This window comes from Streptomyces sp. NBC_01520 (genome assembly GCF_045040375.1).
Lineage (GTDB): Bacteria > Actinomycetota > Actinomycetes > Streptomycetales > Streptomycetaceae > Streptomyces.
Genome location: NZ_CP109404.1, coordinates 3,555,759 through 3,670,609, shown reverse-complemented (window position 1 = coordinate 3,670,609; position 114,851 = coordinate 3,555,759). Strand labels below are relative to the sequence as shown.

The following is a 114,851-nucleotide window of genomic DNA, read 5'->3' as shown; positions in this document are numbered from 1 at the left end:
TGCCCTTCGGCTTACCCGTGGTGCCCGAGGTGTAGAGGATGAAGAGCGGGTGCTCCGCCTCGAAGGCCTCGGGGGTGTGCTCGGCCGACTGCCGGGCCGTGATCTCATGCCACCAGACGTCCCGGCCCTCGGTCCACGCCGTGTCCTGGCCGGTGCGCCGGACCACGAGGACGTGCTCGATGCTGTCGATGCGCGAGACGGCGTCGTCCACGGCCGGCTTGAGCGCGGACGCCTTGCCCTTGCGGTAGCCGCCGTCGGCGGTGATGACGACCTTGGCTTCCGCGTCCCGGATACGGGCGGCGATGGCGTCCGCGGAGAAGCCCCCGAAGACCACCGAATGCGCGGCACCGATGCGGGCGCAGGCCAGCATCGCGATCGCGGCCTCCGGGATCATCGGAAGATAGACCGCGACCCGGTCACCCTTGACCACGCCGAGTTCGGTGAGGGCATTGGCGGCGCGGGAGACCTCGTCCTTCAGCTCCGCGTAGGTGATCGCACGGCTGTCGCCGGGCTCGCCCTCGAAGTGGATGGCGACCCGGTCGCCGTTGCCCGCCTCGACATGGCGGTCCACGCAGTTGTACGCGACGTTGAGCTCGCCGTCCGCGAACCACTTCGCGAAGGGCGGGTTGCTCCAGTCGAGCGTCTCGGTCGGCTCCGTGGCCCAGGTCAGGCGACGGGCCTGCTCGGCCCAGAAGCCCAGCCGGTCCGCATTGGCCTGCTCGTACGCCTCCACTGTCACGTTGGCGTTCGCGGCCAGATCGGCAGGCGGTGCGAACCGCCGCTCCTCCTTGAGCAGATTGGCCAGGCTTTCGTTGCTCACGACATCTCCCATTCCCAGGGTGTCCGTTGTGTCCCGGGGCATAGCTCATCAGTCCGCAGGCCGGGTGACAAGTGTCTGCCGGGAATTGGTTTAGACCTGTGTTTCGTGTATAGGGGCACACGCCCCGCTTCCGCAAGCATGTGGTGCGTTGCGGAAGCGGGACCACAAGGTCTCACGGACCGGGGGCTCGTACGGTTCAGGCGCCGACCACCGTGTCGGGGGCTGTGCGAAGGACTTCGGGACAGGGGTACGCGCCGGAGTGGACGCCGGAACCGATGCCGAACCCGCTGCCCGGCCGTGTGCTCCGTACCGTGCCGGGCTCCGTGCCGGGCTCCTCGCCGGGGGCGACGCGGGCGAAGACCTCGTCGGGGCCGGTACCCGAACTGGCGCCTTCAGTCAGCAGATAGGCCTGGGCCTCGCCCACATGGAAGTACATGCCGTGCAGCTGCAACGTGCCCGCCGCGAGCCGACGGGCCACCGAGTCGTGTGCCCGCAGGTGCTCCAACTGCTGGACCACGTTGGTCAGGCAGAGCTGCTCCACCGCATCGGTGGGCAGCCGACCGGAGATCCGCGCCCAGGAGTGATCGCGGGAACCCATACGCTCCAGGCTCGGCAGACCGTGCCGCAGCCAGCGCCACAGCGGGGTACGAGGGGCCTCCGTCTCGGGTGCGGCACCCAGCAGGGCCTGCATGGCCCCGCATCCCGAGTGTCCGCAGACGGTGATGGACTCGACCTCCAGCACATCCACCGCGTACTCGATCGCGGCGGCCACCGAGTCGTCATTGCTCACAGCGCCCCCGGTGTCCGGCGGCGGTACAAGGTTGCCGACATTCCGTACCGTGAAGAGGTCGCCGGGCCCGCTCGCGGTGATCATGCTGGTGACCAGGCGGGAGTCGGCACAGGTGATGAACAGCTGAGAGGGCTGCTGGCCCTCGGTCGCCAGCCGGGCAAGCTCCTCGCGCACCAGAGGAGCGGTGGTGCGCTGAAAGGAACTGAGGCCACTGAGCAGCCGATGAGCACCCTGCCGGCCCGCTCCTGCGCCCGACGAGACGGCGGGAGGGACGACGGCGACCGCTGAGCCGGTGGCTGCGGCCGTATCGGTACGTCCGGTCTTGTCGTGGCAGTGGTGGTTGCGCCACGGCGTCCACGGACGACAGCAGGAGTGCGCGGCCGACGAAGGCTCGCCGATCCGGCCGCCCGAGCGCCCGGTGAAGACGATCCGCCCACCCAGGGCGGTCTGTGCCGTACGCCACTCCTGAATCGCCTCGTACGCCGCGTGGTCCATGAAGAACCCGTCCAACTCGACGACGGCGTCGGCTCCTTGCGGGAGCCCTCCGAGCAGTCGGCTGAGCCGGGGGACTGCCAGGAAGGTCAACTGACCGCGGACGGTCACCAGATACCCGCCGTCCCGCTCCGACACCGTGATCCGGGTGCGGGCGAGCCGGTGCAGGGCCACGCCCACCGCGACGACGATGCCGATCGCCACACCCTCAAGAACACCAGCGGTGATCACGCCGGTGATCGTGGCTCCGTACACCAGGAATTCGCGATGCCTGTGGACATTGCGGATGTGCGCGAAGCTGACCATCTGGATGCCGACGACCATCACCAGGGCGGCGAGCGCCGCCAGCGGGATCCACTCCAGGACCGTGACCAGCATGACCGCGGCGAGCAGCACCCACACGCCGTGCAGCACCGTGGAGGCGCGGCTCGTCGCTCCGGCTCGTACGTTCGCCGAACTGCGTACCGCTCCACCGGAGACGGGGAGCCCGCCGAAGAGTCCGGCCAGCGCGTTGGCCGCCCCCTGGGCGCGCAACTCCCGGTCGAGATCGGAGCGCTTGACCGGCACGTGCGGTGTCGCACCACCGTCCCTGTGCTGGACCGCTGTCCGGTCGGCGGTCAGCTTGTCCACGGCGACGGAGGCGAGGAGGGATTCCAGGCTCGCCACAAGCATGACCGTGAACACGGCGGTGGCCAGGGCGGCCACCGGTCCCTGAGGCAGCTCGGGCAGGGCGTGCGAACGCCAGGACGGCAGGTCGACCCGGGCGATACCGGGTGCCGCCGCGGCGGCCACGGCGGTCGCGATGGCCACGGCCGCGAGCGCGGCCGGAATCCGGCGGAGGCCCGAGCCGATGCGTCCGGGCATCCGTGGCCACAGGACGAGAACCGCGATGGTCAGGACGCCGATGAGCGGGGCGGCCGGACTGAGCCGGTCCAACAGGGCGGGCAGGGCGCGGACGTTGTCGAGGACCGAGCTCTGCGGGAACCCGCCGAGCATGATGTGCAGCTGGGCCAGCGCGATGGCCACGCCGATGCCGGCGAGTGTGCCGTGCACGATGGCGGGGCTGACGGCGAGGGCACTGCGGGCCGCTCTCAACGAGCCGAGCAGGATCTGCAACAGGCCGGCGCCGATGGTGATCGCGCAGGTGGTGCGCCAGCCGTAGATCTGGATCAACTCGGCTGTGACCACGGTCAGCCCGGCGGAGGGGCCGCTGACCTGGAGGGGTGTGCCGCCGAGCAGACCGGCGACGATGCCGCCGATGACCGCGGAAACCAGCCCGGCTGCGAGCGGGGCGTCCATGGCGACGGCGAGACCGAGCGACATGGGGACGGCGATCAGGAAAACGGTGAGGGACGCGGACAGGTCGGCGCCCGCGATACGGAGGCGGCGGCCGCCCGGAGGCGGCGGACTGTGCGGACGCTTGATTCCCGAGGCGCGGGGAGGGCGCGAACTGCGGGATGAACGGTCGTTTCGGGCAGGGACGCAGGCAGACATGTTCCCGTCTCCTCCGGGGCAGCGCGGTCGCGGAATGTGAGTGACGCGGCCGTGGGTCACGGCGTGCAGCGGCGGGATTTCTCAACTCTCGGTAAATGAATCGTAATGGAGAGTAAAGAATGGTGTCCATGTTTTCGAGCAAATAGAGTATTGAATCACTCATTCAAGTGAATAAGCATCTTTTCATCTGTCTTGTCGTACTGATTCCTCGCAACTGCGTGCGACGTTGACCGCGCCTCGTCGGCACTTCAACGCACGACTCCTGCAAGGAAGAGGGTGGACGGATGATGGCCGCCACGAAGAGGATCGCCCTGGGCGCCGTGGCCACAGCACTGGTTGTCGGCCTGGCGGGCTGCTCCGGTGCAGGCTCCGGAACCACTGGGAAGGAGGCGGTGCCCGGTAAGGAGGAGCACTCCCCGGCGGCGGCGCCCAAGGGTGCGGTCAAGCTCATCGGTGACGGGTCCACCGCCTTCACCGGGGTCCAGCCGAAGCTCCCCGTGGCAAAGCGCCTGAAGCCCGGCCAGAAGCCGCCACAGTTCGTGGTGTTCTCCTGGGACGGTGCAGGGGAGGACAGTCAGAAGCTCTTCTCGCACTTCCGTGGAGTCGCGAAGAAGTACAACGCGAACATGACGTACTTCCTCAGCGGTGTGTACCTGCTCCCGGAAGACAAGAAGGCGCTCTACGCGCCGCCCCAGCATGCGGCGGGACGCTCCGACATCGGGTTTAACGACACCGAGGGCATCCGCGACACGCTGACGGAACTGCGTGCCGCCTGGCTGGACGGCAATGAGATCGGCACCCATTTCAACGGGCACTTCTGCGGGCCGGACGGAGGTGTCGGAACCTGGTCGGTCGAGGAGTGGAAGAGCGAGATCGCCCAGGCGAAGGCTTTCGTGAAGAACTGGAAGACCAACGCTCCTGCCCTCAAGGCCGAAGCGCCCCTGCCCTTCGACTACGACAACGAACTGGTCGGCGCCCGAACCCCCTGCCTGGAGGGGCAGAAGAACATGGTCGCGGCGGCGCGGACCATGGGCTTCCGCTACGACTCCAGCGGTATCGGCAACCAGGTGTGGCCTGCGAAGAAGGACGGTGTCTGGGACCTCCCGCTCCAACTCGTCCCGGTCCCGGGCCGAGCCTTCGAGACGCTCTCGATGGACTACAACTTCATGTTCAACCAGTCCGGCACGACGCAGGGGGACCCGGGCCGCCACACCTACTGGGGCAACCAGATGAGGGACGGTCTGCTCCAGGCGTTCGACCGCGCGTACAACGGGAACCGGGCTCCGCTGATCATCGGCAACCACTTCGAGTCCTGGAACGGTGGCACGTACATGCGTGCCATTGAGGAGACCATCAAGACGGTGTGTACCCAGAAGGACGTGCGCTGTGTCTCCTTCCGGCAGCTGGCCGACTGGCTCGACGCACAGGGCCCGGCGACGCTCGCCAGACTCGGAACGCTGAAGGTCGGGCAGAAGCCCGAGCAGGGCTGGTCGGCCTTCCTGGCCGGGACGGCTCCGGGCAAGCCCGCCGACAGCCCCGTGCCCGCCAGGCCGGCGGACCAGCCGGCGGCCAACGGCGCGGACGCGGACTAGCCACCACCGTCCGGCTTCGGGGGTGCGGCCCGGCGCCGGCCCCGGGGCGTACCGGCGCCGGCCCCGGGGCGTACCGGCTGGTCATGAACGAGCTGGCCGGTCAGGCCGGCTGGGCGGCGCCGGAGTCGGCGCAGTGCTCATTCAGTACGAAGGCCGGGTCGACCTGGGCAGCCAGGTCGGCGCCCGTCTTCTCGTTGCCCCAGCTCTCCGCGTTCTTCAGATGGAAATGCACCATCTGCTGCGTGTAGCGCTCCCAGTCGCGGTGCTCGTAGGAGTCCTCCGCGGCGTCCTGTAGGGCTTGCAGGGCCATTCGGTTGTCCGCCTCCAGCAGCTCGAACGGGGCCGGCCTGCCCTTTTCCATGGTGCGGACCCAGTCCGACTGGCCGACTCCGACCAGCAGGTCGTCGCCGACCTCCGCGCGCAGGAAGTCGAGATCGTCCTGACCCTGAACCTTGTTGCCCACCACCTTCAGGGCGACGCCGAAGTCCCGCGCGTACTCCTTGTACTGGCGGTAGACGGAGACGCCCTTCCGGGTCGGCTCGGCGACCAGGAACGTCATGTCGAACCGGGTGAACATCCCTGACGCGAACGAGTCCGATCCCGCTGTCATGTCCACCACTACGTAGTCGTCCGGGCCGTCCACGAGGTGGTTGAGGCAGAGCTCCACCGCTCCGACCTTGGAGTGGTAGCAGGCCACCCCCAGATCGGACTCGGTGAACGGGCCCGTGACCATCAGCCGGATGTCCCCGTCGTCCAGGTGCACCGTGCGCGCGCAGGCGTCGTAGACCGGGTTGTCCTCACGGACGCGCAGCAGTCGTGAGCCCTCGCCCGGCGGCGTCGTCTTGATCATCGTCTCGGTGGATGTGATGCGGGGGTTGGTGCCGCGCAGGTAGTCCTTGATGAGGTGCAGCCGGGCGCCCATGGCGGGCAGTGCGGCGGCTTCCTTCTCGTCGAGGCCGAGAGCGGCCCCGAGGTGCTGGTTGATGTCGGCGTCCACCGCGACGACATGGGCTTCATTGGCAGCGAGGTGGCGGATGAAGAGCGAGGACAGCGTTGTCTTGCCGCTGCCGCCCTTCCCCACGAAAGCGATCTTCATGTTCACCTAGGGTAGCGGTGTCATTGCTCAGTGCTGTCACGCTTCGTGAAGAAGACCACTCCCGGACGGCATCCGGGCGGGGTGCGCGTAGCCTCCCTACCTATGAGTACGACTTCCTCGGACCCGCTTTCCGCCCTGGGTGCACTGCCAGGGGTGACCGACGCGGTGGACTCCGTACGCAAGGCCGTGGACCGGGTCTACGGTCACCGGGTCATGCGGCGGCGAAGCAACGAGGTCACCGCGGAGGCGGCCCTGCGTGGCGCCCGCGGTTCGGCGGCGCTCTCGGGCGCGGACTGGAATCTCGAGGAGGTGCGCCGGCGCACCGACTTCAGTGGCGAGGACGAGGCGCGCATCGTCGGGGCGGCTTTGAGGCTGACGGCGGAGGCGGGGCAACTCCTCTCCATCTGGCGGCAGTCCCCGCTGCGGGTCCTGGCCCGGCTGCATCTGGTGGCGGCCGGCGGGGCGACCCCTGACGATGCCGTCGGCCGGCCCCGGCTGGCGGGTGAACCGGTCGACGAGCCGTTGGTCGAGGCGCCGCTTCCGGATGCCGGCGAGGTGGCCGGGAGGCTTGAAGGGCTGTCGCAGCTGATCATCGCCGGGAGTGCGGCGCCCGCGCTGGTGATGGCCGCGATCGTGCACGGTGAACTGCTGGCTCTGCGGCCCTTCGGCTCGCACAACGGTCTGGTCGCCCGGACCGCCGAGCGCATCGTGCTGATCGGCAGTGGGCTCGATCCGAAGTCGATCTGCCCTGCCGAGGTGGGACACGCGGAACAGGGGCGAGCGGCCTACGTCGAGGCTTTCGAGGGCTACCTCTCGGGGAAGCCTGAAGGTATGGCGGCCTGGATCGCACATTGCGGGCGCTCGGTGGAGCTGGGCGTCAGGGAGTCGACGGCGGTCTGCGAGGCGCTGCAGCGCGGCGCGGCCTAGGCGGGAAACGGTGCGGCGGCAGATCTGTCGCGGTGTCTGAGTCGCGGTGCCGGAAAGGGTTGCGGCGGTACCGGATCCGGTACCGCCGCTGGCATGTCCGCCCAGTTACCAAGCGTCCTCGATATATGCCCATCAGGTTGGGTTCTTTGCCCGTCACCTGGTGCGGCTGGCCCGTAATCGACGGGTCGACGTCGCGTGGGTGCTCGGCTTTCATGCGCGGTCCGTGGGGCCGTCTGTGCGTGTAAAGGTGATCCTCTCGGATGTCCTTGGTCTCGCGGGCCGTTGAGTCCTTTGTACTCCAGGACCGGTGGTAGTGGAAGCCCTGGCCGCACTTCTTTACTTTTAGGTTCAAATAGGTATGGATCGGATGCCGTCGGGCGGGTTCGGCTGCTCGGTCGTTCGGCTGGAGCCGTGACGGTCGGGGCCTTGGTGTGCAGGAGCTGCCGGACGTGTCAGGTGGTGAGTGCGGCGGCGCGGCGACGGTTGGCGTACCAGACGAGTCCGGCTGTCAGGGCCGCTGCACCCACTGCCGCGGCGGCCACGAGTGCCGGGCGCGGAGGCATGGAGAACGCGGGCAGGCGCTGCTTGAGGCGGACCGGGCGGTCGAAGACGAGAATCGGCCATTCCCGGAGGGTGGCCTCACGCCTGAGCGCCCGGTCCGGGTTGACCGCATACGGATGGCCGACGGACTCCAGCATCGGCACGTCGGTGGCGGAGTCGCTGTAGGCGTAGCAGCGCGAAAGGTCGTACCCCTCCGACGCGGCAAGAGCCTTCACGGCCTCGGCCTTCGTGGGCCCGTAGGCGTAGTACTCGATCTCGCCGGTGAAGCAGCCGTCGTCGCCGACCACCATCCGTGTCGCGACGACCCGGTCGGCGCCGAGCAGCTCGCCGATCGGCTCGACAACTTCCGCGCCCGAGGTCGACACGATGACGACATCACGCCCGGCGGTGTGATGTTCCTCGATGAGGGTCGCGGCCTCGTCGTAAATGATCGGGTCGATCAGATCGTGCAGAGTCTCGGCGACGAGCTCCTTGACCTGCTGGACGTTCCATCCCTTGCAGAGCGCAGAGAGATATTCACGCATCCGCTCCATCTGGTCGTGATCGGCGCCTCCGGCGAGGAACACGAACTGTGTGTACGCGGTGCGCAGTACGGCACGGCGGTTGATCAGCCCGCCTTGGTAGAAGGACTTGCTGAAGGTCAGTGTCGAAGACTTCGCAATGACCGTCTTGTCCAGGTCAAAGAAGGCTGCTGTACGCGGCGAGAAGCAGTTTTCCACAAAGGTGAGCATAGGGGCCCACCATTCGGCGTAAACCCCGGCGGGTGGGTTTGCCTGAGGAAGCGCTCGGGTACACCATGGAAGTCACGGATCGTTCGCGACCGTGCTAACCCGGTCCGACTCCTCCCCCCCCCCCCCCGAGTCGGCCGTGGGGACGACCCCCGCTCTCCCCCCCGGCGGGGGTCGTCGCATGTCCGGACGCGGTTCTTCCCTCCGGAATCAAGGGGCCTCCTTCCTCTCTCGGCCGTGCCGGCCGATTCTGCCGTGGACTCACCCGAGCATGACTCGTCACGGTGTGTAGCGGAAGGGCTGCGCTCCGAATGTCGCCTGTACGAGCTACCGAGATATTCACAATGCTGAAGTTGTCCACAGTTTCCGAGCAAGATCCACATGTTTTTCCGAGGCGCTGCATGTTGATTCCACCCGCGAAGTCCACGGGTTCCGGAATCGCGCATCTCGGTTAGGCCCGAGACCGCCGCGAACCGCACTGAAGAGGCAGTGGGAAGGAGCGGAGGCCATGGCTGGATCCATCGCACGGGAAGGTCTGTCGATCGGCGAGGGGCCGCGGGGCGGACCGCTGATCGTGACCGAGGACGTGCTTTTGCTGGACGATCTGCTGAGGCTGTGCGCGGCGGCAGGGGCCGTGCCCGAGGTGCATCACGGACCACCCGCGCAGAGAAGTGGCTGGGAACGGGCCCCGATGGTCCTGGTGGGTGACGACGCCGCACCGAGGTGCCGCGGTGCCGCACGCAGGCGCGGAGTGATGCTGGTCGGCCGGGACCAGGACGACCCTGACGTCTGGCGCCGGGCGGTGGAGATCGGGGCCGAGTACGTACTCCGGCTGCCTGAGTCCGAGGTCTGGCTCGTCGATCAGATCGCCAATGCCGCGGAAGGTGTCGGGCGTCCCGCGCTCACCGTCGGGGTGGTGGGAGGGCGCGGCGGCTCCGGTGCGTCCACGCTGGCCTGTGCGCTTGCCGTGACGGCAGCCAGGTCCGGTCGGCGGACCCTGCTGGTCGACGGCGACCCGATGGGCGGCGGGATCGACGTGCTGCTGGGTGGTGAGGAATCCGAAGGAATGCGATGGCCGGATTTCGCCCGTTCCAAAGGGAGGGTGGGCGGTAGCGCTCTGGAGGAGTCCCTGCCCGCACTGCACGGATTGCGCGTGCTCAGCTGGGGACGGGACAACGACGTGATCGTCCCGCCGCCGGCCATGCAGGCAGTTCTCGCGGCTGCTCGGAGGCTCGGCGGCGTGGTCGTCGTGGACCTGCCGCGCCGGGTCGACGAGAGCGTGGCCGAGGCCCTGGCACAACTGGACGTAGGGCTGCTGGTCGTGCCGGGTGAGCTGAGGGCGGTGGCGGCGGCCAAACGTGTGGCGGCGGCGGTCGGGACGGTCCTGGAGGATCTGAGGGTCGTCGCGCGCGGGCCCTACACGGCCGGACTGGACGACCAATGGGTCGCGCAGGCGCTGGAACTTCCCCTAGTCGGCGACCTGCCCCTGGAAACGGGACTTTCGGCGGCCCAGGACAGTGGCCTGCCGCCCGGTGGCAATTCCCGAAGCCCGCTGGCCCGCTTCTGTACGGCGTTCTGGGATCGGGCGGACTCCTCGGCCGGAGCAGCGGCTATGGCGGCAGGGCGTCCCGGAGGAGGCACGCCATGACCGAAGCCCTGCTCGACGCCGTGCGGCAGCGGCTGGCCCGCAGCGGTGCCGCGCCCACTCCGGCCGGCGTGGCGGCCGCTCTCAGGGCACAGGGCCGCCTGCTCGGAGACGCGGAAGTGCTCGGCGCAGCTGAGGAATTGCGTGGGGAGCTGGTCGGGACCGGGGTGCTGGAGCGCTTGCTGGCCGACCCTGCTGTGACCGACGTGCTGGTGTCCGCGCCCGACCGGGTCTGGGTGGACCGCGGAGCCGGACTCGAACTGACCCCGGTCACCTTCCGGGATGCGGCGGCGGTCCGCAGGCTGGCCCAGCGGCTCGCCGCGGTGGCAGGGCGGCGGCTGGACGATGCCCGGCCCTGGGTGGACGCACGACTGCCGGACGGGACACGGATGCACGCTGTCCTTCCTCCGGTGTCCGTCGGCACGACATGTCTGTCGCTGCGGGTGGTGCGCCTCCGGGCCTTCACGCTGGCGGAGCTCGTCGCGGCCGGGACGGTCCCGCCCGGAGGGGACCACTTCCTGAGAGCGCTGGTCGAGGCCCGGGTCTCCTATCTGATCAGCGGGGGGACCGGCGCAGGGAAGACGACTCTGCTGTCCAGCCTGCTGGGTGCCGTCGGCGAGCGGGAACGCATCGTGCTCGCCGAGGATTCTGCGGAACTGCGCCCGGACCACCCGCATGTGGTGCGCCTGGAGTCGCGTCCCGCCAACCAGGAGGGGGCGGGCAGGGTGACGCTCCGGGATTTGGTGCGCCAGGCATTGCGCATGCGGCCCGACCGGCTGGTGGTGGGGGAGGTGCGGGGTGCCGAGGTGACGGAGTTGCTGGCCGCGCTGAACACGGGACATGAAGGGGGTTGCGGCACGGTGCACGCCAACGCGGCTGAGCACGTTCCGGCCCGTCTGGAGGCACTGGGGACGGCAGCGGGTCTCGACCGGGCCGCACTGCACAGCCAGTTGGCGGCCGCCCTGTCCGTGGTGGTTCATCTCGTACGGGATCGGGGAGGGCGGCGCCGCCTCGCCGAAGTCCATGTGCTCGAACGGGACGCGGCGGGCCTGGTGGTGACGGTGCCCGCGCTGCGCTGGGGCGCGGAGGGGTTCGTCCCGGAGCGGGGCTGGGAGCGGTTGGGGTCGCTGATCGGAGAGGCGCGGTGACTGCGGCGGGGGCTGACGCCTTGATGTGGGCGCTGTCTCTGGTGATGGCGGTGTGCGCGGGGCTGGCGGGCGGGCTGGCTGTGCTTCGGAACCCTGGCGTGCGGCGAGCGAAGACGTTGTTCGCGGGAGCGAGGGTGGACCTGCGGGGGCAGGTGGCGGGATGGGCCACGGTGCGGATCTTCCTGGAACGGCGGCGCGAATGGCTGTGCGCCCCTGTGGCGGCACTTCTTGCCGTGTTGGGTCAATCGGTATTGCCCCTACTTGCGGGGGCCGTGGCGGTGCCCCTGGTGCGTCGCTGGATGCGACGGCGGGTACAGCGGAGCGAGCGTGAACGGGCGGCCGACGCGGTTACGGCACTCTGCGGGGCAGTCGTGGGCGAGCTGCGGGCGGGGCGTGAGCCCGGGCAGGCCCTTGCCGTCTCCTGGCGCCGTACGGGAGCCCCGGGCGTCTCTGAGTCCGCTGTGGCGGCGGCCGCGCGGTTCGGCGGCGACGTGCCCGACGCACTCCGGCAGGCGGCGACCGGCCCCGGCCTCGACGGGCTCGCGGGGGTGGCGGCCTGTTGGCGGGTGGCGGTGGACGGCGGAGCCGGGCTCGCGGCAGGTCTCACCCGTCTGGAGAGCGCACAGCGTGCCGAGCGGCGCCGACGGGATGAGCTGCGGGCGCAGTTGGCGGGTGCGTGGTCGACGGTCGTGGTGCTGGCGTTACTGCCGGTGGTGGGGCTGGGGCTGGGAGCGGCGCTCGGCGCGGACCCGCTGAGAGTGCTGCTGCACAGTCCGGGAGGGCTGGCCTGTCTGGTGACGGGCGGTCTGCTCGAGGCGGCTGGACTGTTCTGGGCGGCGCGGATCGTGCGGGCCGGGGAGGCGGAATGAACGCGCTCCCTGGCGAGGAGCACGGGATGGGTGCCGTGGGCGCGGTGCTGGGTGTGGCTGTGTACCTGGTCCTTGCCCTGGCCGGGCTGCGGCGAGAGCGTGCGACCCGCAGGCGCGGAGCGAGGTTGTCCAGGACCCGTTTCGGCGGCCCGGGGATCGGCTGGCGGCGCCTGCGGACAGGAGGCCTGGACCGCGCCCCGCGATGGGCGGCACCTCTTGGGGCCTGTGTGGCCGGCTGGATCCTCGTCGGAGGGGTGGCCGGGTGCGGGGTCGGCCTGGCGGCGGCCTACGGAGTTCGGCGATGGCAGAGATCCGGGCGGGGGAGTGCCGCACAGGGGGCGGAAGCCGCGTGGGTAGCCCGGCAGTTGCCGCTGGCCGCGGATCTGCTGGCGGCTTGCCTCTCGGCGGGCGCCGGCCCCTGGGAGGCGGCCGAGGCCGTCGGGGAATCCATGGGTGGTCCGGTCGGTGACCGCCTGGCCAGCACGGCGGCGGAGATCCGGCTCGGCGGCGAACCGGCCGACGCGTGGGGGCGGTTCGCGGAGATACCGGGCGCAGGACCGCTGGCCCGTTGCCTGGAGCGGGCCGGCTCGACGGGCGCTCCGGCGGCGGAACCGGTCTCCAGGCTGGCCGACGAGATACGTGCCGAGCGGGCGAGCACGGCTGTGGCGCGGGCCCAGCGAGCAGGCGTGTTGATCACAGCGCCGGTCGGACTCTGCTTCCTGCCCGCCTTTCTGGCGGTGGGGGTGGCACCGGTGGTCATCGGGCTGGCGTCCGGGCTGCTGCACGCCAAGTGACGGAGAACCACGGGTGCGTTCTTCCGGATGCCCGGCACACCCACCGCGATCCGCATTTCCGAACCGGGAATCCGAACCTCGAAATCCGAATCCGAAACCGAACCGAACGGGGCCGAGATGGGAAAGAACGTCATGGGACAGGTGATGTGTGCGATGCGCCGCACCTGGGAGGACAGGTACGACAGGCTTGTGAGGTCCGTCAGGGCGGACCGGGGCATGACGACGTCCGAGTACGCGGTGGGGACCATCGCCGCGTGCGCGTTCGCGGCGGTGCTCTACAAGGTGGTGACGAGCGGGGCGGTGCAGTCGGCACTGCAGTCGCTGATCAAGGACGCGCTCGATGCGAAGTTCTGAAGCGGGGGCGGGAACCGGTGCTCGGTCCCGAACTCCTGCTGCCGCGGGAGCCAGAGATGGGCCCAGGGCGCCTGTCCGGCCGTCGGCCGGGTCCCGTGACCGGGGTGCGGTGACGGCTGAGGCCGCCATGGCCGTTCCGGTGCTGGTGGCTTTCGCCTTGGCTCTTGTCTGGGCGCTGGTAGCGGCAGCCGACCAGATCCGTTGTGTGGACGCCGCCCGGGCCGGAGCACGGGCGGCTGCCCGATCGGAACCGGAGTCCGCGGTGCTGTCCGCGGCGCTGGAGGCGGCACCGGGCGGAGCCCGGGTCGACCTGGCGCGTACGGGGGAGTTGTGGCGGGTCAGGGTCGAGTCACCGACGCCCGGTCCGGGCCGGCTTGCTCTGACGCTCAGCGCGGAGGCGGTCGCATTGGCCGAGGACACGGTGGGAGCGGAGCCGTGAGAGCCGTGCGAGGAAGATCGCCGGCCGGGGACCGCGGTCTGGCGACGGTGTGGGTGGCCATGACGACGCTGACACTGTGCGCGGTGTTCGCCACGGTGCTCGCGCTGGGACAGGCCGTGGCGGCCCGGCACGATGCCGGTGGGGCCGCGGACCTGGCCGCTCTGGCCGCCGCCGATCGGGCACTGCGGGGGGAAGTGGCCGCCTGCGGGGCAGCGAAGGAGGTGGCCGGGGCACAGAGGGCAGAGGTGATCCGATGCGTGGTCCGGGGCGAGATCGCCGATGTGACGGTCCGCGTGCGCTTCGGTCCCTACCGGCCGGAGGTCAGGTCGAGGGCGGGTCCTCCGACCGCCGGGGCGTCCGGGACGGCAACGACATCGCCACCAGGCAGACGATCGGCGACAGCGCCAACGGGTATGCGGGCACCACCGGCTCCAGCGGCAGCGACATCACCACCGAGCGCGGTGACGCCGACGGTCGGGGAGCCAGTGGCAGAACCCCCGAGGGCGGAGGTGCCAAGGCACACGCATACGCACCGAGTCGGCTCACGTCAGGACAGGGCAGCCTTACTCGGTGAGGCGGTGAGGCGGTGAGGCGGTGAGGCGGTGAGGCGGTGAGGCGGTGAGGCGGTGAGGCGGTGAGGCGGTGAGGCGGTGAGGCGGTGAGGCGGTGAGGCGGTGAGGCGGTGAGGCGGTGAGGCGGGCCGGGGTGGTGGACGTGCCAAGGCCTGTGTCTAGGTTCCTGGGTCTTCCGGCAGCGGGTTCTCCTCGGGGTCCGGCGGTGCGGTTCTGAGGAGTTCGGTCAGGAGGCGTACAGCGCCCCGTTTGTGCAGTGGTTCGTTGCCGTTGCCGCATTTGGGGGACTGGATGCAGGACGGGCAGCCCGCCTCGCACTCGCAGGACGCGATGGCCTTGAGGGTCGCCGTCAGCCACGTACCGGCCGTGTGGAACGCCCGTTCGGCGAATCCGGCGCCGCCGGGGTGTCCGTCGTAGACGAAGACCGTGGGGAGCAACGTGTCCGGGTGCAGGGGCACGGACACCCCGCCGATGTCCCAGCGGTCGCAGGTGGCGAAGAGGGGCAGCATCCCGATCGACGCGTGTTCGGCGGCGTGCAGGGCGCCGCCGAGGATCTCGGGATTGATCCGGGCGGCATCCAACTGGTCCTCGGTGACCGTCCACCACACTGCGCGGGTGCGCAGGGTGCGGGGCGGCAGGTCCAGCTTGGTCTCGCCCAGGACCTCTCCGGTGATCAGCTTGCGACGCAGGAAGGAGACGACCTGGTTGGTGACCTCGACGGAACCGAAGCAGAGCCGCCCGTCACCCCACGGGATCTCTGTGTCGGTCTCCAGCACGGTGATGGTGGTGGTGTCGCGAGCGTTGGTCGAGTACGGCGGTACGGCTTCCTCCACCAGGGCGACCGAGTCCTCCAGATCCAGCTTCCGGACCAGGTACGTGCGGCCCTGGTGGAGGTGGACCGCGCCCTCGTGCACGGCGGTGTGCGCCGCCGACTCGTCGACCGTGCCCAGCAGCCGGCCGGTGCCCTCCTCGACGATCTGGACCGGACGGCCTCCCCCGCCACGGATGTCCGTCAGGTCGGCGGCCCGTTCGCGGCGGGTCCAGTGCCAGCCCGTCGCCCGCCTGCGCAGCAGCTTCGCGGCTTCGAGCTGCGGCAGCAGATCGGGCACGGCGGGGCCGAAGAGAGCGATGTCGCCTTCGGCGAGCGGGAGTTCCGCCGCCGCGGCGCACAGGTGCGGGGCGAGGACGTACGGGTTGTCCGGGTCCAGGACGGTCGACTCCACGGGCTGCTGGAAGAGCGCCTCGGGATGGTGGACGAGGAAGGTGTCCAGCGGGTCGTCGCGGGCCACCAGGATCGCCAGCGCACCCTGTCCGGCGCGTCCCGCGCGGCCCGCCTGCTGCCACAGCGACGCCCGGGTGCCCGGGTAGCCGCAGATGACGACGGCATCCAGGCCCGACACGTCGATGCCGAGTTCCAGGGCGGTGGTCGCGGCCAGCCCGAGCAGGTCGCCGGAGTGCAGCGCGCGTTCCAGGGCCCGGCGTTCCTCGGGCAGGTATCCGCCACGGTAGGCGGCGACCCGTGCGGGCAGGGAACGGTCCACCTCGGCGAGCCGCTCCTTGGCGATGACGGAGATGAGCTCCGCGCCGCGCCGGGAGCGCACGAAGGCGACCGAGCGGACACCCTGGAGGGTCAGGTCGGTCAGGAGGTCGGCTGTCTCGGCCGTGGCGGTACGGCGCACCGGAGCGCCCTTCTCGCCGTGCAGATCGGTCAGCGGAGGCTCCCAGAGGGCGAACACCATCTCGCCGCGGGGCGAGGCGTCGTCGGAGACCTCCTTGACGGGCAGGCCCGTGAGACGGCCCGCGGCGACCGACGGCTGCGCCGCGGTGGCCGAGGCGAGGAGGAACACCGGATCGGAGCCGTAACGCGCGCACAGGCGGCGCAGGCGGCGCAGCACCTGGGCGACGTGGGAGCCGAAGACCCCCCGGTAGGTGTGGCACTCGTCGATGACGACGAAGCGCAGGGCGCGCAGGTAGGAGGCCCAGCGGGGGTGGGACGGGAGTATCCCCCGGTGCAGCATGTCGGGGTTCGTCAGGACGTAGTTGGCGTACTGGCGTACCCATTCGCGCTCCTCGACCGGCGTGTCCCCGTCGTAGACCGCCGGCCGCACCGCGGTTCCCAGCGGGGCGGAGAGCTCCTTCACGGAGCGCCGCTGGTCGGCGGCGAGGGCCTTGGTCGGGGCGAGGTACAGGGCGGTCGCGCCGCGGCCGTTCGGTGCCTGCGAGCCGTCGAGGAGAGCGCTCAGGACCGGCGCCAGGTAGGCGAGCGACTTGCCGGACGCCGTGCCGGTGGCGATGACGACGGACTCACCGTCCAGGGCGTACTCGGCGGCCGCGGCCTGGTGTTCCCACGGATGGTCGATCCCGGCCCGGCCAATTGCCGAGATCACTTCCGGGCGGATGCGATCAGGCCAGATGGCATGGGTTCCCGCCCGCGGGGGCAAGTGCTCCGTATGAGTGATGCGCGCAGCCCGGCCCTCCCCTGCGGCGAGCCGGTCGAGGACCGTGGCGGGAGAGGGGCGCGAGCCCGGGTTCTCGGGCGGTCGACTGGGGCGGTGATTCTTGGCCATCGGCACCGAGTGTGTCACCGGCATGACGGACAATGGTCCCAAGGCGTCGTGCATGGCTGCTGGTAAGTGATTGAATGCCATCGCGGCTGGCGATCCGTCCCCTGGCCTCCGTCGGGGAGACCGAGGGGCGACCGCTCGATAGCAAGGTGCTGGAGGATCCGTGGACCTGTCCCTGTCGACTCGCAATGTGTCCGGCCCTGGTGGCGACCGTACGGTCGTCGAGGTCGGTGGCGAGATTGATGTTTATACCGCGCCCAAGCTGCGCGAGCAGTTGGTCGAGTTGGTGAATGACGGCAGCTACCACCTGGTTGTCGACATGGAAGGTGTCGACTTCCTCGACTCCACCGGCCTCGGCGTGCTCGTGGGTGGCTTGAAGCGTGTCCGGGCCCATGAGGGCTCGCTGCGCCTGGTGTGCAACCAGGAGCGCATTCTCAAGATCTTCCGGATCACAGGTCTGACCAAGGTGTTTCCCATTCACACCACGGTCGACGAGGCTGTCGCGGCCACCGACTGAGTCGTCGGACCAGGCCTGCCGTCCTCGGGCGGCAGGCAGCGACAGGCCGACAGGCGGCAGCAGGCGGGCCGCCGCGGGCAGGCGGTCGACCCATGGGTCGGCTGCCGGCTTCGTCGGTTCCGGAGGAGTATGGAGAGCAGGGGTACCGGGCACCACGCCCGGGCCCCTGAGATGCACGCCCGTACGTTCGAGGGGGATGGCATGCCAACCGTTGAACTCCGCTTCAGCGCTCAGCCCGAACACGTCAGGACGGCCCGCCTCGTGGCAGCCGCCGTGGCACGCCGGGCCGGCGTCGACGAGGCGGTGCTCGACGAGGTCAGACTCGCTGTCGGTGAGGCGTGCAGCCGTGCCGTAGGTCTGCATCGAAGCCATGACATCACCGCTCCGGTCACGGTCGTGCTCACGGAGGAGGAGAAGGCATTCTCCATCGAGGTCGGCGACGGAGTCCCCGGCCCGGGAAGCGATCCTTCGCTGTCGGGAGCCCCCGGCGGCGCGAGTGCGAGGCCGGATGAGCCGGACACCGACGCGGACAGCGAGGACGAGATGGGTCTCGCGGTCATCAGCGGCCTGGTCGACGACGTGGAGGTCCGGTCGGGCGTGGACGGCGGAGTCATCCGAATGACGTGGCCGACTGCCCCGGCGGTGGTCCTTCCCTGAGACGTGCTGCTCCCGTGGGCGGCGGCAGGTCCGTGGCGGACAGGTCCGCCACGGACGCGCCCGTGCGTCCGATCAGTTTTCGGCCCTGCTGAGCAGGGCCTTTTTCATGTGCGCGTGATCAATTTCCTGGGGATTTCCGTACGCCGCCATGCCTCTGCCCCATTACTGTATTCGGGTGCATTGCCGGGTGAGATCATTTGTCATTGGGCGGACGAAAGTCGATTTAATTGACCACCCACTGTTTTGATCGGTATCCGCTCCCTACAATCCGTCCACGTCTTGAGCGCTGAGCGTCAAGGAGGACGTATGGCGGAGTTCTTCAACACCCCACTGGCAGAACTGACGCACGTTTCCGTACCTTCCGGCCGGCCCACCTCACTCGCAGCCGCGGTTCTCACCGACGGGAACCGGCTGATCGTCGTTGTCATCGCAGTCGTCGCCCTTGCCGCGCTGGCCGTCGCCCAGCTGCTGGCACGCCAGGTCCTGGCGGCCGGAGAGGGCACCGCCCGTATGAAGGAGATCGCGGCAGCCGTCCAGGAGGGCGCGAATGCCTATCTGGCCCGGCAGTTGCGCACGGTCGGCATCTTCGCGGTGATCGTGTTCTTCCTGCTTCTGCTGCTTCCGGCCGACAACTGGTCGCAGCGTGCGGGACGTTCGGTGTTCTTCCTGGTGGGTGCGCTCTTTTCGGCAGCCACCGGATACATCGGTATGCGACTGGCCGTGCGCAGCAATGTGCGTGTGGCTGCTGCTGCCCGTGAGGCGACTCCGGCAGAAGGCGAGCCGGAAAAGGATCTCACCGTCGTCTCGCACAAAGCGATGAAGATCGCTTTTCGTACGGGTGGCGCGGTCGGCATGATCACCGTCGGTCTCGGTCTGCTCGGTGCCTCCTGCGTCGTCCTCGTCTACGCCTCCGACGCGCCCAAGGTGTTGGAGGGATTCGGACTCGGCGCCGCGCTGATCGCCATGTTCATGAGGGTCGGGGGCGGCATCTTCACCAAGGCCGCCGACGTGGGAGCGGACCTCGTGGGCAAGGTGGAGCAGGGCATCCCGGAGGACGACCCGCGCAATGCCGCCACCATCGCCGACAACGTGGGGGACAACGTCGGCGACTGTGCGGGGATGGCGGCCGATCTCTTCGAGTCGTACGCGGTGACCCTCGTCGCCGCGCTCATCCTGGGCAAGGTCGCCTTCGGGGACTCGGGGCTGGCCTTCCCGCTCATCGTTCCGGCGATCGGCGTGGTCACCGCGATGATCGGGATCTTCGCCGTCGCTCCGCGCCGGGCGGACCGAAGCGGGATGACGGCCATCAACCGCGGATTCTTCGTGTCGGCCGTGATCTCGCTCGTCCTGACGGCCGTGGCGGTCTTCGTCTACCTGCCCTCCTCGTACGCCGAGCTGGACGGGGTCACCGACAGCGCCATCAGCTCCCACGGTGGTGACCCGCGTGTCTTCGCCCTCGTCGCCGTGGCCATCGGCATCGTGCTCGCCGCCCTGATCCAGCAGCTCACCGGCTACTTCACCGAGACCAACCGGCGCCCTGTCCGGGACATCGGGAAGTCCTCGCTGACGGGCCCGGCGACGGTGGTCCTCGCCGGCATCTCCATCGGTCTGGAGTCGGCCGTCTACACCGCGCTCCTGATCGGTCTGGGCGTCTACGGAGCGTTCCTGCTCGGCGGGACGTCGATCATGCTGGCCCTCTTCGCGGTTGCCCTGGCGGGGACCGGCCTTCTCACCACCGTGGGGGTCATCGTCGCGATGGACACCTTCGGTCCCGTCTCGGACAACGCCCAGGGCATCGCCGAGATGTCGGGCGACGTCACGGGTGCCGGGGCGCAGGTCCTCACCGACCTGGACGCCGTCGGCAACACCACCAAGGCCATCACCAAGGGCATCGCGATCGCCACCGCCGTCCTGGCGGCCGCGGCACTCTTCGGCTCGTACCGCGACGCCATTGCCACGGCGGTCGACGACGTGGGGGCCGGGGCGGGGGAACTGGGACTGAGCCTGGACATCTCCCAGCCGAACAACCTCGTCGGTCTGATCCTCGGCGCCGCCGTCGTGTTCCTCTTCTCCGGCCTGGCCATCAACGCGGTCTCCCGCTCCGCGGGGGCCGTGGTGTACGAGGTGCGGCGGCAGTTCCGCGAGCATCCCGGGATCATGGACTACACGGAGAAGCCGGAGTACGGACGAGTCGTCGACATCTGCACCAAGGACGCCCTGCGTGAACTGGCCACGCCCGGACTGCTCGCGGTGCTGGCGCCGATCGCGGTCGGGTTCAGCCTGGGGGTCGGGGCGCTCGGCTCGTATCTCGCGGGTGCGATCGCCACAGGCACCCTCATGGCCGTCTTCCTCGCCAACTCCGGTGGCGCGTGGGACAACGCCAAGAAGCTCGTCGAGGACGGCCATCACGGCGGCAAGGGCAGCGATGCCCACGCCGCGACCGTCATCGGGGACACGGTCGGCGATCCGTTCAAGGACACCGCGGGCCCGGCCATCAACCCGCTCCTCAAGGTGATGAATCTCGTGGCGCTGCTCATCGCTCCCGCGGTCGTGCAGTTCAGCTACGGGGACGACGCGAACGCGGGGGTGCGGGCCGCCGTGGCCGTGTTCGCCCTCGTCGTCATCATCGGTGCGGTGTACGTGTCCAAGCGGCGCGGGATCGCCATGGGCGACGAGGACGGTCCGGGAGGCGGCGGCGACAGGTCGGCCGACCCGGCCGCCGTTTCGTGAGACGGCCGGGAGCAGGTGGCCCGCGAGGCGGGTGACATCTGATCAGAGGGCGGGCGGAAGGCGTGTGCTGACGCGTCGTCCGCCCGCTCGTCCCGGCTTGTCGGTGCCATGCGTGCGGGGGAGTTGTCCGTACGTCTGCCCGAGTCCGTAGGTGAGTTGTATCTCCCTCATTCCCCTTGGTGCAAATGGCTGCAAAAGCACGCACATCGGAAACCTGGCGCCTGAATGTCGCCCACTTGGCGTGTAAGTTCCGGGGCCGAGAGCCTTGGAAGGGACCCAATCCGGTGAACAAGAAGCTTGCAGCCGCACTGTCCGGCGGTGCGGTACTCGTACTGACGCTGTCGGGCTGCAGCGACGACAGCGACGACAAGGTGAACGACTGGGCGAAGAAGGTCTGCGACCAGGTCCAGCCGCAACTGCAGAAGATCGCGAACGCCAACGCCGCGATCCAGCAGCAGACGGCCGACAACAGCAAGCCCGCCGACGTCCAGGAGACCGACTCGGCTGCCTTCCAGCAGATCTCGCAGGCCTACAAGGCGCTGGGCACGGCCGTGGACTCGGCGGGCCCGCCGCCCGTGGACGACGGCGAGACCACGCAGAAGGAAGCGGTGAAGGAGCTCAACGCCTCCTCCGTGGCGTACGCGAACCTGAAGACGAAGGTCGACGCGCTCGACACGGAGGACCAGGCGAAATTCGCAGACGGGCTCAAGGGAATCGCCGACGAGCTGAACAAGATCAGCACCAATGGCGACCAGGCGCTGAAGAAGCTGCAGTCCGGTGAGGTCGGTTCGGCGATGGCGAAGCAGAAGGGCTGCCAGAGGCCCACGGCCTCCGCCCCGCCCGCCTCCGCCCCGGACGCGACGCCGTCGAAGTCCGCGTCGAAGTCCCCGTCACCGTCGGCCTCGGCGAGCGAGAAGTCGTAACCACAGCACGTTCACAGCGGCCCGGCAGCCCCCTCGTGGGTGCCGGGCCGCTGCCGTTGTCGGCGGGAGCGGACACAATGGGCGGGTGAGTACGACCAGCCTTCCCGCATCCGCCCGCACGTCCCTGCTCCGCGAAGCCCTGCTCGCGGCCGCCTTCACCGCCGACGGGCTCCTCGACCGGCTCGGCGCGCCGGCCTACGCCGCGCTCGCCCGCAGCGAGACCGTCCCGGCGCTCCGGGCCACGCGCGGGGACTCGCCGCTCGACACGCTGGTGCGGCTGTTCCTCCTGCAGCGCTCCGTCCCGGCCGCCACCGCCGCCCTCGCACTCCCGCTGGAGGAGTGCGTGGAGGACGGCTGGCTGGTCCGCGAGGGCGATCTGGTCGGAGCGACCGTCGACGTCCGGCCGTACGGCGGGCCGGAGGGCCAGGACTGGTTCATCGTCTCCGACCTGGGATGCGCGGTCGGCGGGGCCGGTGGGATCGGGTCGCACGAGGAAGGCGTCGTCCTCGGCGTCGGCGGGGCGTCCACCACGCTCGCCGGGATCACCGTCCGCAGGCCCGTGGCCTCCGCCCTGGATCTCGGTACGGGCTCCGGCATCCAGGCCCTGCACGCCGCCCAGCACGCGATCCGGGTCACGGCCACGGACGTCAACCCACGCGCCCTCGAATTCACCCGGCTCACCCTCGCCCTGTCCGGCGCGGCCCCGGCCGATCTGCGGGAAGGCTCCCTGTTCGAGCCGGTGGGCACGGAGACGTACGACCTGATCGTCTCCAACCCTCCCTTCGTCATCTCCCCCGGAGCCCGGCTGACGTACCGCGACGGCGGCATGGGCGGCGACGACCTGTGCCGGACCTTGGTGCGGCAGGCGGGCGACCGGCTGAACGAGGGGGGTTACGCGCAGTTCCTCGCCAACTGGCAGCACGTGGACGGCGAGGAGTGGCAGGACCGGGTGCGTTCCTGGGTGCCGCGGGGCTGTGACGCCTGGATCGTGCAGCGTGAGGTGCAGGACATCACGCAGTACGCCGAGTTGTGGCTGCGCGACAGCGGTGACCACCGTGCGGACCCCGCCGTGTACGCCTCCCTGTACGAGGCCTGGCTGGACGAGTTCGAGGCCCGCGGCACCAAGGCCGTCGGCTTCGGCTGGATCGCGCTCAGGAAGTCCGCGGCAGCCGCCGCCGGGAATGCCTCGGTCGTGGCGGAGGAGTGGCCGCACCCGGTGGAGCAGCCCCTCGGACCGGCTGTCGAGGCCCATTTCGTACGGCAGGACTATCTGCGCCGGCACGACGACGCGGCGCTGCTGGCCGCGCACTTCACCCTCGCCGAGGAGGTCGTGCAGGAGCAGGTCGGCCTGCCGGGCGCCGAGGACCCCGAGCATGTGGTGCTGCGTCAGAACCGGGGGATGCGGCGGGCGACCAAGGTCGACGCGGTCGGCGCGGGGTTCGCGGGTGTGTGCGACGGATCACTGCCCGCGGGCCGGATCCTGGACGCCATCGCCCAGCTCATGGCCGAGGATCCCGTCCTGCTGCGCGACCGCACCCCGCAGGCGATCCGGCTGCTGCTGGAGGAAGGCTTCCTGGAGCCGGTATGGGACACCGCGCAGGAACGCTGACCGCGCGACGCGACACCGCTGACCGCGCGACGCGACACCGCTGACCGCGCGACGCGACGCCACACCGCCGACCGCGCGGCGGGAGGCGCGAGGTGCGGGACGCCTTCACAGCCCGTACCCCGTAGTGGTCGTGCGCGCACGACCACTACCTCATCGCGGTCGTGCCACGCGCTCATCGCGGTCGTGCCACGCGCTCATCGCGGTCGTGCCACGCGCTCATCGCGGTCGTGCCATGCGCTCCGTTCCTGTGTCGGTAAACCGCCCCGTTCGCCATCGGCAACGCTCTGACCAGGTATGTTCCGCTCGCCGAGCCCCTGGCCCCGCGCGGTCCGCGGATTCCGCTCGGGGTCGTTCCCGGGACGGCTGCGCCACGTTCACCCGGGGTTCGTGCAGGCGTCGCCCCGGCGTGGCAGCCTCCCCTCTGCCGAGCGGTACGGACGGCATGGGCAGCACGGGCACACGGCTGCCCGCACGGACGGGCGGCGTGGGCGACAGCCGGCGCGCAGAGGTTGAGGGGTACGGACATGGAGAGCGTCACCGCGGTCTTCGCCGGTACGGCATTCGCACTGTTCGGTGCCGCCCTCCTCATCTGGACGGGGGCGCGCACCATCCAGCGTGCGCCGGTCGCCCACGGTGTGAGCCCCGTCGCCTCCACCGCTCTCGCCACGCTCTTCGGCGTACTCTTCCTCGTTCTCGGCGTGTGGTGTTTCACCCGCGGCTGATCCACCTCGCGGGGAGGGCCGGCGTCCGTCCCGCACACGCCCCGGCGGCGGCCCGAAACCCCGAGGCGACAGCCGTGTGAAGCGCGGACCGGGCAGTCCGGGCGGCAGGAATGGCGGAAGTCGGGTTACCGTTCGAGTGGCCGTTGCGGGCTTTTGCCGTTTGACACGGGGGCGGGTTGTACCGTCACACTCCGCAGCGACAGCACCGCGGGCAGCGTCACTGCGCTGCCCGGATGCCCACGAGTGCCGACCGGAGAGAAGAGCGAAGTTGTCCCCGACCAGCGAGACCGCAGGCCGCCGACTCGTCATTGTCGAGTCGCCTGCCAAGGCGAAGACGATCAAGGGCTATCTCGGCCCCGGATACGTCGTCGAGGCGAGCGTCGGGCACATCCGCGACCTGCCGAACGGCGCCGCCGAGGTGCCGGACGAGTACACCGGAGAGGTACGCCGTCTCGGCGTGGACGTCGAGAACGACTTCCAGCCGATCTACGTCGTCAACGCCGACAAGAAAGCCCAGGTCAGGAAGCTCAAGCAGCTCCTTGCCGAATCCGACGAACTCTTCCTCGCCACCGATGAGGACCGCGAGGGCGAAGCCATCGCGTGGCACCTGCAGGAAGTCCTCAGGCCCAAGGTCCCGGTCCACCGGATGGTCTTCCACGAGATCACCAAGGACGCGATCCGGGCCGCCGTCGCCAACCCGCGCGAGCTGAACCAGCGCATGGTCGACGCCCAGGAGACCCGTCGCATCCTCGACCGTCTGTACGGCTACGAGGTCTCGCCGGTCCTGTGGAAGAAGGTCATGCCGCGGCTCTCCGCAGGCCGTGTCCAGTCCGTCGCCACCCGGCTCGTCGTCGAGCGGGAACGCGAGCGCATCGCCTTCCGTTCCGCCGAGTACTGGGACCTGACCGGTACGTTCGCCACCGGCCGCACCGGTGACGTCTCCGACCCCTCGACGCTCACCGCCCGCCTCAGCGCGGTCGACGGGCGCCGTATCGCCCAGGGCCGCGACTTCGGCCCGGACGGCCTGCTGAAGGCCGCTTCCGGCCAGACGCTGCACCTGGACGAGGCGAACGCCCGCGCCCTGGCCGCCGCGCTCGCCGACTCCACCTTCGCGGTCCGGTCGGTCGAGTCGAAGCCGTACCGGCGCTCCCCGTACGCCCCCTTCCGTACGACGACCCTCCAGCAGGAGGCGAGCCGCAAGCTCGGCTTCGGGGCCAAGGCCACGATGCAGGTGGCGCAGAAGCTGTACGAGAACGGCTTCATCACCTACATGCGTACGGACTCCACGACGCTCTCGGACACCGCGATCTCCGCGGCCCGGGCGCAGGTCACGCAGCTGTACGGGGCGAACTACCTCCCGGACAAGCCCCGTACCTACGCCGGGAAGGTCAAGAACGCGCAGGAGGCGCACGAGGCGATCCGCCCCTCCGGCGACCGCTTCCGCACCCCGGCCGAGACAGGCCTCACCGGTGACCAGTTCCGGCTGTACGAGCTGATCTGGAAGCGGACCGTCGCCTCCCAGATGAAGGACGCCGTCGGTAACTCCGTCACCGTGAAGATCGGCGGCCGGGCGAGCGACGGCCGGGACGCCGAATTCTCCGCGTCCGGCAAGACGATCACCTTCCACGGCTTCATGAAGGCGTACGTGGAAGGCGCCGACGACCCGAACGCCGAGCTGGACGACCGCGAGCGCCGGCTGCCGCAGGTCGCCGAGGGTGACGCGCTGACCGCGGACGAGGTCACGGTCGACGGCCACGCCACCAAGCCGCCGGCCCGCTACACCGAGGCCTCGCTGGTCAAGGAGCTCGAAGAGCGCGAGATCGGCCGCCCGTCCACCTACGCCTCGATCATCGGGACCATCCTCGACCGCGGCTACGTGTTCAAGAAGGGCACGGCCCTGGTGCCGTCGTTCCTCTCGTTCGCCGTGGTCAACCTGCTGGAGAAGCACTTCGGCCGGCTCGTCGACTACGACTTCACCGCACGCATGGAGGACGACCTCGACCGCATCGCGCGGGGCGAGGCCAAGTCCGTACCGTGGCTGCGGCGCTTCTACTTCGGCGCGGGCGCCGAGGGCGCGGCCGGTGCGGGGGCGGCCTCCGACGCGGGTAACGGCGACGGCGACCACCTCGGCGGCCTGAAGGAGCTCGTCACCGACCTCGGGGCGATCGACGCCCGGGAGATCTCCTCCTTCCCGGTCGGCAACGACATCAAGCTCCGGGTCGGCCGGTACGGCCCGTACATCGAGCGCGGCGAGAAGGACTCCGAGGGCCACCAGCGCGCGGACGTGCCGGAGGAACTGGCGCCCGACGAGCTGTCCGTGGAGTACGCGGAGGAACTGCTCGCCAAGCCGAGCGGTGACTTCGAGCTCGGCGCCGACCCGGTCACCGGGCACCAGATCATCGCGAAGGACGGGCGCTACGGCCCGTACGTCACCGAGGTGCTGCCCGAGGGCACGCCGAAGACGGGCAAGAACGCGGTGAAGCCGCGGACCGCGTCCCTCTTCAAGTCGATGTCGCCGGACATGGTGACCCTGGCCGACGCGCTCAAGCTGATGTCGCTGCCGCGGGTCGTCGGCGAGGACGCCGACGGTGTCGAGATCACCGCGCAGAACGGCCGCTACGGTCCGTACCTCAAGAAGGGGACGGACTCGCGCTCCCTCACGTCCGAGGACCAGCTCTTCGACATCACGCTCGACGAGGCCCTCGCGATCTACGCCCAGCCGAAGCAGCGCGGGCGGGCCGCCGCCAAGCCGCCGCTGAAGGAACTGGGCACGGACCCGGTGAGCGGTGCCCCGGTCGTGGTGAAGGACGGCCGCTTCGGCGCGTACGTCACCGACGGCGAGACGAACGCGACGCTGCGCACCGACGACAGCGTCGAGGACATCACGCCGGAGCGCGGCTACGAGCTGCTCGCCGAGAAGCGGGCCAAGGGGCCCGCGAAGAAGAAGACGGCGAAGAAGGCCCCGGCCAAGAAGGCACCCGCGAAGAAGGCGACGGCGGCGAAGAAGACAGCGGCCAACACCACGGCCGCCAAGAAGACGACCGCGGCCAGGAAGACGACGGCGACCGCGAAGAAGACCGCGGCGAAGAAGGCACCGGCCAAGAAGGCGGCGCCGGCTTCGTCGACGGAGGACTGACCTCTCCGGAGCCACTGACGGAGGAGGGGGCCGGACGTCACGTCCGGCCCCCTCCTCCGTTCATGTGCGCACGGACTGGAGCGACGGACGGGTGGGAATGTCCTTCGAGGGCGCTCCGCCCCGTGCCCCGGGCGGCCGTATGTTCGGACGCGGCCCCCGGGCACCGCACCGCTCCCGATAGGCTGGGCGAATGACGCGAGCCGAGCAGCCACCGGTCGTGAGCCCCACCTCCGACACACTTGCCGCAGACTCACGCGAGCGCGCCGTACGAGCCCTGTTGCGTATTCCTCCGCTGAAGCGGTTGTGGAGCGCCCAGCTCGTCGGAAGTATCGGCGATTCACTCGCCCTTCTCGTGCTCGTGCTGTTGTCGCTGCAGGCGGCGGTCCTGGAGGGCTCCTTCGGGGCCGGATACCGCGGGGCGGCCTTTGCCGTCGCCGCCGTCTTCGGCGCCCGGATCATTTCCACCGTGCTCTTCGGAGCCGTACTCCTGGGGCCCCTGACGGCGCTCACGGCGCCCGGCGGTCCTGTGGACCGGCGCTGGCTGATGATCGGGGTGGACGGGCTGCGGCTCGCGCTGCTGGTCATCGCCCCGCTGTGGATCGACTGGATGCCGGACAAGGCACTCATGATGATCCTCGTCACGGTCTTCGTGACCGGTGCCGCCGAACGCCTGTGGACGGTGGCCAAGGAGAGCGCGGCCCCTGCGCTGCTGCCCGCCCCGCCCATCGAGGGCGCCGCCGTACGCCCGCTTCCCGACCACCTCGATCCGCTGCGCAGGCTCTCCCTGCGGACGGACTTCCTGGCGATCCCCGCCGCCGCGGCCGTGCTCCTGGTCGCCGCGCTGATCGGCGATCTGCTCGGCACCGGGCTCGACTGGTTCTCCTTCCACCAGGCGGCCCTCGGCTCGTACGTCGCGGCAGGTTTCTTCTCGGCCTCGATTTCCGTCCTGTACTTCCTCGAACTGCCCGGCATCCCGACGCCCCGTCCGCGCTCGCCCCTGGAGGGTCTGCGCCGGCCGGGCACCGGCAAGGGCCGCACCGGCAGCATCCCGCTGGTCGTCGGTGTGTGCGCCGCGGTCGCCGGGGCCATCGCCGCCGCCGCCGCGGTCTCCGTGCTGCACGCGGCCGACCTGGGTGGCGGACCGGCCACCTTCGCCCTGCTGATCCTCGCCCTGACCGGTGGCACCGCACTCGGTATCCGTACCGCGCAGAAGGTGCTGCCCACCCTGTCGCGACGTCGGCTGCTTGCCCTGGCCACCGCCGTCACCGGAGTGGCGCTCCTCGCGCTCGGCCTGGTCCCGGACACGGCGACCGGGCTGCTGATCGCGCTGCTCGCCGGTTACGCGGCAGGTGTCACGGCCCACATCGGGCACGCCGTGATCGAGCAGGAGACCGAGGAGGTCCGGCGGGCCAGGACCACCGAGCACCTCCAAGCCGTCGTCCGGGTGCTCGTCGCGCTCGGCGCGGTGGGCGGTCCGCTGCTCGCCGCCGCCATCGGGCGGCACCGGCTGGGTTCCGGCGACTTCGTCTTCGCGCACGGCGGAGCCGCCTTCGCGCTGATGCTCATCGGCGCGCTGTTGCTGCCCGCCGCCGTGCTCGTCCTCGCCAAGACGGACGACCGCGCCGGTGTGCCGCTCCGCCGCGACCTGCGTGAGGCGCTGCGCGGCGGCGGAGACCCGGACGTCGCGCCCGCCGCGACCGGATTCTTCCTCGCCCTGGAGGGCGGCGACGGAGCCGGCAAGTCCACCCAGGTCGAGGCGCTCGCCGACTGGATCAGGGCCAAGGGCCACGAGGTCGTCGTCACGCGCGAGCCGGGGGCCACCCCGGTCGGCAAGAGGCTGCGCTCGATCCTGCTCGACGTGTCGTCGGCCGGGCTGTCGAACCGCGCGGAGGCCCTGCTGTACGCCGCCGACCGCGCCGAGCATGTCGACTCGGTCGTCCGTCCGGCGCTGGAGCGCGGTGCGATCGTCATCTCGGACCGCTACATCGACTCGTCCGTCGCCTACCAGGGTGCGGGCCGTGACCTCTCCCCGACCGAGATCGCCCGGATCTCGCGGTGGGCGACGAGCGGTCTCGTACCGCACCTGACGGTGCTCCTGGACGTCGACCCGGAGACGGCGCGGGAACGCTTCACCGAGGCGCCCGACCGGCTGGAGTCCGAGCCGGCCGAATTCCACACCCGGGTGCGGTCCGGCTTCCTCACCCTGGCGGCGGCGGACCCGGCCCGCTACCTGGTGGTGGACGCCGGCCAGGAGCCGGAGACGATCACCACCGTCGTACGCCACCGGCTCGACCAGCTCCTCCCGCTCTCCGAGGCCGAGATCAAGGCCCAGGAGGACGCGCGCAGGGCGGCCGAGGAGGAGGCCCGGCGCAAGGCCGAGGAAGAGGCGGCCCGCAGGGCCGAGGAGGAGCGGCTGGAGCGTGAGCGGCAGGCTCAGCTCGCCAAGCTCCGTGCCGAGGAGGAGGAGCGCAAGCGCCGCGAGGAGGAGGAGGCGCGGCAGCGCGAGGCCGAGCGGCAGGCCGAGGAAGCGCGGCAGCGTGCCGAGGACGCCCGCCGCCGTGCCGAGGAGGAGCGGGCCCGGCTGGAGGCCGAGGACCGGGTGCGCGAGGCCGAGCAGGCGCGGCTGCGTCAGCAGGCCCAGGAAGAGGCCAGGCTCCGCCAGGAGGCGGAGGAACTGCGCCTGGAGAAGCAGCGCAAGGCGGAAGAGGCACTCGTACGGGCCGAGGATGCCCGGCGTAGGGCCGAGGCCGAGGCGGCCGCCCGTGCCGAGGCGGACGCGGCTGCGAGGAAGCGGGCCGAGCAGTCGGCGCGGTCCGCTCCGTCCGTACCGGACAACGAGCTCACGATTCCGACCCCGGTCGTGAACCCGAACGAGATCACCCAGCCGGTGCCGCTCACCCCGCCTGCGGACCGCCCGGTCCGTGACGCGGACGAGACGACCGTCCTGCCGCCCGTCCGTGACGCGGACGAGACGACCGTCCTGCCGCTCGTCCGGGACGAGGACCCGGCGGACCGCGTGCCGCCGGGTGTCTTCCGTGACGAGCGCCGTGCGGAGCCCGCCGGGAACGAGAACGAGCGCACGCGTGAACTGCCGCAGGTCGGCGAGGACCCGCAGGCGGGACGGTCGGCCCAGGACCGTTCCGGCCGCCCGAAGCGTCCTCGTCCCGACTGGGCGGAGGAGACGCCGCTCGACGATCTGCCGACGCTGGCCGACGAACTGCTCGGTGGCCAGGACGACGACCGTGACCAGGGCCGGGGCGGTCGCCGGCCGCGCGGCTGAGGACGCTTCCGGAAGCCCCCGGCCGCCATGGCCGGGGGCTTTCCCGTCCGCTCTCGGCCATGGCGGCCGAGCCATGCGGCCGGGGAGCCCGGAAGGCGGAGGGCGGGAATGTCAGAGCCTTCCCGCACAATGGGATCCGGCTTTCTCCGCACCACACCACCGGAAGGGCGGTGACCCATGACCGTATGGGACGACCTGGTCGGCCAGGACCGAGTGCAGGAGCAGCTCGGTGCCGCCGCACGGGACGCCGATGCGCTGGTCACCGCCAACTCCACGGGGCAGCCGGTCCCCCCGGGGTCGAAGATGACCCATGCCTGGCTCTTCACCGGCCCTCCCGGTTCCGGCCGGGCCACCGCCGCCCGTGCCTTCGCCGCCGCCCTCCAGTGCACCAGCCCGGACCGGGCCCTGGGCGGGGCACCGGGCTGCGGCTTCTGCGACGGCTGTCACACGGCGCTGATCGGCACCCACGCGGACGTCGAGGTCATCCGCACGGACCTGCTCTCGATCGGCGTGAAGGAGACCCGTGAGCTGGTCCGCCGTGCCCAGCTCTCCCCGGCCGTCGGCCGCTGGCAGGTCATCGTCCTGGAAGACGCCGACCGCCTCACCGAAGGCGCGGGAAACGTCCTGCTGAAGGCCGTGGAGGAGCCCGCCCCCCGCACGGTGTGGCTGCTCTGCGCGCCCTCCTTGGAGGACGTGCTGCCCACGATCCGCTCCCGGTGCCGTCACCTCACGCTGCGTACGCCGCCGGTCGACGCCGTCGCCGACGTGCTGATCCGGCGTGACGGCATCGACCCCGAGCGGGCCGTGTCCGCCGCCCGCGCCACCCAGGGGCACATCGGCCGTGCGCGCCGCCTCGCCACGGACGAGCGGGCCCGCGCCCGCCGTGCCGCCGTACTCAAGCTCCCGTTGCGCGTCCATGACGTCGGCGGCTGCCTCAAGGCCGCCCAGGAACTGGTCGATACGGCCGGCGAGGACGCCAAGGAGCTCGCGGAGGGGGTCGACGTCAAGGAGACCGAGGACATGAAGGCGGCGCTCGGCGCCGTCGCCGGGGGCCGGATGCCGCGCGGCACGGCGGGGGTGATGAAGGAGCTGGAGGACAGGCAGAAGCGCCGCAAGACGCGTACCCAGCGCGACAGCCTCGATCTCGCCCTCACCGAGCTCACCGGCTTCTACCGCGATGTCCTGGCGATCCAGCTCGGCTCGCGGATCGCCATCGCCAACACCGATGTGCAGGACGCCCTCGACCGGATCGCCGAGTCGTCGACCGCCGAGCGCACCCTGCGGCGGATCGAGGCCGTGATCGCCTGCCGCCGGGCGCTCGACCGCAATGTGGCGCCGCTGCTCGCGGTGGAGGCGATGACGATGTCGCTCCGGGCGGGCTGATCTGGGGGGCGATACGCTGACGCCTGCGGATTCGTACAGTTGACGTGCGAATTCACCCGTATGAGCAGGGAATCGGTTGAGTCGTCACCCGGCGGCTACGCTCCGGGGATGGACACCAGGCGCCTGCTCCGTATCTTCGCCACCGCGCTCGGCACTGCCGGCCTCCTCGTCTCCGGCTGCAGCAGCGGCAGTTCGGCGCCCAGCGCGTCGGCGACGGGTTCGACCGCCGCCGAGGACCTGGAGCCGTACTACGGGCAGAAGCTGCGCTGGCGGGACTGCGGCGTGGAGGGCTTCCAGTGCACGACGATGAAGGCCCCGCTGGACTACAACAAGCCGGACGGCGGCGACATCGACCTGGCCGTCTCCCGCAAGAAGGCCACCGGCCCGGGCAAGCGGATCGGCTCGCTCCTGGTGAACCCGGGCGGCCCCGGCGGCTCGGCCATCGGCTACCTCCAGGGGTACGCGGCCATCGGCTACCCCGCCCCGGTCCGCGCCCGGTACGACATGGTGGCGATCGACCCGCGCGGAGTGGCCCGAAGTGAGCCCGTCACCTGCCTGACCGGTAAGCAGATGGACGCCTACACCCAGGTGGACCAGACCCCCGACGACGACGCCGAGATCACGAAGCTGAACAAGGCCTTCGACACGTTCGCGAACGGCTGCGAGAAGCGTTCCGGCGAGATCCTCCCGCACGTCTCCACGGTCGAGACGGCCCGGGACATGGACATCCTGCGCTCCGTGCTCGGCGACGAGAAGCTGCACTACGTGGGCGCCTCGTACGGCACGTTCCTCGGCGCGACGTACGCCGACCTGTACCCCGACCGGGTGGGCCGCCTCGTCCTCGACGGGGCCATGGACCCCTCCCTCCCGGCGATCGACATCAACAGGGACCAGACCGCCGGCTTCGAAGCGGCGTTCCAGTCCTTCGCTGCGGACTGCGTGGAGCAGCCGGACTGTCCGCTCGGCACCACGTCCACCGCCGCCGCCGCGACCGCCCTCAAGAAGCTGTTCGCCGACCTGGACGCCGAGCCCGTCCCGACCGGCGAGACCCGGGAGCTGGGCGAGTCCCTGGCGACCACCGGTGTGATCGCCGCGATGTACGACGAGTCCGCCTGGCCCCAGCTCCGCGAGGCGCTCGCCGGGGCGCAGCGCGGCGACGGCTCCGGTCTCCTCGCCCTGGCCGACAGCTACTACGAGCGCGAGCCGAGCGGGAAGTACGCGAACCTGATGTTCGCCAACGCCGCGGTGAACTGCCTCGACCTGGCCCCTGCCTTCACCGGCCCCGCCGAGGTCGAGGAAGCGCTCCCCGCCTTCGAGGAGGCCTCCCCGGTCTTCGGCAGGGGCTTCGCCTGGGCGGCCCTGAACTGCGGCTCCTGGCCCGTCGAGCCCACCGGCACCCCGCACCGCACCGAGGCGGAGGGCGCCGACCCGATCGTCGTGGTCGGCACCACCCGCGACCCTGCCACCCCGTACAAGTGGGCCGAGTCCCTCGCGGAGCAGCTCTCCTCCGGCACCCTGCTCACCTACGTGGGCGACGGACACACGGCGTACGGCCGGGGCAGCGACTGCGTCGACACGGCGATCAACACCTACCTGCTGGAGGGCACCCCGCCCAAGGACGGGAAGAAGTGCTCCTGACCTGCGGATACGGCTGCGGGAGCGGGCGGTACGGAGCACCCCTCGAAACTGTGTAGACTTGGCGTCGCTGCTGCCGCACCATGGTGCGACAGAGAGCGTGCCGCCTTAGCTCAGCTGGCCAGAGCAACGCACTCGTAATGCGTAGGTCTCGGGTTCGAATCCCGAAGGCGGCCCTGCAGAAGCCCCAGGACTCACTCGCCGTGACCTGGGGCTTTTGTTTGTTCTCAGACGGATCGACGCCCCTTCCAGGAGAGATTTCCGGCTCGCTCCGGATCCTCGCCGCCAGGAGTGCGCCGGCCCGCCGGTGCCGTGCTCAGCCGGCGGACGCCTCCCGGACGACCGCGTAGGGCGGGGCGGCGGCCAGATAGAAGTGGTTGCCGGGCAGCGACACCCTGCGGAACGGGCCCCGGGTCGACTCGCCCCAGGCGTCGGCCTGTGCCGCGGTGACCCTGGGGTCCGACGCCCCGACCAGTGCGGTGACGGGGCATCCCAGCGGTGCCCGGTCCCCGGCCGTGTAGGCGGAGAGCATCCGGAAGTCCGCCCTGATGTAGGGCATCACCAGTTCCATGAAATCCGGGTTGCGCAGCAGTTCCGCGTCCGTGCCGCCCAGTTCGACGAGATTGCGGGCGATGGATGCGTCGTCCCAACGGGCTGCCGCGGCGGCATCACCTCGCATCAGGTGCGGGGCCCGGGCGCCTGACGCGAACAGATGCGTCGCACCGAACCCGTCCTCCTCCAGTGCACAGGCGGTCTCGTACGCAACGATCGCGCCCATGCTGTGGCCGAAGAACGCCGTGGGCCGGCTCTCCACCAAGGGGCGGAGAGCCGCGGCGATCTGTCGTGCCATCGCTTTCAGATCGGTGGCCGGCGATTCGGATATGCGCTCGGCCCGCCCCGGGTAGCAGACCGCGTGGGGCTCGAACTCGTCGAGTTCCTCGCCCCATCCGCGGTAGAAGGAGGGTGAGCCCCCGGCGTGAGGGAAGTACACCAGCCGTTGCCCGGCGGAGGGCCGCGACTCCATGCACTGTGTCCAAACCATTCCGCCTCCAGGGCCGGTACCGGGCGCCCGCGCGTGCGCACTCCTGAGTGATCAACCCTACGCGGACAGCGGACCGGCACCTGGTGACCGGGGGAGCGCCGGGGCCCCCTCCCGCCGCCGGCTAGAAGGGCGTCAGTGTCAGCCGGGCGCCCGTCGGCGCGGTGTCCTGGATGTACGAGGCGAAGTCGGCCACGTCGTCGAAGGCGAAGCCGTACGCCTTGCCGTCCTGCGTGGCCGCGTGGATCGCCGCGGAGTAGTGGTTGGTGAGCGGCGAGGTCCGGTAGAAGGCGGCCGGGTCCGTCGTGGGCTGCGTGGGGTGGCTGATCAGCGTGGAACGGTTGAAGCCGGCGCCCAGGACGGCCGCGACGGGCCCGGTGGTGCCGTCGTTGGGTGCGGCCAGCCTGCCGTCGCAGAACAGCACGTCACGGGTGGACGGCCGGTCGAAGGAGACGGACGCCGGGCCGCCGAAGACGAACCGGTCGCCCCGCACCCGGCCGGTGAAGACGCCGGCGTTGGTGGTGACGGTCAGGTCCTTGCCCGTGTAGGTGCTCCACACCTCGTCGACGTACGCGGCGAAGTAGTCCTTGGCGAAGATGCCCGCGTCCAGGCCGTGGCCCGGGGCGATGATGCGCCGGTCGTCCACCACCAGCGGCGCGAACTCCGGGATCCGGCCGACGGCGGCGAAGGCCTGAGCGCGACCCCCGTCGCGCAGGGTGCCGGTGGTCTGGTCCCTGGCCCCGGTGACGCCGATGCTCATGGGGACGCTGAACATGTCGACCATGGTGGTGTTGCAGAACATTCCGGCGGCGTTGTACGTGAACTCGGCGCAGTCGTGCAGCACCGCGTAGTTGGGGTCGGAGGTCACCCAGCCCGCGGGGTACTGGAGGGCGGCGTTGCCGTTGCCGTCGGCCACGGCCTTGAACTTCAGTCTGTCGCCGAGCGCGACGTAGATGCGGCCGGACATGTACGGCAGGGAGAGCCGGGTCTCACCGCTGCCGGACAGGGCGATGGAGTAGTCGGTGAAGCCGTCCGCCCCGTTGTCGGACAGCGATATCGGGGCCAGGGTGCCCTCGGGGGTGAGGCGGACCTGCCGTCCGTCCTGGTTGCCCACGACGTAGACGTGGACCGAGGAGTTGGTGAAGGAACCGGAGTTGTTGACGATCGTCAGCGGGAGGGCGCCCGCGGCGGCCTTCGTGGCCCCGTCGGACGGGTCCTTCGACGCGAGGGCGTGCGGGGCGATCACGGCGACGGCGGGGACGGCCACGGCCGCTCCGGCGAGAGCGGTGAGCAGCTTGCGGCGGGAGAGGTGGCGCTGGTGACGAGGGGTCATGTGAGGGTTCACCTTCGTGGGGGAGCGTAGGGGAGCACGGGGACGGAGTGCGAGAGGTCAGCCGACGGTCCACTTCTGGTTGGCGGCCCCGGTGCACGTCCAGGTCTGGAGCCGGGTGCCGTCGGCCGAGGAGTTGCCTGTGGCGTCCAGGCACTTGTCCGCCCCGGTGTTGGTCAGGTCGAGGCCCGCGGTGTGGGTCCACTGCTGGGCCTTGGTGCCGTTGCAGGTGTAGAGCTGCACGACGGCTCCGGCGGCGGTCGAACCGCCCTGCACGTCGAGGCACTTGCCGAGGGCACGCACGGTGCCGTCGCTGTTCGGCGTCCACTTCTGGGCGTCGACGCCGTTGCAGTCGTGCAGCTGGATCGGGGTGCCGTCGGCGGTGGACGCTCCCGCGACGTCGACGCACATGCCGCCGATGCCCTTGATCGCACCGGTCCTGGAGCTCCCGCCGCCGGAGCCGCCGGAACCGCCCGAGCCGCCGGAGCTGTCGGACGCGGAGACCCGCACGTAGTCGACGGTCATCTTCTGCGGGAAGGAGGTGGATCCGTCGGGGCTGCCCGGCCAGTTACCGCCGACCGCCAGATTCAGGACGATGAAGAAGGGGTGGTCGAAGACCCACTTGTTGCCGTTCACATCGGCGGGCTCACGGGTCTGGTAGGTCTGGCCGTCCACCGACCAGGTGATCGCGTCGGGGCTCCAGTCGACCGCGAAGGTGTGGAAGTCGTCGGCGAAGGCCCTGCCGCCCGGCAGGGAGTAGGAGGCGCCGATGCCGCCGCCACCCGAGTACCCGGGGCCGTGGACGGTGCCGTGGACGGTGTTCGGCTCGTGACCGACGTTCTCCATGATGTCGATCTCGCCGCTGTCGGGCCAGCCGGCGCTGCCGAGGTCGTCGCCGAGCATCCAGAAGGCCGGCCAGATGCCCTGCCCGCGCGGGATCTTGATGCGGGCCTCGTAGCGGCCGTACGCCTGGGTGAAGGTCTTGGCGGTGTTCAGTCGTGCGGAGGTGTACCGGCAGGTTCCGTACCAGCACCGGAGGCCGGTGTCGGTGTTCTTCTGGGCGGTGATCACCAGATTTCCGTTGCCGTCCAGGGCGGCGTTACGGGTGCTGTCGGTGTAGTACTGCAGCTCGTTGTTGCCGTTGCCCGAACCCCCGGTCTCCAGGGTCCACTTCGAGGAGTCGGGCGCACTGCCCACGGCCCCGTCGAACTCGTCCGCCCAGGTCTGCGCGTCTGCGGCGGCGCCATTCGCCCGGGAGGTCGCGGGACCGGTCGTGGTGACCAGGAAAGCGGTGGCGAGCGCGGCGGTGAGCAGGAGGACGAGTCCGCCCAGTGACCATCTGCGTGCGCGGTGAGCGGCCATGGCTACGTACCTTGTCTGTGGGGAAGAGCAGGACGTGAAGCCGGCGGGGACGCGCGGAAGGACATGCGGGAGCGATTTCTGAGAGCGCTCTCGTCCTGCGGTGCACGCCCGCCGACGGAGCCCGATGCTATGCGGGCGAACCGGCGCGGCCAACTGTGGTTCCCACGATGAAAACGCTCTGACCTGCGGTGACTTGAGTCAACGTCCTGAGGTCCGGATCGCTTAAGCCGCCTTTAACTCGGGCTTAAGTCCGGGCACCCCGTCAGCCTCCTGCCGATGGGCTTCACCAACTTCGCACGCAAGGTCCGCGATCCGACCCTGCCGTACGGGCACCGGGTGGTCTCGCTCCGTTCCTGTGTCCAGCCGTACCGGCCGATCGGCTTCGAGGCGACGATGAGTTACCTCGCGCACAAGGCGGGCCCCTTCCGTGAGGACGAGGACGCACTCCTGCGTGCTCTGGGGGTGATCGAGGCGAGCCGGGCCGCGTGGCAGACGGAGTTGCGGGCGTACGCGGCGGAGCGCACGGAGGCGAAACGGCGAGGTTTCCGTACCCCCGGCGCACGCGCGCGTAATCCGAACAGCCCGGAGTGCTGGTACGGCGCCCGGCGCGAGGCGGCGCTGCACGCCGTGGGCCACTGGCGCGTACGGCTGCGGAGCGCCGGGCCCACCGACGGGCTGAGCCTCGCCGTGGACCTCTGTACCGCCGACTGCCTGGCGGCGGAGGGCGTGCGGGGGGAGCGGGAGCGGGCCCGTCTGGACGCCTGCGCCGAGGAGTTGGCGCGGCGCATGGAGCCGCCCGCCCACCGGGACGACGCGGCGGCGTACTTTCGCCATCGGGATCTGCGGCGTGCGGTGGGGCTGATACGCATGGTGGGTGCGGACCGATGACGGACGACCAGGGGGAGATGAGCGGACATGACCGAGGGTGCGGAACCGGCCGAGGGTGAGGGGACGGGACTGGCCGAAGGTGCGGGAACGGCCGTAGGCATGGGATCGGCCGAGGGTGTCGGGGACCTGCCGGGGCGGCTCGTCGGTGCCGACTGGCTCGCGGCGCGGATCGGGCGGCCGGGCCTCGTGGTCCTCGACGCCTCGGTGGGGGCGCATCGCGAAGCGGGGTGCCGGATCCCGGAGGCCCGTCGCTTCGACATCGACGGTGCGCTGTCCGACCATGCCGTGCCCCTTCCCCACACGATGCCCGGTGCCGCGCGGTTCGCCGAGGAGATGCGGGCCCTGGGGATCGACGAAGCGGACACCGTCGTCGTATACGACACTGCCGGGATCTACTCCGCCGCGCGTGCCTGGTGGATGCTGCGCGCGATGGGCTTCGACCGGGTCGCGGTGCTCGACGGAGGCCTGCCCGCCTGGACCGCGGCCGGGCTGCCGGTGGAGGACCGTGCGCCCGGCGGCGCCGGGCGCACCGGTGACTTCACCGCGCGCCCGCGCGCCGGGTGGCTGGTCGGCAGCGGTGCGGTGGCGGCGGCCCTCGCGGACCCGGGGGCGGCCGTACTCGATGCCCGTTCCCGCGAACGGTTCGCCGGTACGGGGACCGAGCCGCGTCCAGGACTGCGGGCCGGCCACATGCCGGGGGCGCTGAGTCTGCCGTTCGGCGAGATCCAGCGTCGTGGCCGGATGCTTCCGGCGGACGAACTCCGCTCCGTCTTCCGCGCGTTGGCCGGGGGGCGGGAGCGGCTCGTCGTCAGCTGCGGATCGGGCGTGACCGCCTGCGTCCTCGCCCTGGGCGCCGAACTCGCCGGATACCGCGACGTGTCCGTGTACGACGGTTCGTGGAGCGAGTGGGGCCTCCCGTCGGAACTGCCGGTCGTGACAGGCGCGTAGGGCTCTCCCGCAGGGAAATGAGTGCCGCGACCCGCACGCTCTGAGTATCCGCGCGCATGCCGGGGCGGGGCCGTCCGCCGCAAGGTGGAGGCACGTACTCCGCAGTACCGAAAGGCAGCCGCGCATGTTCCCGGCATCCCCCGCCCCGGCCCCGGCATCCCCCGCCCCACCCGTGGCGCGCCCCCGCCCCGTCCGCACCCGGATGGTTGTCCTGGTCGCCCTGATCTGGTGCGTTCCCGTCGTGGCCCTGGGCATGCTGGCGTTCCTGGTGCTGATGGTGGCGCTCTGGGGTGCGGCCTCCGGTGAGTCACCGGTGGCGTTCCTGCTGGGGGCGGCCGGGGCGGTCGCGGTCGGCGTCGCCGTCCTGGTCGCGCTGTACCGCGCCCCCTTCCTGCGCCGCATGACCCCGGCGGGCCGGATCGCCCTGCTCGGCGTGGCGGTGTGGCCGTTCCCGGTCGTCGCGCTGGCGTACGCCCTCAACGGCTGAGCGGGCGCCGGATCACTCGCGGGAGCCCGCCACCTCGACCGGCCTCGTGGGCAGGGCGGCCGCCGCGGGCAGCACGGCGGCGACCGGGGCGAGGACGGCGCTCGCGCCCAACCGCCGACGAGCTCACCGCGGCCGTGGCCGAGCACCGGCCGGACATCGTGGTGACGTACGTGCGGATGCCGCCCGGCTTGTCCGACGAAGGCCTCAGGGCCGCCGTCGCCCTGCGCGAGAGCCTGCCCGGACTGCCGGTGCTGGTCCTCAGCCAGTACGTACAGCGGCCTACGCCGAGGAGTTGCCCGACTCCTGCGACGGTACGGGCGTGGGCTATCTGCTGAAGGAACGTGTCGGGAAGGCCGAGGAGTTCGTCGACGCGCTCCAGCGGGTCGCCGACGGCGCGACCGTCGTCGACCCGGAGGTGATGCGCCAGCTGCTCAGGCACCGGCGCGACCCGCTGTCCCGGCTGACCGCGCGGGAGCAGGAGGTGCTGGCCCTGATGGCGGAGGGCCGGTCGAACGCCTCGGTCGCCGAGGCGCCGACTGTCAGTGAGGGCACCGTCAGCAAGCACTTCGGGTCGATCCTCACCAAGCTCGACCTCTCGCTGACCGACGCGACGAACCGCCGGGTCCTGGCCGTGCTGGCGTACCTCCGGGGATAGCGGACCACCGTTTCCCCGAAGGGGTTTCGGTCCGCAGGCGTACGCGCCCGGGGCGGTTCGGCGCCGGAGGGTGCCGGAAGGGTGCCGGCCCGCCGGCGTACCGGGAACGGAAGCCGGAAGGGCATCGGCCCGCCGGATACGCGCCCCCGAAGGGCGTTCACCCCGCCAGGTTCGCGACCAGCGCCGCCGCGTCGTCGAGCACCGCCGTCTCCCGTGCGGTCAGTCCGGGGTCCGCCGCGCGGCGGGCGGCGGCGAGGGCGAGGGCGTCGGCGGGGACCCCGCCGTCGGCGTCGAGGCAGGCCACCAGGTCGGCGAGAAGACCGTGGACCAGCTCGCCCTGGAAGGGGCCGGGGGCGAGCGCGACCTGGGCCAGGATCAGCGAGGACATGGCCCGGTCCAGTGCGGGAGGCCCCTCGGCCGTCGTGTGCCAGTCGATCACCACGGCCCCGCGCGCGGTCAGCATCACGTTCTCCGGGTGCAGGTCCAGATGCAGGATCCGGTCCGCCGGGTCCTGGGAGATGCGCGGCGGGATCGCGTGCAGCTCCCGCAGGAGCCGCGCCAGCAGGCCGGCGGCCTCCGCCCCGGTGAGCGTGCCGGCCATCAGTGCCTCGGACATGGTCGGCCCGTTCAGCCGCTGCATCACCAGGTCCGTCGGCAGCGCCTCACCGGCCGGCGGACCGATGCGCGGGACGGCGAATCCGGACGCGGCGAGGTACGAGATCACGGCGAGTTCCGTGGTGGCGTCGGTGCCGTGGCGGTAGCGGCGCAGGACCCAGGTGTCGTCGAGTGCGAACACATCGGCGGTGCGTCCCGAGCCCAGCAAAGGGCCTATGTGCATGAGGGGAAACCTACCCGGGCCTGCGCACGAGGGGGAGTCACCAGCGCATGTGGACATCCCCGGCCCAGCCCAGCAGCTGCTCCACGGCGCTCTCGGTGCCGTCGTCGGTGCGGATCCGGCCGTTGTAGTGGCCGAACCGCTGGTCGGTGCGGTTGGCGATCAGCCCGGCATCCGTGTGCGCGGACCGGTTGTGGAACGGGGCGGACGTAAGGTCCACCTGACCGGACACCGGCGCCCGCGCCGTCCAGGGGGCCAGCAGGTCGGAGGCGGACCAGCGCCGGTCCAGCTCCTCCCCGGTCTTGGTGAGCCCGCCGTCCATACGGAGGCAGTTCCCGGTGGACCTGGTGCCCTCCGTCCACCGCCCGCCGAACTGCGGGCCGACGGTGTGCCCGTCCGTACGCCCGGACGCGGCGCCCCAGTTCCAGTCGGCCGAGCGCGGCCGTGGTCCGCGGCCGTGGTCCAGGACGGCCCAGGTCCCGTCGTCGCCCCCGCCGAACGTCAGGAGCTGCTGATCCGGAACCGGCCCGCGGCGGGGAGCGCGGTGTGCTTGGAGGTGTACTGGAACCGCTGTTGGCTCCAGGGCGCGACCACGGACAGCGATTCGTGACGCTCCGGCCGCGCGACGAGGATGCCGGCCTCCAGCGGCAGCCGGTCCGGTGTCGGACAGCGGGCCCGCAGCCGGGTCCCGGCGTTCTCGTCCCGGATCTCGACACGGACCTTGCCGCCGGTCGGCCGCGCGGGGCCGACCGCCACGTCCTCGGAGCCCGGTGCCCCGGCGACGGTGTCCGGAAGGTGGACGCCAAGGCCCGCGGGGACGATCGAGGAGCACTCGAACTCGCGGCCCCCGGGCCCGTACTCCAGGACGTAGACGGTGTTCAGCGCCAGGAAGTCGAGGTCGCTCACGGTCAGCGCCACCAGATGGGTGGGCGTGGTCACGCACCAGTACTCCCACCGCTTCGTCCGGCCCCAGCCGCGCAGATTGGCGCGGTGCAGCGGTTTCCTGGACCAGCCGACCGCCGCCGGGTTCAGGGAGCCGTCGGGCAGACAGAGGCCGACGGGCTCGGTGATCTCGTGCTCGTGCGTCGGCATGGGCGGAGCCTGTAGCGGACGCCGGACCGTATCCGGACACCGCTCCGGCCCGCATCGGTGACCGTATCCGGACACCGCTCCGGCCCGCATAGGCGAAGGGCGCGGAGGAGGCGGGGGCCGTGCGCGGGGCTGCTCGGAGACACCCCATAACGCGACGGTATGGGGCGGACGGGATCTCCTCGGCCCGGGTGCGCGCGGCTACCTTTTCGGCAATTCCCCACCTCCTGCCGGGCTCCACACTCCTGGAGCCCAACACCCCTGAGAACAAGGAGAGTTACGTGGAGAGAACCATGCTCCGCAGACGCGCACTCGCCGCAGGTACCGCCGCCTTCGCGGTGGGCGCGCTCGCCCTCGCCGGGCTGACCGGCATCGCGTCGGCCGACCCGTCGGGCAGCGCGGTGCCGGCCGCCGCCGACCGGCTCTCGCCCGGGCTGATCGAGGCAATGCGGCGCGACCTCGGCCTCGACGCCGCCGAGGCGAAGACGCGCATAGCCAACGAGTACCGGGCGGCAGCCGTCTCCGCAGGGCTGGAGAAGTCCCTCGGCGCCGACTTCGCCGGAGCGAGGGTGAGCGGCGACACGGCCGTCCTCATCGTCGCCACCACCGACCGGGCCGATGCCGCCCGGATCACCGCCGCAGGGGCCCGGGCCGAGGTCGTCGACCACAGCCTGGACCGCCTCGACGCGGCCAAGGCCGCCCTGGACAGGGTGGCGCTGAAGGAGGCACCGCAGGACGTGCCCTCCTGGTACGTCGACGTGCGCACCAACCGCCTGGTCGTCAACGCCGCGCGCACCGCGTCGGCGGAAGCCTTCCTGACGGCCGCGGGGGTCTCCCGCGACCTGGTCCAGGTCAACCGCTCGGCCGAGCGGCCCCGCACCTACGCGGACCTGCGCGGCGGCGACGCGTACTACATGAACGGCTCGGGCCGCTGTTCCATCGGCTTCCCCGTGAAGCGCGGCACCCAGAACGGCTTCGTCACCGCCGGTCACTGCGGAACGCCCGGTGTGACCACCACCGGCGTCAACCAGCAGGCACAGGGCTCCTTCCAGGGCTCCACCTTCCCCGGCCGCGACTACGCCTGGGTCGCCACCAACGCCAACTGGACGCCCCGGGCCCTGGTGAACGGCTACGGCAACGGCGACGTGACCGTCACCGGCTCCACCCAGTCCGTGGTGGGCGCCTCGGTCTGCCGCTCCGGTTCCACGACCGGCTGGCACTGCGGCACGATCCAGCAGCACGGCACCAGCGTCACCTACCCGGAGGGCACCATCTCCGGCGTGACCCGCACCACCGTCTGCGCCGAACCGGGCGACTCCGGGGGCTCGTTCATCTCCGGCAGCCAGGCACAGGGGGTCACCTCGGGCGGCTCCGGCAACTGCTCCCAGGGCGGCACGACGTACTACCAGCCGGTCGACCCCGCGCTCCAGGCGTACGGCCTGACCCTGGTCACCAGCGGTACGCCGACCGACCCGCCGACCGACCCGCCGACCGACCCGGGCGGGACCTGGGCCGCCGGGACGACGTACGCCACCGGTGCCGTCGTGACGTACGGCGGCGCGAGCTACCGCTGCCTGCAGGGCCACCAGGCGCAGGCCGGCTGGCAGCCGCCGAACGTACCCGCGCTGTGGCAGCGGACCTGACGCCGCTCCCTGTCCCGCACCGGGGGAACCCGGCGTCCCGCTCGGAGGAACCGAGCACACCGAACACACCGAGGAATCAGCCATGACCGAGAGATCAGCCGTCCCCCCGGAAGGTTCCGACGGCACCTCCCCCGCCGGCTCCCGCGGCCGTCCGATCAGCCGGAAGAGCCTCCTCAGGGCGGCAGTCGCCGCGGGCGCCGTGCCCCTGGTCGCGGGCGGCGTCGCACTCGCCCGTGACACCGGCTCGGACGGCAGCCCTCTGGCGCTCACCCCGGCCTGCGACGACGGGGACGGGCCGACCCACGAGCAGATGGAGGGCCCGTACTTCAAGCCCGACTCGCCCCTGCGCACCAGCCTGGTGACGTCCGGTACCCCCGGCACCCCGCTCACGGTGAGCGGCTACGTCTTCGGCCGGGCCTGCAAGCCCCTGGCGGGAGTGCTCCTCGACTTCTGGCAGGCGGACGCCAACGGCGCGTACGACATGGCGGGGTTCGCCTTCCGCGGCCACCAGTTCACCGACCGGAACGGTGCCTTCACGCTGACCACGGTCGTGGCCGGCCTGTACCCCGGCCGCACCCGGCACATCCATGTGAAGGCCCAGGCGCCGGGTCAGCGCGTGCTGACCACCCAGCTGTACTTCCCGGGCGAGCCGCGCAACAACACCGACTCCCTCTACGATCCGGCGCTCCTGATGAACGTCCGTGCCGCGGGGTCCGGGCGGCAGGGCACCTTCGACTTCGTCCTCGACGTCGCACAGACGCCCGACCCCACCGATCCGCCGACCGATCCCACCGATCCGCCGACCGACCCGCCGGGCACCGGCTGGAAGGCCGGGACCTCCTACCGCGCGGGCGACCGCGTCACCTACGGAGGCGTCACCTACCGCTGCCTCCAGGCACACTCGGCCATCGCCGGGTGGGAACCGCCGCAGGTCCCCGCGCTGTGGGAACGCGGGTAGATGTGCGGCAGCGGCCCGGACCGGGACACCCTCCCGGTCCGGGCCTTCCGGCCGCGCCCGTACGCGGGCGCCCACGCGCCCCTTCACAGGGGCGAGCCGGTCCTACTTGGCGTCGGAGTACCGATCGACGACCACCGTGGTGAACGGGAAGCGCACCGGGGTCTCGCCGAACGCGATGCGCCCGGCCAGCTCCCCGGCCTCCCGGATCGCCTCCACCACCGCGGGGGCCTCGTCCGCCGGGCAGTGCACGATCACCTCGTCGTGCTGGAAGAACACCAGCTCGGCCCGCATCCCCCCGGCCGCGAGCCTCTGCCGCAGCGCCGCGAGGAGCAGCAGCGCCCAGTCGGCGGCGCTGCCCTGGACGACGAAATTGCGCGTGAAGCGGCCCCGCGCCCGGGTGTTCGACGAGGCGTACCCCGGCGTGAACCCGTACTCCCCGGAGCTCTCGGAGGGCAGCGGCTCCTCGCTCTCCTGCGGGATGCCCGCCTCCTCGTCCTCGCCCGCCCCGGCCGCGGGCGGGCTCGTCCGGCCCAGCCACGTACGCACGAGACGGCCTTCTTCGCCCGCCTTCGCCGCGTCGTCCACGTAGGCGACGGCGAGCGGGAACCGCCGCCGCAGTGCCGCCAGGTTCTTGAGGCCGTCCCCGGAGGTCTGCCCGTAGACCGCGCTCAGCAGGGCGAGCTTGGCGTGCTCACGGTCGCCCTGGAACGCCCGGTCGGACAGGGCCTTGTAGAGGTCGCCCTCATGACCGGCCACCTCCATCAGCCCCCGGTCGCGGGAGATCGCGGCCAGCACCCGCGGCTCCATCTGGTCGGCGTCCGCCACGACCAGCCGCCAGCCCTCGTCGGCGACGACCGCCCGCCGTATGACCTTGGGGATCTGCAGGGCGCCGCCGCCGTTGGTCGTCCAGCGCCCGCTGACCGTGCCACCCGGCTGGTACTCCGGGCGGAAACGGCCCTCGCGCACCCAGTCCTGGAGCCAGCCCCAGCCGTGGGCCGTCCAGATGCGGTACAGCTTCTTGTAGCGGATCAGCGGTTCCACCGCCGGGTGGTCGAGCCCTTCCAGCTCCCAGCGCCGCGTCGACTTCACCTTGATCCCGGCCTGCGCGAACGCCTTCACCACATCGGCGGGCAGATCGGGTCGCACACGCCTGCCGAAGGCCGCCGACACCTCGTCCGAGGCCTCGGCCAGCCTGCGCGGCTCACCGCCGCCCGCGTAGCGCTCGCCCAGGAGTTCACCCAGCACCTCGCGGTGCACATCGGCCCGCCAGGGGAGCCCGGACCTGTTCATCTCGGCGGCGACCAGCATCCCGGCGGACTCGGCGGCGGTGAGCAGCCGCATCCTGCCCGGGTGCTCGGCCGCGTCGTGCCGCCGCAGCTGCTCCGCGTAGACCTGGAGCAGCGCCTCGAACGGGACGTCCGTGCCGGCCCGTGGTTCGAAGAGGGAGGACTGGGAGCCCGGCTCCGCCGAACGGGGCGGCGGATCGGGCGGCACGGGGGCGTTGCACAGCCGGGCCCAGGCCGCGGCGGCGGAACGGGGCTCCCCGAGGCGTCCCTCGTGGCCGAGCAGCAGCAGCTCGGCGCACTCCATGTCGTAGCACCGCTCGACGCGCACGCCCGCCGCGAGCAGCCGGGGGTAGATCTCGGCGGTCGACCGCCAGACCCACCGGACCACGTCGGGGCGGGAGCGCACGGACTCGACGAGGTCGGGTTCGGCCAGGACGGGACCCGCGGGCAGGCCGTCGCGCTCCAGCGGCACCAGGAGTGCGCCCCCGGCCTCCGCGGAGGCCACAGCCCAGCGTTCGGTCATGGGCCGAGTCTGGCACCCGCCACTGACAGCGGACCCACACGCACCGCATCCCCGCCACCCATCGCGCACCGCCACCCGCCCTGGACCCGCTCGCCGCGCGGGCGCCCGTCGCAGCCGCGAGGATTCTCGCGGGACGCGTGGCGCGTACCGGAGGCGGGCGGGGCAGGCGCGGAGGAGACGGTGATGGAAGCGATCGTGTACGAGGAGTTCGGCGGCCCCGAGGTACTGCGCCTCACCCGGGTCGACGACGTCCACCCCGGCCCCGGGCAGATCCGGGTGGCGGTCAGGGCCGCCGGGGTCAACCCGGTCGATCACAAGATCCGCAACGGGTGGATGGAGGCGGCTTTCCCCACCCCGCTGCCCGCCACACCCGGCAGCGAGTTCGCCGGGGTGGTCGACGAGACGGGCGAGGGCGTCACCGGGCCGGCGGTCGGTGACGAGGTGCTCGGCCGGAGCGTCACCGGCGCGTACGCGGCCTACGTGCTGGCGGACGCGGACGCCGTCGCGCCCAGGCCGGAGGGCCTCGGCTGGGAGGAGGCCGCGGCCCTGCCGGTCGCGACGGCCACCGCCGCCCGGGTGCTGGACGAGCTCGCGGTGACCGCAGGCGACACCCTGCTGCTGCACGGGGCGGCCGGGGCGGTCGGCTCCGCCGCCGTCCAGCTGGCCACCGCCCGGGGCGCCACGGTCGTCGGGACGGCGTCACCGGCCAACCACGACTACCTCCGGGTGCTCGGCGCGGTCCCGGTGGCGTACGGGGAGGGGCTGGTGGAACGGGTACGCGCGGCGGCGCCGCAGGGCGTGGACGCGGTGTTCGACGCCGCGGGCAAGGGGGCGCTGGCCGACTCGGTCGAGCTGCGTGGCGGAACCGACCGCATCGTCACCATCGCCGACGCGGACGCACCGAAGTACGGCGTGGCCTTCTCGGCGGGCGGAGGCGCGCCCGTGGACGAGGGCCAACGGCTCGCGGAGTACGCGGCCATGGCCGCGGTCGGCGAGCTGCGGATCCCGGTCGCGCAGACGTTCGCGCTCCGGGACGCGGCGAGGGCCCAGGAACTGAGCGAGGCCGGACACGTACGCGGCAAGCTCGTGCTGGTCCCCGGGGAGCACCCGGACACCGGCCGCCGCCTACCCTGACCTGATGGAATCGGTGATCGACCAGGCGTGCGCGGCGGCCCTCTACGCGGACGGCGACGCGGGCCTCGACGCCGGTGCCTCCCTCCTCGCCGCCGACCCGTCGGCCGACGAGGAGCTGCACCGGCGCGGCGAGGAGTTCGTCCGGCGCGCCTGGTCGCGGGGCTGGCAGCCCGCCGACCTCGTACGGATCGTCCGGCGCGAGCTGGACGGTACGGGGGCCGCCCTCGTCGCCGCGCTGATCACCGCGGAGACCGCGCGGTACGGGCAGCTCCCGCCGCGCTGGGCCGGCCAGCTCGCGGTCCTGCCCGCGCCGGAGCCGCGCAACCGGCCCGACCGCTTCACGTACGCCTCCGCGGTCCTGGAGCTGTACCGCCTGCTGCTGCGGCTCCCGGTGATCGAACCGGTCGGCCCGCCGCCCGGCACGGCGGCCGACGGCCCGTACCTCCCGCCCGCCCACGGTGAACCCCGCATGCTCACCCGGATCAGGGCCCTGCTCGCCAAGGCGGAGGCGACCGGTTTCCCGGAGGAGGCGGAGGCCCTGACCACGAAGGCGCAGGAGCTGATGGCCCGGCACAGCATCGACGAGGCCCTGCTCGCCGCCCGTACGCACGGCGGCGGTGCGGCTCCGGGTGCCTGCCGGATCGGTGTCGACGCCCCGTACGAGAGCGCGAAGGCGATCCTGCTCGACTCGGTCGCCTCGGCGAACCGCTGCCGGGCCGTGTGGAACAGCGATCTCGGCTTCACCACGGTCGTCGGCTTCGAGCCGGACCTGGAGGCCGTGGAACTGCTCTTCACCTCCCTCCTGGTACAGGGCACCGCCGCGATGACGAAGGCGGAGGCGGGCCAGCGGGCCGCCGGACGCAAGCGGACCAAGACCTTCCGGCAGTCCTTCCTGATGGCGTACGCCCAGCGCCTCGGCAGCCGGCTCGCGGCGGACACGGCCCGGGTCACCGCGGCCGCCGACACCGGCGGCCGCGCCGGGGGCGACGGCGAGGTCCCCGCACAGGGACTGTTGCCGGTGCTCGCGGCGCGGGACGTCGCCGTCACCGACGCGGCCGAGCGGATGTTCCCGCGGACCACCACCAGCCGGGTGCGCGGGGCGACGGACGCCGAGGGCTGGAACCACGGCACGGCGGCGGCGGACCGCGCCAGGATGGGCGGCAGCGGGCCCGGAATAACCCGATAGCGGAGTGAGAGTGGCATAAGTCGGGCTCGTGGAGGAATACGGTTAGGCTCGCCCCCATGAGCTGGTTCCGGGCGCTGAAGGGGACCGCCCGCTCGGGTCTGCGTATCGAGCGACAGCGTCTCGAACCGCTGGTCGCCCTGCGCGGTGCCGCGGGCCTCGCCCTCGTCGTCGGGCTGTCCCTCGCCCTCTTCGGCCCGGTGATCGCGGCCAGTTCCGCCTTCGGGGCCCACCAGGCGGCCATCGCCACCTTCGAGCGCAGCTGGCGCCCCCGGCCCGTGCTCGCGCTGATCTCGGGCAGCACCCTGGCCGTGTCCACGTTCGTCGGCTACATCAGCATCACCCAGCCCGTCGTGTTCCTGGCCCTGCTGGCGCTCTGGACCTTCGTCGCCGGGCTGACCTGGGCGGCGGGCCCCACGGCCGGCATCCTCGCGGGATCGAACGTCGCCATCATGCTGGTCACGATCACCCTCCCCGGCTCCGTCGCCGACGCCGCCGCGCACGCCGCGATGATGGCGTTCGGCGGACTGGTCCAGGCGACCCTGATCGTGCTCTTCCCGGTACGCAGATGGGGCGCCCAGCGCGACGCGCTCGCCGACGCCCTGGCCGCCGAGGCCGACTACGCGCGCCGGCTGCGCCACGACCCGGTCGCCCCCTTCGACCCCGTGCCGCTGATGACCGCCCGCAGCGCCGCCGCCGTCACCCCCCGCGAGGCGCGCCGGCTCCCCGTCGAACTGCACGGCGCCCGAGGCGTCGCCGAACGGCTGCGCCCGGTCCTCGCCTCCCTGGCCGACCCGGCGCTGGGAGTGCCCGGTGACGGGCTGGAGCGGGTCTGGGTACGCGAACTGCTCGGCGCCGCCGGATCCGTACTGGACGCGGCGGCCCACGCGGTCCGGCACGGGGAACCCGTCCACCTCGCCGCCACCGACCTGGGGGTCCTGGGCACCCCCGACAACGAGGTGATCCTGGCCGGACCCCCGCGCCGCGCCGCGGACCGGCTCGCCGCGCTGCTCGAGGACGTCATCGAGATCGCCGAGGGTGCCGGTACCCGCGAACCGGCGGGGCACGACGCGGACACCCGGCGCCGCCCCAGCCTGCTGCGGCTCGTCCCGGGGGCGCTCGCGGCGATGCGACGCGAGCTGCGCAGGGAGTCGCCGGTCCTGCGGCACGCGATCAGGCTCTCGGCGGTCGCCACCGTCGGCTTCCCGCTGGGCGCCGCACTGCCCTTCGGCCACGGCTACTGGGCTCCGATGGCCGCCGTGATGGCGATGCGCCCGGACTTCTCGCAGACCTACTCCCGGTCCGTGGCCCGGTTCGGCGGCACGGTCGTCGGGGTGGCCCTCGCCACCGGCCTCGTGCAGGCGGTCGAGCCGGACGTGACGTTCGCCGCCGTCCTCGCGGTGACCTGCGCCGGGCTGATGTACCTGCTGATGCGCACCGGATACGCGGTCAGCCAGGCCTGCGTCTCCGCCTACGTCGTCTTCCTGCTCGGCATGGCGGGCGAGGACTGGTCGCAGACCGTCCTGGAACGGGTCGTCCTCACGCTCACCGGAGGCCTGCTCGCGATGATCGCGTACGCCGTCTACCCGGCCTGGGAGACCCCGAGGCTGCGGAACCGGCTCGCCCGCTGGCTGGTCACGGACGCGCGGTACGCGGCGACCGTCCTCGACGGGTACGCCGACCCGGCGGGCAGGAGCAACGCCGATGTGCGGAACGCCCTCCTCGCCACCCGGGAGGCGCGCGTGGCCTGGCAGGAGGCGCTGGCGACCGCCCAGCACGAACCCGTACGGCACCGCGGCATCTCCCGGGCCGCCGCGGACGAGGCGCAGCACGCCCTCTCCCAGTTCGGCCGGGTCGCGATGCTCCTGGAGGCCCACCTGCCGGCCGGCACGGCCACCCCGGTGCCGGGTGCGGCGGAGCTGGCCGGCACGTTGCGGAGGGTCACCGAACAGGGCGCCAAGGCGGTGCGGGAGCGTCGCGTGCCCGACTGGGAGCCGGTGCGCGAGGTCCTCGCGGGCTGGGACACCCCCGAAGGCCGTCCGGAGGCGGTGCCGCCGCCCGCCGCCTTCGTACGCAGCGGGGCGGCCATGCTGCTCGACGCGCTGGAGGAGTTCGCGCGGAGCCTGGACGGTCCCAGGGGCAAACGCCGGGTCTGACGCGGCGCGTCAGGGGGCGGGGATCTCCGGCAGCCCGGCCGGCAGCTTGCCGGGACCGGTCCTGGCCAGGGTGTCCTCGGCTCCGCCGTCCCACGAGACGACGAGCTTCTTGCCGTCGTTGGACCCGATGGCCCCCATGGTGCGGTCGGTGTTCCCGTCGGCGCAGGTCAGCGCGAGCATCACCTCGCCCATGTCCTTCACGTCGCCCTGGCAGACATGCTGGTCGGCGACGAGCGCCACCTTGCCCGAAGAGATGGACAGGACGACCGCCCGGCCGTCGGTGGCCCCTGTCCAGGTGCCGTCCAGCGCCGCCGCGTCCACGCCGGCGGACCCGCTGTCCGCGTCCCCGCCGGGCACCGCGCTCTGCCCGGCACCGGAGCCCGCCGCCGGTTCTTTGCCCGAGTCGTCGTCGCTGCCGCAGGCGGTCAGTGCGAGCGCGGCGACGAGCCCTGCTACGGCGGCGCCGGAGCGTACGAACCTGTCCATGTGGAGTTCCCCCCTAGGAGAGTCACGGCCGAAAGCCCGCGACAAGCTACCAGGGGCGAAGGGAGCGGCTCCGGGAATCGGGAGCCAATTCGGTGCCCCGTTCGTCTCACTCCCAGGGACGGTCCGGGTGCGGAGAGGCGCACGGATCGAGGGGGAAATCTGTAATCGCACGCACACCCCGCGTGCACGTGCATCTGCTCATGCATTGGCATATGAACACAGCTATGATCCGAGCTAGTTGACACTTGCACCTTGCAACTCGGGGAGCGTCCTGTGCACCACGTGTACAACGGCATGGCGGCCACAGAGCTTCGCGGAGTCGTCTGGCAGAAGAGCAGACACAGTAACTCCCAGGGGTCCTGTGTGGAGTTCGCGAAACTGCCCGGAGGGAATGTGGCGATGCGGAACTCGCGGTATCCCGACGGGCCCGCCCTCGTCTATACGCCGGCCGAGATAGAGGCGTTGCTGCTGGGCGTCAAGGACGGGGAGTTCGACCACCTGGCCACGGGCGGCTGACCGTACGTCCGCCGCCCACCCGGGCATGCCGCAGCGGCTCGGCCCGGCAGCAAGCCCCCGTTCCGCGGGGTGTCCCTGACGTTCCCGCAGGGTGTCCGGTCCTACAGTGCGTCCGGGAACGCTTCCGCCGCCGCGGTGTCCGCCAACTGCCGCTCCCGGGATGCGCCGTCCGTCGCGCCGAGGTCCAGGCCGGTCTTGTCCGACAGCCGGAACAGCGCCCAGACCACCTTGCCGCGCCGCGCACCGCCCGCGTGCACGTCCCCGGCGAGCACGGGGGACGGGTGCCACCCCCAGGAGTCGCTGAACGACTCCACCAGGAACAGCCCACGGCCCGACTCGGCCGAATCGGGGGCCTCGCCCGCCACCGGGCTCTCCTCGCTGGGGTCGCGCACGGCGCAGACCAGCCGGGAGGTCCAGCGCATCAGGTGCAGCCGTACGGCCGGGTCCTGCCGCTCGCGCGGATGATCGGCGGGCAGCGCGTGCCGTAGCGCGTTGGTGACCAGCTCGGACACGACCAGTGCGACATCGTCGAACCGGTCGCACAGGTCCCAGGAGGTCAGCGTCGTCCGCGTGAACCTGCGCGCACCGCCCACCGCTTCGAAGCGGGCCGGCAACGTGCAGGAGGCCGAACCCGAGACCGCCGAGGGGTCGATGGGTGGAAGCCCTTGCCGTAACGGCTCGAGCATCGTGGATCCATTCGTCCCCATGCGAGGCACTCCCGGGATTCGCGGCTGTAGCGGCACTGCTGGTAGCGGCACTGCGGGGTACGGCGGCACAACACGAACGTGAACGCAGGTGCGCGAGGACCATGGTTCCGAATGCGCACGGCAGATGCAAGGGCAGATGCACGTGCACGTGCCGGACCTGCCCGGTAGCGTGCCGGTTCTTGCTCTTTTCTTCCGGTACCAAGTTTCGGAGCTTTCTGGAAGTCTTGCCATTTCCGTAATCGAATGAGTACGGGCTGAAGCGTTTTGGTGGCAGAATCCGGCTCCGGGGTGCGGGGGGACCCGGATGTACGGGAAGCGATGGGGAGGGTCGGACCAGTGTCGGCAGGCGAGTCGAGTGGATCTGTGGTGCGGCGCATCCTGCTGGGCTCACAGCTCAGGCGGCTGCGTGAGTCGCGCGGCATCACCCGTGAGGCGGCCGGCTACTCCATCCGCGCCTCCGAATCGAAGATCAGCCGCATGGAGTTGGGACGGGTGAGCTTCAAGGCCAGGGACGTCGAGGACCTGCTCACGCTGTACGGAGTCGCGGACGAGGCGGAGCGGGACTCGCTCCTGGGCCTGGCCCGCGAGGCCAACGTGGCGGGCTGGTGGCACAGTTACGGCGATGTGCTGCCCGGCTGGTTCCAGACGTATATCGGTCTGGAGGGAGCGGCATCGCTCATCCGGATCTACGAAGTCCAGTTCGTCCACGGCCTCCTGCAGACCGAGGCCTACGCCCACGCGGTCGTGTCGCGCGGTATGCGCGGTGCCCCCGCGGCCGAGATCGACCGCAGGGTCGCCCTGCGACTGGCACGCCAGAAGGCGCTCGTCTCCGAACGCGCCCCCCGATTCCACGCCGTCCTCGACGAGGCCGCGCTGCGCCGTCCGTACGGCGATCGCGAAGTGATGCGTGCGCAGTTGCGGCATCTGATCGACATGTCGGAACAGCCGAACATCACGCTCCAGGTGATGCCTTTCAGTTTCGGCGGCCATGCCGGGGAGAGCGGGGCATTCACGATGCTGCGATTCCCGGAATCCGATCTGTCGGACATTGTCTATTTGGAGCAGCTGACAAGTGCGCTCTATCTGGACAAGGCGGAGGAAGTCGCCCAGTACGAAAAGGCCATGGTCCGTCTTCACGAGGACAGCCCCGGGCCCGAAGAGAGCCGGGATCTTCTTCGCGGTCTCCTCCAGCTCACCTGATTCGCCAGTACGATGACGTACCGACAGGAGTCTGCGCCTGCAGTAAGGGATTGCATGTCCTTCTTCAGTGAACTGTCCCGCCAGTACATCGACGGTGAGTGGCTGACCGGAAGCGGCTCGTGGGACATCATTGATTTCAATCCCTACAACGGCGAAAAGCTCTGCGCCGTCACGGTGGCCACCGCGGCCGAGGTCGATCTCGCCTACCGGGCGGCCGAACGCGCTCAGCGCACCTGGGCCGAGGTGAGTTTCTATGAGCGACGGACCGTTCTGGAGAACGCCGTACGCATCGTCGGGGAACGCAGCGCCGAAATCGTCGAGATGATTGTCGACGAACTCGGCGGCACCCGTTTCAGGGCCGAGTACGAGGTGCGGGCCGCACAGGAGTTCCTGCGCGCGGCGATCGGGCAGGCGCTCCGTCCGCAGGCCCTGCTGCTGCACGCGGCCGCGGACGGCAAGGAGAACCGCGTCTACCGGCTGCCCGTCGGCGTCATAGGCGTGATCAGCGCCTTCAACTTCCCCTTCCTGGTCACGATGAAGACCGTCGCTCCCGCGCTCGCGCTCGGCAACGCGGTCGTCGTGAAGCCCCATCAGAACGCTCCGATCGCCGGCGGCGGGCTGGTCGCCAGGATCTTCGAGGACGCCGGTCTGCCCGCCGGCCTGCTCAACGTGCTGATCACCGACAGCGCCGAGATAGGTGACACCTTCATCGCGCACCCGGTGCCCAAGGTGATCTCGTTCACCGGCTCGGACCGGGTCGGGCGCCATGTCGCCGCCACCGCCGCCGGGCTGTTCAAGAAGACCATCCTCGAACTGAGCGGCAACAGCGCACTGGTCGTGCTGGAGGACGCCGACATCGACCACGCGGTCCGGGCCGCCGTCTTCAGCCGCTTCCTGTACCAGGGCCAGGTCAGCATGGCGGCCAACCGCATCCTGGTGGACCGGTCGGTGGAGGAGGAGTTCACCGAGCGGTTCACCGCGGAGGTGAGCGCCCTCAGGGCGGGTGACCCGCGCGACCCGGACACCCGGATCGGCCCGGTCATCAGTGAGTTCCAGGCCGACGCGCTCACCGCGCTGGTCGACGACGCGCTCGCGCAGGGAGCCACCGCGCTCGTACGGGGCCGCACCCGCGGCAATCTCGTCGAGCCGACCGTGCTGACCGGACTGCCCGACGGCTCACCGCTGCTGGAGCAGGAGATCTTCGGCCCGGTGGCACTGCTGATGCCGTTCGACGGGGAGGACGACGCCGTACGGATCGCCAACGACAGCCCCTACGGGCTGAGCGGTGCCGTGCACACGGCGGACGCCGAGCGCGGGGTGAGGTTCGCGCGGCGCGTCGTGAGCGGGATGTTCCACGTCAACGACTCCACCGTGCAGGACGACCCACTGGTCGCGTTCGGGGGCGAGAAGGGCTCCGGCATGGGACGGCTTAACGGTGAGGCGGCCGTGGAGGCCTTCACCACCCAGCGGTGGATCTCCATCCAGCACGGGCGGACGGCCTTCCCCTTCTGACCCCGGCGGACGGCTTCCCGCTGCCCCGGCAGCCGGCCCGTCCCGCCGAGGAGACCGGCCGCCCCCGGCACGCCGATGTCTGCCGTGAGCTGCCGGACCGTCTCCGGTCCGGGCCCGGAGCGGCGGGCTACGCTGGGCGGAGCCGAACACGAAGGGTGGGTGGTATGTCCGCGATCCGGCTCCTGGTCCTCGGCGCCGTGCGTCAGCACGGCCGCGCGCACGGCTACCAGGTCCGCAACGACCTGGAGTACTGGGGCGCGAACGAGTGGTCCAACGCGAAGCCGGGCTCGATCTACCACGCGCTCAAGCAGATGGCGAAGCAGGGCCTGCTCCTCGCGCACGAGAGCGCCCCGTCCACGGTCGGCGGCCCGCCCCGTACCGAGTACGAGATCACCGAGCGCGGCACCGAGGAGTTCCTGTCCCTGCTGCGGGCCGCCCTGGTCTCCTACGACCAGAGCATCGACGTGCTTTCGGCGGGCATCGGCTTCGTCGTCGATCTGGAGCGGGCCGAGGCGGTCGCGCTTCTCCATGAGCGCGTCACGGCCATCGAGGCATGGCGGGCCGCAGTCACGGAGCACTACACGCCGTCCGACGGCCCCGAATCTCTCGGGCACATCGGCGAGATCATGAATCTGTGGGTCCACTCGGCCGACGCCGGCGCGGAGTGGACGCGCGGCCTGATCGGGCGGATCGAGGCCGGGGCGTACACCTTCGCGGGCGAGGGTGAACCCTTCGTCGGGGTACTCGCCGAAGGGCAGGAGAACCCCTATGCGACCGGGGTTCCCGACCCCGGGGATGCCAGCTAATCAAGTTTGACGAATGAAAGGGTCCGGCGTACCTTCGATGAGCTAGTCAAGTTTGACTAAGTGATCCGAAGGGCTGGTGGCACGTGAACGACGCGATCGTCGTCGAAGGAGTGCACAAGCGATACGGGCAGAAGCGCGCCCTGCACGGACTGGACCTCACCGTCCGGGCCGGCACGGTCCACGGGGTGCTCGGGCCCAACGGGGCGGGCAAGACCACCGCCGTACGCATCCTGTCGACCCTGCTGCGGCACGACGGGGGCCGGGCGGAGGTGGCGGGCTTCGACGTGCGGTCCGAGGCCGCCGAGGTCCGGCGGAGGATCGGGCTGCTCGGGCAGCACGCGGCCGTGGACGAGGAGCTCGGCGGCAGGCAGAACCTGGAGATGTTCGGCCGGCTGTACCACCTGGGCGCACGCCGGGCCGGCGCACGGGCCGACGAACTGCTGGAGAGGTTCGGGCTCGCCGACACCGGGCGCAAGGCGGTCAAGCAGTACAGCGGGGGCATGCGGCGGCGCCTCGACCTGGCCGCGTCCCTGATCACCGACCCGGAGGTGCTCTTCCTGGACGAGCCGACGACCGGGCTCGACCCGCGCGGCCGGGCCGAGGTGTGGGGCGCGGTGCGCTCGCTGGCGGCAGGCGGCACCACGGTCCTGCTGACCACCCAGTACCTGGAGGAGGCGGACCAGTTGGCCGACCGGATCTCGGTGATCGACGGCGGCCGGGTCATCGCGGAGGGATCGGCCGACCGGCTCAAGGCCATGGTCGGCGGCGACCGCATCGACGTGGTCGTCCGCGACGCCCTCCGGCTCGGCGACGCGGCCCGGCTGATGGGCGAGGAGGTGACCGCGGACGCGGACCGGCGGCTGCTCAGCGTCCCCGCCCCGGACCGGATGGCGGCCCTGACCCGCACCGTACGGGCGCTGGAGGAGGCGGGCATCGAGGCGGAGGACATCGCGGTGCGCCGCCCCACGCTGGACGAGGTGTTCCTGTCCCTCACGGGGGCCGGCGACGGAGCGGGAACGACGACGGAAGCGGCGGTGGCGGCATGAGCGCGGTGACGGCGGGCACGGGGGGCATCGGCTGGGCCCTCGCGGACTCCTGGACCATGACCAGGCGCGAACTGGCGCACTGGGCACGGCAGCCGGTCCAGGTGGTCGTGGGCCTGGTCTTCCCGGTGATGCTCCTCCTGATGTTCAACTACCTGGTCGGCGGCGGCCGGGGGGTCGACGGGGACAACACCGAATTCCTGGTGCCGGGCATGCTCGCGCTCACCATGGCCTTCGGCCTGGAGAGCACGATGCTGGCCGTCACCCAGGACCTGGGCAAGGGCGTCATCGACCGCTTCCGCTCCATGCCGATGGTCTCGGGTGCGGTTCTGGTCGGGCGGAGCGCCGCCGACATGCTCCAGTCGGTGGCCGCGCTCGCCGTGATGACCGGCGTCGGATACGCGCTCGGCTGGCGGTGGCACAACGGCCCGGCCGCCGCCCTGGCCGCGCTGGGACTGCTGCTCCTGCTGCGGTTCGCGATGCTGTGGATCGGAATCCACCTCGCGATGGTGGCGGGCAGGCCGGAGATGGTGCAGGCGGTGCAGATCCTGGTCTGGCCGGTGGGCTTCCTCTCCAACGTCTTCGCGTCGCCGGAGTCGATGCCGGGCTGGCTGGGCTCGGTGGTCGAGTGGAACCCGATGTCCGCCACGGCCACGGCGGTCCGCGACCTGTTCGGCAACCCGGGCGGAGCCACCGGCTCCTGGGCCTCCGAACACGCCGAACTGCTCGCGGTGCTCTGGCCGGTGGCACTGCTCGCGGTGTTCTTCCCGCTGGCGGTACGGAGGTTCGCCCGGCTCAGCCGCTGACCCTGTGCGGTCTCAGTGGTGGAACGCGGTCTGCGCGGCCCGGTCACGGCTCAACGAATGCTGCTGGGCGCGCAGTTCGGGCAGGAGCCGGCGCACATCGTCCAGCAGCATCTCCGCGAGGTCCGAGGAGAACCCGTTGCGGCAGACCACCCGTAGCACGGCCAGGTCCTGCCGGTTGGCGGGGAAGGTGTACGCGGGCACCAGCCAGCCGTGCTCGCGCAGCCGTCTCGACACGTCGAAGACGTCGTACGCCCGCACATCGGGGTTCGTCGTCAGGGCGAACACCGGCAGCTGGTCGCCCCGGCTGAGGAGCCGGAAGTCGCCCAGGCTCTCGAACCCCTCGGCGAGCCGGCCGGCCACGTCCCGGGACGCCTGCTGAACGGCCCGGTAGCCCTCCCGGCCCAGCCGCAGGAAGGTGTAGTACTGCGCCACCACCTGCGCGCCGGGCCTGGAGAAGTTCAGCGCGAACGTCGGCATGTCGCCGCCCAGGTAGTTGACCCGGAAGACCAGCTCCTCCGGAAGCTCGGCCGGAGAGCGCCACAGCGCCCACCCCACACCGGGGTAGACCAGGCCGTACTTGTGCCCCGAGGTGTTGATCGACGACACCCTCGGGAGCCGGAAGTCCCACACCAGGTCCTCGTCGAGGAACGGCGCCACCATCGCCCCGGACGCCCCGTCCACATGGACGGGGATGTCGAGCCCGGTGCGCTCCTGCAGCGCGTCCAGCGCCGCGCAGAGCTCCGCGACCGGCTCGTACGAACCGTCGAAGGTGGAGCCGAGGATGCCGACCACGCCGATGGTGTTCTCGTCGCAGAGATCGGCGGCGGCCTGCGGGTCCAGATGGAAGCGGTCGCCCTCCATCGGGACCTGGCGTGCCTCGACCTCCCAGAACGTGCAGAACTTCTCCCAGCAGACCTGCACGTTGACGCCCATCACCAGATTGGGCCGGGCGGTCGCCGGATAACGGTCGGTGTTCCGGGCCGCCCAGCGCCGTTTGAGCGCCAGCCCGGCCAGCATGCAGGCCTCGCTGGACCCCGTGGTCGAACAGCCCACCGCGGTCGCCGGGTCGGGAGCGTGCCAGAGGTCGGCGAGCATCGCCACACAACGCCGCTCCAGCTCGGCGGTGCGCGGGTACTCGTCCTTGTCGATCATGTTCTTGTCCCGGCACTCCCCCATCAGCACATCGGCCTGGGGCTCCATCCAGGTCGTGACGAACGTCGCGAGGTTGAGCCGGGAGTTGCCGTCCAGCATCAGCTCGTCGTGGACCAGCCGGTAGGCGGACGAGGGCGGCAGCGGGCCGTCCGGGAGGCGGTGTGTGGGCGGCGCCGTGTCCATCGAGGCGGTGGGGTCGGCCTCCCCGAAGAACGGGTTGAGGGCGAGCCGGCGGTGTTCCTCGGTCTTCGGTTCACCGTGTGAACCCCGGTGGAGCGGCATCGTCGGGTGGCCCTCTCAGTTCTCGGCCGCGAGTCCGGCCTTGATGGCCCGGGTGAACTTCACGACCCGCTCGGCCTGGACCCGGGCCGCGGTCAGGGTCTGCTCACCGACCGGGATGTCGCCCTGTCCGGAGACGTGGGAGGTGCCGTACGGATTGCCGTCGACGAATTTCGACGGGTCCGTGTAGCCCGGGGTGACCAGGATTCCGCCGAAGTGGTGGATCGTCTGGTAGAGCGCGAGCAGCGTGGACTCCTGGCCGCCGTGGGCGGTGGCGCTGGCCGTGAAGCCGCTGTAGACCTTGTCGGCGAGCCGCCCCGCCTGCCAGAGTCCGCCCAGGGTGTCGAGGAACTGCTTCAGCTGGGCGGCGACGTTGCCGTACCGGGTGGGCGAGCCGAGGATCACCGCGTCCGCCCAGATCATGTCGTCCGGCGTGACCTCGGCGACGCCGGCGGTCGCCTTCGCGTGGGCGGCCCACGCCGGGTTGGAGTCGATGGCGGCCTGCGGGGCGAGCTCGGCGGCCTTGCGCAGCCGTACCCGGGCGCCGGCCGTCTCCGCGTCCTTCGCCATGGCCTCGGCGATCGTGGAGATCGTGCCGGTGGAGGAGTAGTAGACGACTGCGACGCTGACGGACGTGGACATGCGGAAACCTCCGGGAAGCGGAGCCGGGCGGGAAGACTCGGGTCAGGGACGCGGGACCGGCGCTCAGGGCCGGTCCCGGGGGACCGGTCAGGAGTCGCTGATCACGGCCGCCGTTCCGTAGGCGCAGATCTCCGTGCCCACGTCGGCCGCCTCGCTGACGTCGAACCGCATCATCAGCACCGCGTTGGCGCCGCGCGCCCTGGCCTGCTCGACGAGCCGCTCCATCGCCTGGTTGCGGGTCTCCACCAGGGTCTTCGTCAGCCCCTTCAGCTCGCCGCCGATCATCGACTTCAGCCCGGCGCCGATCTGGCTGCCGAGGTGGCGGGAGCGGACCGTGAGTCCGAAGACCTCGCCGATGACCTGTGTCACCTGATATCCGGGTACGTCGTTCGTGGTGACGACCAGCACGTCCGCCCGGGCCGTCTGTCCGCCGCCGTAGTCCTCAATGCCCATGGGATGGCACCTCCTGAGGACAGCTTTGCCCCGGTTCGTTCCGCCCGCATCCTTGCTTACGCCACTGGAACCCAGAGGCCTCCCGCAGCGTTGATAGCTTGGGGCGGCCACGCAGCCGCCATCGATCGATCCTGGAGCCCGGACCCTTGAATACGCTTGCGCTCGGCCCGAGCTGGCTGGACCCGGACTATCTGCTCAACACGTTCGGCCTTCCCGGCCTTCTGCTGATCGTCTTCGCCGAGTCCGGCCTGTTGATCGGCTTCTTCCTGCCCGGCGACTCCCTGCTGTTCACCACCGGACTGCTGGTGACCACGGGCGACCTGAAGTACCCGCTCTGGCTCGTCTGCACCCTGGTCGCACTGGCGGCGATCATCGGTGACCAGGTCGGCTACCTCTTCGGCCGCCAGGTGGGCCCGGCCCTCTTCAAGCGCCCGGACTCCCGGCTCTTCAAGCAGGAGAACGTCGAGAAGGCCCACGAGTTCTTCGAGAAGCACGGCCCGAAGTCGCTGGTCCTGGCCCGCTTCGTGCCCATCGTCCGGACCTTCACGCCGATCATCGCCGGTGTGAGCCGGATGAACTACCGCTCGTTCATCACGTACAACATCATCGGCGGCATCCTCTGGGGCGTCGGTGTGACGGTGCTCGGCGCCGCTCTCGGCAAGATCGCCTTCGTGCACGAGAACATCGAGATGATCCTCATCCTGATCGTGCTGATCTCCGTGGTGCCGATCGTGATCGAGTACCTGCGCGCCCGCAGCAGGGGCAAGAAGGAGCGCGCCGCGGCGCGCCAGGAGGACCGCGGCCCCTCGGACGGAGGCCCGGGCGCGGGCCCGTACGACAACGGCCCCGGCACGGGTCCGTACGGCGGCGGCCCCTACAGCGGCAACGGACCCGAGGCCGGCCCGTACGGCGGTCCGGGCCCGTACGGCAACGGCGGCGCGGGTCCCTACGGCAGCGGCGGCCAGGGCGACGGACCGTACGGCACCGGTCCGGACGCGGGCGGCCAGGGCAACGGCGGCGGTTCCGGCCAGCGCGGGCGGCACGCCAGGCGCTGACCTCACCCGGACATCGGCGGCGCCCTGATCCCCCACGGGACAGGGCGCCGTTCGCGTGTCAGAAGCCGCGGGTCCGCTTGGCGGCCCGGCGGGACGGGCCTCCGATCGCGCCCGGCACCCGCATGAACAGCCGCGAGATCTCGCTCCCCAGATTCACCCCGATGGCGATGGCCAGCGCCGTCGCCACCGCGGCGGAGAGCGAGGCGAGCCCCGTGTCGAACTCGTTCTGGGCCACAGCCAGCAGACCGAAGTACGTGGCCGAACCGGGCAGCAGAGGGCCGATCGCCGCCGTGATGTACGGCAGCGACGAGGTGTACCGGTAGCGCGAGAACAACTGGCCGAACAGCCCCACCAGCCCGGCGGCCACCGCGGTCGCCGCCACCGGCGAGATGTCGCCGGTGCGGGCCATCGCCCCGTAGATGACCCAGGCCACGCCCCCGTTGAGGGTCACGGCGAGCACGGTGGAACGCTCCTGCTGGAGCAGGATGGCGAAGGCCAGCGTGAGCGCCATCGAGGCCAGGATCTGCAGCACCGGCCGGTCGTTGGGCACGAAACGTGCCTCCGGGTTCAGCTGGGCGCCGAGCTGGACGCCCAGGTAGAGCATCAGCAGCACCCCGGCGACGATGCCGATGAAGAAGTACATGACCTCCAGGAGCCGGGCCCCCGCGGTGATGTAGTAACCGGTCAGACCGTCCTGCACCCCGGCGACCAGCGCGCGCCCGGGCAGCAGGGCGAACAGCCCACCGGTGATCACCGCGGACGGCCGGATATCCGTCGAATGGGTGAGGGTCAGCGCGATGCCCATCGCGGCCGGGGGCATGGCCGCCGCCATGAACTGGTAGAACTCCGGCAGCCCGCGCCCGGCGCACAGCCAGGCCAGCCGGTCCCCGAGCATCGCACCCGCCGCCGCCACCATGAAGACCAGCGCACCGCCACCGACCAGCACCGACGCCGAACCGGCGAGCAGCCCGGCGGAGGCGGTCAGCACCCAGCCCGGGTACGGGTGCCGGTTACGGCGGATCTCGGCCAGCCGGCGGTAGGCCTCCTCCAGCGACACCTCGACGTGCTCCGCGGTCGTGATGTCGTCGATCAGCCGGAACACGGCGGCCAGCCGGGTGTAGTCCGTGCCCCGGCGGCGTACGGTCCTGCTCGCCGTCACCGGGTCCTCGACCAGCGACGGCTGGTGCGAGATGGACAGCAGGGTGAAGGTGACCGTCGGCTCGCACCGGTCGAGCCCGTACGAACGTGTCACCGCGAACATGGCCGCCTCGACGTCCTCGGCACCCTCACCGCCCGCGAGCAGCAGCTCCCCGATACGCAGCGTCAGGTCGAGCACCCTGGGCACCGCGGGGCCCGAGTCGTCGGTCTTCTGCACGCTCTCCGGAGCCGGACGCTCGGTCACGGGCATCCGGAGCATCGTGCGCATCCGGTCCTGCCAGGGGGCTTCCTTGGTCAGCCGGACCATCGGAATGCCGTGCGCGGGAGTGAAGACGGGCTGCTGGTGCTGGGCGGTGTACCCGCTCGGCGGGACGAACGCCGACGTGAGCGCGTCGGCGCCCTGGCCACCGCCCGGACCGGAAGCGGAACCCTGGCCCGAGCCGGAGGACGCCGACGGATCGGTGTGCAGGCCGACCGGAAGGGCGAATTCCGATGTGGGGTGGTCGTCCTCGGAAGGAGCCGGTGGCTGCTCCACGCCGGCCGGCGGGACGAAGGCGCTGCGTGCCTCGTCGGACTGGGGCTTCTGGTCCTCCGGACCGCCCTGTTCCGCCACCACTCGACCTCGTTCCTCCTCGACGGCGCGTTCTGGGAGCGCTTCTGCCCAGTATGGGCACGGACATGGGTCACCACGCACAACGGGCGGCGCACCGGTGAAAGGTGCGCCGCCCGTTATGTACGGTCAGCAGGGCCGGTCGGCCCGAAACGCCGCGGTCCGCGCCGTCCCGCCCGCAAGCGGAACCGGAAGGACTGCGTCAGTGCGCGCCGCCCTGCGCCTCGAGACGCTTGTAGGAGGCCTCGATCTCGGCCTCGGCCTCGGTGCGGCCGACCCAGTCCGCGCCCTCGACGGACTTGCCGGGCTCGAGGTCCTTGTAGACCTCGAAGAAGTGCTGGATCTCCAGGCGGTCGAACTCCGACACGTGGTGGATGTCGCGCAGGTGCTCCACCCGGGGGTCGGACGCCGGGACGCACAGCAGCTTGTCGTCGCCGCCGGCCTCGTCGGTCATCCGGAACATGCCGATCGCGCGGCACTTGATGAGGCAGCCCGGGAAGGTCGGCTCCTCCAGGATGACCAGCGCGTCCAGCGGGTCGCCGTCCTCGCCGAGGGTGTTCTCGACGAAGCCGTAGTCGGCCGGGTAGCTGGTCGAGGTGAAGAGTCGACGGTCCAGGCGGATCCGGCCGGTCTCGTGATCCACCTCGTACTTGTTCCGCGAACCCTTCGGGATCTCGATAACGACGTCGAACTCCACGGGTGGCTCCTCCATGATCAACACATACGACTGGTGGTTAAGTGTCCCTCACGCAGATGAGTGCTCGCGAAAGGGGCTGGTCGACGGTGGCCGAGCCGGTGGAGAGACCGACGGACGAACCGTTGAACAGGTGGGGCAAGTGGAAAGACCCGAAGTACCTGAAGCGGGCGACCGGGTCGAAGGACTGGCAGCTCGCCGCAGGCTCCGCGGTGCTCGGCCTGGTGGTCGCCGCCGGTGCCGTACTGGCCGCCGGTCCCTGGGACTCCGGTCAGCGTAAGGCCGAGCAGGACCGGGCCGCCGCCCAGGAGCGCGCAGGTGGCGCACATCACCAACGGGCCACGCCCGCCGGGCCGAAGCCCGCCCCCAGCGCCCCAGCCGTCCTGACGCCCCTGGGAGCGGCGGCGGGTCTGACCGACCCGGCGGGCGCGAACAGCCTCAAGACCGTCCTCGATCCCCTGCTCGACAGGCCCGCCCTCGGCAACGTACGCACCGCCGTCGTCGTCGACACGGCCACCGGCCGGCAGCTGTACGCACGCGGCGCGGCCACCCCCATGACACCCGCGTCCACCGTGAAGATCGCCACGGGCGTCGCCGCGCTCTCGGCCCTCGGACCCGGCCACCGCATCGCCACGACGGTCCGCGCTTCGGCGGACTCCCGCACGCTCACCCTCGTCGGCGGCGGCGACCCCACCCTGGACGGGGCGGCCCTGCGCGCCCTGGCCGCCGACACGGCACGAGCCCTGCGCGACAGCGGTACCAGCCGCGTCGAGCTGAAGTACGACACGTCCCGGTACTCCGGCCCCGCCCTGCACCCCATCGGCCCCAACGAGAACATCACGCCGGTCAGCGCGCTCATGGTCGACGAGGGGCGCCTCGACGGCAGCGACCGGGGCCCCGCCCCCCGCACCGACGACCCGGCGGGCGACGCCGCCCGCGCCTTCGCCGGTCTGCTCGACGACGCCGGTGTGGCCACCCGGTCCGCACCCTCGTCCGGGCGGGCCGGGGCGGGATCCAGGACCGTCGCGACGCACCTCTCGAAGCCCCTCTCCGCCCTGGTCGAACGGGCCCTGGCCAACAGCGACAACGACGTCGCCGAGGCGCTGGTGCGGCAGACGGCCCTGAAGGCGGGCGAGCCGGCCTCCTTCGCCGGGGGCCGGCGCGCCGTGACCGACCGGCTGAAGAAGCTGGGACTTCCCCTGGCCGGCGCGAACCTCGCCGACGGCAGCGGCCTCGACCGCGCCGACAAGGTGACGGCCGGCCTGCTCACCGGCCTGCTCGCCCTCGCCGCCGACCCCGACCACCCCGAACTCCGCCCGGTCCTCACCGGACTCCCGGTGGCCGGCTTCACCGGCACGCTCGACGACCGCTACCCCGCGACCTCCCCGGGCACCGGCCTGGTCCGGGCCAAGACGGGCACCCTCACCGGGGTGAACGCCCTCGCCGGAACGGCGGTCGACGCGCAGGGCAGGCTGCTCGCCTTCGCCCTCCTGGCCTCCGGCACCACATCCCCGTCCGAGGCGGAATCCACTCTCGACACCCTCGCCACCGCCCTCGTCAAAGGCACCCGATGAGCGGCTGACACCCCACCACGGGGCGGCCACCTCACGTACGGTTGACGCATGACGAGCGTCGGTGGTGCCGAGATGGTCGACTGGAATCTCGCGGTCGCGACCGCGACCCGGCTCGTGCGGCCGGGTCCCGAGATCAGCCGCGAGGAGGCCCGCGCCGTCGTCGCGGAACTCCGACGGCACGCCAAGGCCTCCGAGGAGCATGTCCGTTCGTTCACCCGGATGATCCCGGAGGGCCACGAGCCCGAGGACACCCCGGTCCTGGTCGTCGACCGGGCGGGCTGGATCAGGGCCAACGTCGCGGGCTTCCGTGAGCTGCTGCGCCCGCTGCTGGGGAAGATGCAGGACCGGCGGGGCAACGGCCCCGGGGGCGCAGTGCTGGGTGCGGTCGGCGGCAAGGTGACCGGTGTCGAACTGGGCATGCTGCTGTCGTTCCTGGCCTCCCGGGTCCTCGGACAGTACGAGACCTTCGCCCCCGCCACCCGCGAGCTCCCGGCCTCCGCCAACGGCGGCGGCCGACTGCTGCTGGTCGCCCCCAACATCGTCCACGTCGAACGCGAACTCGCTGTGGACCCGCACGACTTCAGGCTCTGGGTGGCCCTCCACGAGGAGACCCACCGCACCCAGTTCACCGGCGTGCCGTGGCTCCGCGACCATCTGCAGGGCGAGATCCAGTCGTTCCTCGACGAGACCGACGTCGACCCGATGACCGTCCTGGAACGCCTCAGGGAGGCAGCCCAGTCCTTCACCGGGGGCAGCCGCCCCGAGGGCGAGCGGGGGGAGGACGGCGACGACGGCGGGCGCAGCCTCGTCGAGATCGTCCAGACACCCGCGCAGCGTGAGATCCTCGGCCGCCTCACCGCCGTGATGTCCCTGCTCGAAGGTCACGCGGACTTCGTGATGGACGGGGTGGGCCCCGACGTGGTGACCTCCGTCGCCGAGATCCGGGAGAAGTTCCAACAGCGCAGGGCGCGCGGGGCGAGCCGCCTCGACCTGGCGCTGCGCAAGCTCCTGGGCCTCGACGCCAAGCTGAGGCAGTACCGCGACGGCGAGAAGTTCGTGCGGGCCGTGGTCGACGAGGTCGGCATGGACGGCTTCAACCGGGTGTGGACCTCTCCCAACACCCTCCCCACGAAGGCGGAGATCGCCGCCCCCGCAGACTGGGTCGCGAGGGTGCACCGTAGGACAGATTCATGATCACGGCCCGCGCGACGGCAGGAGAACGCCCTTCCAATCACCCATCCGAGGGACCATAGGGGCACGGGAAGGCGTGCAATGCTCGATGAACAGCTTGGCTCTGTCACCATCGACGCACTCTGAGTGACGGGGCCTCCGTCCCGGCACTCGAAGCACACCCCCAGAACTCCATCCGAAGGGCACCGGACATGGGTCCCCATCCTGCGGTCGCGGCGATACGCCTGGCGGTCCGCCGCGTACTCCACGACGTCGTCACCGAATACAACCGCGACACCGAACGGGCCGGACGCGCCGGGTTCGCCGAAGCCGGCGCCGGCGTACGGCGGGGCGCGCTCCCCGAACGGCCCGGCACCCCGCTCGTGCTCGTCGCCTGCTCCGGGGGCGCCGACTCCATGGCGCTCGCCTCCGCCCTCGCCTTCGAGTCGCGCAAGCTTCCCGTCCGGGCCGGCGGAATCACCGTCGACCACAATCTCCAGCCCGGTTCCGGTCTCCGCGCGGGCGAGGTCGTCACCCGCCTCGCCGGGATGCGGCTCGACCCGGTCGAGGCGGTCGCCGTCCGGGTCGGCCGCGAAGGCGGGCCCGAGGCCGCCGCCCGCGAGGCCCGTTACGCCGCGCTGGACGCCGCCGCCGAGCGCCACGGCGCCGCCGCGGTCCTCCTCGGCCACACCCGCGACGACCAGGCCGAGACCGTCCTCCTCGGTCTCGCCCGCGGCTCCGGCATCCGCTCGCTCTCCGGGATGGCCGCCGCCTCCGGCCCCGAGGGCCGCTACCGCCGCCCCTTCCTTCAGCTCGACCGGCAGACCGCCCGCAAGGCCTGCATGGTCCAGTCGCTCCCCGTCTGGGACGACCCCCACAACGTCGACCCCGCCTACACCCGCTCCCGGCTGCGCCACGAGGGACTGCCCGCCCTGGAGAAGGCACTGGGCAAGGGTGTCGTCGAAGCCCTCGCCCGTACGGCCCAGCTCTCCCGTGACGACGCCGACGCCCTCGACACCTGGGCCGCCGAGGCCGCCCGCTCGGTGCGCGACGACGACGGACGCCTGGAGTGCGCCAAGCTGTCGGTCCTGCCGCCCGCCGTACGCCGCCGGGTGCTGCGACGCGCCCTCATCGACGCCGGATCTCCCGCCGGTTCGCTCTTCGCCCGGCACATCGAGGAAGTCGACCGGCTCATCACCGGATGGCGTGGCCAGGGGGCCATCAACCTGCCCGGCCGCGTCGAGGTACGGCGGCAGGGTGGCAGACTGGTGATTCGGCAGAGCTGAAGCGCAAGCGGCTGACGTGCAGGCGAGACGGCCCGTCCGGCCCGGGGAAAGTCCGGGTCCGGCAGGCAAAGAAAGAGACGCGGGTGAACGAGAAGGACATGGGTACCGACCTTCAGTCGGTGCTCCTCACCAAGGAAGAGATCGACGCGAAGCTCGTCGAGCTGGCCGCGAAGATCGACGCGGAGTACGCGGGCAAGGACCTGCTTCTCGTCGGCGTGCTCAAGGGCGCGGTGATGGTCATGGCGGATCTGGCACGTGCGCTGTCCACCCCCGTCACGATGGACTGGATGGCCGTCTCCTCGTACGGCGCGGGGACGCAGTCCTCGGGCGTCGTCCGGATCCTCAAGGACCTCGACACCGACATCAAGGGCAAGCACGTCCTGATCGTCGAGGACATCATCGACTCCGGTCTGACGCTGTCCTGGCTGCTGACCAACCTCGGTTCGCGTGAGCCGGCGAGCCTGGAGGTCTGCACGCTCCTGCGCAAGCCGGACGCCGCGAAGGTCGCGATCGACGTGAAGTGGGTCGGCTTCGACATCCCCAACGAGTTCGTCGTCGGCTACGGGCTGGACTACGCGGAGAAGTACCGCAACCTCCCCTTCGTCGGCACGCTGGCCCCGCACGTCTACGGCGGCTGACAACCGCCCCGACGGGACCGGCCGAACCCGGCCGGACTCCGGGGAACCCTCACCGCCCTCCCGCCGTTGGAGCCTTCGAAGGCGGGTTTGTCAGACGTCCCCTGCGGTCGCGGGTGACAATGCTGGGGTACCGTCCGAAGAACAGTCTTTTCTCACAGCAGCATTTACCTACGGGCAGGAGGGACGGGGCGACTTCGCTCCGTATGGATGGACGTGAAGCGATACTTCCGTGGGCCGGTCATGTGGATCGTGCTGGCCGTCCTCGCCGTGGTCGTGTTGATGCAGGTCGTCGGCTCGTCCGGCGGCTACAAGACGGTGGACACCGGCAAGGTGATCCAGGCGATCAGCAAGGACCAGGTGGAGCAGGCCAAGCTGACCACCGGTGACGAACAGATTCTCAAGATCGAGCTGAAGGACGGCCAGAAGCTCAAGGGCGAGTCCGGAAGCAAGTTCCAGGCGAGCTACATCGGCAACCAGGGCGTCGAACTGGCCGACACGCTGCAGCAGAAGTTCGAGAGCGGTGACATCGAGAAGGGTTACACCGTCTCGCCGTCGAAGCAGTCCCCGTTCGTCTCGATCCTCCTCTCGTTGCTGCCCTTCGTCCTGATCGTCGTCGTCTTCCTGTTTCTGATGAACCAGATGCAGGGTGGCGGCTCCAAGGTCATGCAGTTCGGCAAGTCCAAGGCCAAGCTGATCACCAAGGACACGCCGAAGACGACCTTCGCCGACGTGGCGGGGTCGGACGAGGCCGTCGAGGAACTCTACGAGATCAAGGAATTCCTCCAGGAGCCGGCGAAGTTCCAGGCCGTCGGCGCCAAGATCCCCAAGGGCGTCCTGCTGTACGGGCCGCCCGGTACGGGCAAGACCCTGCTCGCTCGCGCGGTCGCGGGTGAAGCGGGCGTTCCGTTCTACTCGATCTCCGGTTCCGACTTCGTCGAGATGTTCGTCGGTGTCGGTGCCTCTCGTGTCCGTGACCTCTTCGAGCAGGCCAAGGCGAACGCTCCGGCGATCGTCTTCGTCGACGAGATCGACGCGGTCGGCCGGCACCGTGGTGCCGGCATGGGCGGCGGTCACGACGAGCGCGAGCAGACGCTCAACCAGCTGCTCGTCGAGATGGACGGGTTCGACGTGAAGGGCGGCGTCATCCTGATCGCCGCCACGAACCGCCCGGACATCCTGGACCCGGCGCTGCTGCGTCCCGGACGTTTCGACCGGCAGATCGCCGTCGACCGGCCGGACATGCAGGGCCGCCTGGAGATCCTCAAGGTGCATCAGAAGGGCAAGCCGGTCGCGCCCGACGTCGATCTCAACGCGGTCGCCCGTCGTACGCCCGGCTTCACCGGTGCCGACCTGTCGAACGTGCTGAACGAAGCGGCGCTCCTCACGGCGCGCAGCAACAAGAAGCTGATCGACAACAGCATGCTCGACGAGGCCATCGACCGCGTCGTGGCGGGTCCGCAGAAGCGGACCCGGATCATGTCCGAGAAGGAAAAGAAGATCACCGCGTACCACGAGGGCGGACACGCCCTGGTCGCGGCGGCCTCACCCCAGTCGGACCCGGTCCACAAGATCACGATCCTTTCCCGCGGCCGTGCCCTCGGTTACACGATGGTGCTCCCGGAAGAGGACAAGTACTCCACGACGCGCAACGAGATGCTCGACCAGCTGGCATACATGCTGGGCGGGCGCGCTGCCGAGGAGCTGGTCTTCCACGACCCGACCACCGGTGCCGCGAACGACATCGAGAAGGCCACTGCCACGGCCCGCGCGATGGTCACGCAGTACGGCATGACCGAGCGCCTCGGCGCGATCAAGTTCGGCGGCGACAACACCGAGCCCTTCGTGGGCCGGGAGATGGGCCACCAGCGCGACTACTCGGAAGAGGTCGCGGCGCTCGTCGACGAAGAGGTCAAGAAGCTCATCGAGACCGCGCACAACGACGCGTGGGAGATTCTCGTCGAGAATCGCGACATCCTCGACGCCCTGGTCCTCGAGCTCCTTGAGAAGGAGACGCTCAACAAGGACCAGATCGCCGAGATCTTCGCCCCGATCGTGAAGCGTCCGGCCCGTCCGGCGTGGACCGGTTCGGCCCGGCGCACGCCTTCGACGCGTCCGCCGGTGCTCTCCCCGAAGGAGCTGGCCCTCACCAACGGCGCCACCACCGCCAACGGTTCGGCCACCCCTGCGGAGATCGCTCCGAAGGACATCACGTCGAAGGACCTCGGTACGTCCACGGAAGTCCTTCCGGAGGAGCGACCCGAGAGCTAGTCCCCTGCCCGATCCGGTGTGGCCCCTGTCACGGGTGCTCCACCAGGCCCGGAATGGATGCCGCGCCCCCCAGGTTCTAGCCTGTGGGGGCGCGGCTTTTTCGTATGCCTGCGCCATGCCTGCCGTTCTTCTGGGATGTCCGGGCGGGCCTGCGCAGGTGACAGCACAGAGGAACGAGGCACAGATGACCGACCCGGTGACGCTCGACGGGCAGGGTTCGATCGGCGTATTCGACGAGAAGCGGGCCGAGTCCGCCGTACGTGAACTCCTCATCGCGGTCGGGGAGGACCCGGAGAGGGAAGGGCTGCGGGAGACGCCGGGCCGGGTGGCACGCGCGTACAAGGAGATATTCGCGGGCCTCTACCAGGAGCCCGAGGACGTCCTGACGACGACGTTCGACCTCGGTCACGACGAGATGGTGCTGGTCAAGGACATCGAGGTGTTCAGCACCTGCGAGCACCACCTGGTGCCGTTCCGCGGTATCGCGCACGTCGGATACATCCCGGCGACCAGCGGGAAGATCACGGGGCTGTCCAAGCTGGCCCGGCTGGTCGACGTGTACGCCAGGCGCCCCCAGGTCCAGGAGCGGCTCACCACGCAGATCGCCGAGTCGCTGATGGCCATCCTGGAGCCGCGCGGAGTCATCGTGGTCGTCGAGTGCGAGCACATGTGCATGTCCATGCGGGGTATCCGTAAGCCCGGAGCCAAGACGATCACGTCCGCCGTCCGTGGCCAGCTGCGTGACCCGGCCACGCGTGCGGAGGCGATGAGCCTCATCATGGCGCGCTGATCAGGGACGAGGGCGCCCCGGAGGTCGCGGAACGGACGGACCGCGGGGTCGCCACCGGGGAGGTGCGGCCGGGCGGGCATGCGGTGCGGTTCGCCGCCGCCCAGGTCCTGACGGCCACGATGGGGCGGGTCGCTCCGGCGGTTGACGGGCCCAGGCCCCGCTAGGCCGCGGCCCTGCTCCTGTCGTCGTCCCCGTCCTCAGGGAGCCTGCAGACGCGCTCCAGGAAGACCGCGGCGGCGACGACGGCGATACCGGCCACGACCGCGCTGCCGGCGTAGATGGCCTGATCACGCCGGGGCGGGATGTCGAGATAGCCGAGCAGGAAGACGCCCGTACCGCCGTACATCCCCGCGACCAGCGCCGCGACGAGGGCACTCGCCTGGCCGAAGACCACGGCACGCGCGGCCATCAGGGGCTCGACGCCCTTCGCTCCCGGGCGGCGCTCCCGCTGGGCGCGCAGACGGGCCCGGATCGACAGGGCCGTGGCGAGCAGCACGACGGCGATGACCGCGAGCACGACGGGTGCGGCGAGCGGCACGCTCGGCAGGGTGCCCAGGGAGTCCCAGAGACGGGCTGCGCCCCAGGACAGCACGCCGGCTCCGGCGAAGAGTCCGGCCAGGAGCCCGAGCCGTAGTTGCTTCACCGAGAGTGCCGCCCTTCGCCGCCGTTGCCGTGTCGTCCGTCCTTGAGCCTAACGACTACTCGGGCAGGCGGAGTTCCAGGTCGGCCCGGGGGAGCACCCCGTCACGGCCGACACCGGCCAGCAGGTCGGCGACCGGGCCGGAGCCGGGCAGCTGGGCCTCGGGATCCACGTCGTGCCAGGGGGCGAGAACGAAGGCGCGCTCGTGGGCGCGCGGGTGTGGAAGGGTGAGCAGCGGGTCGTCGGAGACCACGTCGGCGTACGCCACGATGTCGACGTCGATGGTGCGCGGCCCCCAGCGCTCCTCGCGGACCCGGTCGAAGGCCTCTTCGACGGCCTGGCCCCGCTCCAGCAGCGAGGACGGCGGCAGGGTCGTCTTCACGATGATCACCGCGTTGAAGTAGGAGGGCTGGGAGCCCGCGTCCACGCCCCACGGCTCCGTCTCGTACACCGGGGAGACCGCCTTGACCCGCAGACCGGGGGTGTCCTCCAGGGCGTCGATGGCGCCCTGGAGGGTCTCCAGCCGGTTGCCGAGGTTGGAACCCAGGGAGATCACGGCCCGTTTGGGGTTGGAGAGGGTGATGTCCGCCGCGTCCACCTGCTCGACGACGGCGGCCGGCACCGGCTGGACGGTCGGGTCGCTCTGCCCCTCGGTGGAAAATGCAGTCATGCTCGGCTCCGGGTGATGGTGATGGTCACGTCGTCGAAGGGGACGGTGATCGGCGCGTCCGGCTTGTGGACGACGACCTCGACCTCCTCGACCCCTTCGTGCTTGAGACACTGCTGCGCGATGCGTTCCGCGAGGGTTTCGATGAGATCGACGGGTTCACCCTTGACGACATCGACGACCTCTTCCGCCACCACGCCGTAGTGCACGGTCTTCGTCAGGTCGTCGGCGGCTGCCGCGGGACGGGTGTCGAGGCCGAGCACCAGGTCCACGATGAAGGTCTGGCCCTCTTCCCGTTCCCGGGGGAAGACACCGTGGTGCCCACGGGCCTTGAGGCCGCGCAGCGCGACACGATCCACGCGAATCACTCCTGCTGTTCGTCGGTCCGGCGGCACCCGGCCGCGTGCGGGCGGAGAGGTTGCCGTCTTTTGAATCTACCCGCGAGCACCGACAGCTCCTGCCCGCGGGGGGATGCGGGCGGAACCGGGCACGAGGCCGGTAGCCGCGTATACCCCGTGATCCGGGAGTCCAATCCCCACCGGGCTCCCGGAGGTCCAGTCCCCACCGGTCTCCTACCCGCTCAGGAAGGTGACTCCTCCTCGTCCTCCTCGCCGGTTTCGGCCAGAACGGGCGATCCGTGGTGGGACCAGAGCTTCCAGCCGTCCGATGTGCGACGGAACACGTTGGTGGCGACGACGAGCTGGCCGACGAGCGGGCCGAGCGCGTTGCCCTCCTCCGCCGGTCCGCCGCTGAGGATGTTCTCGGTACAGGTCACCAGCGCGGTGTCGTCGGTCATGGTGACCCCGACGTCGGTCAGGAAGAACTGGATGTACTCGGTGTTCGCCATGATCAGCGCGTAGCTGCGGAGCACCTCGCCGCGTCCCGTGAGCACCGGCCAGCCCGGGTGCACGCAGGACACGGTGAGGTCCTCACCCGGCAGCCAGAGACCGGAGAGCTCCTCGAAGTCGCCGCGCTCCATCGCCTCGTAGAAGGCGGTGTTGGCCTGCTCGACGGCCTGGATGTCGGCGGCGGCCGCCTCGTGCTCGTCGTGCGGGGAGCTCACGCGGCTCCCTCGACGGCGCGGGCGACCCGCACCGCGTCCGCGGTGGCCCGGACCGCGTGCACCCGGACCGCCCAGGCACCGGCGTTCGCCGACAGGGCGGAGATCGCGGCCGTGGCGGCGTCGCGCTCCCGAGCGGGCGGTGGGGCCGCGCCCTCGCCGGCCAGGACGTGGCCGAGGAACCGCTTGCGGGAGGCGGCGACCAGCAGGGGCCGGCCAAGCTCGCGCAGCCGGGGGAGGTGTGCGACGAGCGAGAGGTCGTGGGCGGCGTCCTTGGCGAAGCCCAGGCCCGGGTCGATCACCAACTGTTCCGGGGCCACCCCGCCCTCGGTCACGGCGTCCATGCGGTCGCGGAGTTCCGTGACCACTTCGGCGACGACGTCCTCGTACACCGCCCGGCTGTTCATCGACTCGCTGAATCCGCGCCAGTGCATGACGACGAAGGGCACCCCGGCCGCGGCGACGACCGGGATCATGTCCGGGTCGGCGAGACCGCCGCTCACATCGTTGACCAGCGCCGCGCCCGCGGCGACCGCCTGTTCGGCGACCCGGGCCCGCATGGTGTCCACGGAGAGGGTGACGCCCTCGGAGGCCAGGCCCCGCACGACGGGGATGACCCGCCGCAGTTCCTCCGCCTCGTCCACCCGGCTGGCGCCGGGGCGGGTCGACTCACCGCCGACGTCGATCAGATCCGCCCCTTCGGCCGCCAGTTCGAGGCCGTGCTTGATCGCCGCCGTGGTGTCGAACCAGTGACCTCCGTCCGAGAAGGAGTCGGGCGTCACATTGACGACTCCCATGACCGCGCAGCGGTCCCACTCCGGCAGGCCCCGCACTGTGCCCCGTCCTCGCAACGTACTCATACGACCAGCCTAGGCCCGCGAACGGGTGGGTCAGGCCGCGCGGACACCGCGCTCACCGCCCTGTGCGGGCCGGTGGCCGCACGGGAGGGTGCGTCCGGAGCGGAACGGCCGGGGCGGCAGGAGGGTCACGAAGCCCTCCGCCTGAAGCGCGGCGAGGCCGATCCGGGGGAGGTCCCGGCCGGTGCGGAAGACCACGAACCGGGGCTCCCAGCGGGGCTGGAACTTCGCGTTGAACCGGTACAGCGACTCGATCTGGAACCACCGCGACAGGAAGATCAGCAGCCCGCGCCAGCAGCGCAGCACCGGTCCCGCCCCCAGCCGCTCGCCGCGGGCGAGGGCGGAGCGGAACATGGCGAAGTTCAGCGAGACGCGGGCCACGGAAAGCCTCGGCGCGGCCCGCAGGGAGGCGACGATCAGCAGTTCGTTCATGCCGGGGTCGGCGGAACGGTCGCGTCGCATCAGATCCAGGGAGAGGCCGTCGGTGCCCCACGGGACGAAGTGGAGGACGGCCTTCAGATCGCCGTACGGGGATTCCTCCGTGCCGGATTCGGCCAGATGGGCGGTGGCGACGACGCAGTCGCCGTCCGCCGGGTCGCCGATCCGGCCCAGCGCCATGGAGAAGCCGCGCTCGGTGTCGGTGCCGCGCCAGTCGGCGGCGGCCCGGCGGATGCGCTCCAGTTCGGTGGTGCCGATGTCGCGGACGCGGCGGACCCGGGTCTCGTAGCCGTTACGTTCGATGCGCTTCACCATCTGGCGCACGTTGCGCATCGCACGCCCGGACAGGGAGAAATCCGCGACATCCACCACCGCCTCGTCCCCGATCTCCAGCGCTGCCAGTCCCGTTTCACGGGTCCACACCTCGCCGCCGGTCTCGCTGCAGCCCATCACCGCCGGGGTCCATGAATGCGCCCGCGCCTCGTCCATGAAGCGCTCGATGGCGCCGGGCCAGGCCTCCACATCGCCGATCGGGTCACCTCCGGCGAGCATCACCCCCGACACCACGCGGTAACAGACGGCGGCCTTGCCGCTGGGGGAGAACACGACGCCCTTGTCGCGGCGGAGCGCGAAGTGCCCCAGTGAGTCGCGGCTCCCGTGCTTGTCGAGCAGGGCACGCAGCCGCTCCTCGTCTTCCTCGCTCAGCCGTGCGGCGGGGTGTTCGGGGCGGAAGGCGAGATAGATCGTGGTGACGGCGGTCAGCAGCCCGAGGGCGCCCAGGGAGTACGCCACCGTCCACGAGGTCGTCCCCGTGTAGTCCACGGGGCCCTCCAGCCCGAACAGGCCGTACAGCACGTGCTGGAGCCGGTCGACGATGGCGGGGTTCCCCACGACCCGGCCGGGGTGGACGCTGACGACGACCAGGCCCAGCGCGAGCGAACCCGCGCCGAGTAGGACGAAGTTGGCCAGCGCCCGCCAGCGGCTCCGCGGGTCGGGGAGCGCGGCGAACTCGCCCCGGTGACGCACCAGCAGGAAGCACAGCACCAGGGAGAGCAGCACGCCGATCAGGGAGTGGCGGTAGGCGAACTGCGCCGCGGCGCCGGCCGGCAGGAGGACCACGGCGGCCCGCCAGGCCCGGCGCTTGCGCCGCTTGATGCCGTGGGCCAGCAGGAGCAGCAGCACGCCCGAACTGAGCGAGAGCGCGGCGGCGAACGGCCCGAGGGCACCCGGAAGAACCTCGGCGAAGGTGTGTACGCGGCTGTGCCGGAAGCGCGGGAAGATCCCGGCGGCGACGTCGATCAGGCCGACCGCCACGCAGGCGCCCCCCACCAGCGCCGGTACGGACGCGGGTCGCGGCCCGCGAAGGAACCCGCGGCCGCGCACCACGAAAGGAACCGTTCCTGATTTAGCTCCATCTACCGTGCCAGACATCGCTTCCCGTGACTTCGCGAGGATTCCTGAGTCCGTCGGGCGAAGCCCCTACGGACGATGTGTGCCCTCTAGGACGAGGCATCCACGGAGTGGGTTCATCCTCTTTACCGGTTTACCGGAAATTTCCCGCACAGAAAGCTCATCCGCACCCATGGGTCTCACCGGCAACGCCGTCCTGGCCGTGGCGGCCGCACTGGCGGTCGGACTGTTCGCGGTCACGGTCCTGCTGTGGCCCCGGCTGGCCGCCCGCACCGCCCCGGCGGTCGTGGGCCGGACCTTCCTGCTGCTGGCGACCCAGCTGGCGCTCTTCGTCGCGGCCGGCCTGCTCGCCAACCACGCCTTCCTCTTCTACGGCTCCTGGGCCGACCTGTTCGGCCGGGAGCAGGAGCTGGGCACAGTCGTCGACCACGGGACGGGCGGCGGCGCGTCCGGAGGCGTGGTCCGCACCGGCACCCGCCGGCCGGACGTGCCCGGGACGGGCGGCCCGGCATCGGTCGGCAGGATCGACGAGGTCGTCGTCCACGGGCCCGCCTCGGGGATCGACAGCCGGGCGTACGTCTATCTGCCGCCGGAGTACTTCCAGGCGGCGCACGCCGGACGTATGTTCCCCGCGGTGATCGTCCTCACCGGCTATCCGGGCACCGCCGAGAACCTGGTCAAGGGCCTGCGCTACCCGCAGACCGCCCACGAGCGCGTGAAGGCGGGCAGGGCACGGCCGATGGTCCTGGTGATGCTGCGGCCGACGGTGGCACCGCCCAGGGACACCGAGTGCGTGGACATCCAGGACGGCCCGCGGACCGAGACGTTCTTCGCGCGGGACCTGCCCCGGGCGGTCTCCCGGACCTACCGGGTCGGGGAGCGCGCCCGCAACTGGGGCGTCATCGGCAACTCGACCGGCGGCTACTGCGCGTTGAAGCTCGGCCTGCACCACCCGGACCGGTTCGCGGCGAGCGCCGGCCTCTCCGCGTACTACCGGGCGGCGGAGGACCCGACGACCGGCGACCTCTTCCACGGTGACCGGGCGGCGCGCCGCCGTGCCGATCTGCTGTGGAGCCTGGACCACCGCCCGCCTGCCGCCTCGTCGTTCCTGGTCACGACGTCCAGGCAGGGCGAGGGGAACCTGCGGGGGACCCGCGAGTTCATCGACCGGGTGAAGGCCCCCGCCCGGGTGTCCTCCATCGTGCTGGACAGCGGCGGCCACAACTTCGCCACCTGGAGGCGGGAGATCCCTCCCGCCCTGGAGTGGCTGAGCTCCCGGCTCACCGGGGACTGAGCCCGGACCTCATGTCGCGGCGACCTTCGCCACGGTCTCCACCGCCACCTCGGCACGCGGGACGGACTGCGCGTCCGCGTCGATCGACCGGCGCAGGGCCTCATGAAGGCGGGCCGGTGTGAGGACGCCGAGGAAGCGGCCGGCGCTCTCCTCGTCGATGACGGCGATCCAGCCCGCGTCGTGCTGGAGCATCGTCGCGAAGGCCTGCTTGAGCGGCGCGCCGAGCGGCAGCCACGCCTCCATCCGCCGTGCGTGGTCGCGGACTGTGCCCTTCGCGGTCGCCGACGCCGCGTCACCCGCCGGGATCCAGCCGTGCAGATTGTCGTCGCGGTCCAGCACGACCGCCCAACGGGCACCCTCGGCCCGCAGCCGCGCGGTCGCCGTCGCCAGCGGGTCGTCGAGGTGGACGACCGGCGGCTGGTCCAGGTCGCTCTCCTCGATGGGCGTGACCGAGAGCCGCTTCAGACCGCGGTCGGCCCCGACGAAGTCCGCGACGTACGGCGTCGAGGGAGCCCCGAGCACGGTGGCGGGGGAGTCGAACTGGTCGATGCGGCCCTGCCCGTACACCGCGATCCGGTCGCCCAGCCGGACGGCTTCCTCGATGTCGTGCGTGACGAACAGCACGGTCTTGCGGACCTGTGCCTGCAGTTTCAGGAACTCGTTCTGCAGTCTCTCCCGCACGACGGGGTCGACCGCGCCGAAAGGCTCGTCCATCAGCAGGACAGGCGGATCGGCGGCCAGGGCCCGTGCCACGCCGACGCGCTGGCGCTGACCGCCGGAGAGCTGTTCGGGATAGCGGCCGCCATAAACGGACGGATCGAGTCCGACCAGATCGAGGAGTTCGGCGGCACGCTGCCGTCCCTCTTTCTGCTTCCATCCCAGGAGATGGGGCACGGTCGCGGTGTTCTCCAGGACCGTCTTGTGCGGGAAGAGTCCGACCTGCTGGATCACATATCCGATACGGCGGCGCAGTTGTACGGGGTCGATGGCGGATATGTCGTCCCCGTCGAGGAATATCCGTCCGTCGGTCGGTTCGATCAGCCGGTTCACCATCTTCATGGTGGTCGTCTTGCCGCAGCCGGAAGGTCCGACGAGCGTGACCAGTTCACCCTCGGCGACCTCGAAGGAAAGGTCGTCGACGGCGGTGGTCCCGTCGGCGTACCGCTTGGTGACGTGCTCGAATCTGATCATGACTCCCCATGGTGACGCGGGTTCTGTGAAGGACGTGTTGCTGGAATACAACGGCCTCGGAGATTGTCAGTGGTCGAGGATAAGGTCACCGGAGATCGGACGCGGGACCGGCAGCACACGGTGAACAGGAGGTGGGGGGCGGATGGCCGAGCAGAACTGCCTGGTGACGAACGACTGGATCTGCGGGGAGTATCTGCGCTCCCGCAGCCAGGAGTTGACCGACGCGACCGTCCAGCACATCTGGATCACGGTGGCTTCCGTGCTGATAGGGCTCGTGGTGGCATTTCCGCTCGCCCTGCTCGCACGCCGCGGGAGGTATTTCGCCGGACCGGTGCTGGGCCTGACCACCGTGCTCTACACCGTGCCGTCGCTGGCGATGTTCTCGCTGCTGCTGCCGGTATTCGGGCTGTCCGCGGCACTGGTCGTCACCGGCCTGGTGCTCTATTCGCTGACCATTCTCGTACGGAACATCCTGGCCGGTCTCGGAGCGGTGCCGCAGGAGGCGAAGGAGGCCGCCGAAGGCATGGGCTACGGGCCGGGCAGGCTCCTCTGGGAGGTCGAACTCCCCCTCGCGCTGCCCGCGATGATGGCCGGACTGCGGATCGCCACGGTGTCGACGGTCGCGCTGACCACCGTGGGCTCCCTCGTGGGCAAGGGCGGCCTCGGCAATCTCATCGAGGACGCGCTGCCCAGCTTCTTCAAGGCCCAGGTGCTCACCGCGTCCGTGCTCTGCGTGCTGCTCGCGGTGGCGGCGGACCTGTTCCTGCTCGGCATGCAGCGCCTGCTCACCCCCTGGACCCGCATGGCGGGGCCCTCTGCTGCGAAGACGGAGGCGGGCTGATCCATGGGAGTCGTCGGGGACGCCTGGACATGGCTCACCACCGGCGCCAACTGGTCGGGTGACGACGGGGCGGCGCACCGGCTGGGCGAGCACCTGTACGTCAGCGGGGTCGCCCTCGCGCTCGCCGGCGCCATCGCCCTGCCGCTCGCGCTCTACCTCGGCCACATCGGCAAGGGGGGCGCCCTCGCGGTCAACATCTCCAACGTGGGCCGGGCGATACCGGTCTTCGCGGTGCTGGCGCTCTTCATGATGACGCCGCTGCGCAACTCCGGCTATCTGCCCACGGTCATCGCCCTGGTGCTGTTCGCCGTGCCACCGCTGCTGACCAACGCCTACGTGGGCATGCGGGAGGTGGACCGGTCGGTGCTGGAGGCGGCCCGCGGCATGGGGATGTCGGGCGGGCAGGTCTTCGTGCGGGTCGAGCTCCCGCTGGCCTACCCGATGATCATGACCGGGCTGCGTTCCGCGGCGGTCCAGGTGGTCGCCACCGCCTCGATCGCCGCCATGGTCGGCCTGGGCGGTCTGGGCCGGATCATCACCGCCGGATTCAACACGTACGACACCGCGCAGGTCTTCGCCGGGGCCGTGCTGGTCGCCCTGCTGGCGCTGGTGGTGGAGGGCGTGCTCGTGGCCCTGGACCGGCTGTTGTCGCCGCTGCGCCGCCGTGCCCTGTGAACGCGCGGACTTTTCTGACTGTGCACACCCTTTTTCCTGGACGGAGAACACCATGAGCAGAACCTCGCGCATAGCCGGTGCGGTCATCGGAGTGGTCGCGCTGGCCGGGTCGCTGGCCGCCTGCGGCGGCGACAGCCTGGAGGAGGACAAGGGCGGCCCGAAGGCGGGCGCGGACTCCGGGAAGGGCTCGCTCGTCGTGGGCGCCGCCTCGTTCACCGAGTCCAAGGTGCTCGCCGAGCTGTACGCGCAGATCCTGGCCGACGCCGGGTACAGCACCTCGATCACCACGGTGAAGAACCGTGAGCTGTACGAGCCCTCGCTGGAGAAGGGTGAGATCGACGTCGTCCCCGAATACGCGGCGACCCTCGCGGAATTCCTCAACGCCAAGGTCAACGGCGCCGACGCGGCCACGGAGAAGCCGGTTGCCTCCGGGGACACGGGGGACACCGTGGCCGCCCTGGAGAAGCTCGCGACCCCCCTCGGGCTGAAGGTTCTGCCGGCCGGTGAGGCGGTCGACCAGAACGCTTTCGCGGTGGCCAAGGAATTCGCCGAGAAGAACAGCCTCCAGACCCTTTCCGATCTCGGCAAGTCGAAGATCAAAGTGAAGATCGCGGCGGGCGACGAGTGCGAGGTGCGCCCGTTCTGCGCACCCGGCCTGAAGAAGACGTACGGCATCGACGTCACCGGGATCGACCCGAAGGGCGTCGGAACACCGCAGTCCAAGCAGGCCGTCAAGGACGGCAATGACCAGCTCGTTCTCACGACGACGACCGACGCGGTGCTGGACACTTACGGGCTGGTGTTCCTGGAGGACGACAAGAAGCTCCAGAACGCCGACAACGTCCTGCCGGTGCTCAATGCCGAGGACGCAGGTGCGCCGGAGATCGCCGAGGCGCTCGGGAAGCTCACCGACGTACTCACCACACAGGACCTCGCGGAACTGAACCGCTCGGTCGACGCGGAGCGCGCCAAGCCCGCCGACGCGGCCAAGGAGTATCTGCAGTCGAAGGGGCTGATCAAGAAGTAAAGGGCACAGGGAAGGTTCTGTGGAGGGGCCGCAAGGTAACCGGCGGGGAACAGATTGCCGTGCGGTCTCCCAAGTGACCCGTACGCACGGTAAATTTCGAGCCATGCCACGTGGACGTCACCGCCATTCGCCACCCCTTCACAGAATCCTGCCGCCCTCCGTGGTGGCCGGAGTGTCGGTCGTCTGTGCTGCCGGAGCCTGGTTCCTCGCGGAACCCCTGGCTCTGCGTGGCCTGGTGGTCGGCACCGCGGTCGCCGCTCTCACCGGCGCCTATCTGATGCGCAGTTGGGACCGGGCCGCGGGCATTCGTGTCGCGGAGCTGATCCGGGCCCGGGCCGGCGACGAGTGGAAGACCGAGGAGCGCATAGCCGAGCTCGAGTCCGACATCGAGGAGTCGCGGGAGCTGCGCACCCGGCTGGAGACGAAGCTGCGCCGCAAGCGGGTGGAGCTCGCCGGGCTGCGGGGCGAACACGCCGCGCTGCTGCGCCGGTACGCCAACGCGGAGACCGAGCGGGCCAGCGCGCTGGAGGGCCGCAGGCAGCTCGCCATCGAGGCGTCCGCACCGCGTGAGCTGCCGGCCGCGCGGTCCACGCCGACGCCGGGCGCGTACCTGCGTGCGGCACAGGCCCTGCGGGACCTGCCCCGCAACGCCGCGCTCCAGGAGGCGCGCCGCACGGCCGAGCTGGCCAGGCAGCGCGATCTCGCCGAGCGGGCCGCCGAACGGGACTCGGAGGGCGAAGGCCCGAAGGGGAAGCACGCGGCGGCCGCCGGAGCGGGTGCCGACCAGCACCGCCGCCCGGCTGCCGCCCTCCCGGCCCCTCAGCTGCCGGCCGCACCCGTGCGCGCACCCCGTGCGATCCCCGCCGCTTCGGCCGTCGTCCCGTACGCCACGGCCCGCCGCCACCTCGTCCCGCAGGGAAGCTTCGACTTCTTCGGCACGCAGAAGGCGAACGCCGCGATCGAGTCCGTGCAGAACGAGGACCTCGCGGACGTGGTGGGCGAGGAGGCACTGGCCGCGCACCGCACGGGCACGGCCCGGAACCGGGCCGTCGGCAAGGTCATCGACCTGACCGCGCACGACGAGACCGAGCAGCTGGACGTCGTCGAACTGCGCAGCGCGGTCTCCTCGTAGCCCTCGCGCCCGATCGAGGCCCGCGCTTTCGCGAGCCCTGGCGGCGGCCGGCTACTTGTCGATGTCGCCGACGACGAAGAAGAGCGATCCCAGGATCGCGACCATGTCGGCGACGAGCGTGCCCGGCAGCAGTTCGGTGAGTGCCTGGATGTTGTTGAACGACGCGGAGCGGAGCTTCAGCCGGTACGGGGTCTTCTCACCCGTGGACACCAGGTAGTAGCCGTTGATGCCGAGCGGATTCTCGGTCCACGCGTAGGTGTGGCCCTCCGGGGCCTTGAGCACCTTGGGCAGCCGCTGGTTGATGGGCCCGGGTTCCAGGTCGGCCATCCGGTCCAGGCAGGCGTCGGCCAGGTCCAGCGCGTTGTGCGTCTGCTCCAGCAGGCATTCGAAGCGGGCCAGGCAGTCGCCCTCGGTCCGGGTGACGACCTTGAGCGTGTCCCGCAGCTCCCCGTACGCGAGATACGGCTCGTCGCGCCGCAGGTCGAAGTCGACCCCGGAGGCGCGGGCGATCGGCCCGGACACCCCGTAGGCGTGCACGGCCTCGGCGGACAGCACTCCGACCCCACGGGTGCGGCCCCGGAAGATCTCGTTGCCGAGGACCAGCCGGTCGTACACGTCCATCCGGGAGCGGACGGACGCCACGGCGTCCCTGGCCCGGCCGAGCCAGCCCGCGGGCAGGTCCTCCTTGAGGCCGCCGACCCGGTTGAACATGTAGTGCATCCGGCCGCCGGAGACCTCCTCCATCACGGCCTGGAGCTCCTCGCGTTCCCGGAACGCGTAGAACACCGGGGTGATCCCGCCGAGTTCGAGCGGGTAGGAGCCGAGGAACATCAGATGGTTCAGGACCCGGTTCAGCTCGGCCAGCAGCGTGCGCGTCCAGACGGCGCGCTCCGGGACCTCCATGCCGAGCATCCGCTCGACGGCCATGACGACCCCGAGCTCGTTCGAGAACGCCGACAGCCAGTCGTGGCGGTTGGCGAGCATGATGATCTGCCGGTAGTCCCGGGCCTCGAAGAGCTTCTCGGCGCCCCGGTGCATATAGCCGATGACCGGCTCGGCCTGCTGGATCCGCTCGCCGTCGAGCACGAGCCGCAGCCGGAGCACACCGTGCGTGGAGGGGTGCTGGGGACCGATGTTGAGCACCATGTCGGTGCTCTCTGCCGCGCCGCCGATGCCGACCGTCGTCTCCGTCATGCGGGACAGTATCCCCCCTGCCGTCCACCGGGTCAGGGGCGGAGCCCCGGCCGTACGCGTTGCCGCAGCCAGCCGAAGTCCCCCAGCCCGCCCCGCGCCGTCAGCTCCGCCGCCTCGCCCGCCGACGCGAGGGCCCGCACATAACCGGCCGGGTCCTGCGACGCCAGGGCCAGCGGCGGCCGTTCACCGCTCACGCCCAGCTCCCGCAGAGCCGTCCGCTGGTCCAGCAGCTCGGCCTCCGCACCGCCCGCCACGGCCGCCGCGCACGCGTCCAGCGCCACGTGGGACGTCAGGTCGCAGCTCCCGTCCGGCACCGGTGGCACCTCGCGCCCGCCCCGGAAGCCGGTGAGCGTGCCGAACGGCGGCCTCGACGCCCGTACATGGGCGTAGTCCACCGCCACCGCGGTCCCGGCGGTCACGGACGCGACCGCGCGGGCCCAGGCCTCGTCGCGGGGGCGGCCGATCTCCGCCCGGTCGCCCGGCCGGGTCAGCGGCCACCAGCGGTTCAGCCACCGGGCGTCCTCCCCGGTCACCGGGTCGCCCAGGCGCTCGGTGCCGTCGGTCCCGCGCACGAGGACGTGGCGGGCCACGCCGTCCGCGTCGGCCTCGGCGACCTCCGTCGGGACGTTGTCCAGCCACTCGTTGGCGAACAGCAGTCCCCGTACGCCCTTCGGGAGTTCGGCGGACCACTCGATGTCCGGGTCCAGGCCCGGCGGCCGGGGAGCGATCTCCACGGCGTACGCCCGTACGGCGAGCCCCGGAGCGGTCCCGGCGCGCAGTGCGGCCAGCACCCCGGTCAGCAGCTCGCCCCGGCCCGCCCCCACGTCCACCAGATCGACCGTGTCCGTACCGAGCTCACGCGCCGTACCGGCCAGCAGCCGGGCGACGGCCGCCGCGAACAGCGGTGACGCGTGCACCGAGGTACGGAAATGCCCCGCGGGACCCTCTGGGCGCCGGTAGAAGCCCTCGTTCCCGTACAAAGCGGTCTCCGCCGCTTCCCGCCAACCGCGCCAGTCATACGTCACGTAGGCAAGTCTCCACCTTGGGGAGTACGGTCCCAGGACCTGGATCGGCCCTTCGGCTGACCCGGGCACCGATCTGCTGTCCCTACGCTGGGTAATGTGCAGCGCCTCTACGATTTCATCCGCAGACACCCGACGGGCGTCGACACCTTCTGGGCTGTCTTCCTCCTCGGGCTCTCCGGCGTGTCCGTCGTGGCCGGTCAGTTCGAGGACGGCCTGGCGCGCGTGGCGGCTGTGCCCATCGCCGTCGCCCTGTGCGTCGTGGTCGCGCTGCGACGCCGCGCACCGGAGAAGATGCTGCTGCTCACGATCCTGATGGGGCTCACGCAGCTGCTGCTCGGGGTGGAACCCGGTGCGGCGAACTTCGCCATGCTGGTGATCACCTACACCGTGGCCATGGCCGGCGAGCGCTGGGCGTCCCGGCTCGCCCTCGGGTGCAGTCTGGGCGCGGCCACACTCTCGCAGCTGCGCTGGCCCGAGGAGACGCCGTCCGGCAGCTGGGTGCAGTCGGTCTTCGTCGTCGTCGTGATGACCGTGCCGTTCGTCCTGGCCTGGGTGCTCGGCGACTCCATGCGTACCCGGCGGGCCTACCTCAGCCAGCTGGAGGAGCGCGCCGCCCGGCTGGAGCGCGAGCGGGAGGCGCAGTCGAAGGTCGCCGTCGCTGCCGAACGCGCCCGTATCGCCCGGGAGCTGCACGACGTGGTCGCGCACAACGTCTCGGTCATGGTGGTGCAGGCCGACGGCGCCGCCTACGTCATGGACGCGTCCCCCGATCAGGCCCGGCAGGCCCTGGAGACGATCTCCAGCACCGGGCGCCAGGCCCTCGCCGAGATGCGGCGGCTGCTCGGGGTGCTGCGGACCGGCGACACCCGGGAGAGCGGCGAATACGTGCCGCAGCCCGACGTCGAGCAGATCGAGGACCTGGTGGACCAGGTCAGACAGACCGGCCTGGCCGTCGACTTCAAGATCGAGGGCACCCCGCGCCCGCTGCCGACCGGGGTCGAGCTCACCGCGTACCGCATCGTCCAGGAAGCCCTCACCAACACCCGTAAGCACGGCGGCCCGGACGCCGGGGCCAGTGTGCGGCTGGTCTACTTCGACGACGGGCTCGGACTGCTGGTCGAGGACGACGGCCGGGGCGCCGCGCACGAGCTGTACGAGGACGGCGGGGCCGACGGCGCCGGACACGGGATGATCGGTATGCGGGAGCGGGTCGGCATGGTCGGCGGCACGCTGGACGCGGGCCCCCGCCCCGGGGGCGGCTTCCGGATCAGCGCACTGCTCCCGCTCAAGCCCGCCAACCAGTGACACGAGGGACAGGACAGTCATGACGATCCGCGTAATGCTCGTCGACGACCAGGTGCTGCTGCGCACCGGCTTCCGGATGGTGCTCGCCGCCCAGCCGGACATGGAGGTCGTCGCCGAGGCGGGCGACGGCGCGGAGGCGGTCGAGGTCCTGCGATCCACCGCCGTCGACGTGGTGCTGATGGACGTGCGCATGCCGCGCCTGGACGGCGTCGAGGCCACGCGGCGCATCTGCGCGCAGACCGATCCGCCCAAGGTGCTCATCCTGACGACGTTCGACCTGGACGAGTACGCGTTCTCCGGTCTGAAGGCGGGTGCCAGCGGCTTCATGCTCAAGGACGTGCCGCCGGGCGAGCTGCTCTCCGCGATCCGGTCCGTGCACAGCGGCGACGCCGTGGTGGCCCCGTCCACCACCCGCAGGCTGCTCGACCGGTTCTCCTCGATGCTGCCGAGCAGCACGAAGGAGCCGCGCCACAAGCACATCGAGAAGCTGACCGAGCGCGAGCGCGAGGTGATGATGCTGGTCGCCCAGGGCCTGTCGAACGGCGAGATCGCCGCCCGTCTGGTGCTGTCCGAGGCGACCGTGAAGACGCACGTCGGCCGCATCCTCACCAAGCTGGGCCTGCGCGACCGCGTGCAGGTCGTCGTCCTCGCGTACGAGACGGGCCTGGTCCGGGCCGGCGGCGGCGCGGGCTGACCGGTGGGCTCCGCTCCTTTGGGCCGACGGACCGTTCGGCGGCGGCAGGACGCGGACGGGCGGCCCTGCTCGCCGGGCCCGTCCGGGCAGGCCTGCTGACCCTCCCTCAGGCCATGGGCCGGATCGGGGAGTCGGCGCGGCTCGTCCTCGAACCGGACACGTGCAGCCGGCCGCGCGCCGTACCCGGACGGGTCTCAGGCGCAGCCGCCTCCCCGCCGTTCACCGCAGCACGCCCTCCAGGAAGTCGCTGCCCAGACGGGCCACCACGGTGAGGTCCAGTGCGTGCAGGACGTAGCGCCCGCGCCGCCGTGTGGTGACCAGGCCGGCCTTCTTGAGCACCGCCAGGTGGCGGGAGACCTCGGGGGCCGTGATGCCGTGCGAATCGGCGAGCTCGCCCGTGGTGTACGGGGAACGGGCCAGGTTGCGGCACAGGCGCATCCGCATCGGGTGGGCCAGCGCCTCCAACCGGAGCTGGAGCAGCTCGACGGACGCGGGGGAGGGCAGCTCGGGCCGGTGCACCGGGTAGTGGATCACCGGCCGCCAGCCCGGGGTGTGCAGCACCATCAGATGCGGCCAGCCGAAGCTGGTCGGGATGAGGGTGAGGCCAGTGCCCGCCGTCGAACCCGCGGCGTCGGTCCGGCCCACGGTCAGCTTGTCGACGCTGATCCTGCTCGCGTCCTCGTTCAGCGACAGGGCGGCGGACACCGCCTCCATCGCCGGTCCGACGCCCTTGCGCCGCAGTACCTCCGTCTTGTGCCGGGCGTCGGCGGCCAGCTGGACCTGGACCCGTTGCCAGGTGTCCGCGAAGAAGGCCTCGTCGCAGTCCTCGAAGAGGCGCCTGACCCAGCCGCGTACGGAAGCCGGGTCGGCCAGCAGCTGCTGGGTGAACTCGACCTGCTTCGGCCCCCGGGCCGCCGCCATGTCCAGTGCGCGGCTGCGCATCCCGGCGTCCGCCAGCGGGGAGGGCGCCCCGGTCCCGTACTGGCTCGCGCAGGTGAACTCCAGGGCGGCGGCGACGAACCGCTCGTCGTCGAGCCGGTCGAGGATGTCCAGGTCCTCGGCGAGGGTCGCGCCGGTCCTGCCGTCGCCGCCGCGGACACCGGCGAACGGCATGAACACATCGGAGAAGGTGTTCCGCCAGAGGAAGTTCGCCTCGTGCATCCGGTCCGCGAGGTCCGGCTCCAGCGCCGCGGCCGTCGCGGTCGCCCAGCCGTGCAGGCCCGGGTGGTGCCCGGGTTCGGAGAGCGCATGCAGAGCCAGCCCCAGCTCGGCGAGGGGGGAGATCTCGAAGAAGATGCGCTCGGGGGGCAGGTCCGCGATGTCGATGTGCACGCTCACCCCTCCATAGTGAGGGGTGCGGGGACGGGGCCCGGCGCCGATTGACGGCGGAGGTCAATCCACGGGCGGGCCCGGGGCCACGGGTCCAGGCTGGATGCATGGACATCGTTCAGCAGCAGATGCTCGACACCTATCGCGCGGCCCAGCACGGCGAGCCGCCGCCGCCCCTGCCCGGCCGCCACGACCGGGAGGTCCTGCGCGACCTCCGCAGGCGCCTCTTCGGCCGCCCCGCCGCCGTACCGCGCAGGCCCGGCGGCTGAGGACGGACCGGGGCGCCGGCCGGTCGGCAGGCGGCCGAGGACCATGTCAGGACCAACGGCTGCCTCACCCCAGCCGCGCCACGAAATCCGCCACCGCCGCCCGTACCTCCTCCGCCGTCCACTCCAGCCCCGGCGCCGCCACCGTCACCTCGGTGTACGACACCCCGGGCGGCCCGGCGGGACCCGTGAACCAGCGCCGGAAGAGAGTCACCCCGGTCTCCTCCGCCTGCCGCACCGACGCCTCGTCCAGCACTTCGGTCCCGTACGGCAGCCACACCTGGAACTGATGGGTGTGCGGCGGCTCGGGATGCACCCGGAACCACGGCACCGAGGAGTCCGCGAAGCCCTCCGCCAGCGCGGCGGCGACCACTTTCGCGTGCGTCACGTACGCGGGCAGCCTGGGCAGCTCCCGTTCCAGGCCCAGCAGGGCGGAGAGCGCCGCCGGATACTGCTGGAAGAGCTGCCCGCCGTACCGGTGGCGCCAGGTCCTGGCCTCCTCGACCAGCGACTCCGGACCGGCGAGCACCGCCCCGGACATCCCGTCCAGGGACTTGTAGAACGACACGTACACGCTGTCGGCGAGCCCCGCGATCTCCGGCAGGCCCCGTCCGAGATGCGGCCCGCACTCCCACAGCCGCGCCCCGTCCAGATGCACCACCGCGTCCCGCTCCCGCGCGGCGGCCACCACGGCCTCCAGCTCCTCCCAGGACGGCAGGACGAATCCGGCGTCGCGCAGCGGCAGCTCCAGCATCAGCGTGCCGAACGGCTCCGGGAAGTCCCGGACCTCGTCCGCCGTGGGCAGCCGGGGCGCGGCCGTCGGATGCACCGTGCGCAGTCCGCTCACCGCCCCGAGCGCCCCTCCCTCGTGCACCTCCGGGTGGGCGAGCGGATGCAGCGCCACCACCGGACTGCCCGTGCGCCCCGCCCAGCACCGGAGTGCGACCTGCTGGGCCATCGTGCCGGTCGGGAAGAACGCCGCGGCCTCCATGCCGAGCAGGCCCGCCGTACGCCGCTCCAGCTCGGCGACGACACCGTCGCCGTACACATCCGTCCAGCCGTCCAGGTCGTGCACCGTCCCCGCGTCGGCGGCCAGCGCGGCAAGCCGCTCACCCAGCGTGTGGTCCGCGGACCCCCGGGCCAGCACCCGGTGGGAGCGCTGCCATGCCGTCAGCCTGCGGTGCCGTTGCTTCTGCTCATCGGTGACTGCCATGGGACGATCATCACCCGGACCGCATGCACCGCCCACCCCGTTTTCCGCCGCCGCCCGGAGTTACCCACAGGCTGTGGACAGCCGCGAGGTGTCGCGAAACGCTGGCGTAGCATGCAGAGGAATCGTCCGGTACCCCCCGCGGACTGGAACGGAAGGCCATCGCCGCGTGAACGCATCAGTTTCCAAGGAACCCCTCGACGCGAGGGACCGTCCCGCACGCCTCACCGTCGGCGTCGTCGGCGCGGGACGGGTCGGCCCCGCCCTCGCCGCCGCGCTGCAGCTCGCCGGGCACCGCCCGGTGGCGGTGTCGGGCGTCTCCGACGCATCCGTACGCAGGGCCGCGGCCCTGCTTCCCGACGTACCCCTCGTGACACCGGCCGAGGTCCTCGCCCGCGCCGAGCTCGTCCTGCTGACCGTCCCCGACGACGCGCTGCCCGGTCTGGTCGAAGGCCTCGCCGAGACCGGCGCCGTACGACCGGGCCAGCTGATCGTCCACACCTCCGGGCGGTACGGGACGAAGGTGCTCGACCCCGCCCTGCGGGCCGGCGCACTGCCGCTCGCCCTGCATCCGGCCATGACCTTCACCGGCACCTCCGTCGACGTCCAGCGGCTCGCGGGCTGCTCCTTCGGGGTCACCGCCCCGGAGGAGCTCAGGCTGGCCGCCGAGGCGCTCGTCATCGAGATGGGCGGCGAGCCCGAATGGATCGCGGAGGAGTCCCGCCCGCTCTACCACGCGGCGCTCGCCCTCGGCGCGAACCACCTGGTCACTCTGGTCGCCCAGTCCATGGAACTGCTCGGGAAGGCCGGAGTGAGCGCACCCGACCGGATGCTCGGCCCGCTGCTCGGGGCCGCGCTGGACAACGCCCTGCGCTCCGGCGACGCGGCCCTGACCGGCCCCGTCGCCCGTGGTGACGCGGGCACGGTCGCCGCGCACGTCCGCGAGCTGCGCACACACGCCCCGCAGGCGGTGGCCGGATATCTCGCCATGGCACGCACCACGGCCGACCGGGCACTCGCCCACGGCCTGCTCAAGCCGGAGTTCGCGGAGGACCTCCTCGACGTCCTGTCGGACAGCGTGAACACGGTGAACGGAACACACGGCACGGACGAGTCCGGGCCGGGGGAGAAGCGATGACCACCGCACCCGCCACCCTGCTGCGCACCGCCGGGGAAATGCACGCCCTCGCACGGCCCGCCGGGGCACGGCGCTCCGTCGTCATGACGATGGGCGCGCTCCACCAGGGGCACGCCACCCTGATCCGTACCGCACGGGCCGCCGCGGGACCCGACGGCCAGGTGGTCGTCACGGTCTTCGTCAACCCGCTCCAGTTCGGTGAGGCCGCCGACCTCGACCGCTACCCCCGCACCCTGGAGGCCGACCTCGCCCTCGCCGCGGAGGCCGGCGCCGACGCGGTCTTCGCACCCTCGGCCGAGGAGGTCTACCCCGGCGGGGAACCGCAGGTCCGGATCACCGCCGGCCCGATGGGCGAGCGGCTGGAGGGCTCCTCGCGCCCCGGGCACTTCGACGGCATGCTCACCGTCGTCGCCAAGCTCCTCCACCTCACCCGGCCCGACGCGGCGTTCTACGGGCAGAAGGACGCCCAGCAGCTGGCCCTGGTCCGCCGCATGGCGCGCGACCTCGACTTCGGCGTCGACATCGTCGCCGTGCCCACGGTCCGCGACCCGGACGGCCTCGCGCTCTCCAGCCGCAACCGCTTCCTCTCCGCCGGTGAACGCCGCACGGCGCTCGCCCTGTCCAAGGCCCTGTTCGCGGCCCGCGACCGGCTGGCCGCCCAGCAGGCCCTGCACGCCCGAGCCCGGACCGTTCCCCGGCGCGACGGCCGGGCCGCCGCGCTCACCCGGCTCGGAGAGGCCCGCGCGGCCGCCGACTCGCAGGCGGTGGCACTGGCCAGGCCGACCGTCGGCCCCGCCGCGGTCCGGGCCGCCGCGCAGGCCGTCCTGGACGAGGCGGCCCAGGAAGAAGTCCCGCTCGTCCTGGACTACCTGGCCCTCGTGGACCCGGCGGACTTCACCGAGATCCCCGACGGCCGCGACAGCGGCGAGGCGGTCCTCGCCGTGGCGGCGCGGGTGGGCGCCACCCGCCTGATCGACAACATCCCGCTGACCCTCGGAGCCCTCACGTGACCGGAATACGGCTGACCGCCCCCGCCCCCGGCTGGGCCATCGACGCGGACGTCGTCGTGGTCGGCTCCGGCGTGGCCGGTCTCACCACCGCCCTGCGCTGCGCCGCGGCGGGCCTCGCCACGGTCGTCGTCACCAAGGCGCGCCTCGACGACGGCTCCACCCGTTGGGCACAGGGCGGCATCGCCGCGGCCCTCGGTGAGGGCGACACCCCCGAGCAGCACCTCGACGACACCCTCGTCGCCGGGGCGGGACTGTGCGACGAGACAGCGGTGCGGACCCTCGTCACCGAAGGCCCCGACGCGGTACGCAGGCTGATCGAGACCGGCGCGCACTTCGACACCACCGACACCGGTGACATCGCCCTGACCCGGGAAGGCGGCCACCACCGCCGCCGTATCGCGCACGCGGGCGGTGACGCCACCGGCGCCGAGATCTCCCGCGCCCTGGTCGAGGCGGTCCGCTCGGCCGCGCTGCACACGGTGGAGAACGCCTTGGTCCTCGACCTGCTGACCGACGCCGAAGGCCGTACCGCGGGCGTCACCCTGCACGTCATGGGCGAGGGCCAGCACGACGGCGTCGGCGCCGTCCACGCCCCCGCGGTGGTTCTTGCCACCGGCGGCATGGGCCAGGTCTTCTCCGCCACCACCAATCCGCCGGTCTCCACGGGCGACGGGGTGGCACTGGCGCTGCGGGCGGGCGCGGAGGTCTCCGACCTCGAATTCGTCCAGTTCCACCCGACCGTCCTGTTCCTCGGCTCCGACTCCGAGGGCCAGCAGCCGCTGGTGTCGGAAGCGGTACGCGGAGAGGGCGCCCACCTCGTCGACGCGTCGGGTACGCGCTTCATGGTCGGTCAGCACGAGCTGGCCGAGCTGGCCCCGCGCGACATCGTCGCCAAGGCCATCACCCGCCAGACGCAGCTTCAGGGCACCGCGCACATGTACCTCGACGCCCGCCACTTCGGCGCCGAGATGTGGGAGCAGCGCTTCCCGACGATCCTGGCCGCCTGCCGCTCCCACGGCATCGACCCGGTCACCGAACCCATCCCGGTGGCCCCGGCCGCGCACTACGCCTCGGGCGGCGTCCGGACGGACCTCCGGGGCCGTACGACGGTCCCCGGCCTGTACGCCTGCGGCGAGGTCGCCTGCACGGGCGTGCACGGCGCGAACCGGCTGGCGTCCAACTCCCTCCTGGAGGGGCTGGTCTTCGCCGAGCGCATCGCGGCGGACGTCGTGGCGGACGGGGCCCGGTCCGGCAGGCCGCCGCGGGCCGAGGCGGTGACGGCCACCGGCCGGGCGCCCGTCCCGCTGCTCACCGCCGAGTCCCGGACCGAGATCCAGCGGATCATGACCCGGGGCGCCGGAGTCATCCGCTCCGCCGCCAGCCTCGCCGCCGCCGCACAGGAGCTGGAGGCCCTGCAGCAGCAGGCCGCCGACGCCGCGGACGCCGAGGTGGACGGTCCCAAGGACGCCGTGCCCGGCGTGGAGGCGTGGGAGGCCACCAACCTGCTCCTCGTCTCGCGGGTGCTGGTCGCCGCGGCCCGGCAGCGCGAGGAGACCCGCGGCTGCCACTGGCGCGAGGACCGGCCCGACCGTGACGACGCCGACTGGCGCCGGCACCTCGTCGTCCGCCTGGCCCCGGACCGCAGCCCCGTGGTCCACCGGACGGACGATTCGGCGTTCCCGCCCGTACGCCCTGGGGATTCAGCAGACTTCGCCGTACCCACCAGCCTCCCGAACCACCCCGCCGACGCCCCCGAGGAGCCGTAACCGTGAGCACGCCCGAAGAGAACCCGCGTCCCACACCCGTGGACGTACCGCTGATCCAGATCGGCGTGCCCGCCGCGTCCGGGGGCGGGTGCGGCGACGACTGCGGCTGCGGCGACGGCTACGACCCGGACGGCCTGGAGTGCGGCCTGGACCCCGCGCTGGCCCAGCTGCTGGCCGACGCAGGTCTGGACCCCGTCCAGGTCGAGGACATCGCCCATGTCGCGATCGAGGAGGACCTCGACGGCGGGGTGGACGTCACGACCGTGGCGACCGTCCCGGAGGAGGACGTCGCGACCGGTGACTTCACCGCCCGCGAGGCCGGCGTCGTCGCTGGTCTGCGCGTGGCCGAGGCCGTCCTGTCCATCGTCTGCACGGACGAGTTCGAGGTCGAGCGCCATGTCGAGGACGGCGACCTCGTCGTGCCCGGCCAGAGACTGCTCACCGTCACCACCCGCACCCGTGACCTGCTCACCGGCGAGCGCAGCGCGCTCAACCTGCTCTGCCGGCTCTCCGGGATCGCGACCGCGACGCGTGCCTGGGCGGACGTGCTCGACGGCACCAAGGCCGAGGTCCGTGACACCCGCAAGACGACTCCCGGGCTGCGCGCCCTGGAGAAGTACGCGGTGCGCTGCGGCGGCGGCGTCAACCACCGCATGTCGCTCGTGGACGCGGCGCTGGTCAAGGACAACCACGTGATCGCGGCGGGCGGCGTGGGAGAGGCGTTCAGGCGGGTCAGGGAGGCGTTCCCGGAGCTCCCGATCGAGGTCGAGGTCGACACCCTGGAGCAGGTCGGCGAGGTGCTCGACGCGGGCGCCGACCTGATCCTGCTGGACAACTTCACCCTCTCCGAGACCGAGGAGGCGGTCGCCCTCGTGGGCGGCCGTGCGGTGCTGGAGTCCTCCGGCCGGCTGACCCTCGACTCGGCACGCGCCTACGCCGAGGCCGGCGTCGACTACCTGGCCGTGGGCGCGCTCACGCACTCCTCGCCGATCCTCGACATCGGCCTGGACTTCCGCGACGCCGACGGGACCGGCGCCTGATGCTGCTCACCATCGACGTCGGCAACTCGCACACGGTCCTCGGCCTGTTCGACGGTGAGGAGATCGTCGAGCACTGGCGTATCTCCACCGACGCCCGCCGCACCGCCGACGAGCTCGCCGTGCTGCTGCAGGGCCTCATGGGCATGCACCCGCTGCTCGGGGTCGAGCTCGGCGACGGCATCGAGGGCATCGCGATCTGCTCGACCGTCCCCGCCGTGCTGCACGAGCTCCGCGAGGTCACCCGCCGCTACTACGGCGATGTTCCGGCGATCCTCGTGGAGCCGGGCGTCAAGACGGGTGTCCCGGTCCTGACGGACAACCCGAAGGAGGTCGGCGCGGACCGCATCATCAACGCGGTCGCCGCCGTCGAGCTCTACGGCGGCCCGGCGATCGTCGTCGACCTCGGCACGGCCACCACCTTCGACGCGGTCTCCTCCCGCGGCGAGTACACGGGCGGGGTGATCGCGCCCGGCATCGAGATCTCGGTGGAGGCCCTCGGAGTGAAGGGTGCCCAGCTCCGCAAGATCGAGCTGGCCAGGCCGCGCAGCGTGATCGGCAAGAACACCGTCGAAGCCATGCAGTCCGGCATCGTGTACGGCTTCGCGGGCCAGATCGACGGCGTGGTCGAGCGCATGAAGAAGGAACTGGCGACCGACCCCGACGAGGTCACCGTGATCGCGACCGGCGGCCTTGCTCCGATGGTGTTGGGCGAGTCCTCCGTCATTGACGAGCACGAGCCCTGGCTGACACTCATCGGCCTGCGTCTCGTCTACGAGCGCAACATCGCCCGGATGTAGAACGCGCCGACGGGCACCTGCGGTCAGCTGCGGGCACCTGCGGTCACCTGCGGGAACGGCTCGGCGGCGCGGCGGAGTACGCCGCGCCGCCGAGCGGCCAGTTAAGCGGATTTTGTCCATTTAGCACGTATTGTCGCGTCATGCCCACGCCCTACGGATCACGCGGCGGCATGGCGTTCGGTGCGGACGAGCTGCGGGTGCTCCGACGTGCCCTCGCCAACGCCCTCCACCCCACGCCCCTGCCGGAAGATGACGTCCAGGACTGCCTGCGGCTCGCGGGTGCGGTGGACGAGGCGGCGAGCGAGGCCGGCCGGCTTCGCGCGTTCCTCCTCGCCGATCTCGCCCGCTACCGCGAAGCGCTCCCCGGCTCGCTCAGCGGCTATCTGGAGCTTCTCCAGGACGCCCTCGCCGCCGGTTACGACCCCCGTCCCGACGACCTCGCGGCCCTGCGCGCCCTGCGTGCCGGACCGGTCGCCGCGGCCCTTCTGGAGCGCTGCCAGGTGCTCGCCGAGCGTTCGGTGCGGGCCCGCCTCGCCGGACGCGCGGTGTCCGTCACGGCGCCGGCGCCACGGGTCCGTCTGCTGGCCCTGCCGGGCGGCCTGGTCGCCGCCAAGGAGCCCGAGCGTCCGGCAGTCCCTGCCCGGCCCGCACCGCCGGCCCGCCCGGCGGCCCCGGGCGAACGGCCGATGCCCAAGCCCTCCGAGGTCTTCCCGCCCCGCCGTCGGCCCGCGCCGGCACCGACTCCCGAGGAGCGCGCCGCGTCCTGAGGGGGCGCGCGGCGCCCCGGAAGGGCGCGCCGCGCCGGGGGGTGCCCGGGAGGGGCCGGAATGCCGGGCTCGATACCCTGGGCGGCATGGACTACGTATCCGCGCTCGTGCCCCCCGTGGTGATGGCCGCCTTCTTCATCGGTCTTGTCGTGACGATCATCAAGAGTCAGGGCGGACCGAACAAGGCGAAGGAGGACGCCGCCGTGGACGCGGCGATCGCCCGCGCCGAAACGGGACAGCAGGCCCCACGGCCCGAGGGCGTCTGACCCGACCCGAGCGCGAAGGGCGCACGGCTCCCCAGGAGCTGTGCGCCCTTTTCGCACCCCATAAATGCCTCATTCCAGACATCTAGCACTAAGGTGACGCTGTGCCTCGCCAATTGGGAGAGCTGGAAGACGCCGTGATGACACGGGTCTGGCAATGGAACCGTCCGGTCACCGTGCGGGAAGTTCTCGAGGATCTTCAGCAGGAGCGGTCCATCGCATACACGACCGTCATGACGGTTATGGACAATCTCCATCAGAAGGGCTGGGTGCGCCGAGAAGTGGACGGGCGCGCCTATCGATATACGGCGGTCTCCACCCGGGCCGCCTACTCGGCCGCACTGATGAACGAGGCCTGGTCGCGCAGCGACAACCCCGCAGCGGCCCTGGTCGCCTTCTTCGGCATGATGTCCGCCGAGCAGCGCGAGGCGCTGCAGGACGCGGTGCGCATCGTCGCCCCCACCTTCCCCGAGTCGTCCGGCGACCGGGCCCCGGCCGGTGAAGCGCCGCCGGAGACCGGGCGATAGCGTCAGGGCCATGTCCTCAGAGCTGCCGCAAACCGAGCCGCAAACCGAGCCGCATACGGATTTTCATACCGACCCGTCGGTAAAAAGGCAGGCCATCACAGTCCGCCGGGCCAGGACGAGTGATGTGGCGTCCGTCCGCGCTCTCCTTGACGGGTACGTCTCCGAAGGCATCCTGCTCGACAAAGCGACGGTGACGCTTTACGAGGACATCCAGGAGTTCTGGGTCGCCGAACGGGACGAGGACGCCCGGGTCATCGGCTGCGGCGCACTGCATGTGATGTGGGAAGACCTCGCCGAAGTGCGTACTCTCGCCGTCGATCACAACATCAAGGGCGCGGGAGTAGGACACCAAGTTCTGGACAAGCTCTTGCAGACCGCGCGCTGGCTCGGCGTCCGCCGGGTTTTCTGTCTCACCTTCGAAGTGGACTTCTTCGCGAAGCACGGGTTCACGGAGATCGGAGAGACGCCCGTCGACGGAGATGTCTACAGCGAGCTGCTGCGTTCCTATGACGAGGGTGTTGCCGAGTTCCTCGGTCTCGAACGAGTGAAGCCGAACACCTTGGGCAACAGCCGGATGCTTCTGCACCTGTGAGCGGCGGAAGAACCCCGAACCCTATGTCCGAATCGCGCATGTTTCCCGTGTTCTTGCACTCCTCGACCTCTCCCAGGGGTTTGTGTTTTCCGGGGAAAAGCGGTTTCCTTTCCGCGTACTGCATTTTCGATGAAAGGAAATCCGGTGGCACAGAAGGTTCAGGTCCTTCTTGTTGACGACCTCGACGGTGGCGAGGCGGACGAGACTGTGACGTTCGCTCTGGATGGCAAGACGTACGAGATCGACCTCACGACGACCAACGCGGACAAGCTGCGTACTCTTCTTGAGCCGTACGCCAAGAGTGGCCGTCGCACCGGTGGTCGCGCCGCGACCGGCCGTGGCAAGGGCCGCGCCGTTGCCGGTGGCAACAAGGACACTGCGGAGATCCGTAAGTGGGCGCGCGAGAACGGCCACAATGTGAATGACCGCGGCCGCGTTCCGGCCGAGATCCGTGAGGCTTACGAGAAGGCCAACGGCTGACCTGTCGGCCGATCGGCCAGCAGGTGCGTCCGGGCATGCGCCAGTCGGGCCCGGTGGCATTCCGTCGCCGCCGCGTCCACGAGTCGTACGAGATCGGGAGTATCCCCACCCCTGCTCCCGAGGCCGGCCAGGGCCGGGAGCGACAGCTCCACCTCCTGGTGCGGTTCGGGGGGCCGCAGCCAGAACGCGGCCCCCGGCGAGCCTTCCGCCCCACCGGGCGGTACCGGGGCCGTGATGTGCCCGCCCGTGCCGATGCAGGCCAGGTCGAGAGCGATTCCGCCCCACTCCAGCCAGTCGAGCAGCCCGGGCAGCTCGTCGGCGCTTCCCGCGGCCACCAGCAGCCGCATCCGCCGTCCCGCCAGTGCCACGGGGCCGGTGCGGCCGACCCGGCGCAGCGCGGCGTGACCCGCCGCCGCGGGCAGCTCCAGAACGTCGAAGCGAAGCCCAGTGAGCAGGCGTACGGGCGAGGTTCCGTCCGTGGGCCAGCCGAGCTCGTGTGCGTACCACTGCGACCGGTCGTCGGATTCCGGCGACGAGCGGGAGGTCGGGACGAGGGCAACCATGTCCGATGAACCGTCGAACCGGCCCCGGAGTTACGCACCGTTCGAGATCGATCGCTCACCGTGTCCGCGATGGGGGCGTACGGGAGCATTCGGCAGCACGAAGTTGTTCGCCCGTAGCGGAGGGAACGGGGGTGCGCCGCATGGACTGTCAGTGAGTGCGGGTAAGACATCCCTAGTGGGAAGGGGCGACACGCGGGCAAAAACGTCTCACGTTCGCCATCGGCGTACTGGCGAAAGGGCTATCTGCCTGGCCTGCGGGAACATCGTCTCGCACCATCGGGTTGGAGCAGTTGTCGGCGTTCGGGGCAGGAGGCCATCGCGGGTGTCGGCAGTTGAAATGAGCGGTCCCCGCTTGCGGGACTAAGCTGCGGAAGGACAGGGAGGGGACCGACCCCTTACTGCCTGACCGCTCTGAGGAGCGATTAACGATGTTCGAGAGGTTCACCGACCGCGCGCGGCGGGTTGTCGTCCTGGCTCAGGAAGAAGCCCGGATGCTCAACCACAACTACATCGGCACCGAGCACATCCTCCTGGGCCTGATCCACGAGGGTGAGGGTGTCGCCGCTAAGGCCCTGGAGAGCCTCGGGATTTCGCTCGAGGCGGTCCGCCAGCAGGTGGAGGAGATCATCGGTCAGGGCCAGCAGGCCCCGTCCGGACACATCCCCTTCACTCCCCGGGCCAAGAAGGTCCTGGAGCTGTCGCTCCGCGAGGCACTTCAGCTCGGCCACAACTACATCGGCACCGAGCACATCCTGCTCGGCCTGATCCGCGAGGGCGAGGGCGTCGCAGCCCAGGTCCTCGTGAAGCTGGGCGCCGACCTGAACCGGGTGCGGCAGCAGGTCATCCAGCTGCTCTCCGGGTACTCGGGAGGCAAGGAGGCGGCCACAGCGGGCGGCCCCGCGGAGGGCACGCCCTCCACGTCCCTGGTGCTCGACCAGTTCGGCCGGAATCTCACCCAGGCCGCTCGGGAATCCAAGCTCGACCCGGTCATCGGGCGCGAGAAGGAGATCGAGCGGGTCATGCAGGTGCTGTCCCGCCGTACCAAGAACAACCCGGTTCTCATCGGCGAGCCCGGCGTCGGCAAGACGGCGGTCGTCGAGGGCCTGGCGCAGGCCATCGTCAAGGGCGAGGTGCCCGAGACCCTCAAGGACAAGCACCTCTACACCCTCGACCTCGGTGCGCTGGTCGCCGGTTCCCGCTACCGCGGTGACTTCGAGGAGCGCCTGAAGAAGGTCCTCAAGGAGATCCGCACCCGCGGCGACATCATCCTGTTCATCGACGAGCTCCACACCCTGGTCGGTGCGGGTGCCGCCGAGGGCGCGATCGACGCGGCGAGCATCCTCAAGCCCATGCTGGCGCGAGGCGAGCTCCAGACCATCGGTGCCACGACGCTCGACGAGTACCGCAAGCACCTGGAGAAGGACGCCGCGCTCGAGCGCCGCTTCCAGCCCATCCAGGTCGCGGAGCCGTCGCTGCCGCACACCATCGAGATCCTCAAGGGTCTGCGCGACCGTTACGAGGCCCACCACCGGGTCTCCATCACGGACGAGGCGCTGGTCCAGGCCGCCACCCTGGCCGACCGCTACATCTCGGACCGCTTCCTGCCGGACAAGGCGATCGACCTGATCGACGAGGCCGGCTCCCGGATGCGCATCCGCCGGATGACCGCGCCGCCGGACCTCCGCGAGTTCGACGAGAAGATCGCGGGTGTCCGCCGCGACAAGGAGTCGGCGATCGACTCCCAGGACTTCGAGAAGGCGGCTTCCCTCCGCGACAAGGAGAAGCAGCTGCTGGCGGCGAAGGCCAAGCGGGAGAAGGAGTGGAAGGCCGGCGACATGGACGTCGTGGCGGAGGTCGACGGCGAGCTCATCGCCGAAGTCCTGGCCACGGCCACGGGTATTCCGGTCTTCAAGCTGACGGAGGAGGAGTCCTCCCGTCTGCTGCGCATGGAGGACGAGCTCCACAAGCGCGTCATCGGCCAGAAGGACGCCATCAAGGCCCTCTCGCAGGCGATCCGCCGTACGCGAGCCGGCCTGAAGGACCCGAAGCGTCCCGGTGGCTCGTTCATCTTCGCCGGTCCGTCCGGTGTCGGTAAGACCGAGCTCTCCAAGACGCTCGCCGAATTCCTCTTCGGCGACGAGGACGCGCTGATCTCCCTCGACATGTCGGAGTTCAGCGAGAAGCACACCGTTTCGCGTCTCTTCGGTTCGCCCCCCGGCTACGTGGGTTACGAGGAGGGTGGGCAGCTCACCGAGAAGGTGCGCCGCAAGCCGTTCTCCGTCGTTCTCTTCGACGAGGTCGAGAAGGCCCACCCCGATATCTTCAATTCCCTGCTCCAGATTCTGGAAGACGGTCGCCTGACCGACTCCCAGGGCCGGGTCGTGGACTTCAAGAACACGGTCATCATCATGACGACCAACCTCGGGACCCGGGACATCTCCAAGGGCTTCAACCTGGGCTTCGCCGCCCAGGGTGATGTGAAGACGAACTACGAGCGGATGAAGGTCAAGGTCAACGAAGAGCTCAAGCAGCACTTCCGGCCCGAGTTCCTCAACCGTGTCGACGACACGGTCGTCTTCCACCAGCTCACCGAGGAAGACATCATCCAGATCGTCGACCTGATGGTCGACAAGGTGGATGAGCGCCTCAAGGACCGCGACATGGGTCTGGAGCTCAGCCCCGACGCCAAGTCGCTCCTGGCGAAGAAGGGCTACGACCCCGTGATGGGCGCCCGGCCGCTGCGCCGGACGATCCAGCGCGAGATCGAGGACATCCTCTCCGAGAAGATCCTCTTCGGTGAGCTGCGCCCCGGTCACATCGTGGTCGTGGACACCGAGGGTGAGGGGGACGAGAAGAAGTTCTCGTTCCGCGGCGAGGAGAAGTCGGCGCTGCCCGACGTCCCGCCGATCGAGCAGGCGGCAGGCGGCGCCGGCCCGAACCTGACGAAGGAAGCGTAGGGCGCGTAGCGCCTGAGCGTGTGGGGCTGCCCCGGACCGGTTCACGGTCCGGGGCAGCCCCATTTTCGCGTCCGGGGGCGCCATTGGGCGTGGTGCGGTGCGGGGCCTGTGGGCCGGGCCAGGTTCTTCGTCCGCACGCCTGTTCGGGCAGGCGGCGGCCCTTGATGCGTGGCGCCGGTGCCTGCCCGGGGGCGGGCGGCCCCGGCTCTTCGCACGGAGGGGCTTGATGCTCGGCTCCGGGCGGCTCTCTGTGCGGTGAGGCGCCTGCCTGCTCCTGGGTGAGCGGTGCGCCTGCCGGCGGGTACGGCGGGTCGGGGCGCCTGTCAGGGCGGGGCGCTGGGTTACATGAGGGGTGCGGGGTCGGGCTGGGCGGGCTTCCCGTGCGGTGCGGGGGAGCCAGGGGGCGTGAGGGGTGCGCTGGGGGCGGTACTGCCGTGTGAGCAGCGTGCGGGGTCTGCGCGGGTAGCGCCGCCCGCGAGCCGGTGCTGTGCCGTCAAGGGTGCGGCGGCCCGCCGGGCGCTCGTGGCGGGCCCGTCGGGATCGCCGGGCTGCCTTCCGCGCGGTGTCGCGGGCGTATCGGCCCGGTACGGAGGCTGCCCTTCGTGGTGCGGGTGCCTGCCCGGACGGGATGGATGGCGCGCCTGCCCACCCCAAGGGGTACCTCCACTCCGACACTCCGACACTCCGACACTCCGAGCGCAGGCGGCGCGCTGCGCCCCTCCGGTGCCGGCGGCTTGCCCTGACCCGTGGGAGAGGTGTCCCCACCGGGGTGCAGGCGGTGCGCCCGCCCCGGGTGCGGGCCGGGTCGGCCGGGCTCTCCGCGCGCAGCGGGCGAAGTGTGCCTTCGGTGTGCTGCGGCGCGCCGCCCCTGCCCTGGCCTGGGTTGCCCCGCCCCTGCCCGGGCTCCGGCAGCCGCGTACGCGCACATGGTGCGCTGCGGGGTCTGCCCCGGTGCCGGCCGGGCGTGAACCGGCCCGATCCGGCCCCGCACCACGTGATCCGGGGAGATTCCGGGCCGCGTCCCGCACCCGGGGAGCCGCAGTCCGCCCTGCGCGGGAGGTCCCGAATCGGAAGGTCTTTGGTCCCACCGGCGGTGACAAGGCGCACAGCCCTTCGGAGGCCTACTACGCGCGGTAGGAGCAAAGTCCTTGATCGCTCAAGGGGCCTTGGCCCCGCAGCGTGGCGGGACCTTCGGCACGGAGGGGTGATACGCCCGGATCGCCGCTCTGTGTCCGCTAAAGGGGCTTTCGTTCTGGGGTTAAACCTGATCCGGGAGACTGATCGAGACAGGTTTCCAGGGGTGTCGGGTGCGGGGTGCGGCGGTGAATTCCCCAGGGGGTAACTACGGCTTTTCATAGTAGATGGGGGGTTTGAGTGTTGCCCGGGGTGCGGGTTACCAAGGTGGAGCAAGCCCGGTCCGAGCACTGGGTCCAGTCACCCCGGAGGTTCACCCCGCATGTCGAAGCGCGTTACGTTCCAGCACTCCCGCCGCCCGTCCATGTCCCGCGTCAGTGGCGCCGTCGTGGCCGCCGGCCTGGGTGCGTCGATGGTGTTCGGTGCGGGCGCGGCGTTCGCGTCCGGCACGACGGGCACCGCGGGCACCGCGGCCCTCGCCGGCGCGGCCACCGCCGACTCCGTCGCCCAGCAGGCGACCGCCCAGGGCAAGGCCGCCGACGCGGCCAAGAAGTCCGCCGCCGACAAGAAGGCCGAGAAGAAGGCCGCAGCGAAGAAGAAGGCCGCGGCCGCGAAGAAGAAGGCCAAGTCGTGGGAGGCCCCGGTCAACCACTACGTGCTGAGCGCGACCTACGGCACCGGCGGCGACCGCTGGGCCAGCAAGCACTCCGGCCAGGACTTCGCGGTGCCGATCGGCACCAAGGTCGAGGCCGCGCACTCGGGCCGGGTCGTCAAGGCCGGCCCGAACGGCGGCGGCGACGGTCCCGCGTACGGCAACGCCGTCGTGATCAAGCACGCCAACGGCAAGTACTCGCAGTACGCGCACCTGTCGAAGATCGAAGTGAATGTCGGCGACCGCGTGAAGACGGGCGAGAAGATCGCCCTGTCCGGCAACACCGGAAACTCCAGCGGCCCGCACCTCCACTTCGAGATCCGGACCTCCCCGAACTACGGCTCGGCGATCAACCCGGTCTCCTACCTGAAGGCCGAGCACGTCCACATCTGATGGAGTGCCCGCGATGCCGGTAGCGGCTAAGCGGCAGGGCCCGGGTCATGGGCCCTGGTCACCAGTTCGACGGCGACCTCGAGAGCAGCCTTGCGCTTCTCCTCGGGGTCGCCTTCGACGTCCCTGAGGGCCAGCATCCCCGCGTGCATCGCGAAGAGTGCGGTGAAGCAGCGCACCTGGTCGGTGAGCGGGGCGTCCGGTTCCTTGATCAGGTCCACCAGGGCGATGACCCGGTGCTTGATGGTGTGGCCGATGCTCAGGTCGCGCACGGTCGCCTGGTTCTCCTGCATGAAGCGGAAGAGCGGTGCGGCGACGCTGAGCGCCTTGCTGTAGCGGACCAGGATCTCCCTCTTCGTCTCCAGGGTGCGCGGCTGCTCCTTGCCCCAGGCGATGAGCTCCTCGACGGGCCGGTTCAGGTCCTCGAAGATGCTGTTGAGGATGTCTTCCTTGGTCTTGAAGTGGTAATAAAGCGCCGCCTTCGTGACCCCTAGCTGCTCGGCGATCTCGCGGAGAGAGGTCTTCTCGTACCCCTGCTCGGCGAACAGGTCGAGGGCAACGTCCTGAATGCGCTGGCGGGTGTTGCCCCGGCGCGGCTGCGGCGTGCTGCCCATGCGACTCTCCCAAGAACTTACTTGACGACCGGCTAGTTACGGGTCTACTTTCCTCAGTGTAGCCAACTAGCCGGGCGGCAAGTAAGTGTGAGTCCGGTGGCAGACCGGACATGCAGGGGACCAGGGGAGCGCACGACATGGCGGAGCTGAAGAAATCGACGGCGGCCGGGGATCCGGAACCACAGGCACGCAGCGTCCGGGTGGTGGTTCTCGCCCTGATGATCACGATGCTGCTGGCCATGCTCGACAACCTGATCGTCGGCACCGCGATGCCGACGATCGTCGGTGACCTGGGCGGTATGGAGCACCTGTCCTGGGTGGTCACCGCCTACACCCTGGCCACGGCGGCCTCCACCCCGATCTGGGGCAAACTCGGTGACCTGTACGGACGCAAGGGCATCTTCCTCACGTCCATCGTGATCTTCCTGGTCGGCTCGGTGCTGAGCGGAATGGCCCAGGACATGGGCCAGCTCATCGGGTTCCGGGCGGTGCAGGGCCTCGGCGCGGGCGGTCTGATGGTCGGCGTCATGGCGATCATCGGCGACCTGGTGCCGCCCCGGGAGCGCGGCAGGTACCAGGGGATGATGGCCGGCGTGATGGCGATCGCCATGATCGGCGGCCCACTGGTCGGCGGCACCATCACCGACCACCTGGGCTGGCGCTGGAGCTTCTACATCAACCTGCCGCTGGGCGTCGTCGCGCTGGCCATGGTCACCGCGGTGCTGCACCTGCCCAAGAAGGAGCGGACGAAAGCCAGCATCGACTACCTGGGCGCCGCGCTCCTCACCGTAGGCATCACCGCGATCGTGCTGGTCACCACCTGGGGCGGCACGGAGTACACCTGGGACTCGGCCGTGATCATGGAGCTCATCGCCGTCGGCGTGGCCTCCCTCGTCGGCTTCGTCTTCGTCGAGGCGAAGGCCGCCGAACCGGTCATCCCGCTGCACATCTTCCGCAACCGCAACTTCACCCTCATGTCGGTGATCGGGTTCATGGCCGGCTTCGTGATGTTCGGAGCCGTGCTCTTCCTGCCGCTGTTCCAGCAGTCGGTGCAGGGCGCCTCCGCGACCAACTCCGGACTGCTGCTCCTGCCGATGCTGGTCTCGATGATGATCGTCTCGCTGATCGCCGGCCGGGTCACCACCAGCACCGGCAAGTACAAGGTGTTCCCGATCGTGGGAAGCACCCTGATGGTCACCGGCCTGCTCCTGCTCGCCACCATGGACACCGGCACCACGCGGTTCACGTCGGGCGTCTACATGGCGGTGCTCGGCGCGGGCATGGGCTTCCTGATGCAGATCACGATGCTCGTCGCGCAGAACAGCGTCGAGCTCAAGGACATGGGCGTCGCCTCCTCCGCGACCACCCTCTTCCGTACGCTCGGCAGCTCCTTCGGCGTCGCGATCATGGGCGCCCTGTTCACCGGGCGGGTCCAGGACGAGATGGCGGCACGCGGCGGCGGGGGTGCCACCGACGAGTCCGCCCAGCTGGGGGCGGCGAGCCTGGCCAAGCTGCCGGACACGGTGCGTGAGGCGTACGAGGCCGCGGTGGCGTCGGGCACGCACCTCGCCTTCCTGGTGGGCGGCTCGGTCGCGGTCGTGGCCCTGCTCGCGGCCCTGTTCGTCAAGGAGGTCCCGCTGCGGGGCGCCGCGAAGCCGGAGACCCCCACGGGCGACGACGGCAGTGCGCCGTCGCAGCAGGCCAGGGAGTCGCAGACCGTCTGACCGGCGGCACGGAAGGGCCCCGGAGACGAATCGCCTCCGGGGCCCTTCGGTGTCCCCGGGACCCTTCGGCGTCCGCGGGGCCCTCGGGGTCAGTCCGCCTGCCGCAGGACGGGGAAGCTGCCGGTGTTCGTCGGCGCGTGCTCCGGCAGCCACAGCACGGCGACCGCGCCGCCCGTGCCGTCCGCCGCACCGGCGGGTGCGGCGTTGCGGAAGGTCAGACGGGCACCCAGGACCCGCGCCTGACCGGCGGCGATCGTCAGCCCCAGGCCGTGACCGTGTCCGGCGCGGTCCGTGCTGCCGGTACGGAACCGGCTCGGTCCGTCCCGCAGCAGCGCCTCGGGGAAACCGGGCCCGTGGTCGCGGACCCGCACCACCCGGCCCTCGACCGTCACCTCCACCGGCCCGGATCCGTGCTTGGCGGCGTTCCCCAGGAGATTGCCCAGGATGCGTTCCAGGCGCCGCGGATCCGTGGACACCCACGACTCGTGCACCACCTGCACCGTGATCTCCGGCCTCAGCAGACCGACCCGCCGGCTGACGAACTCGCCCAGCGGCAGCTCCTGCAGCTCGGCCCGTTCCGACGCACTGTCGAGCCGGGCCACTTCGAGCACGTCCTCGACCAGGGTCCGCATCGCCTGGGCCCGGTCCCGTACGAGCTCGGTGGGCCTGCCCGGCGGCAGCAGCTCGGCCGCCGTGAGCAGCCCGGTCACCGGTGTGCGCAGCTCGTGGGCGATGTCCGCGGTGACCCGGCGCTCCGCCTCGATCCGTTCGTTCAGCGCGTCCGTGAGCGCGTCCACCGCACGTGCCAGCTCATCGGTCTCGTCCCGTACGACACCACCGACGGCCTCCCGTACCCGCACGTCCGTGTTGCCCTGGGCGACCTTCCCGGCCGCTGCCGCCGCCTTGCGGAGCCTGCGGGACAGCTGGCCGCCGATCAGGACCCCCAGCGCGCAGCCCCCGAAGACGACCGAGACCGAGCCGATGATCAGCGCCCGGTCGAGGTCACCCATGATCGTGGCGCTGCGGTCGGCGAACCGGGTGTGCAGCGACAGCACGTCCCCGTTGGCCAGGGGCACGGCCGCCCAGACGTCGGGCACCCCGTCGGCGTACTCGTCGACATGGGTGGCACGCCGGTTGTCCCGGATCCGGTTGCGCAGGCCGGCCGGCAGCCTGGGGTCGTTGAGCTTGGCGCCGAACTTGGGCGACGGCTTCTGCGTGTTCGAGGCCTCGTACAGCCGCTGGGCGAAGAGGAGACGCTCCAGCTGGACCTCTCGGGCGTTCTCCAGCATCGAGACGCGCGCGGCGTTGTGGACGACGAGGCTCAGGGCCAGGGCGATGAGCGCGCCGACCGCGGCGATCGCGATGCTGATCTTCCAGCGGACACCGGTCCGCAGTGCGAGCCGCTTCATGCGCGGAGCTTGTAACCGAAGCCGCGGACCGTCTCGATCCGGTCCTGCCCGATCTTGGTGCGCAGCCGCTGCACATGGACGTCCACGACCCGGGTGTCACCGCCCCAGCCGTAGTCCCAGACCCGCTCCAGGAGCCTGTCCCGGGAGAGCACCGTGCCGGGTGCCGAGGAGAACTCCAGCAGCAGGCGCATCTCGGTCGGCGTCAGACCCACCTGGGCACCCGCCCGGCGCACCTCCATGCCCTCCGTGTCGATCTCCACGTCGCCGAAGACCAGGACCCCGTCCGTCTCCCCGGGCGCCTGGCCGCCCGCGGTCCCCGGCTGCCCGCCCGGACCCGAGGCGTGACCGAAACGGCGCAGCACGGCACGGATCCGGGCGACCAGCACCGCCCCGTCGAACGGTTTCGTGACGTAGTCGTCGGCCCCTGCCTCCAGGCCCAGCACCACGTCGATCGAGTCGGCCCGCGCCGACAGCATGATCACGGGTACGGTCGACTCGTCCCTGATACGGCGGCACAGACTGACCCCGTCCAGCCCCGGCACCATCACATCGAGCAGCGCGATGTCCGGACGGTCGGCCCGGAAGGCCTCCAGGCCCCGCAGCCCGTCGGGCATCGCGGTCACCGTGAAACCGACGCGCTCCAGCGCGAGCTGGGTGGCCTCACGGATGACGTCGTCGTCCTCGACGAAGAGGACATGGGTCTCGGCCATGCGGGCAAGTCCTCAGTTCTGCGTCGTCGGCGGTGCGGGAAGGTCACCCTCGCCGAGAGCCCGGTTGAAGTCGTTGTGCACCCGGTCGGTCTCGGTGAACCGGTCGGTCGCCCAGCGATAGGTGATGACGTCCTCGCCGGAGGGGTAGGCGACCGCGTCCTTCGACCCGTACACCTGGGTCGTCACCACCAGGTCACCGCGGTCGATGGTGCCGTAGACCGCGGGTATCTCGGCCGTGAAGACGTTCTCGTACGTACCGTCCGCACCCCGCCGGTAGACATAGGTGCCGACCCCCACCGAGTCGCCGCAGGTCATCACGTTGACCACGACGTCGGCGGCCGGGCCGTCGGTCAGCGAGCCGTACGAGGTGTCCACCGGGTACTCGTCGCCCGCGCAGGGCTTCAGCTCGTTCCTGATCTGCCCGCCCACCTCCGGGTCGGCCTTGATGAGCAGTACGGCGTTGACCCGCGCGGCGGGCTTCGCCGTCCCGGTGGGCACGGTGGTCGAGGGCGTGACCTGGGCGACCGGCTGGGTGCCCGCCGGTCCCTCGTCACGGGTGCCCGTACCACCGGTGGAACAGCCGGCGCAGAGCAGCCCGAAAGCGGCGAGCCCGGCCATGGCCGTACTCCCCGCCGCCAGGCCGGCCCGGAGCGCGCTGCCCCGGCCGGCCGTCGTCCTGTCCGTGCCGTCACCGCTGCCTGTCAGGCCGCGCACCGCTCCCGCCCCCGCTCGTCATGACGCCTGGCCGGCTGCGCCGGTATCCGCGCCGGTGCGCCCTCGGCCTCACGGCTCCGGGCGGCCCGGTCCTCCAGCTCCTGGCGCAGTCGTGCCAGGGCGCGGTGGAGCGTGCTCTTCACCGTACCGGCCGACATGCCGAGTGCCGCGGCCGTCTCCTCCGTGCTCATCTGCTCCCAGTGTCGCAGCACGACTACGCTGCGCTGCTTCGGAGCCAGGACACCCAGGACGTCCATGAGCAGGGCACGGTCGGCGCGCTGCTCCGTGCCGTCGTCCACGCTCGCGTCGGGGAGCTGCTCGGTGGGGACCTCTTCGAGCCTGCGGGCCCGCCACCACTCCGTACGCGTGTTGATCATGACGCGGCGCAGATAGGCGTCGGCCAGGGACTTGTCGGCGATGCCGTCCCAGCGGCCGTAGGTGCGGACCAGGGCGGTCTGCAGCAGGTCCTGCGCGTCCACGGGGTCGGGGACCAGCCGGCGGGCACTGCGCAGCAGCGCGTCCTGCCGGGTGCGTACGTACTCCTCGAATTCGAGCACCTCGCCCTGCGCCATAACAACCGCCTCCGTCCCCGTGCATCCCCGTGATGTCGCCGTCGGCAGGTGGTCCCGTTGCCGACGCCGATGACGCTACGGAGGGGTTGTCACGAGGGTGTGCGGAGCAGCCGTACGCGGACGCACGGCTGTCCATCGGTTGTGTAACAGCCGCTGGACAGCCCGGTCCGCCGGTGCGTCGTCAGGTCAGGGGGAGCCGGTACCGGCCGTTCGACAGGGGTTCCACCAGGCCGTCGGCGACCAGACCGTCCAGGGCGCGTGCCCGCTGCACGGGCTCCTCCCACACGGAGTCCAGCGCGGACTGCGGCACCGGCGCGACCGACTCCCGCAGGACGGCGAGCAGCCGGCCACGCACCTGCCGGTCCGTACCAGCATAGGTCTGGCCGCGGCGCGGCGGACCCTGGTGGGCGGGCTTCCCGGCCAGCCGCCAGGCGCACTGTCCGGCGATCGGGCAGCGCGTGCAGTCCTCGTTCTTCGCGGTGCACACGAGTGCGCCGAGCTCCATCGTGGCCGCCGCCCAGCGGGCCGCGCGTTCGTCCTCCTCGGGGAGCAGGGCACGGGCGAGCTTGCGCTCGGCCGCGGTGGTCGCGTTCGGCGGGTACTGGATGCCGGACGCCGCCCGGGCGAACACCCGGCGGACGTTCGTGTCGAGTACGGCATGACGCTGGCCGTACGCGAACGAGGCCACGGCCGCCGCCGTGTACTCGCCGATCCCGGGCAGCGCGAGCAGCTGGCCGTGCTCGCTCGGCACGTCCCCGCCGTGCCGTTCCGTTATCGCCTGGGCCGCCCCGTGCAGCCGCAGGGCGCGCCGCGGGTAGCCGAGCCGGCCCCAGGCGCGGACCGCTTCACCGGGCGCGTCGGCGGCCAGGTCGGCGGGGCGCGGCCAGCGGGCCAGCCACTGCTCGTACACCGGGAGGACCCGGCTCACCGGGGTCTGCTGCAGCATGAACTCGCTCACCATCACACCCCAGGCGCCCGCCTCGGGGCGGCGCCAGGGCAGATCGCGGGCGTGCTGCTCGAACCACCCGATGACGGGGGTGTGGAGGGAGGCGGGGGGCGTCTGTGTCGAAGTCGTGGCAGTCATCGCACCCACGATCCTGGCACGGAAGACGGGACATGGGGCACGGCTACGGGGGTGTCGGCCCCGTCGAGGGCTCACGGGGTGATATCGCCACCCGTTCTGTCCCTTCGGGCCGGGGCGGGTGAAGGCCGGGTGGCACAAAGTGGCCGGAAGCGGCCGGGAACGGCCGCTCCGTGATGATGATCCGGAAAACTTGTCGATCAGAGCGGCGGGTGGGGGCCGGAGTTGGTCCGGAACTCTCGTAGAGTTCGGGACGTGGGTTCTATGCGCAATCCGGTCGGGCCGCTTCCCTCCAGCATCTACTGGCGTCGGAGGGCCGTAGCGGCGATGGTGATCGCGCTGCTCGCGGCGCTGATCGCGTGGGCCGTCACCTCGGGCGGCGGCGGGGAGAAGAAGGACGACGGGAAGTCCGGCGACGCCGCTCCCGTTCCCTCCATCACGCCAGGACCCACGAGCTCCGGCCCGGACGTCGGCCAACCGCCGGGCGGACGCGACGAGTCGGGGGAGACCGGAAGCGGTGACGAGGCCTCGGGCGGAAGCGCCGGGGACACCGGAACGGGCGGCGGCACCGGAACGGGCGGCTCGGGACCGAGTGGCTCGGCGTCCTCCGGGACCGGATCCGCGGGGACGGGCACGAGCGGCGGCGGAACGGCGGGCGAACAGGTGCCCGCAGGCTCCTCGCTCCCCAACTGTGCACCCTCGACACTGCAGTTGAGCCTGAAGACGGAGAACAGCTACGGCCCCGACGACAAGCCGGTGTTCCGGCTGGTCGCCAGAAACACCTCGGCCACCGACTGCAAGGCCGATCTCGGCCCGAAGAGTGCGGTGCTCACGATCACCGAGGCCGGCGGCGACGACGAACAGCTGTGGTCGTCCGAGGACTGCCCGAAGGCGGGCGCCTTCTTCCTGAAGGTTCCGGCGGGCGCGACGGTCGTCCACACCGTGAAGTGGGACCGCAAGCAGAGCGCGCCCGGGTGCGCGACACCTCCTGCGGGTGCGGCGGCCCCCGGCACGTATCTGCTGGAGGCGAAGGCGCCGGGCGAGCCCGTCCAGCGGGCCTCGTTCGTCCTGGCCAAGGACTGACCCCGGCGCTCCGGGCCGTTCCAGGAACGGTCGGAAGGGGCGGGCCCGGTTTACGGGAGAGGCGGCCCGGTGCGCCCACCCCTCCCGGTTCCGGCTAGACGTACCGCTCGAGGATCGACGACTCGGCCAGGCGCGAGAGGCCCTCGCGCACGCTCCGCGCACGCGCCTCGCCGACGCCGTCCACCGTCTGCAGGTCGTCCACGCTGGCGGCGAGCAGCTTCTGCAGACCACCGAAGTGCTCCACCAGCCGCTCTATGATCGCCCCCGGCAGCCTCGGCACCTTCGCCAGCAGCCGGAAGCCACGGGGGGACACCGCCGAGTCCAGCGTCTCCGGCGAGCCGCTGTAGCCCAGCGCCCGTGCCACCACCGGAAGTTCGAGCAGCTCGGTGTGGGTGAGCGCGTCCAGCTCGGTGAGTGCCTCCGCGACCGTCCGGGACCGCTTCGCGGTCGGCTCCGGTACGTAGTCGCGCACGACCAGCTCCCGCTCCGGCTCCACGCCCGCGATCAACTCGTCGAGCTGCAGCGCCAGAAGCCGGCCGTCGGTGCCCAGCTCCACCACGTACTCGGCGATCTCGGTCGCGATCCTGCGCACCATCTCCAGCCGCTGCGCGACCGCCGTGACGTCGCGGACGGTCACCAGGTCCTCGATCTCCAGTGCGGAGAGCGTCCCGGCGACCTCGTCCAGCCGGAGCTTGTACCGCTCCAGCGTGGCGAGCGCCTGATTGGCGCGGGACAGGATGGCGGAGGATTCCTCCAGGACCCGTCGTTCCCCGTCCACGTACAGCGCGATCAGGTGCATCGACTGGGAGACCGAGACGACCGGGAAGCCGCACGCCTTGGAGACCCGGTCCGCCGTGCGGTGACGGGTGCCCGTCTCCTCGGTGGGGATCGAGGCGTCCGGGACCAGCTGCACACCGGCCCGCAGGATCTTGGTCATGTCCTTGTCGAGGATCAGTGCGCCGTCCAGCTTGCACAGCTCACGCAGCCGCGTCGCGGTGAATTCCACGTCCAGCACGAACCCACCGGTGCACATGGATTCGACGGTTTTGTCCATACCGAGAACGATCAGGCCGCCGGTGTTGCCGCGGAGGATGCGCTCCAGGCCGTCACGGAGGGCCATTCCGGGCGCGACCGCGCTCAACGAGGCGCGCATCAGCCACTCGTTACCCGTGCCTTGGCCGGACTTTCCGGGCGATGCTGCCCGGTCGTTGGCTGCCACTGCACTCCTCCGGTCACAGGTTTGCGGTGCCCTGAGTCCCTCATACCGTTCGTACGGGCGGGCGAGACCAGGGCAAAGTCTACCGGCGTGCGCCGTCCTCCTGTGGTCCGTCCGGACGAGACCGGCGGGGGAGGACTCTCAGAGCATCGCCCATGTCGGCGACTTCTGTGACCTTCATACCGGCGGGGACCTGCCCCGGGTCCCTCGGGACCAGGGCGTGCTTGAACCCGAGACGGTACGCCTCCGCCAGCCTGCGCTGGACCCCGGTGACCCTTCTGACCTCGCCGGCGAGGCCCACCTCACCGATCGCGACCAGGTTCTTCGGGAGCGGTGTGTCGCTGGCGGCGCTGGCCAGGGCCAGGGCGATCGCGAGGTCCGCGGCAGGTTCGGTGAGCTTCACGCCGCCCACCGTCGCACTGTAGATGTCCCGCTTGCCGAGCGCGCTGATCCGGCCCCGCTGCTCCAGGACGGCCAGCATCATCGACACCCGGGAGGTCTCCAGCCCGGAGGTGGTGCGCCGGGGCGAGGGGATCTGTGAATCGACCGTCAGCGCCTGCACCTCGGCGACCAGGGGGCGCTTGCCCTCCAGAGTGACCGTCAGGCAGGTGCCGGGGACCGGCTCGTCACGTCGGGTGAGGAAGAGCCCGGAGGGGTCGGCGAGGCCCGTGATGCCCTCGTCGTGCAGCTCGAAGCAGCCGACCTCGTCCGTGGCGCCGTACCTGTTCTTGACACCCCGTACGAGACGGAGGCGCGCGTGCCGGTCGCCCTCGAAGGACAGCACCACGTCGACCAGGTGTTCCAGCAGCCGGGGCCCCGCGATCGCGCCGTCCTTGGTGACATGGCCGACCAGGAGCGTCGACATGCCGCGCTCCTTCGAGGCCCGGATGAGGGCGCCCGCGACCTCGCGGACCTGCGCCATGCCCCCGGGTGCGCCCTCGATCTCCGGCGACGCGACGGTCTGTACGGAGTCGAGGACCAGCAGGGACGGCTTGACCGCGTCCAGGTGGCCGAGAACCGCGGACAGGTCGGTCTCCGCCGCCAGATACAGGTGGTCGTTGATCGCCTTGATCCGGTCGGCCCGCATCCGCACCTGGCTGGCGGACTCCTCGGCCGTGACGTAGAGCGTGCGGTGGTCGTCGCTCGCCGCCTTGGCGGCCACGTCCAGCAGGAGCGTCGACTTGCCGACGCCCGGCTCACCCGCGAGCAGCACGACGGCACCGGGCACGAGCCCTCCGCCGAGCACACGGTCCAGCTCGCCGACCCCGGTCGAGCGTGCCGTGGCCTGCCGGCTGTCGACCTGGCCGATCGGCACGGCCGCCGTGGAGACGCGGCCTGCCGCGGTGGTGCGGATCGCGGGGGCGCCGCCGAACTCCTCGACCGTCCCCCAGGCCTGGCACTCCGGGCAGCGGCCGAGCCACTTGGCGGTCGTCCAGCCGCATTCGGTGCAGCGGTAGGACGGTCGGTCCTTCGCGGATTTCGTACGGGCAGCCATGGCGTCACCGTATAGGTGCGGTCCGACACCGCCGACCACGGGCGCGGAAGGCGAACAGGTGTCC

98 protein-coding genes, 1 tRNA gene and 3 pseudogenes (1 of these 102 only partly in view) are annotated in these 114,851 nt (G+C 71.2%); 64 read left to right on the top strand and 38 right to left on the bottom strand.

What is annotated here, in order from left to right; translation table 11 throughout:
* Together acs and OG524_RS16500 are read right to left on the bottom strand one after the other, a co-directional pair.
* Positions 1-862 carry the beginning of an acetate--CoA ligase gene (acs, locus tag OG524_RS16505; RefSeq protein ID WP_405810820.1) on the bottom strand. It extends 1,133 nt beyond the left edge of the window, so only the first 862 of its 1,995 coding nucleotides appear in the window; the start codon lies at positions 860-862; the stop codon falls past the left edge of the window.
* 154 nt (positions 863-1,016) lie between these two features.
* Positions 1,017-3,596, bottom strand: coding sequence for a SulP family inorganic anion transporter (locus OG524_RS16500; protein WP_405390064.1), 2,580 nt, complete (start codon positions 3,594-3,596; stop codon positions 1,017-1,019).
* Between the two features lie 284 nt (positions 3,597-3,880).
* Here OG524_RS16500 and OG524_RS16495 point away from each other — a divergent pair, with 284 nt between their 5' ends.
* Positions 3,881-5,188, top strand: coding sequence for a hypothetical protein (locus OG524_RS16495; RefSeq protein ID WP_405390065.1), 1,308 nt, complete (start codon positions 3,881-3,883; stop codon positions 5,186-5,188).
* A gap of 100 nt (positions 5,189-5,288) precedes the next feature.
* On the opposite strand, the gene OG524_RS16490 is transcribed toward OG524_RS16495, so the two are convergent.
* On the bottom strand, positions 5,289-6,284 hold the full coding sequence (locus OG524_RS16490; RefSeq protein ID WP_405390066.1) for an ATP-binding protein: 996 nt from the start codon (positions 6,282-6,284) through the stop codon (positions 5,289-5,291).
* A 102-nt stretch (positions 6,285-6,386) separates the two neighbouring features.
* Here OG524_RS16490 and OG524_RS16485 point away from each other — a divergent pair, with 102 nt between their 5' ends.
* The gene (locus OG524_RS16485; protein WP_405810817.1) at positions 6,387-7,211 is read left to right on the top strand and encodes an oxidoreductase; all 825 of its coding nucleotides are present in this window, start codon (positions 6,387-6,389) and stop codon (positions 7,209-7,211) included.
* A 452-nt stretch (positions 7,212-7,663) separates the two neighbouring features.
* Here OG524_RS16485 and OG524_RS16480 read toward each other — a convergent pair whose 3' ends face one another.
* On the bottom strand, positions 7,664-8,503 hold the full coding sequence (locus OG524_RS16480) for an HAD family hydrolase (protein ID WP_405390068.1): 840 nt from the start codon (positions 8,501-8,503) through the stop codon (positions 7,664-7,666).
* Positions 8,504-9,008: 505 nt separating this feature from the next.
* On the opposite strand from OG524_RS16480, the gene ssd reads away from it, so the two are divergent.
* The 7 genes from ssd to OG524_RS16445 all read left to right on the top strand — a co-directional run bounded on the left by ssd (position 9,009) and on the right by OG524_RS16445 (position 14,339).
* Positions 9,009-10,148, top strand: coding sequence for a septum site-determining protein Ssd (gene ssd / locus OG524_RS16475; RefSeq protein WP_405390069.1), 1,140 nt, complete (start codon positions 9,009-9,011; stop codon positions 10,146-10,148).
* Positions 10,145-11,293: a TadA family conjugal transfer-associated ATPase gene (locus OG524_RS16470; RefSeq protein WP_405390070.1), complete on the top strand. Its 1,149-nt coding sequence runs from the start codon at positions 10,145-10,147 to the stop codon at positions 11,291-11,293. Before ssd ends, OG524_RS16470 begins: the two co-directional genes overlap by 4 nt.
* Positions 11,294-11,316: 23 nt before the next feature.
* On the top strand, positions 11,317-12,162 hold the full coding sequence (locus OG524_RS16465; RefSeq protein ID WP_405812469.1) for a type II secretion system F family protein: 846 nt from the start codon (positions 11,317-11,319) through the stop codon (positions 12,160-12,162).
* The gene (locus OG524_RS16460; protein WP_405810814.1) at positions 12,159-12,956 is read left to right on the top strand and encodes a type II secretion system F family protein; all 798 of its coding nucleotides are present in this window, start codon (positions 12,159-12,161) and stop codon (positions 12,954-12,956) included. The genes OG524_RS16465 and OG524_RS16460 overlap by 4 nt, the downstream gene beginning before the upstream one ends.
* 144 nt (positions 12,957-13,100) lie before the next feature.
* Positions 13,101-13,310, top strand: coding sequence for a DUF4244 domain-containing protein (locus OG524_RS16455; protein ID WP_405393167.1), 210 nt, complete (start codon positions 13,101-13,103; stop codon positions 13,308-13,310).
* Entirely contained in the window at positions 13,297-13,749 is a 453-nt protein-coding gene (locus OG524_RS16450; protein WP_405390072.1) for a TadE family type IV pilus minor pilin, read from the top strand. The genes OG524_RS16455 and OG524_RS16450 overlap by 14 nt, the downstream gene beginning before the upstream one ends.
* 59 nt (positions 13,750-13,808) lie before the next feature.
* Positions 13,809-14,339, top strand: a complete 531-nt coding sequence (locus tag OG524_RS16445) for an Rv3654c family TadE-like protein (protein WP_405393168.1) — start codon at positions 13,809-13,811, stop codon at positions 14,337-14,339.
* Positions 14,340-14,479: 140 nt separating this feature from the next.
* Here OG524_RS16445 and OG524_RS16440 read toward each other — a convergent pair whose 3' ends face one another.
* On the bottom strand, positions 14,480-16,969 hold the full coding sequence (locus OG524_RS16440; protein ID WP_405390073.1) for a DEAD/DEAH box helicase: 2,490 nt from the start codon (positions 16,967-16,969) through the stop codon (positions 14,480-14,482).
* A 79-nt stretch (positions 16,970-17,048) separates the two neighbouring features.
* Between OG524_RS16440 and OG524_RS16435 the strand changes: the two genes are divergently transcribed.
* From OG524_RS16435 to OG524_RS16385, 11 genes are all read left to right on the top strand, one after another.
* The gene (locus OG524_RS16435) at positions 17,049-17,402 is read left to right on the top strand and encodes an STAS domain-containing protein (RefSeq protein ID WP_003967428.1); all 354 of its coding nucleotides are present in this window, start codon (positions 17,049-17,051) and stop codon (positions 17,400-17,402) included.
* Positions 17,403-17,603: 201 nt separating this feature from the next.
* Positions 17,604-18,059, top strand: a complete 456-nt coding sequence (locus OG524_RS16430) for an ATP-binding protein (RefSeq protein WP_405390074.1) — start codon at positions 17,604-17,606, stop codon at positions 18,057-18,059.
* A 306-nt stretch (positions 18,060-18,365) separates the two neighbouring features.
* Positions 18,366-20,789: a sodium-translocating pyrophosphatase gene (locus OG524_RS16425; RefSeq protein WP_405810811.1), complete on the top strand. Its 2,424-nt coding sequence runs from the start codon at positions 18,366-18,368 to the stop codon at positions 20,787-20,789.
* A 284-nt stretch (positions 20,790-21,073) separates the two neighbouring features.
* Positions 21,074-21,712 (top strand): small secreted protein, encoded by a 639-nt coding sequence (locus tag OG524_RS16420; protein ID WP_405390076.1) that lies wholly within the window; start codon positions 21,074-21,076, stop codon positions 21,710-21,712.
* An 85-nt stretch (positions 21,713-21,797) separates the two neighbouring features.
* Positions 21,798-23,321: a methyltransferase gene (locus OG524_RS16415; protein WP_405810809.1), complete on the top strand. Its 1,524-nt coding sequence runs from the start codon at positions 21,798-21,800 to the stop codon at positions 23,319-23,321.
* 524 nt (positions 23,322-23,845) lie between these two features.
* Positions 23,846-24,043, top strand: coding sequence for a hypothetical protein (locus OG524_RS16410; RefSeq protein WP_405390078.1), 198 nt, complete (start codon positions 23,846-23,848; stop codon positions 24,041-24,043).
* Between the two features lie 268 nt (positions 24,044-24,311).
* Complete coding sequence (topA, locus tag OG524_RS16405) at positions 24,312-27,179, top strand: type I DNA topoisomerase (RefSeq protein ID WP_405810806.1); 2,868 nt, start codon at positions 24,312-24,314, stop codon at positions 27,177-27,179.
* A 190-nt stretch (positions 27,180-27,369) separates the two neighbouring features.
* The gene (gene tmk, locus OG524_RS16400; RefSeq protein WP_405810804.1) at positions 27,370-30,459 is read left to right on the top strand and encodes a dTMP kinase; all 3,090 of its coding nucleotides are present in this window, start codon (positions 27,370-27,372) and stop codon (positions 30,457-30,459) included.
* A 177-nt stretch (positions 30,460-30,636) separates the two neighbouring features.
* Entirely contained in the window at positions 30,637-31,842 is a 1,206-nt protein-coding gene (locus OG524_RS16395; RefSeq protein ID WP_405810802.1) for a DNA polymerase III subunit delta', read from the top strand.
* A 108-nt stretch (positions 31,843-31,950) separates the two neighbouring features.
* Positions 31,951-33,480, top strand: coding sequence for an alpha/beta hydrolase (locus tag OG524_RS16390; protein ID WP_405390083.1), 1,530 nt, complete (start codon positions 31,951-31,953; stop codon positions 33,478-33,480).
* A 99-nt stretch (positions 33,481-33,579) separates the two neighbouring features.
* Positions 33,580-33,653: transfer RNA gene (locus OG524_RS16385), tRNA-Thr, on the top strand.
* Between the two features lie 140 nt (positions 33,654-33,793).
* On the opposite strand, the gene OG524_RS16380 is transcribed toward OG524_RS16385, so the two are convergent.
* The 3 genes from OG524_RS16380 to OG524_RS16370 all read right to left on the bottom strand — a co-directional run bounded on the left by OG524_RS16380 (position 33,794) and on the right by OG524_RS16370 (position 37,208).
* Positions 33,794-34,501 carry a thioesterase II family protein gene (locus OG524_RS16380; protein ID WP_405810800.1) on the bottom strand — a complete coding sequence of 236 codons (708 nt, stop codon included), beginning with the start codon at positions 34,499-34,501 and terminating at the stop codon, positions 33,794-33,796.
* Positions 34,502-34,640: 139 nt separating this feature from the next.
* Positions 34,641-35,849: a beta-1,3-glucanase family protein gene (locus OG524_RS16375; protein WP_405810798.1), complete on the bottom strand. Its 1,209-nt coding sequence runs from the start codon at positions 35,847-35,849 to the stop codon at positions 34,641-34,643.
* Between the two features lie 57 nt (positions 35,850-35,906).
* Positions 35,907-37,208 carry a family 16 glycosylhydrolase gene (locus OG524_RS16370; RefSeq protein WP_405810796.1) on the bottom strand — a complete coding sequence of 434 codons (1,302 nt, stop codon included), beginning with the start codon at positions 37,206-37,208 and terminating at the stop codon, positions 35,907-35,909.
* Positions 37,209-37,484: 276 nt separating this feature from the next.
* Between OG524_RS16370 and OG524_RS16365 the strand changes: the two genes are divergently transcribed.
* The 4 genes and pseudogenes from OG524_RS16365 to OG524_RS16350 all read left to right on the top strand — a co-directional run.
* On the top strand, positions 37,485-38,096 hold the full coding sequence (locus OG524_RS16365; protein WP_405810794.1) for a hypothetical protein: 612 nt from the start codon (positions 37,485-37,487) through the stop codon (positions 38,094-38,096).
* 99 nt (positions 38,097-38,195) lie between these two features.
* The gene (locus OG524_RS16360; RefSeq protein ID WP_405393169.1) at positions 38,196-39,044 is read left to right on the top strand and encodes a sulfurtransferase; all 849 of its coding nucleotides are present in this window, start codon (positions 38,196-38,198) and stop codon (positions 39,042-39,044) included.
* A gap of 124 nt (positions 39,045-39,168) precedes the next feature.
* Positions 39,169-39,531, top strand: coding sequence for a hypothetical protein (locus OG524_RS16355; protein ID WP_405810792.1), 363 nt, complete (start codon positions 39,169-39,171; stop codon positions 39,529-39,531).
* Positions 39,532-39,644: 113 nt separating this feature from the next.
* A pseudogene (locus OG524_RS16350) lies at positions 39,645-40,186 on the top strand (LuxR C-terminal-related transcriptional regulator); the annotation flags it as partial.
* Between the two features lie 157 nt (positions 40,187-40,343).
* Here OG524_RS16350 and OG524_RS16345 read toward each other — a convergent pair.
* Together OG524_RS16345 and OG524_RS16340 are read right to left on the bottom strand one after the other, a co-directional pair.
* Entirely contained in the window at positions 40,344-41,024 is a 681-nt protein-coding gene (locus OG524_RS16345) for a phosphotransferase (RefSeq protein WP_405390089.1), read from the bottom strand.
* 37 nt (positions 41,025-41,061) lie between these two features.
* Positions 41,062-42,113 (bottom strand): annotated as a pseudogene (locus OG524_RS16340) (DUF2804 domain-containing protein).
* Positions 42,114-42,391: 278 nt separating this feature from the next.
* Here OG524_RS16340 and OG524_RS16335 point away from each other — a divergent pair.
* Positions 42,392-43,753 carry an alpha-lytic protease prodomain-containing protein gene (locus OG524_RS16335; RefSeq protein ID WP_405810790.1) on the top strand — a complete coding sequence of 454 codons (1,362 nt, stop codon included), beginning with the start codon at positions 42,392-42,394 and terminating at the stop codon, positions 43,751-43,753.
* Positions 43,754-43,835: 82 nt separating this feature from the next.
* Complete coding sequence (locus OG524_RS16330) at positions 43,836-44,711, top strand: carbohydrate-binding protein (protein WP_405810788.1); 876 nt, start codon at positions 43,836-43,838, stop codon at positions 44,709-44,711.
* 102 nt (positions 44,712-44,813) lie between these two features.
* Here the strand turns inward: OG524_RS16330 and OG524_RS16325 are convergent, their stop codons facing one another.
* The gene (locus tag OG524_RS16325; RefSeq protein WP_405390093.1) at positions 44,814-46,520 is read right to left on the bottom strand and encodes a bifunctional 3'-5' exonuclease/DNA polymerase; all 1,707 of its coding nucleotides are present in this window, start codon (positions 46,518-46,520) and stop codon (positions 44,814-44,816) included.
* 183 nt (positions 46,521-46,703) lie between these two features.
* Between OG524_RS16325 and OG524_RS16320 the strand changes: the two genes are divergently transcribed.
* From OG524_RS16320 to OG524_RS16310, 3 genes are read left to right on the top strand one after another with little or no spacing between them, the layout of a single operon-like run.
* On the top strand, positions 46,704-47,654 hold the full coding sequence (locus OG524_RS16320; RefSeq protein WP_405390094.1) for an NADP-dependent oxidoreductase: 951 nt from the start codon (positions 46,704-46,706) through the stop codon (positions 47,652-47,654).
* Positions 47,655-47,658: 4 nt separating this feature from the next.
* On the top strand, positions 47,659-48,840 hold the full coding sequence (locus OG524_RS16315; RefSeq protein WP_405390095.1) for a DUF2786 domain-containing protein: 1,182 nt from the start codon (positions 47,659-47,661) through the stop codon (positions 48,838-48,840).
* Between the two features lie 56 nt (positions 48,841-48,896).
* Entirely contained in the window at positions 48,897-50,993 is a 2,097-nt protein-coding gene (locus OG524_RS16310; RefSeq protein ID WP_405810785.1) for an FUSC family protein, read from the top strand.
* Between the two features lie 9 nt (positions 50,994-51,002).
* On the opposite strand, the gene OG524_RS16305 is transcribed toward OG524_RS16310, so the two are convergent.
* Positions 51,003-51,479 carry a hypothetical protein gene (locus tag OG524_RS16305; RefSeq protein ID WP_405390097.1) on the bottom strand — a complete coding sequence of 159 codons (477 nt, stop codon included), beginning with the start codon at positions 51,477-51,479 and terminating at the stop codon, positions 51,003-51,005.
* 273 nt (positions 51,480-51,752) lie between these two features.
* Here OG524_RS16305 and OG524_RS16300 point away from each other — a divergent pair, with 273 nt between their 5' ends.
* Complete coding sequence (locus OG524_RS16300; protein ID WP_405390098.1) at positions 51,753-51,995, top strand: DUF397 domain-containing protein; 243 nt, start codon at positions 51,753-51,755, stop codon at positions 51,993-51,995.
* Between the two features lie 101 nt (positions 51,996-52,096).
* Here OG524_RS16300 and OG524_RS16295 read toward each other — a convergent pair whose 3' ends face one another.
* Positions 52,097-52,681: an ATP-binding protein gene (locus OG524_RS16295; RefSeq protein WP_405810783.1), complete on the bottom strand. Its 585-nt coding sequence runs from the start codon at positions 52,679-52,681 to the stop codon at positions 52,097-52,099.
* A gap of 339 nt (positions 52,682-53,020) precedes the next feature.
* On the opposite strand from OG524_RS16295, the gene OG524_RS16290 reads away from it, so the two are divergent.
* The 5 genes from OG524_RS16290 (at position 53,021) to OG524_RS16270 (ending at position 58,069) form a co-directional block, all read left to right on the top strand.
* Positions 53,021-53,902, top strand: coding sequence for a helix-turn-helix domain-containing protein (locus tag OG524_RS16290; RefSeq protein ID WP_405393171.1), 882 nt, complete (start codon positions 53,021-53,023; stop codon positions 53,900-53,902).
* A 54-nt stretch (positions 53,903-53,956) separates the two neighbouring features.
* Positions 53,957-55,414, top strand: coding sequence for an aldehyde dehydrogenase family protein (locus tag OG524_RS16285; protein ID WP_405810782.1), 1,458 nt, complete (start codon positions 53,957-53,959; stop codon positions 55,412-55,414).
* Positions 55,415-55,578: 164 nt separating this feature from the next.
* Positions 55,579-56,220, top strand: a complete 642-nt coding sequence (locus tag OG524_RS16280) for a PadR family transcriptional regulator (protein WP_405390101.1) — start codon at positions 55,579-55,581, stop codon at positions 56,218-56,220.
* 83 nt (positions 56,221-56,303) lie between these two features.
* The gene (locus OG524_RS16275) at positions 56,304-57,266 is read left to right on the top strand and encodes an ATP-binding cassette domain-containing protein (RefSeq protein WP_405390102.1); all 963 of its coding nucleotides are present in this window, start codon (positions 56,304-56,306) and stop codon (positions 57,264-57,266) included.
* Positions 57,263-58,069, top strand: coding sequence for an ABC transporter permease (locus OG524_RS16270; RefSeq protein WP_405390103.1), 807 nt, complete (start codon positions 57,263-57,265; stop codon positions 58,067-58,069). Before OG524_RS16275 ends, OG524_RS16270 begins: the two co-directional genes overlap by 4 nt.
* Positions 58,070-58,081: 12 nt before the next feature.
* On the opposite strand, the gene OG524_RS16265 is transcribed toward OG524_RS16270, so the two are convergent.
* The 3 genes from OG524_RS16265 to OG524_RS16255 all read right to left on the bottom strand — a co-directional run bounded on the left by OG524_RS16265 (position 58,082) and on the right by OG524_RS16255 (position 60,595).
* On the bottom strand, positions 58,082-59,503 hold the full coding sequence (locus tag OG524_RS16265; protein ID WP_405810779.1) for a glutamate decarboxylase: 1,422 nt from the start codon (positions 59,501-59,503) through the stop codon (positions 58,082-58,084).
* Positions 59,504-59,518: 15 nt separating this feature from the next.
* Positions 59,519-60,142: an NAD(P)H:quinone oxidoreductase gene (gene wrbA, locus OG524_RS16260; protein WP_405390105.1), complete on the bottom strand. Its 624-nt coding sequence runs from the start codon at positions 60,140-60,142 to the stop codon at positions 59,519-59,521.
* An 87-nt stretch (positions 60,143-60,229) separates the two neighbouring features.
* Positions 60,230-60,595: a YbjQ family protein gene (locus tag OG524_RS16255; protein ID WP_405390106.1), complete on the bottom strand. Its 366-nt coding sequence runs from the start codon at positions 60,593-60,595 to the stop codon at positions 60,230-60,232.
* Between the two features lie 146 nt (positions 60,596-60,741).
* Between OG524_RS16255 and OG524_RS16250 the strand changes: the two are divergent.
* Positions 60,742-61,419: pseudogene (locus OG524_RS16250) on the top strand (DedA family protein); the annotation flags it as partial.
* 289 nt (positions 61,420-61,708) lie between these two features.
* Here OG524_RS16250 and OG524_RS16245 read toward each other — a convergent pair.
* Positions 61,709-63,424 carry a threonine/serine exporter ThrE family protein gene (locus OG524_RS16245; protein WP_405390107.1) on the bottom strand — a complete coding sequence of 572 codons (1,716 nt, stop codon included), beginning with the start codon at positions 63,422-63,424 and terminating at the stop codon, positions 61,709-61,711.
* Positions 63,425-63,620: 196 nt separating this feature from the next.
* On the bottom strand, positions 63,621-64,115 hold the full coding sequence (locus tag OG524_RS16240) for an inorganic diphosphatase (protein ID WP_014155500.1): 495 nt from the start codon (positions 64,113-64,115) through the stop codon (positions 63,621-63,623).
* Between the two features lie 86 nt (positions 64,116-64,201).
* On the opposite strand from OG524_RS16240, the gene dacB reads away from it, so the two are divergent.
* From dacB to folE, 6 genes are all read left to right on the top strand, one after another.
* The gene (dacB, locus tag OG524_RS16235) at positions 64,202-65,686 is read left to right on the top strand and encodes a D-alanyl-D-alanine carboxypeptidase/D-alanyl-D-alanine-endopeptidase (RefSeq protein ID WP_405812468.1); all 1,485 of its coding nucleotides are present in this window, start codon (positions 64,202-64,204) and stop codon (positions 65,684-65,686) included.
* A gap of 48 nt (positions 65,687-65,734) precedes the next feature.
* Entirely contained in the window at positions 65,735-66,880 is a 1,146-nt protein-coding gene (locus OG524_RS16230) for a zinc-dependent metalloprotease (protein WP_405810776.1), read from the top strand.
* Between the two features lie 188 nt (positions 66,881-67,068).
* Complete coding sequence (gene tilS, locus OG524_RS16225) at positions 67,069-68,142, top strand: tRNA lysidine(34) synthetase TilS (protein ID WP_405810774.1); 1,074 nt, start codon at positions 67,069-67,071, stop codon at positions 68,140-68,142.
* Between the two features lie 98 nt (positions 68,143-68,240).
* A complete protein-coding gene (hpt, locus tag OG524_RS16220) occupies positions 68,241-68,780 on the top strand; it encodes a hypoxanthine phosphoribosyltransferase (RefSeq protein WP_384498516.1) in 540 nt (179 codons plus the stop codon).
* A gap of 207 nt (positions 68,781-68,987) precedes the next feature.
* Positions 68,988-71,048 (top strand): ATP-dependent zinc metalloprotease FtsH, encoded by a 2,061-nt coding sequence (ftsH, locus tag OG524_RS16215; protein WP_405390110.1) that lies wholly within the window; start codon positions 68,988-68,990, stop codon positions 71,046-71,048.
* Positions 71,049-71,232: 184 nt separating this feature from the next.
* Complete coding sequence (folE, locus tag OG524_RS16210) at positions 71,233-71,838, top strand: GTP cyclohydrolase I FolE (RefSeq protein ID WP_405390111.1); 606 nt, start codon at positions 71,233-71,235, stop codon at positions 71,836-71,838.
* A gap of 160 nt (positions 71,839-71,998) precedes the next feature.
* Here folE and OG524_RS16205 read toward each other — a convergent pair whose 3' ends face one another.
* From OG524_RS16205 to OG524_RS16180, 6 genes are all read right to left on the bottom strand, one after another.
* Complete coding sequence (locus tag OG524_RS16205) at positions 71,999-72,481, bottom strand: DUF3180 domain-containing protein (protein WP_405390112.1); 483 nt, start codon at positions 72,479-72,481, stop codon at positions 71,999-72,001.
* A gap of 55 nt (positions 72,482-72,536) precedes the next feature.
* On the bottom strand, positions 72,537-73,148 hold the full coding sequence (folK, locus tag OG524_RS16200) for a 2-amino-4-hydroxy-6-hydroxymethyldihydropteridine diphosphokinase (protein WP_405390113.1): 612 nt from the start codon (positions 73,146-73,148) through the stop codon (positions 72,537-72,539).
* The gene (gene folB / locus OG524_RS16195) at positions 73,145-73,504 is read right to left on the bottom strand and encodes a dihydroneopterin aldolase (protein ID WP_024493348.1); all 360 of its coding nucleotides are present in this window, start codon (positions 73,502-73,504) and stop codon (positions 73,145-73,147) included. Before folB ends, folK begins: the two co-directional genes overlap by 4 nt.
* A gap of 221 nt (positions 73,505-73,725) precedes the next feature.
* Positions 73,726-74,208, bottom strand: a complete 483-nt coding sequence (locus OG524_RS16190) for a nuclear transport factor 2 family protein (RefSeq protein WP_405390114.1) — start codon at positions 74,206-74,208, stop codon at positions 73,726-73,728.
* Positions 74,205-75,002: a dihydropteroate synthase gene (folP, locus tag OG524_RS16185; RefSeq protein WP_405812467.1), complete on the bottom strand. Its 798-nt coding sequence runs from the start codon at positions 75,000-75,002 to the stop codon at positions 74,205-74,207. Before folP ends, OG524_RS16190 begins: the two co-directional genes overlap by 4 nt.
* A 93-nt stretch (positions 75,003-75,095) precedes the next feature.
* A complete protein-coding gene (locus tag OG524_RS16180) occupies positions 75,096-76,931 on the bottom strand; it encodes a phosphatidylglycerol lysyltransferase domain-containing protein (RefSeq protein ID WP_405810770.1) in 1,836 nt (611 codons plus the stop codon).
* Positions 76,932-77,082: 151 nt separating this feature from the next.
* Here OG524_RS16180 and OG524_RS16175 point away from each other — a divergent pair, with 151 nt between their 5' ends.
* Entirely contained in the window at positions 77,083-78,204 is a 1,122-nt protein-coding gene (locus OG524_RS16175) for an alpha/beta hydrolase (protein WP_405810768.1), read from the top strand.
* Positions 78,205-78,213: 9 nt separating this feature from the next.
* Here the strand turns inward: OG524_RS16175 and OG524_RS16170 are convergent, their stop codons facing one another.
* A complete protein-coding gene (locus OG524_RS16170) occupies positions 78,214-79,395 on the bottom strand; it encodes a betaine/proline/choline family ABC transporter ATP-binding protein (protein ID WP_405390117.1) in 1,182 nt (393 codons plus the stop codon).
* 142 nt (positions 79,396-79,537) lie between these two features.
* On the opposite strand from OG524_RS16170, the gene OG524_RS16165 reads away from it, so the two are divergent.
* From OG524_RS16165 to OG524_RS16150, 4 genes are all read left to right on the top strand, one after another.
* Positions 79,538-80,236, top strand: a complete 699-nt coding sequence (locus OG524_RS16165; RefSeq protein ID WP_405390118.1) for an ABC transporter permease — start codon at positions 79,538-79,540, stop codon at positions 80,234-80,236.
* A gap of 3 nt (positions 80,237-80,239) precedes the next feature.
* Positions 80,240-80,911, top strand: coding sequence for an ABC transporter permease (locus tag OG524_RS16160; protein ID WP_405390119.1), 672 nt, complete (start codon positions 80,240-80,242; stop codon positions 80,909-80,911).
* A 52-nt stretch (positions 80,912-80,963) separates the two neighbouring features.
* The gene (locus OG524_RS16155; RefSeq protein ID WP_405810765.1) at positions 80,964-81,938 is read left to right on the top strand and encodes an ABC transporter substrate-binding protein; all 975 of its coding nucleotides are present in this window, start codon (positions 80,964-80,966) and stop codon (positions 81,936-81,938) included.
* Between the two features lie 103 nt (positions 81,939-82,041).
* The gene (locus OG524_RS16150; protein ID WP_405810763.1) at positions 82,042-83,070 is read left to right on the top strand and encodes a hypothetical protein; all 1,029 of its coding nucleotides are present in this window, start codon (positions 82,042-82,044) and stop codon (positions 83,068-83,070) included.
* 51 nt (positions 83,071-83,121) lie between these two features.
* On the opposite strand, the gene OG524_RS16145 is transcribed toward OG524_RS16150, so the two are convergent.
* Together OG524_RS16145 and OG524_RS16140 are read right to left on the bottom strand one after the other, a co-directional pair.
* Positions 83,122-84,264 carry an NADH-quinone oxidoreductase subunit D gene (locus OG524_RS16145; protein ID WP_405390122.1) on the bottom strand — a complete coding sequence of 381 codons (1,143 nt, stop codon included), beginning with the start codon at positions 84,262-84,264 and terminating at the stop codon, positions 83,122-83,124.
* A gap of 32 nt (positions 84,265-84,296) precedes the next feature.
* On the bottom strand, positions 84,297-85,289 hold the full coding sequence (locus OG524_RS16140) for an SAM-dependent methyltransferase (RefSeq protein WP_405390123.1): 993 nt from the start codon (positions 85,287-85,289) through the stop codon (positions 84,297-84,299).
* 96 nt (positions 85,290-85,385) lie between these two features.
* Here OG524_RS16140 and OG524_RS16135 point away from each other — a divergent pair, with 96 nt between their 5' ends.
* Together OG524_RS16135 and OG524_RS16130 are read left to right on the top strand one after the other, a co-directional pair.
* Positions 85,386-86,594 (top strand): sensor histidine kinase, encoded by a 1,209-nt coding sequence (locus OG524_RS16135; RefSeq protein WP_405390124.1) that lies wholly within the window; start codon positions 85,386-85,388, stop codon positions 86,592-86,594.
* Positions 86,595-86,613: 19 nt separating this feature from the next.
* A complete protein-coding gene (locus OG524_RS16130) occupies positions 86,614-87,288 on the top strand; it encodes a response regulator (protein ID WP_405390125.1) in 675 nt (224 codons plus the stop codon).
* Positions 87,289-87,507: 219 nt separating this feature from the next.
* Here OG524_RS16130 and OG524_RS16125 read toward each other — a convergent pair whose 3' ends face one another.
* Positions 87,508-88,620, bottom strand: a complete 1,113-nt coding sequence (locus OG524_RS16125) for a DUF5937 family protein (RefSeq protein ID WP_405393174.1) — start codon at positions 88,618-88,620, stop codon at positions 87,508-87,510.
* Positions 88,621-88,724: 104 nt separating this feature from the next.
* Here OG524_RS16125 and OG524_RS16120 point away from each other — a divergent pair, with 104 nt between their 5' ends.
* Positions 88,725-88,886, top strand: coding sequence for a hypothetical protein (locus tag OG524_RS16120; RefSeq protein WP_405390126.1), 162 nt, complete (start codon positions 88,725-88,727; stop codon positions 88,884-88,886).
* A 64-nt stretch (positions 88,887-88,950) separates the two neighbouring features.
* Here OG524_RS16120 and OG524_RS16115 read toward each other — a convergent pair whose 3' ends face one another.
* Entirely contained in the window at positions 88,951-90,096 is a 1,146-nt protein-coding gene (locus OG524_RS16115) for a threonine aldolase family protein (protein ID WP_405390127.1), read from the bottom strand.
* Positions 90,097-90,262: 166 nt separating this feature from the next.
* Here OG524_RS16115 and OG524_RS16110 point away from each other — a divergent pair, with 166 nt between their 5' ends.
* The 10 genes from OG524_RS16110 to OG524_RS16065 all read left to right on the top strand — a co-directional run bounded on the left by OG524_RS16110 (position 90,263) and on the right by OG524_RS16065 (position 98,473).
* A complete protein-coding gene (locus OG524_RS16110; RefSeq protein ID WP_405390128.1) occupies positions 90,263-91,231 on the top strand; it encodes a Rossmann-like and DUF2520 domain-containing protein in 969 nt (322 codons plus the stop codon).
* Positions 91,228-92,241 carry a pantoate--beta-alanine ligase gene (gene panC, locus OG524_RS16105; protein ID WP_405390129.1) on the top strand — a complete coding sequence of 338 codons (1,014 nt, stop codon included), beginning with the start codon at positions 91,228-91,230 and terminating at the stop codon, positions 92,239-92,241. Before OG524_RS16110 ends, panC begins: the two co-directional genes overlap by 4 nt.
* The gene (locus OG524_RS16100) at positions 92,238-94,007 is read left to right on the top strand and encodes an L-aspartate oxidase (protein ID WP_405810759.1); all 1,770 of its coding nucleotides are present in this window, start codon (positions 92,238-92,240) and stop codon (positions 94,005-94,007) included. The genes panC and OG524_RS16100 overlap by 4 nt, the downstream gene beginning before the upstream one ends.
* A 2-nt stretch (positions 94,008-94,009) precedes the next feature.
* Positions 94,010-95,047 (top strand): carboxylating nicotinate-nucleotide diphosphorylase, encoded by a 1,038-nt coding sequence (nadC, locus tag OG524_RS16095; RefSeq protein WP_405810757.1) that lies wholly within the window; start codon positions 94,010-94,012, stop codon positions 95,045-95,047.
* Positions 95,047-95,844 carry a type III pantothenate kinase gene (locus tag OG524_RS16090; RefSeq protein WP_405390132.1) on the top strand — a complete coding sequence of 266 codons (798 nt, stop codon included), beginning with the start codon at positions 95,047-95,049 and terminating at the stop codon, positions 95,842-95,844. Before nadC ends, OG524_RS16090 begins: the two co-directional genes overlap by 1 nt.
* 170 nt (positions 95,845-96,014) lie before the next feature.
* Entirely contained in the window at positions 96,015-96,611 is a 597-nt protein-coding gene (locus OG524_RS16085) for a hypothetical protein (RefSeq protein ID WP_405812466.1), read from the top strand.
* 86 nt (positions 96,612-96,697) lie between these two features.
* A complete protein-coding gene (locus OG524_RS16080) occupies positions 96,698-96,877 on the top strand; it encodes a hypothetical protein (protein WP_384498561.1) in 180 nt (59 codons plus the stop codon).
* 101 nt (positions 96,878-96,978) lie between these two features.
* Positions 96,979-97,401, top strand: coding sequence for a BlaI/MecI/CopY family transcriptional regulator (locus OG524_RS16075; RefSeq protein WP_405390133.1), 423 nt, complete (start codon positions 96,979-96,981; stop codon positions 97,399-97,401).
* A gap of 10 nt (positions 97,402-97,411) precedes the next feature.
* Positions 97,412-97,993, top strand: coding sequence for an amino-acid N-acetyltransferase (locus OG524_RS16070; protein WP_405390134.1), 582 nt, complete (start codon positions 97,412-97,414; stop codon positions 97,991-97,993).
* Between the two features lie 144 nt (positions 97,994-98,137).
* Complete coding sequence (locus OG524_RS16065) at positions 98,138-98,473, top strand: Lsr2 family protein (protein WP_405390135.1); 336 nt, start codon at positions 98,138-98,140, stop codon at positions 98,471-98,473.
* On the opposite strand, the gene OG524_RS16060 is transcribed toward OG524_RS16065, so the two are convergent.
* Positions 98,452-99,036, bottom strand: coding sequence for an SCO3374 family protein (locus OG524_RS16060; protein WP_405390136.1), 585 nt, complete (start codon positions 99,034-99,036; stop codon positions 98,452-98,454). The two genes, OG524_RS16065 and OG524_RS16060, sit on opposite strands and share 22 nt — an antisense overlap.
* Before the next feature lie 428 nt (positions 99,037-99,464).
* Between OG524_RS16060 and OG524_RS16055 the strand changes: the two genes are divergently transcribed.
* Both OG524_RS16055 and OG524_RS16050 read left to right on the top strand, forming a co-directional pair.
* Positions 99,465-101,993 carry an ATP-dependent Clp protease ATP-binding subunit gene (locus OG524_RS16055; RefSeq protein WP_405390137.1) on the top strand — a complete coding sequence of 843 codons (2,529 nt, stop codon included), beginning with the start codon at positions 99,465-99,467 and terminating at the stop codon, positions 101,991-101,993.
* A gap of 1,456 nt (positions 101,994-103,449) precedes the next feature.
* Positions 103,450-104,172, top strand: coding sequence for a M23 family metallopeptidase (locus OG524_RS16050; RefSeq protein ID WP_405390138.1), 723 nt, complete (start codon positions 103,450-103,452; stop codon positions 104,170-104,172).
* A gap of 26 nt (positions 104,173-104,198) precedes the next feature.
* Here the strand turns inward: OG524_RS16050 and OG524_RS16045 are convergent, their stop codons facing one another.
* Positions 104,199-104,783 carry a TetR/AcrR family transcriptional regulator gene (locus OG524_RS16045; RefSeq protein WP_405810753.1) on the bottom strand — a complete coding sequence of 195 codons (585 nt, stop codon included), beginning with the start codon at positions 104,781-104,783 and terminating at the stop codon, positions 104,199-104,201.
* Positions 104,784-104,920: 137 nt separating this feature from the next.
* On the opposite strand from OG524_RS16045, the gene OG524_RS16040 reads away from it, so the two are divergent.
* Positions 104,921-106,507: an MDR family MFS transporter gene (locus tag OG524_RS16040; protein ID WP_405810751.1), complete on the top strand. Its 1,587-nt coding sequence runs from the start codon at positions 104,921-104,923 to the stop codon at positions 106,505-106,507.
* An 89-nt stretch (positions 106,508-106,596) separates the two neighbouring features.
* Here OG524_RS16040 and cseC read toward each other — a convergent pair whose 3' ends face one another.
* The 5 genes from cseC to OG524_RS16015 form a co-directional block, all read right to left on the bottom strand.
* Positions 106,597-107,916 (bottom strand): two-component system sensor histidine kinase CseC, encoded by a 1,320-nt coding sequence (cseC, locus tag OG524_RS16035; RefSeq protein ID WP_405390141.1) that lies wholly within the window; start codon positions 107,914-107,916, stop codon positions 106,597-106,599.
* Positions 107,913-108,626, bottom strand: a complete 714-nt coding sequence (cseB, locus tag OG524_RS16030) for a two-component system response regulator CseB (RefSeq protein ID WP_405390142.1) — start codon at positions 108,624-108,626, stop codon at positions 107,913-107,915. The genes cseC and cseB overlap by 4 nt, the downstream gene beginning before the upstream one ends.
* A gap of 12 nt (positions 108,627-108,638) precedes the next feature.
* Entirely contained in the window at positions 108,639-109,340 is a 702-nt protein-coding gene (locus OG524_RS16025) for a hypothetical protein (RefSeq protein ID WP_405810748.1), read from the bottom strand.
* A complete protein-coding gene (locus tag OG524_RS16020; protein ID WP_405390144.1) occupies positions 109,328-109,912 on the bottom strand; it encodes a SigE family RNA polymerase sigma factor in 585 nt (194 codons plus the stop codon). The genes OG524_RS16025 and OG524_RS16020 overlap by 13 nt, the downstream gene beginning before the upstream one ends.
* 181 nt (positions 109,913-110,093) lie before the next feature.
* A complete protein-coding gene (locus OG524_RS16015) occupies positions 110,094-110,996 on the bottom strand; it encodes an A/G-specific adenine glycosylase (protein ID WP_405390145.1) in 903 nt (300 codons plus the stop codon).
* 261 nt (positions 110,997-111,257) lie between these two features.
* Between OG524_RS16015 and OG524_RS16010 the strand changes: the two genes are divergently transcribed.
* Positions 111,258-112,076, top strand: a complete 819-nt coding sequence (locus OG524_RS16010; RefSeq protein ID WP_405393176.1) for a hypothetical protein — start codon at positions 111,258-111,260, stop codon at positions 112,074-112,076.
* A gap of 94 nt (positions 112,077-112,170) precedes the next feature.
* Here OG524_RS16010 and disA read toward each other — a convergent pair whose 3' ends face one another.
* Together disA and radA are read right to left on the bottom strand one after the other, a co-directional pair.
* Positions 112,171-113,295, bottom strand: coding sequence for a DNA integrity scanning diadenylate cyclase DisA (disA, locus tag OG524_RS16005; RefSeq protein WP_405390146.1), 1,125 nt, complete (start codon positions 113,293-113,295; stop codon positions 112,171-112,173).
* 79 nt (positions 113,296-113,374) lie between these two features.
* Positions 113,375-114,787: a DNA repair protein RadA gene (gene radA / locus OG524_RS16000; protein WP_361897334.1), complete on the bottom strand. Its 1,413-nt coding sequence runs from the start codon at positions 114,785-114,787 to the stop codon at positions 113,375-113,377.
* Positions 114,788-114,851 lie beyond the last annotated feature (64 nt).

Bases quoted from the DNA above. Each gene is read 5' to 3' on its own strand.
- OG524_RS16090 (WP_405390132.1), top strand. From the start codon at position 95,047: ATGCTGCTCACCATCGACGTCGGCAACTCGCACACGGTCCTCGGCCTG.
- OG524_RS16325 (WP_405390093.1), bottom strand. From the start codon at position 46,520: ATGACCGAACGCTGGGCTGTGGCCTCCGCGGAGGCCGGGGGCGCACTC.
- tilS (WP_405810774.1), top strand. From the start codon at position 67,069: ATGGGTCCCCATCCTGCGGTCGCGGCGATACGCCTGGCGGTCCGCCGC.
- OG524_RS16380 (WP_405810800.1), bottom strand. From the start codon at position 34,501: ATGGAGTCGCGGCCCTCCGCCGGGCAACGGCTGGTGTACTTCCCTCAC.
- cseB (WP_405390142.1), bottom strand. From the start codon at position 108,626: ATGGCCGAGACCCATGTCCTCTTCGTCGAGGACGACGACGTCATCCGT.
- OG524_RS16175 (WP_405810768.1), top strand. From the start codon at position 77,083: ATGGGTCTCACCGGCAACGCCGTCCTGGCCGTGGCGGCCGCACTGGCG.
- OG524_RS16455 (WP_405393167.1), top strand. From the start codon at position 13,101: ATGTGTGCGATGCGCCGCACCTGGGAGGACAGGTACGACAGGCTTGTG.
- panC (WP_405390129.1), top strand. From the start codon at position 91,228: ATGACCACCGCACCCGCCACCCTGCTGCGCACCGCCGGGGAAATGCAC.
- hpt (WP_384498516.1), top strand. From the start codon at position 68,241: ATGGGTACCGACCTTCAGTCGGTGCTCCTCACCAAGGAAGAGATCGAC.
- OG524_RS16465 (WP_405812469.1), top strand. From the start codon at position 11,317: ATGTGGGCGCTGTCTCTGGTGATGGCGGTGTGCGCGGGGCTGGCGGGC.
- OG524_RS16070 (WP_405390134.1), top strand. From the start codon at position 97,412: ATGTCCTCAGAGCTGCCGCAAACCGAGCCGCAAACCGAGCCGCATACG.
- OG524_RS16055 (WP_405390137.1), top strand. From the start codon at position 99,465: ATGTTCGAGAGGTTCACCGACCGCGCGCGGCGGGTTGTCGTCCTGGCT.
- OG524_RS16470 (WP_405390070.1), top strand. From the start codon at position 10,145: ATGACCGAAGCCCTGCTCGACGCCGTGCGGCAGCGGCTGGCCCGCAGC.
- folE (WP_405390111.1), top strand. From the start codon at position 71,233: ATGACCGACCCGGTGACGCTCGACGGGCAGGGTTCGATCGGCGTATTC.
- OG524_RS16155 (WP_405810765.1), top strand. From the start codon at position 80,964: ATGAGCAGAACCTCGCGCATAGCCGGTGCGGTCATCGGAGTGGTCGCG.
- ssd (WP_405390069.1), top strand. From the start codon at position 9,009: ATGGCTGGATCCATCGCACGGGAAGGTCTGTCGATCGGCGAGGGGCCG.
- OG524_RS16285 (WP_405810782.1), top strand. From the start codon at position 53,957: ATGTCCTTCTTCAGTGAACTGTCCCGCCAGTACATCGACGGTGAGTGG.
- OG524_RS16020 (WP_405390144.1), bottom strand. From the start codon at position 109,912: ATGGCGCAGGGCGAGGTGCTCGAATTCGAGGAGTACGTACGCACCCGG.
- OG524_RS16395 (WP_405810802.1), top strand. From the start codon at position 30,637: ATGACCGTATGGGACGACCTGGTCGGCCAGGACCGAGTGCAGGAGCAG.
- ftsH (WP_405390110.1), top strand. From the start codon at position 68,988: ATGGACGTGAAGCGATACTTCCGTGGGCCGGTCATGTGGATCGTGCTG.
- OG524_RS16330 (WP_405810788.1), top strand. From the start codon at position 43,836: ATGACCGAGAGATCAGCCGTCCCCCCGGAAGGTTCCGACGGCACCTCC.
- OG524_RS16320 (WP_405390094.1), top strand. From the start codon at position 46,704: ATGGAAGCGATCGTGTACGAGGAGTTCGGCGGCCCCGAGGTACTGCGC.
- OG524_RS16150 (WP_405810763.1), top strand. From the start codon at position 82,042: ATGCCACGTGGACGTCACCGCCATTCGCCACCCCTTCACAGAATCCTG.
- OG524_RS16360 (WP_405393169.1), top strand. From the start codon at position 38,196: ATGGGATCGGCCGAGGGTGTCGGGGACCTGCCGGGGCGGCTCGTCGGT.
- OG524_RS16255 (WP_405390106.1), bottom strand. From the start codon at position 60,595: ATGGGCATTGAGGACTACGGCGGCGGACAGACGGCCCGGGCGGACGTG.
- OG524_RS16485 (WP_405810817.1), top strand. From the start codon at position 6,387: ATGAGTACGACTTCCTCGGACCCGCTTTCCGCCCTGGGTGCACTGCCA.
- OG524_RS16490 (WP_405390066.1), bottom strand. From the start codon at position 6,284: ATGAAGATCGCTTTCGTGGGGAAGGGCGGCAGCGGCAAGACAACGCTG.
- folP (WP_405812467.1), bottom strand. From the start codon at position 75,002: ATGGGAGTCGTCAATGTGACGCCCGACTCCTTCTCGGACGGAGGTCAC.
- OG524_RS16315 (WP_405390095.1), top strand. From the start codon at position 47,659: ATGGAATCGGTGATCGACCAGGCGTGCGCGGCGGCCCTCTACGCGGAC.
- OG524_RS16430 (WP_405390074.1), top strand. From the start codon at position 17,604: ATGCCAACCGTTGAACTCCGCTTCAGCGCTCAGCCCGAACACGTCAGG.
- cseC (WP_405390141.1), bottom strand. From the start codon at position 107,916: ATGAAGCGGCTCGCACTGCGGACCGGTGTCCGCTGGAAGATCAGCATC.
- OG524_RS16290 (WP_405393171.1), top strand. From the start codon at position 53,021: ATGGGGAGGGTCGGACCAGTGTCGGCAGGCGAGTCGAGTGGATCTGTG.
- OG524_RS16040 (WP_405810751.1), top strand. From the start codon at position 104,921: ATGGCGGAGCTGAAGAAATCGACGGCGGCCGGGGATCCGGAACCACAG.
- radA (WP_361897334.1), bottom strand. From the start codon at position 114,787: ATGGCTGCCCGTACGAAATCCGCGAAGGACCGACCGTCCTACCGCTGC.
- OG524_RS16345 (WP_405390089.1), bottom strand. From the start codon at position 41,024: ATGCACATAGGCCCTTTGCTGGGCTCGGGACGCACCGCCGATGTGTTC.
- OG524_RS16115 (WP_405390127.1), bottom strand. From the start codon at position 90,096: ATGGCAGTCACCGATGAGCAGAAGCAACGGCACCGCAGGCTGACGGCA.
- OG524_RS16410 (WP_405390078.1), top strand. From the start codon at position 23,846: ATGGAGAGCGTCACCGCGGTCTTCGCCGGTACGGCATTCGCACTGTTC.
- OG524_RS16425 (WP_405810811.1), top strand. From the start codon at position 18,366: ATGGCGGAGTTCTTCAACACCCCACTGGCAGAACTGACGCACGTTTCC.
- OG524_RS16370 (WP_405810796.1), bottom strand. From the start codon at position 37,208: ATGGCCGCTCACCGCGCACGCAGATGGTCACTGGGCGGACTCGTCCTC.
- OG524_RS16480 (WP_405390068.1), bottom strand. From the start codon at position 8,503: ATGCTCACCTTTGTGGAAAACTGCTTCTCGCCGCGTACAGCAGCCTTC.
- OG524_RS16450 (WP_405390072.1), top strand. From the start codon at position 13,297: ATGCGAAGTTCTGAAGCGGGGGCGGGAACCGGTGCTCGGTCCCGAACT.
- OG524_RS16460 (WP_405810814.1), top strand. From the start codon at position 12,159: ATGAACGCGCTCCCTGGCGAGGAGCACGGGATGGGTGCCGTGGGCGCG.
- OG524_RS16165 (WP_405390118.1), top strand. From the start codon at position 79,538: ATGGCCGAGCAGAACTGCCTGGTGACGAACGACTGGATCTGCGGGGAG.
- wrbA (WP_405390105.1), bottom strand. From the start codon at position 60,142: ATGTCCACGTCCGTCAGCGTCGCAGTCGTCTACTACTCCTCCACCGGC.
- OG524_RS16305 (WP_405390097.1), bottom strand. From the start codon at position 51,479: ATGGACAGGTTCGTACGCTCCGGCGCCGCCGTAGCAGGGCTCGTCGCC.
- folK (WP_405390113.1), bottom strand. From the start codon at position 73,148: ATGACTGCATTTTCCACCGAGGGGCAGAGCGACCCGACCGTCCAGCCG.
- OG524_RS16085 (WP_405812466.1), top strand. From the start codon at position 96,015: ATGGCGTTCGGTGCGGACGAGCTGCGGGTGCTCCGACGTGCCCTCGCC.
- OG524_RS16145 (WP_405390122.1), bottom strand. From the start codon at position 84,264: ATGACGGAGACGACGGTCGGCATCGGCGGCGCGGCAGAGAGCACCGAC.
- OG524_RS16310 (WP_405810785.1), top strand. From the start codon at position 48,897: ATGAGCTGGTTCCGGGCGCTGAAGGGGACCGCCCGCTCGGGTCTGCGT.
- OG524_RS16010 (WP_405393176.1), top strand. From the start codon at position 111,258: ATGCGCAATCCGGTCGGGCCGCTTCCCTCCAGCATCTACTGGCGTCGG.
- OG524_RS16180 (WP_405810770.1), bottom strand. From the start codon at position 76,931: ATGTCTGGCACGGTAGATGGAGCTAAATCAGGAACGGTTCCTTTCGTG.
- OG524_RS16500 (WP_405390064.1), bottom strand. From the start codon at position 3,596: ATGTCTGCCTGCGTCCCTGCCCGAAACGACCGTTCATCCCGCAGTTCG.
- OG524_RS16170 (WP_405390117.1), bottom strand. From the start codon at position 79,395: ATGATCAGATTCGAGCACGTCACCAAGCGGTACGCCGACGGGACCACC.
- OG524_RS16375 (WP_405810798.1), bottom strand. From the start codon at position 35,849: ATGACCCCTCGTCACCAGCGCCACCTCTCCCGCCGCAAGCTGCTCACC.
- OG524_RS16015 (WP_405390145.1), bottom strand. From the start codon at position 110,996: ATGACTGCCACGACTTCGACACAGACGCCCCCCGCCTCCCTCCACACC.
- OG524_RS16295 (WP_405810783.1), bottom strand. From the start codon at position 52,681: ATGCTCGAGCCGTTACGGCAAGGGCTTCCACCCATCGACCCCTCGGCG.
- OG524_RS16280 (WP_405390101.1), top strand. From the start codon at position 55,579: ATGTCCGCGATCCGGCTCCTGGTCCTCGGCGCCGTGCGTCAGCACGGC.
- OG524_RS16230 (WP_405810776.1), top strand. From the start codon at position 65,735: ATGACGAGCGTCGGTGGTGCCGAGATGGTCGACTGGAATCTCGCGGTC.
- OG524_RS16160 (WP_405390119.1), top strand. From the start codon at position 80,240: ATGGGAGTCGTCGGGGACGCCTGGACATGGCTCACCACCGGCGCCAAC.
- tmk (WP_405810804.1), top strand. From the start codon at position 27,370: ATGACGCGAGCCGAGCAGCCACCGGTCGTGAGCCCCACCTCCGACACA.
- OG524_RS16355 (WP_405810792.1), top strand. From the start codon at position 39,169: ATGTTCCCGGCATCCCCCGCCCCGGCCCCGGCATCCCCCGCCCCACCC.
- OG524_RS16045 (WP_405810753.1), bottom strand. From the start codon at position 104,783: ATGGGCAGCACGCCGCAGCCGCGCCGGGGCAACACCCGCCAGCGCATT.
- OG524_RS16445 (WP_405393168.1), top strand. From the start codon at position 13,809: ATGACGACGCTGACACTGTGCGCGGTGTTCGCCACGGTGCTCGCGCTG.
- OG524_RS16440 (WP_405390073.1), bottom strand. From the start codon at position 16,969: ATGGCATTCAATCACTTACCAGCAGCCATGCACGACGCCTTGGGACCA.
- OG524_RS16060 (WP_405390136.1), bottom strand. From the start codon at position 99,036: ATGGTTGCCCTCGTCCCGACCTCCCGCTCGTCGCCGGAATCCGACGAC.
- OG524_RS16130 (WP_405390125.1), top strand. From the start codon at position 86,614: ATGACGATCCGCGTAATGCTCGTCGACGACCAGGTGCTGCTGCGCACC.
- OG524_RS16080 (WP_384498561.1), top strand. From the start codon at position 96,698: ATGGACTACGTATCCGCGCTCGTGCCCCCCGTGGTGATGGCCGCCTTC.
- OG524_RS16120 (WP_405390126.1), top strand. From the start codon at position 88,725: ATGGACATCGTTCAGCAGCAGATGCTCGACACCTATCGCGCGGCCCAG.
- OG524_RS16390 (WP_405390083.1), top strand. From the start codon at position 31,951: ATGGACACCAGGCGCCTGCTCCGTATCTTCGCCACCGCGCTCGGCACT.
- OG524_RS16050 (WP_405390138.1), top strand. From the start codon at position 103,450: ATGTCGAAGCGCGTTACGTTCCAGCACTCCCGCCGCCCGTCCATGTCC.
- OG524_RS16495 (WP_405390065.1), top strand. From the start codon at position 3,881: ATGATGGCCGCCACGAAGAGGATCGCCCTGGGCGCCGTGGCCACAGCA.
- OG524_RS16265 (WP_405810779.1), bottom strand. From the start codon at position 59,503: ATGCCGCTCCACCGGGGTTCACACGGTGAACCGAAGACCGAGGAACAC.
- OG524_RS16270 (WP_405390103.1), top strand. From the start codon at position 57,263: ATGAGCGCGGTGACGGCGGGCACGGGGGGCATCGGCTGGGCCCTCGCG.
- OG524_RS16365 (WP_405810794.1), top strand. From the start codon at position 37,485: ATGGGCTTCACCAACTTCGCACGCAAGGTCCGCGATCCGACCCTGCCG.